Annotated in this window: 95 protein-coding genes (2 of these 95 only partly in view); 41 read left to right on the forward strand and 54 right to left on the reverse strand. The window is 71.3% G+C overall.

Annotated features, from left to right (window positions below; genetic code table 11):
- Nucleotides 1–675, forward strand: the 3' portion of a protein-coding gene (locus tag ACFYO9_RS07065) for an ABC transporter permease (protein WP_358774388.1). Its footprint begins 342 nt before the window's first position; only the last 675 of its 1,017 coding nucleotides appear in the window; its start codon lies off the left edge, out of view; its stop codon occupies nt 673–675.
- On the opposite strand, the gene ACFYO9_RS07070 is transcribed toward ACFYO9_RS07065, so the two are convergent.
- From ACFYO9_RS07070 to ACFYO9_RS07085, 4 genes are all read right to left on the reverse strand, one after another.
- Nucleotides 676–2,190 carry an acyl-CoA synthetase gene (locus ACFYO9_RS07070; RefSeq protein WP_358774386.1) on the reverse strand — a complete coding sequence of 505 codons (1,515 nt, stop codon included), beginning with the start codon at nt 2,188–2,190 and terminating at the stop codon, nt 676–678. It abuts the gene before it with no gap.
- Between the two features lie 79 nt (nt 2,191–2,269).
- Nucleotides 2,270–3,016: a succinate dehydrogenase/fumarate reductase iron-sulfur subunit gene (locus ACFYO9_RS07075; RefSeq protein WP_358774384.1), complete on the reverse strand. Its 747-nt coding sequence runs from the start codon at nt 3,014–3,016 to the stop codon at nt 2,270–2,272.
- Nucleotides 3,013–4,971, reverse strand: a complete 1,959-nt coding sequence (locus ACFYO9_RS07080) for a fumarate reductase/succinate dehydrogenase flavoprotein subunit (RefSeq protein ID WP_358774382.1) — start codon at nt 4,969–4,971, stop codon at nt 3,013–3,015. Before ACFYO9_RS07080 ends, ACFYO9_RS07075 begins: the two co-directional genes overlap by 4 nt.
- A 3-nt stretch (nt 4,972–4,974) precedes the next feature.
- The gene (locus tag ACFYO9_RS07085; protein WP_355806668.1) at nt 4,975–5,682 is read right to left on the reverse strand and encodes a succinate dehydrogenase; all 708 of its coding nucleotides are present in this window, start codon (nt 5,680–5,682) and stop codon (nt 4,975–4,977) included.
- 95 nt (nt 5,683–5,777) lie between these two features.
- On the opposite strand from ACFYO9_RS07085, the gene ACFYO9_RS07090 reads away from it, so the two are divergent.
- On the forward strand, nt 5,778–6,653 hold the full coding sequence (locus ACFYO9_RS07090) for a LysR substrate-binding domain-containing protein (RefSeq protein WP_358774380.1): 876 nt from the start codon (nt 5,778–5,780) through the stop codon (nt 6,651–6,653).
- Nucleotides 6,654–6,675: 22 nt separating this feature from the next.
- Here the strand turns inward: ACFYO9_RS07090 and ACFYO9_RS07095 are convergent, their stop codons facing one another.
- The 4 genes from ACFYO9_RS07095 to ACFYO9_RS07110 form a co-directional block, all read right to left on the reverse strand.
- The gene (locus ACFYO9_RS07095; protein WP_355806665.1) at nt 6,676–6,969 is read right to left on the reverse strand and encodes a DUF3303 family protein; all 294 of its coding nucleotides are present in this window, start codon (nt 6,967–6,969) and stop codon (nt 6,676–6,678) included.
- Between the two features lie 72 nt (nt 6,970–7,041).
- Nucleotides 7,042–9,177: an EAL domain-containing protein gene (locus tag ACFYO9_RS07100; protein WP_355806663.1), complete on the reverse strand. Its 2,136-nt coding sequence runs from the start codon at nt 9,175–9,177 to the stop codon at nt 7,042–7,044.
- Nucleotides 9,174–9,986: an SAM-dependent methyltransferase gene (locus tag ACFYO9_RS07105; RefSeq protein WP_358774378.1), complete on the reverse strand. Its 813-nt coding sequence runs from the start codon at nt 9,984–9,986 to the stop codon at nt 9,174–9,176. Before ACFYO9_RS07105 ends, ACFYO9_RS07100 begins: the two co-directional genes overlap by 4 nt.
- 213 nt (nt 9,987–10,199) lie before the next feature.
- A complete protein-coding gene (locus ACFYO9_RS07110; RefSeq protein WP_358774377.1) occupies nt 10,200–11,192 on the reverse strand; it encodes an SCO0930 family lipoprotein in 993 nt (330 codons plus the stop codon).
- A 755-nt stretch (nt 11,193–11,947) separates the two neighbouring features.
- On the opposite strand from ACFYO9_RS07110, the gene ACFYO9_RS07115 reads away from it, so the two are divergent.
- The 4 genes from ACFYO9_RS07115 to ACFYO9_RS07130 all read left to right on the forward strand — a co-directional run bounded on the left by ACFYO9_RS07115 (nt 11,948) and on the right by ACFYO9_RS07130 (nt 15,128).
- The gene (locus ACFYO9_RS07115; RefSeq protein ID WP_355806658.1) at nt 11,948–12,076 is read left to right on the forward strand and encodes a hypothetical protein; all 129 of its coding nucleotides are present in this window, start codon (nt 11,948–11,950) and stop codon (nt 12,074–12,076) included.
- Nucleotides 12,077–12,091: 15 nt separating this feature from the next.
- A complete protein-coding gene (locus ACFYO9_RS07120) occupies nt 12,092–12,856 on the forward strand; it encodes a hypothetical protein (RefSeq protein WP_355806656.1) in 765 nt (254 codons plus the stop codon).
- 144 nt (nt 12,857–13,000) lie between these two features.
- On the forward strand, nt 13,001–14,347 hold the full coding sequence (locus ACFYO9_RS07125; protein WP_355806654.1) for an alpha/beta hydrolase-fold protein: 1,347 nt from the start codon (nt 13,001–13,003) through the stop codon (nt 14,345–14,347).
- A gap of 223 nt (nt 14,348–14,570) precedes the next feature.
- Nucleotides 14,571–15,128, forward strand: a complete 558-nt coding sequence (locus ACFYO9_RS07130) for a hypothetical protein (protein ID WP_355806652.1) — start codon at nt 14,571–14,573, stop codon at nt 15,126–15,128.
- Nucleotides 15,129–15,250: 122 nt separating this feature from the next.
- On the opposite strand, the gene ACFYO9_RS07135 is transcribed toward ACFYO9_RS07130, so the two are convergent.
- Complete coding sequence (locus ACFYO9_RS07135) at nt 15,251–15,742, reverse strand: hypothetical protein (protein WP_355807201.1); 492 nt, start codon at nt 15,740–15,742, stop codon at nt 15,251–15,253.
- Between the two features lie 348 nt (nt 15,743–16,090).
- Between ACFYO9_RS07135 and ACFYO9_RS07140 the strand changes: the two genes are divergently transcribed.
- A complete protein-coding gene (locus ACFYO9_RS07140) occupies nt 16,091–16,771 on the forward strand; it encodes a class F sortase (protein WP_355806650.1) in 681 nt (226 codons plus the stop codon).
- A 51-nt stretch (nt 16,772–16,822) separates the two neighbouring features.
- On the opposite strand, the gene ACFYO9_RS07145 is transcribed toward ACFYO9_RS07140, so the two are convergent.
- Nucleotides 16,823–17,671 (reverse strand): polysaccharide deacetylase family protein, encoded by an 849-nt coding sequence (locus tag ACFYO9_RS07145; RefSeq protein ID WP_355806649.1) that lies wholly within the window; start codon nt 17,669–17,671, stop codon nt 16,823–16,825.
- Nucleotides 17,672–17,741: 70 nt separating this feature from the next.
- The gene (gene lysX / locus ACFYO9_RS07150) at nt 17,742–21,041 is read right to left on the reverse strand and encodes a bifunctional lysylphosphatidylglycerol synthetase/lysine--tRNA ligase LysX (RefSeq protein ID WP_358774375.1); all 3,300 of its coding nucleotides are present in this window, start codon (nt 21,039–21,041) and stop codon (nt 17,742–17,744) included.
- Nucleotides 21,042–21,197: 156 nt separating this feature from the next.
- Here lysX and ACFYO9_RS07155 point away from each other — a divergent pair, with 156 nt between their 5' ends.
- Nucleotides 21,198–21,674, forward strand: a complete 477-nt coding sequence (locus ACFYO9_RS07155) for a universal stress protein (RefSeq protein ID WP_355806646.1) — start codon at nt 21,198–21,200, stop codon at nt 21,672–21,674.
- A gap of 147 nt (nt 21,675–21,821) precedes the next feature.
- Complete coding sequence (locus ACFYO9_RS07160) at nt 21,822–23,264, forward strand: amino acid permease (protein WP_358774373.1); 1,443 nt, start codon at nt 21,822–21,824, stop codon at nt 23,262–23,264.
- 6 nt (nt 23,265–23,270) lie between these two features.
- On the opposite strand, the gene ACFYO9_RS07165 is transcribed toward ACFYO9_RS07160, so the two are convergent.
- From ACFYO9_RS07165 to ACFYO9_RS07180, 4 genes are all read right to left on the reverse strand, one after another.
- Nucleotides 23,271–24,902, reverse strand: a complete 1,632-nt coding sequence (locus ACFYO9_RS07165) for an extracellular solute-binding protein (protein WP_358774371.1) — start codon at nt 24,900–24,902, stop codon at nt 23,271–23,273.
- Nucleotides 24,903–24,967: 65 nt separating this feature from the next.
- Nucleotides 24,968–25,897: a carbohydrate ABC transporter permease gene (locus ACFYO9_RS07170; RefSeq protein WP_355806640.1), complete on the reverse strand. Its 930-nt coding sequence runs from the start codon at nt 25,895–25,897 to the stop codon at nt 24,968–24,970.
- The gene (locus ACFYO9_RS07175) at nt 25,894–26,937 is read right to left on the reverse strand and encodes an ABC transporter permease (RefSeq protein ID WP_388666061.1); all 1,044 of its coding nucleotides are present in this window, start codon (nt 26,935–26,937) and stop codon (nt 25,894–25,896) included. The genes ACFYO9_RS07170 and ACFYO9_RS07175 overlap by 4 nt, the downstream gene beginning before the upstream one ends.
- Before the next feature lie 128 nt (nt 26,938–27,065).
- Entirely contained in the window at nt 27,066–28,226 is a 1,161-nt protein-coding gene (locus ACFYO9_RS07180; protein ID WP_358708499.1) for an ROK family transcriptional regulator, read from the reverse strand.
- Nucleotides 28,227–28,321: 95 nt separating this feature from the next.
- On the opposite strand from ACFYO9_RS07180, the gene ACFYO9_RS07185 reads away from it, so the two are divergent.
- The gene (locus tag ACFYO9_RS07185) at nt 28,322–31,330 is read left to right on the forward strand and encodes a glycoside hydrolase domain-containing protein (RefSeq protein WP_358774367.1); all 3,009 of its coding nucleotides are present in this window, start codon (nt 28,322–28,324) and stop codon (nt 31,328–31,330) included.
- On the opposite strand, the gene ACFYO9_RS07190 is transcribed toward ACFYO9_RS07185, so the two are convergent.
- Complete coding sequence (locus ACFYO9_RS07190; protein ID WP_358774365.1) at nt 31,317–32,549, reverse strand: CapA family protein; 1,233 nt, start codon at nt 32,547–32,549, stop codon at nt 31,317–31,319. The genes ACFYO9_RS07185 and ACFYO9_RS07190 overlap by 14 nt on opposite strands.
- A gap of 287 nt (nt 32,550–32,836) precedes the next feature.
- Here ACFYO9_RS07190 and ACFYO9_RS07195 point away from each other — a divergent pair, with 287 nt between their 5' ends.
- Together ACFYO9_RS07195 and ACFYO9_RS07200 are read left to right on the forward strand one after the other, a co-directional pair.
- Entirely contained in the window at nt 32,837–33,349 is a 513-nt protein-coding gene (locus tag ACFYO9_RS07195) for a hypothetical protein (RefSeq protein WP_355807199.1), read from the forward strand.
- Between the two features lie 90 nt (nt 33,350–33,439).
- On the forward strand, nt 33,440–34,084 hold the full coding sequence (locus tag ACFYO9_RS07200; protein WP_358774363.1) for a zf-HC2 domain-containing protein: 645 nt from the start codon (nt 33,440–33,442) through the stop codon (nt 34,082–34,084).
- Nucleotides 34,085–34,179: 95 nt separating this feature from the next.
- Here the strand turns inward: ACFYO9_RS07200 and ACFYO9_RS07205 are convergent, their stop codons facing one another.
- Genes ACFYO9_RS07205 through ACFYO9_RS07215 form a run of 3 tightly spaced genes read right to left on the reverse strand, consistent with a single transcriptional unit; the run spans nt 34,180 to nt 38,409 of the window.
- Complete coding sequence (locus ACFYO9_RS07205; protein WP_358708507.1) at nt 34,180–35,040, reverse strand: DNA-formamidopyrimidine glycosylase family protein; 861 nt, start codon at nt 35,038–35,040, stop codon at nt 34,180–34,182.
- A gap of 9 nt (nt 35,041–35,049) precedes the next feature.
- Nucleotides 35,050–37,167, reverse strand: a complete 2,118-nt coding sequence (locus ACFYO9_RS07210) for a SpoIIE family protein phosphatase (RefSeq protein ID WP_358774361.1) — start codon at nt 37,165–37,167, stop codon at nt 35,050–35,052.
- 45 nt (nt 37,168–37,212) lie between these two features.
- Nucleotides 37,213–38,409 (reverse strand): DUF6777 domain-containing protein, encoded by a 1,197-nt coding sequence (locus ACFYO9_RS07215; protein WP_358774359.1) that lies wholly within the window; start codon nt 38,407–38,409, stop codon nt 37,213–37,215.
- Nucleotides 38,410–38,600: 191 nt separating this feature from the next.
- On the opposite strand from ACFYO9_RS07215, the gene ACFYO9_RS07220 reads away from it, so the two are divergent.
- Nucleotides 38,601–40,028, forward strand: a complete 1,428-nt coding sequence (locus tag ACFYO9_RS07220) for a lipase maturation factor family protein (RefSeq protein WP_358774357.1) — start codon at nt 38,601–38,603, stop codon at nt 40,026–40,028.
- Nucleotides 40,029–40,042: 14 nt separating this feature from the next.
- On the opposite strand, the gene ACFYO9_RS07225 is transcribed toward ACFYO9_RS07220, so the two are convergent.
- Entirely contained in the window at nt 40,043–40,930 is an 888-nt protein-coding gene (locus tag ACFYO9_RS07225; RefSeq protein ID WP_358774355.1) for a sigma-70 family RNA polymerase sigma factor, read from the reverse strand.
- A gap of 89 nt (nt 40,931–41,019) precedes the next feature.
- Between ACFYO9_RS07225 and ACFYO9_RS07230 the strand changes: the two genes are divergently transcribed.
- Nucleotides 41,020–41,478: a carboxymuconolactone decarboxylase family protein gene (locus tag ACFYO9_RS07230; RefSeq protein ID WP_358774353.1), complete on the forward strand. Its 459-nt coding sequence runs from the start codon at nt 41,020–41,022 to the stop codon at nt 41,476–41,478.
- A 47-nt stretch (nt 41,479–41,525) separates the two neighbouring features.
- On the opposite strand, the gene ACFYO9_RS07235 is transcribed toward ACFYO9_RS07230, so the two are convergent.
- The 8 genes from ACFYO9_RS07235 to ACFYO9_RS07270 are packed head-to-tail and all read right to left on the reverse strand — an operon-like array spanning nt 41,526 to nt 49,662.
- On the reverse strand, nt 41,526–42,389 hold the full coding sequence (locus tag ACFYO9_RS07235; RefSeq protein WP_358774351.1) for an amidohydrolase family protein: 864 nt from the start codon (nt 42,387–42,389) through the stop codon (nt 41,526–41,528).
- The gene (locus ACFYO9_RS07240; RefSeq protein ID WP_358774349.1) at nt 42,374–42,688 is read right to left on the reverse strand and encodes an L-rhamnose mutarotase; all 315 of its coding nucleotides are present in this window, start codon (nt 42,686–42,688) and stop codon (nt 42,374–42,376) included. Before ACFYO9_RS07240 ends, ACFYO9_RS07235 begins: the two co-directional genes overlap by 16 nt.
- Complete coding sequence (locus tag ACFYO9_RS07245; protein ID WP_358774348.1) at nt 42,685–43,737, reverse strand: aldo/keto reductase; 1,053 nt, start codon at nt 43,735–43,737, stop codon at nt 42,685–42,687. Before ACFYO9_RS07245 ends, ACFYO9_RS07240 begins: the two co-directional genes overlap by 4 nt.
- Complete coding sequence (locus ACFYO9_RS07250) at nt 43,734–44,489, reverse strand: SDR family oxidoreductase (RefSeq protein WP_358774346.1); 756 nt, start codon at nt 44,487–44,489, stop codon at nt 43,734–43,736. Before ACFYO9_RS07250 ends, ACFYO9_RS07245 begins: the two co-directional genes overlap by 4 nt.
- The gene (locus ACFYO9_RS07255) at nt 44,486–45,859 is read right to left on the reverse strand and encodes an L-fuconate dehydratase (RefSeq protein WP_358774344.1); all 1,374 of its coding nucleotides are present in this window, start codon (nt 45,857–45,859) and stop codon (nt 44,486–44,488) included. Before ACFYO9_RS07255 ends, ACFYO9_RS07250 begins: the two co-directional genes overlap by 4 nt.
- Before the next feature lie 47 nt (nt 45,860–45,906).
- The gene (locus tag ACFYO9_RS07260; protein ID WP_388666064.1) at nt 45,907–46,953 is read right to left on the reverse strand and encodes an ABC transporter permease; all 1,047 of its coding nucleotides are present in this window, start codon (nt 46,951–46,953) and stop codon (nt 45,907–45,909) included.
- Nucleotides 46,946–48,559: a sugar ABC transporter ATP-binding protein gene (locus ACFYO9_RS07265; RefSeq protein WP_358774342.1), complete on the reverse strand. Its 1,614-nt coding sequence runs from the start codon at nt 48,557–48,559 to the stop codon at nt 46,946–46,948. Before ACFYO9_RS07265 ends, ACFYO9_RS07260 begins: the two co-directional genes overlap by 8 nt.
- 8 nt (nt 48,560–48,567) lie before the next feature.
- Nucleotides 48,568–49,662, reverse strand: coding sequence for a sugar ABC transporter substrate-binding protein (locus ACFYO9_RS07270; protein WP_355806608.1), 1,095 nt, complete (start codon nt 49,660–49,662; stop codon nt 48,568–48,570).
- A gap of 223 nt (nt 49,663–49,885) precedes the next feature.
- On the opposite strand from ACFYO9_RS07270, the gene ACFYO9_RS07275 reads away from it, so the two are divergent.
- The gene (locus ACFYO9_RS07275) at nt 49,886–50,596 is read left to right on the forward strand and encodes a FadR/GntR family transcriptional regulator (RefSeq protein WP_358708532.1); all 711 of its coding nucleotides are present in this window, start codon (nt 49,886–49,888) and stop codon (nt 50,594–50,596) included.
- Between the two features lie 68 nt (nt 50,597–50,664).
- Here ACFYO9_RS07275 and ACFYO9_RS07280 read toward each other — a convergent pair whose 3' ends face one another.
- Entirely contained in the window at nt 50,665–51,696 is a 1,032-nt protein-coding gene (locus tag ACFYO9_RS07280; RefSeq protein ID WP_358774340.1) for a hypothetical protein, read from the reverse strand.
- Between the two features lie 133 nt (nt 51,697–51,829).
- On the opposite strand from ACFYO9_RS07280, the gene ACFYO9_RS07285 reads away from it, so the two are divergent.
- The gene (locus tag ACFYO9_RS07285; RefSeq protein ID WP_358774338.1) at nt 51,830–52,609 is read left to right on the forward strand and encodes a hypothetical protein; all 780 of its coding nucleotides are present in this window, start codon (nt 51,830–51,832) and stop codon (nt 52,607–52,609) included.
- A gap of 337 nt (nt 52,610–52,946) precedes the next feature.
- On the opposite strand, the gene ACFYO9_RS07290 is transcribed toward ACFYO9_RS07285, so the two are convergent.
- From ACFYO9_RS07290 to ACFYO9_RS07310, 5 genes are all read right to left on the reverse strand, one after another.
- Nucleotides 52,947–55,964 carry a glycoside hydrolase family 38 C-terminal domain-containing protein gene (locus tag ACFYO9_RS07290; RefSeq protein WP_358774336.1) on the reverse strand — a complete coding sequence of 1,006 codons (3,018 nt, stop codon included), beginning with the start codon at nt 55,962–55,964 and terminating at the stop codon, nt 52,947–52,949.
- Between the two features lie 81 nt (nt 55,965–56,045).
- A complete protein-coding gene (locus ACFYO9_RS07295) occupies nt 56,046–57,311 on the reverse strand; it encodes a glycosyl hydrolase (RefSeq protein WP_358774335.1) in 1,266 nt (421 codons plus the stop codon).
- Nucleotides 57,312–57,353: 42 nt separating this feature from the next.
- Entirely contained in the window at nt 57,354–58,277 is a 924-nt protein-coding gene (locus tag ACFYO9_RS07300; protein WP_355806598.1) for a carbohydrate ABC transporter permease, read from the reverse strand.
- On the reverse strand, nt 58,274–59,170 hold the full coding sequence (locus ACFYO9_RS07305; RefSeq protein ID WP_358774333.1) for a sugar ABC transporter permease: 897 nt from the start codon (nt 59,168–59,170) through the stop codon (nt 58,274–58,276). The genes ACFYO9_RS07300 and ACFYO9_RS07305 overlap by 4 nt, the downstream gene beginning before the upstream one ends.
- A gap of 41 nt (nt 59,171–59,211) precedes the next feature.
- Complete coding sequence (locus ACFYO9_RS07310; RefSeq protein WP_358774331.1) at nt 59,212–60,507, reverse strand: extracellular solute-binding protein; 1,296 nt, start codon at nt 60,505–60,507, stop codon at nt 59,212–59,214.
- Nucleotides 60,508–60,776: 269 nt separating this feature from the next.
- On the opposite strand from ACFYO9_RS07310, the gene ACFYO9_RS07315 reads away from it, so the two are divergent.
- Entirely contained in the window at nt 60,777–61,826 is a 1,050-nt protein-coding gene (locus ACFYO9_RS07315) for a LacI family DNA-binding transcriptional regulator (protein ID WP_358774329.1), read from the forward strand.
- 23 nt (nt 61,827–61,849) lie between these two features.
- Here the strand turns inward: ACFYO9_RS07315 and ACFYO9_RS07320 are convergent, their stop codons facing one another.
- The 7 genes from ACFYO9_RS07320 to ACFYO9_RS07350 all read right to left on the reverse strand — a co-directional run bounded on the left by ACFYO9_RS07320 (nt 61,850) and on the right by ACFYO9_RS07350 (nt 74,493).
- Nucleotides 61,850–62,818, reverse strand: coding sequence for a nitroreductase/quinone reductase family protein (locus tag ACFYO9_RS07320; RefSeq protein WP_358774327.1), 969 nt, complete (start codon nt 62,816–62,818; stop codon nt 61,850–61,852).
- A 363-nt stretch (nt 62,819–63,181) separates the two neighbouring features.
- Nucleotides 63,182–64,756: an alpha-L-fucosidase gene (locus ACFYO9_RS07325; RefSeq protein ID WP_358774325.1), complete on the reverse strand. Its 1,575-nt coding sequence runs from the start codon at nt 64,754–64,756 to the stop codon at nt 63,182–63,184.
- Between the two features lie 30 nt (nt 64,757–64,786).
- A complete protein-coding gene (locus ACFYO9_RS07330) occupies nt 64,787–66,640 on the reverse strand; it encodes a family 20 glycosylhydrolase (protein ID WP_358774323.1) in 1,854 nt (617 codons plus the stop codon).
- 279 nt (nt 66,641–66,919) lie between these two features.
- On the reverse strand, nt 66,920–67,093 hold the full coding sequence (locus ACFYO9_RS07335; RefSeq protein ID WP_355806587.1) for a hypothetical protein: 174 nt from the start codon (nt 67,091–67,093) through the stop codon (nt 66,920–66,922).
- A gap of 548 nt (nt 67,094–67,641) precedes the next feature.
- Nucleotides 67,642–69,138, reverse strand: coding sequence for an SDR family NAD(P)-dependent oxidoreductase (locus tag ACFYO9_RS07340; RefSeq protein ID WP_355806586.1), 1,497 nt, complete (start codon nt 69,136–69,138; stop codon nt 67,642–67,644).
- 177 nt (nt 69,139–69,315) lie between these two features.
- Nucleotides 69,316–71,682: a GH92 family glycosyl hydrolase gene (locus ACFYO9_RS07345; protein WP_358774321.1), complete on the reverse strand. Its 2,367-nt coding sequence runs from the start codon at nt 71,680–71,682 to the stop codon at nt 69,316–69,318.
- Nucleotides 71,683–71,859: 177 nt separating this feature from the next.
- Nucleotides 71,860–74,493, reverse strand: coding sequence for a PA14 domain-containing protein (locus ACFYO9_RS07350; protein ID WP_358774319.1), 2,634 nt, complete (start codon nt 74,491–74,493; stop codon nt 71,860–71,862).
- A gap of 173 nt (nt 74,494–74,666) precedes the next feature.
- Between ACFYO9_RS07350 and ACFYO9_RS07355 the strand changes: the two genes are divergently transcribed.
- The 5 genes from ACFYO9_RS07355 to ACFYO9_RS07375 all read left to right on the forward strand — a co-directional run bounded on the left by ACFYO9_RS07355 (nt 74,667) and on the right by ACFYO9_RS07375 (nt 80,490).
- Complete coding sequence (locus ACFYO9_RS07355; RefSeq protein WP_358774317.1) at nt 74,667–75,680, forward strand: LacI family DNA-binding transcriptional regulator; 1,014 nt, start codon at nt 74,667–74,669, stop codon at nt 75,678–75,680.
- 168 nt (nt 75,681–75,848) lie between these two features.
- Complete coding sequence (locus ACFYO9_RS07360; RefSeq protein ID WP_358774315.1) at nt 75,849–76,952, forward strand: ABC transporter substrate-binding protein; 1,104 nt, start codon at nt 75,849–75,851, stop codon at nt 76,950–76,952.
- 1 nt (nt 76,953) lies between these two features.
- Nucleotides 76,954–78,477, forward strand: coding sequence for a sugar ABC transporter ATP-binding protein (locus ACFYO9_RS07365; protein WP_355806577.1), 1,524 nt, complete (start codon nt 76,954–76,956; stop codon nt 78,475–78,477).
- Nucleotides 78,478–78,547: 70 nt separating this feature from the next.
- Nucleotides 78,548–79,465: an ABC transporter permease gene (locus ACFYO9_RS07370; RefSeq protein WP_358774547.1), complete on the forward strand. Its 918-nt coding sequence runs from the start codon at nt 78,548–78,550 to the stop codon at nt 79,463–79,465.
- A gap of 59 nt (nt 79,466–79,524) precedes the next feature.
- Nucleotides 79,525–80,490 carry an ABC transporter permease gene (locus tag ACFYO9_RS07375; protein WP_388666177.1) on the forward strand — a complete coding sequence of 322 codons (966 nt, stop codon included), beginning with the start codon at nt 79,525–79,527 and terminating at the stop codon, nt 80,488–80,490.
- Between the two features lie 32 nt (nt 80,491–80,522).
- Here the strand turns inward: ACFYO9_RS07375 and glgC are convergent, their stop codons facing one another.
- Genes glgC through ACFYO9_RS07390 form a run of 3 tightly spaced genes read right to left on the reverse strand, consistent with a single transcriptional unit; the run spans nt 80,523 to nt 83,710 of the window.
- Nucleotides 80,523–81,743: a glucose-1-phosphate adenylyltransferase gene (glgC, locus tag ACFYO9_RS07380; RefSeq protein ID WP_355806573.1), complete on the reverse strand. Its 1,221-nt coding sequence runs from the start codon at nt 81,741–81,743 to the stop codon at nt 80,523–80,525.
- A gap of 20 nt (nt 81,744–81,763) precedes the next feature.
- Nucleotides 81,764–82,930: a glycogen synthase gene (gene glgA, locus ACFYO9_RS07385; protein ID WP_358774311.1), complete on the reverse strand. Its 1,167-nt coding sequence runs from the start codon at nt 82,928–82,930 to the stop codon at nt 81,764–81,766.
- 45 nt (nt 82,931–82,975) lie between these two features.
- The gene (locus ACFYO9_RS07390) at nt 82,976–83,710 is read right to left on the reverse strand and encodes a (2Fe-2S)-binding protein (protein WP_358774309.1); all 735 of its coding nucleotides are present in this window, start codon (nt 83,708–83,710) and stop codon (nt 82,976–82,978) included.
- A 247-nt stretch (nt 83,711–83,957) separates the two neighbouring features.
- Here ACFYO9_RS07390 and ACFYO9_RS07395 point away from each other — a divergent pair, with 247 nt between their 5' ends.
- Nucleotides 83,958–85,013, forward strand: a complete 1,056-nt coding sequence (locus ACFYO9_RS07395) for a DMT family transporter (protein ID WP_358774307.1) — start codon at nt 83,958–83,960, stop codon at nt 85,011–85,013.
- Nucleotides 85,014–85,037: 24 nt separating this feature from the next.
- On the opposite strand, the gene ACFYO9_RS07400 is transcribed toward ACFYO9_RS07395, so the two are convergent.
- The 6 genes from ACFYO9_RS07400 to ACFYO9_RS07425 form a co-directional block, all read right to left on the reverse strand.
- The gene (locus ACFYO9_RS07400) at nt 85,038–86,312 is read right to left on the reverse strand and encodes a transglycosylase family protein (RefSeq protein ID WP_358774305.1); all 1,275 of its coding nucleotides are present in this window, start codon (nt 86,310–86,312) and stop codon (nt 85,038–85,040) included.
- 156 nt (nt 86,313–86,468) lie between these two features.
- Nucleotides 86,469–87,449, reverse strand: coding sequence for an acetylxylan esterase (locus ACFYO9_RS07405; protein WP_358774303.1), 981 nt, complete (start codon nt 87,447–87,449; stop codon nt 86,469–86,471).
- A gap of 699 nt (nt 87,450–88,148) precedes the next feature.
- Nucleotides 88,149–88,811 (reverse strand): aspartate/glutamate racemase family protein, encoded by a 663-nt coding sequence (locus ACFYO9_RS07410; protein ID WP_358774545.1) that lies wholly within the window; start codon nt 88,809–88,811, stop codon nt 88,149–88,151.
- A gap of 95 nt (nt 88,812–88,906) precedes the next feature.
- The gene (locus ACFYO9_RS07415; RefSeq protein ID WP_355806562.1) at nt 88,907–89,095 is read right to left on the reverse strand and encodes a hypothetical protein; all 189 of its coding nucleotides are present in this window, start codon (nt 89,093–89,095) and stop codon (nt 88,907–88,909) included.
- Nucleotides 89,096–89,150: 55 nt separating this feature from the next.
- Nucleotides 89,151–89,579 (reverse strand): aspartate 1-decarboxylase, encoded by a 429-nt coding sequence (gene panD / locus ACFYO9_RS07420; protein ID WP_355806560.1) that lies wholly within the window; start codon nt 89,577–89,579, stop codon nt 89,151–89,153.
- 212 nt (nt 89,580–89,791) lie between these two features.
- Nucleotides 89,792–90,253, reverse strand: coding sequence for an STAS domain-containing protein (locus ACFYO9_RS07425; RefSeq protein ID WP_355806558.1), 462 nt, complete (start codon nt 90,251–90,253; stop codon nt 89,792–89,794).
- 261 nt (nt 90,254–90,514) lie between these two features.
- Between ACFYO9_RS07425 and ACFYO9_RS07430 the strand changes: the two genes are divergently transcribed.
- The 3 genes from ACFYO9_RS07430 (at nt 90,515) to ACFYO9_RS07440 (ending at nt 92,871) form a co-directional block, all read left to right on the forward strand.
- Complete coding sequence (locus tag ACFYO9_RS07430; protein ID WP_358774300.1) at nt 90,515–90,922, forward strand: ATP-binding protein; 408 nt, start codon at nt 90,515–90,517, stop codon at nt 90,920–90,922.
- A gap of 140 nt (nt 90,923–91,062) precedes the next feature.
- Nucleotides 91,063–91,932, forward strand: a complete 870-nt coding sequence (locus tag ACFYO9_RS07435) for a SigB/SigF/SigG family RNA polymerase sigma factor (RefSeq protein ID WP_355806554.1) — start codon at nt 91,063–91,065, stop codon at nt 91,930–91,932.
- 189 nt (nt 91,933–92,121) lie between these two features.
- Entirely contained in the window at nt 92,122–92,871 is a 750-nt protein-coding gene (locus ACFYO9_RS07440; RefSeq protein WP_358774298.1) for a class I SAM-dependent methyltransferase, read from the forward strand.
- 43 nt (nt 92,872–92,914) lie between these two features.
- On the opposite strand, the gene ACFYO9_RS07445 is transcribed toward ACFYO9_RS07440, so the two are convergent.
- Nucleotides 92,915–93,562: a helix-turn-helix domain-containing protein gene (locus ACFYO9_RS07445; RefSeq protein ID WP_358774543.1), complete on the reverse strand. Its 648-nt coding sequence runs from the start codon at nt 93,560–93,562 to the stop codon at nt 92,915–92,917.
- Nucleotides 93,563–93,775: 213 nt separating this feature from the next.
- Here ACFYO9_RS07445 and ACFYO9_RS07450 point away from each other — a divergent pair, with 213 nt between their 5' ends.
- The 6 genes from ACFYO9_RS07450 to ACFYO9_RS07475 all read left to right on the forward strand — a co-directional run bounded on the left by ACFYO9_RS07450 (nt 93,776) and on the right by ACFYO9_RS07475 (nt 102,767).
- Entirely contained in the window at nt 93,776–95,254 is a 1,479-nt protein-coding gene (locus ACFYO9_RS07450) for an MFS transporter (RefSeq protein WP_358774296.1), read from the forward strand.
- A gap of 282 nt (nt 95,255–95,536) precedes the next feature.
- Nucleotides 95,537–96,736 carry a serine hydrolase domain-containing protein gene (locus tag ACFYO9_RS07455; protein ID WP_358774292.1) on the forward strand — a complete coding sequence of 400 codons (1,200 nt, stop codon included), beginning with the start codon at nt 95,537–95,539 and terminating at the stop codon, nt 96,734–96,736.
- A 493-nt stretch (nt 96,737–97,229) separates the two neighbouring features.
- Nucleotides 97,230–97,379 carry a hypothetical protein gene (locus ACFYO9_RS07460; protein ID WP_355806547.1) on the forward strand — a complete coding sequence of 50 codons (150 nt, stop codon included), beginning with the start codon at nt 97,230–97,232 and terminating at the stop codon, nt 97,377–97,379.
- A gap of 109 nt (nt 97,380–97,488) precedes the next feature.
- Complete coding sequence (locus ACFYO9_RS07465; RefSeq protein ID WP_358774290.1) at nt 97,489–99,459, forward strand: radical SAM protein; 1,971 nt, start codon at nt 97,489–97,491, stop codon at nt 99,457–99,459.
- Between the two features lie 12 nt (nt 99,460–99,471).
- Nucleotides 99,472–102,057, forward strand: a complete 2,586-nt coding sequence (locus ACFYO9_RS07470; RefSeq protein WP_355806543.1) for a RiPP maturation radical SAM C-methyltransferase — start codon at nt 99,472–99,474, stop codon at nt 102,055–102,057.
- Nucleotides 102,058–102,125: 68 nt separating this feature from the next.
- A complete protein-coding gene (locus ACFYO9_RS07475) occupies nt 102,126–102,767 on the forward strand; it encodes a class I SAM-dependent methyltransferase (protein WP_355806541.1) in 642 nt (213 codons plus the stop codon).
- A 14-nt stretch (nt 102,768–102,781) separates the two neighbouring features.
- On the opposite strand, the gene ACFYO9_RS07480 is transcribed toward ACFYO9_RS07475, so the two are convergent.
- Both ACFYO9_RS07480 and ACFYO9_RS07485 read right to left on the reverse strand, forming a co-directional pair.
- The gene (locus tag ACFYO9_RS07480; protein WP_355806539.1) at nt 102,782–103,960 is read right to left on the reverse strand and encodes a serine hydrolase domain-containing protein; all 1,179 of its coding nucleotides are present in this window, start codon (nt 103,958–103,960) and stop codon (nt 102,782–102,784) included.
- Between the two features lie 194 nt (nt 103,961–104,154).
- Nucleotides 104,155–104,916, reverse strand: coding sequence for a DeoR/GlpR family DNA-binding transcription regulator (locus tag ACFYO9_RS07485; protein ID WP_355806537.1), 762 nt, complete (start codon nt 104,914–104,916; stop codon nt 104,155–104,157).
- A gap of 271 nt (nt 104,917–105,187) precedes the next feature.
- On the opposite strand from ACFYO9_RS07485, the gene ACFYO9_RS07490 reads away from it, so the two are divergent.
- The 9 genes from ACFYO9_RS07490 (at nt 105,188) to ACFYO9_RS07530 (ending at nt 114,202) form a co-directional block, all read left to right on the forward strand.
- Nucleotides 105,188–106,006, forward strand: coding sequence for an endo alpha-1,4 polygalactosaminidase (locus ACFYO9_RS07490; RefSeq protein ID WP_355806535.1), 819 nt, complete (start codon nt 105,188–105,190; stop codon nt 106,004–106,006).
- A 136-nt stretch (nt 106,007–106,142) separates the two neighbouring features.
- Complete coding sequence (locus ACFYO9_RS07495; protein WP_355806533.1) at nt 106,143–107,471, forward strand: ABC transporter substrate-binding protein; 1,329 nt, start codon at nt 106,143–106,145, stop codon at nt 107,469–107,471.
- Between the two features lie 9 nt (nt 107,472–107,480).
- A complete protein-coding gene (locus ACFYO9_RS07500) occupies nt 107,481–108,503 on the forward strand; it encodes a sugar ABC transporter permease (RefSeq protein ID WP_358774287.1) in 1,023 nt (340 codons plus the stop codon).
- Nucleotides 108,500–109,387 (forward strand): carbohydrate ABC transporter permease, encoded by an 888-nt coding sequence (locus ACFYO9_RS07505; protein WP_358774285.1) that lies wholly within the window; start codon nt 108,500–108,502, stop codon nt 109,385–109,387. Before ACFYO9_RS07500 ends, ACFYO9_RS07505 begins: the two co-directional genes overlap by 4 nt.
- Before the next feature lie 81 nt (nt 109,388–109,468).
- Nucleotides 109,469–110,425 carry a carbohydrate kinase family protein gene (locus ACFYO9_RS07510; protein WP_358774283.1) on the forward strand — a complete coding sequence of 319 codons (957 nt, stop codon included), beginning with the start codon at nt 109,469–109,471 and terminating at the stop codon, nt 110,423–110,425.
- A complete protein-coding gene (locus ACFYO9_RS07515) occupies nt 110,422–111,735 on the forward strand; it encodes an alpha-glucosidase/alpha-galactosidase (RefSeq protein WP_355806526.1) in 1,314 nt (437 codons plus the stop codon). The genes ACFYO9_RS07510 and ACFYO9_RS07515 overlap by 4 nt, the downstream gene beginning before the upstream one ends.
- A gap of 191 nt (nt 111,736–111,926) precedes the next feature.
- A complete protein-coding gene (locus ACFYO9_RS07520; RefSeq protein ID WP_355806524.1) occupies nt 111,927–112,841 on the forward strand; it encodes an SIS domain-containing protein in 915 nt (304 codons plus the stop codon).
- Nucleotides 112,842–112,932: 91 nt separating this feature from the next.
- The gene (locus ACFYO9_RS07525; protein ID WP_355806522.1) at nt 112,933–113,799 is read left to right on the forward strand and encodes a class II fructose-bisphosphate aldolase; all 867 of its coding nucleotides are present in this window, start codon (nt 112,933–112,935) and stop codon (nt 113,797–113,799) included.
- A gap of 4 nt (nt 113,800–113,803) precedes the next feature.
- Entirely contained in the window at nt 113,804–114,202 is a 399-nt protein-coding gene (locus ACFYO9_RS07530) for a hypothetical protein (RefSeq protein WP_355806521.1), read from the forward strand.
- Here the strand turns inward: ACFYO9_RS07530 and ACFYO9_RS07535 are convergent.
- Nucleotides 114,163–114,495: the 3' portion of a hypothetical protein gene (locus ACFYO9_RS07535; RefSeq protein ID WP_355806519.1), read on the reverse strand. Its footprint extends 36 nt past the window's final position; the window shows 333 of its 369 coding nt (coding positions 37–369); its start codon lies off the right edge, out of view; the stop codon is at nt 114,163–114,165. The two genes, ACFYO9_RS07530 and ACFYO9_RS07535, sit on opposite strands and share 40 nt — an antisense overlap.

Below are 114,495 nucleotides of genomic sequence, written 5' to 3' on the forward strand. Positions count from 1 at the left end.
GTCCTGGCCTCCGTCGCCGTCGGCATGGCGTGCGGTCTGGTCAACGGCTTCGTCTCCGAGCGCTGGCGCGTCCCGTCGTTCATCGTCACGCTGGGGATGCTCAACATCGCCCGCGGCGCCGCGCTCGACTACACCGACGCGAAGACGCAGTACGACTTCCCGCAGGGCTTCAGCCGCTTCGGCACCTCGACGCTCCTGGGGATCCCCGCGCTCTTCTGGATCGCGCTCCTGATGGTCGCGGCCGGCCATCTGGTGCTCAGCCGGACGGTGTTCGGGCGGCTGGTCTTCGCGATCGGCTCCAACGAGGAGGCCGTACGGCTCTCCGGGCACCGCACCTCGGTGGTGAAAGTGGCGGTCTTCGTCATCGCGGGGTGCTGTGTCGGGATCGCCGCGATCACCTACATGGCACGGCTGAACATCGCCTCGCCGATCCTGGGCGGCGGCTACGAACTGAGCGCGATCGCGGCCGTCGTCATCGGCGGGGCCTCGCTCTCCGGCGGCAAGGGCTCCATGATCGGCACTCTGCTCGGCGCCTGTCTGCTCGGCGTGCTCACCAACGGGCTGCTGCTGATGGGGGTGTCGGACTTCCAGCGCCAGATGATCACCGGCGGCGTGATCATGGTCGCGGTGGTGGTGGACCACTACCGCGACCGGCTCGCCTCGCGGCTCGGCTGATCACCCCCGCCGGTAGGACTCCCGCAGCCGCGCCTTCGCCAGCTTTCCGGTCGGGGTGCGCGGCAGCCGCTCGGCGAAGTCGACGGTGCGCGGCGCCTTGTAGTGCGCGAGCCGCTCCCGGGCGAAGTCGACGAGTTCCCTGGCCAGTTCGGGCCCGGGGACGACCCCCGGCTCGACCTGGACGACGGCCTTGACCGACTCGCCCATCTCGGCGTCCGGCACGCCCACGACCGCCACGTCGGCGACGGCCGGGTGCAGCACGAGCACGTCCTCCGCCTCCTGCGGATAGACGTTCACGCCACCCGAGATGATCATGAAGGCCTTGCGGTCGGTGAGGAAGAGGTAGCCGTCCTCGTCGACGTGGCCGATGTCGCCGGTGGTCGTCCAGTTCGGGTGGTCGGGGTGCTGGGCCTCCCGGGTGCGGTCGTCGTCCCCGTGGTACCGGAAGGGCCGCTCGTCGCGCTCGAAGTAGACCGTCCCGGTCTCGCCCGGCGGCAGGACGCGGCCGTCCTCGGCGCAGATCCGCAGGGTCCCGAGGAAGCCGTCGCGGCCGACCGAACCGGGCTTGCGCAGCCACTCCTCGGGCGAGATGAAGGTGATGCCGTTGCCCTCCGTCGAGGAGTAGTACTCGTACAGGACCGGCCCCCACCACTGCATCATCCGCCGCTTGACCTCGACGGGGCAGGGCGCGGCGGCGTGGATGGCGATCCGCAGGGACGACAGGTCGTAACGCTCCCGCACCCGGGCGGGCAGCTTCAGCAGGCGGACGAACATGGTCGGCACCCACTGACTGTGCGTCACCCGGTGCCGCTCGACGGCCGCGAGGGCCGCCTCGGCGTCGAAGGTGTCCATCAGGACGACCGTGCCGCCGAGCGCGGTCACGACGCCGCAGAACCGCAGGGGCGCCGCGTGGTAGATCGGCGCGGGACTGAGGTAGACGGTGTCCTCGCCGAAGCCGTACATGGTCTGGAAGACGACGGTGTACGTCGTCGGCTGGTCGCGCACGTCACCGTCGGGCAGCACCGTCCTGACCCCCTTGGGGCGGCCGGTGGTGCCCGAGGAGTAGAGCATGTCGGCGCCGAGCGGCTGCCGGTCCGGCGGTACGGCGGAGGCGTCCGCGAGGGCCTTCTCGTACGTGCCGTCGTCGAGGTCCAGCACGAGGGCCGGTCCGCCCGCCAACTCCCGTACCTCCGTGGCGAGTTCGACGAGCGTGCCGGAGTGGATCAGGACGACGGCCCCGCAGTCCCGCGCGATGTGGGCGGCGTCGTCGGCCCGCAAGTGGTGGTTGACGGCGGTGAGGTAGAGCCCCGAGCGCATGGTGGCCCAGTAGACCTCGATGGCGCGCGGGTCGTTGTCGCAGAGCAGGGCGATGTGGTCGCCCCGGCGCAGCCCCGCGGCCCGCAGATGGTCCGCGAGCCGCAGGGAGCGCTCTTCGAGCTGTCCGTAGCTGAGGGTCCGTGTGCCGTCGGCGGTGACGACGGCCGTCCTGGCGGGGTCGTACGCTCCCGGATACATGCGGGCGAAGGTACGCGCCCGAGAGGGGCACGGGGAACCGCGCGACCGGCCACAAACAACCCGCGCCCGGCATCGGGGACTACCGGCTGACCTTCCGGGTGGCCCGCAGCCACTCCTTGTTCATCGCCGAGATGGACGGCAGCGGAATGCCCTTCGGGCAGGCGGTCGCACACTCACCGGTCAGCGTGCACCCGCCGAACCCCTCCTCGTCCATCTGCGCGACCATGTCCAGGACGCGGGTCTCCCGCTCGGGGGCGCCCTGCGGCAGCACGTTGAGGTGGTTGACCTTGGCGGAGGTGAACAGCATCGCCGACCCGTTGGGGCAGGCCGCCACGCACGCCCCGCAGCCGATGCACTCGGCGTGCTCGAAGGCGAAGTCGGCGTCCGGCTTGGGCACGGGGGCGGCGTGCGCTTCGGGCGCGGAGCCGGTGGGCGCGCTGATGTAGCCGCCGGACTGGATGATCCGGTCGAAGGCGGAGCGGTCGACGACCAGATCCTTGACGACCGGGAAGGCCGCGGCGCGCCACGGCTCGATGTCGATGGTGTCGCCGTCCTGGAAGGACCGCATGTGGAGCTGGCAGGTGGTGGTGCGCTCGGGGCCGTGCGCGTCGCCGTTGATGACGAGCGAGCAGGCGCCGCAGATGCCCTCGCGGCAGTCGTGGTCGAAGGCGACGGGGTCCTCGCCCTTGACGATGAGCTCTTCGTTGAGGGTGTCGAGCATTTCCAGGAACGACATGTCGGTGGAGATGCCGTCCACTTCGTACGTGGACATCGCGCCGTCGGCGTCTGCGTTCTTCTGGCGCCAGACGCGCAGGGTGAGCTTCATGCGTAGCTCCGCTGAGTGGGGTGGACGTACTCGAAGACGAGGTCTTCCTTGTGCAGGACGGGGGCGGCGCCGGTGTCGGTGAACTCCCAGGCGGCGGCGTAGGAGAACGCCTCGTCGTCGCGGGCCGCCTCGCCGTCGGGCGTCTGGGACTCCTCGCGGAAGTGGCCGCCGCAGGACTCGGCGCGGTGCAGGGCGTCGAGGCACATCAGCTCGGCGAGTTCGAGGTAGTCGACGATGCGGTTCGCCTTCTCCAGGGACTGGTTGAACTCCTCGCCGGTGCCGGGGACCTTGATGCGGCGCCAGAACTCCTCGCGGATCTGCGGGATGCGCTCCAGCGCCTTGCGCAGACCGGATTCGGTGCGGGCCATGCCGCAGAACTCCCACATGACCTCGCCGAGTTCGCGGTGGAAGGAGTCGGGGGTGCGGTCGCCGTCGACGGACAGGAGGAGGTTGAGGCGGTCCTCGGTCTCGGCCAGCACCTCCTGGACGACGGGGTGCTCGGCGCCGACCTCTTCCTGGTGCGGGTGGCGGGCGAGGTAGTCGTTGATGGTGGACGGCAGCACGAAGTAGCCGTCGGCGAGGCCCTGCATGAGCGCGCTCGCGCCGAGCCGGTTGGCGCCGTGGTCGGAGAAGTTGGCCTCGCCGACCGCGAAGAGGCCGGGCACGGTGGTCTGCAGGTCGTAGTCGACCCAGAGCCCGCCCATCGTGTAGTGCACGGCGGGGTAGATCCGCATCGGCACCTCGTACGGGTTCTCCGCGGTGATCCGCTCGTACATGTCGAAGAGGTTGCCGTACTTCTCCTCGACCTTCTTCCTGCCCATCCGCTGGATGGCGTCGGCGAAGTCGAGGTAGACGCCCTGGCCGCCGGGGCCCACTCCCCTGCCCTCGTCGCACACGTTCTTGGCGGCGCGCGATGCGATGTCGCGGGGCACGAGGTTGCCGAAGGAGGGGTAGATGCGCTCCAGGTAGTAGTCGCGTTCGTCCTCGGGGATCCGGTTCGCCGGGCGGTCGTCGCCCTTGGCCTTGGGCACCCAGATGCGGCCGTCGTTGCGCAGCGACTCGCTCATCAGCGTCAGCTTGGACTGGTGGTCGCCGGTGCGCGGGATGCAGGTGGGGTGGATCTGGGTGAAGCAGGGGTTGGCGAAGTAGGCGCCGCGCCGGTGGGCCCGCCAGACCGCGGTGGCGTTGGAGTTCATGGCGTTGGTCGACAGGTAGAAGACGTTGCCGTAGCCACCGGAGGCGAGGACCACGGCGTCCGCGAAGTACGTGTCGATCCTGCCGGTGATGAGGTCGCGGGCGACGATGCCGCGCGCCCGCCCGTCGACGACGATCACGTCGAGCATCTCGGTGCGGGGGTGCATCTCCACGTTCCCCGCGGCGATCTGCCGGCTGAGCGCCTGGTAGGCGCCGAGCAGCAGCTGCTGTCCGGTCTGGCCGCGCGCGTAGAAGGTGCGGGACACCTGGACGCCGCCGAAGGAGCGGGTGTCGAGGAGACCGCCGTACTCGCGGGCGAACGGCACGCCCTGCGCCACGCACTGGTCGATGATCTCGACGGAGATCTGCGCGAGCCGGTGCACGTTGGACTCGCGGGCGCGGAAGTCGCCGCCCTTGACGGTGTCGTAGAAGAGCCGGTGGACCGAGTCGCCGTCGTTGCGGTAGTTCTTCGCGGCGTTGATGCCGCCCTGCGCGGCGATGGAGTGGGCGCGGCGCGGCGAGTCCTGGTAGCAGAACTGCACGACGTGGTAGCCCTGTTCGGCGAGCGTGGCGCCGGCGGAACCGCCTGCCAGACCGGTGCCGACGACGATCACGGTGTGCTTGCGGCGGTTGGCGGGGTTGACCAGCTTCGCCTGGAAGCGCCGGGTGTCCCAGCGCTCGGCGATCGGCCCGGAGGGCGCCTTGGCGTCGGCGAGCGGCTCGCCCGTCGCGTACGCGGAGTACTCACTGGAGTGGTTCATGGGTCAGCTCACCAGTCCGGTCATGACGGCCACGGGTACGGAGACGAAGCCGAGGGTCAGCACCACGGCGAAGCCGTTGGCGAAGGGCTTGAGGACGCGGTCGCGAGTGGCGGTGCCGACGCCCAGGGTCTGCGCGGCGCTCCACAGCCCGTGCCGCACGTGGAAGCCGACGGCGACCACGGCGACGATGTAGATGACGTTGCCGTACCAGGTCGAGAAGGTGTCGATGATGTTCTGGTACGGGTGCAGGTGCTGGTAGGAGCCGGGATGCACGGTGCCGGTCGTCAGGTCGAGGATGTGCCAGACGATGAACAGCGCGATGATGACGCCGCCCCAGCGCATGGTGCGGGTGGCGAAGCTCGCCTCGCGCCTCTTGTGGACGTACTTGGTGGGGCGCGCCCTGATGTCGCGGCGGCTCAGCTGGTACGCGGAGACGGCGTGCGCGACGACCGCGGCGACGAGCACCACGCGGATCAGCCAGAGCGTCCACTCGTAGTGCATGAAGGGCTCGCCGACCGTGCGGAGCCAGTGTGCGTAGTGGTTGATCTCCGCCGGGCCGAAGAAGATCTTCAGGTTCCCGATCATGTGCACGAAGAGGTAGAGCAGCATGATCAAGCCGCTCACCGCCATCACCGTCTTCTTGCCGATGGTGGAGTCCCACAGCGTGCGGGTCATGGACGGCCGTTTGTCCGTCCGCGTTGCCAGAGCCATGTCACAGACGCTACGGCCGAAGGTCCCGATCGGTCCAAGAGATGGTTCGGCTCATCTCGATAGCCCGAGCCTATGGACCGACGTATCGTTGCCGTATGCAATTCCAGCAGCTGCACTACTTCGTGGCGGTCGCCGAGGCGCGGCACTTCACCCGCGCCGCGGAGCAGGTGCATGTCTCCCAGCCCTCGCTCTCCCAGCAGATCAGGGCCCTGGAGAAGGAGCTGGGTGCGGAGCTCTTCAGCCGGGCGCGCGGCAACATCGCGCTGACCGACGCGGGCGAGGCGCTGCTTCCGCTGGCCCGCCGGATCCTCGCCGACGCCGACACGGCGCGGATCGAGGTGCAGGAGCTGGCGCAGCTGCGCCGCGGCCGGATCCGGCTCGGCGCGACCCCGAGCGTGTGCACGGGCCTGCTGCCCGAGGTCCTGCGCGCGTTCCACGACCGGCACCCGGGCATCCAGCTCCTCATCGAGGAGGGCGGCTCGCACGATCTCGTACGGGAACTCGCGCGCGGCGCCCTCGATCTGGCCCTGGTGGTCCTCCCGCTGCCCACCCCCTCGCCGGCGCTCACCACGGTCGAGCTGCTGCGCGAGGACCTGGTCGTGGTGTCGTCGCCGGAGTCACGGAGCCACGGCCGCTCGGTACGGATCGCGGACCTGCAGGGCGAGCGGCTCGTGATGTTCCGGCACGGCTACGACCTGCGGGAGCTCACCGTCACCGCGTGCCGCGCCGAGGGGTTCGAGCCGGAGTTCGCGGTGGAGGGCGGCGAGATGGACGCGGTGCTCGGCTTCGTGCGGGCCGGCCTCGGCGTCGCGGTCGTGCCGCGCATGGTCGCGGAGCGCGCGGGGCCCGACCTGCGGATGACGCCGCTGGCCAGGCCGAGCCTGCACCGCACGATCGCGCTCGCCCACCGCAGCGACGTGGCGCCGCCGCGGGCGGCACGGGAACTCCAGCGGATGCTGCTGGCGCGCTGACGCGCCCGGGACGGCTTCGGCCTCAGCGCTCCAGCGCCGCCAGGCCTTTGCGCAGGTCCTCCGCGTTCATCACCGGGTAGATCTCTATCTCCGCGCCGACCTCGCCGAAGAGCGGCTCGGTGATGGACGGCAGCTCCGACGTGTCCTGCATGTCGAAGACGAAGGTGCAGCAGCGCCCGCCGTCGCCCGGCCCGAAGTAGGCCGCCTCCGGGTGCAACCGCTCCGTCAGCGCGCCCACCATCTTCGGCAGGGCTCCGCTCTTGATCGCCTCGTTCGCGGCCTGGGTGTCCAGACGTGCTCTCAACATGACCCTCATGGGACTCACTTCCTCCCTTCCAGAGTCCCGCCGTCCGCCCCGCACCGCACCTCAGACGAGGCGGCGTCCGGGTCAGCTGATCGCGTCCGCGAGAGCCAGTTCGTGCAGCTGGTCCGGCGGGCCGGGCCGCGCGTAGTACCAGCCCTGCGCCGTGTCGCAGCCCAGCTCCCGCAGCTGGTCCGCCTGGGCGCCCGTCTCGACGCCCTCGACGGTGACCGCGAGGTCGAGGCTGTGGGCGAGCGCCACGATCCCCTCGACGATCTTCAGGTCGACCGGGTCGGCGGGGAAGTGCTGCATGCCCTGGGTGAACGAGCGGTCCAGCTTGAGCACGCTCACCGGCAGCCGCCGCAGGTTGGCGAGGTTGGAGTAGCCGGTGCCGAAGTCGTCGAGCGCGATGTCCACGCCCATCTCGGCGAGCCTGCGCAACGGCTTGAGCAGGTCGTCGTCGGCCCCTATCAGCGCGGACTCGGTGACCTCCAGGCAGAGCGCGCCCGGCTCCAGGCCCTCGCGCTCCAGGATGTCGACCGTGTCGGAGACCAGGCCCGGGTGGGTGAGCTGCATGGGCGAGAGGTTGACGTTGACCCGCAGCGGCCCGGCGTCGCTGTGCCGGGCCTCCCAGCGCCGCGCCTGGCGCACCGACTCCTCCAGGACCCAGCGGCCGAGCGGCACGATGAGGCCGGTGTGCTCGGCGAGCGGGATGAAGCGGTCCGGGCCGATGATGCCGTGCTGCGGGTGCAGCCAGCGCACCAGCGCCTCCGCGCCGCGCACGCTGCCGTCGCCCAGGTGCACGAGCGGCTGGTACTCGATGAAGAACTCGCCGCGCTCCAGGGCCGCGGGCAGCGCGGTGGTCAGACCGTGCCGGGTGATGGCGCGGGCGTCGGCCTCGGGATCGGCGAGTTCGTAGCGGTTGCCGCCCGCGGACTTGGCGCGGTACATCGTGATGTCGGCGCTGCGCAGGACCTCCGCCGCGCCGCGCTCGCCGGACGGACCCTCCACGATGCCGATGCTGCCGCGCACGGTCAGCTCGCGGCCGTCGACGCGGATCGGGGTGGCGAGCACGTTCATGATGCGGCCGGCGAGCTCGTCCACCTCGGTCTCGGTGTCGGGGCCCGTGGTGAGCGCCACGAACTCGTCGCCGCCGAGCCGGGCCACCATCTCGCCGGGGGCCGTCGCGCAGGACTGCAGCCGGTCGGCGACCTCGACGAGCAGCCGGTCGCCCGCCGCGTGGCCGAGGCTGTCGTTGACGGTCTTGAAGCCGTCGAGGTCGAGGTAGCACAGCCCGAACCGGCCGCTGCCGCTCGCCGAGAGGGCCTTCTCCAGGCGCTCGAAGAACAGGGTGCGGTTGGGCAGGCCGGTGAGCGCGTCGTGCGTGGCCTCGTACCGCAGGCGGAGGTTGAGCAGCCGGCGCTCGGTGGTGTCCTCCATCAGCGCCAGCTGGTACTGCGGCATGCCGTCCGCGTCGCGCAGCAGGGAGACGGTGAGGTTGGTCCACAGGACGGTGCCGTCGGGGCGGTAGAAGGCCTTCTCCACCCGGTAGTGCTCGCGCTCGCCGCGGACCAGCTCCTCGTAGAGCTTCCAGACGTGCGGCGAGTCGTCGGGGTGCGTCCACTCCCCCACGTTGCGTCCGCGCAGCTGGTGCTCAAGTCCGCCGAACATGCGGATCAGCGCGTCGTTGACCTCCAGGACCGTGCCGTCGAGGTCGGCGATGCCGATGCCGATCGCGGCGCCGTGGAAGACGGCGCGGAACCGGGCCTCGCTGGCGTGCAGGGCCTCGGCGACGGCGCTGCGCGCGCTCAGGGCGGCCCGCGAGATCGCCTCCTGCTCGACGAGGGTGCGCTCGCGCAGCGCCTGGGCGAACCCGGCGGCCATGGCGTGCTGGATGCGCGCGGAGCGGGCCCGCAGCTCCTCGCGCGGGCCGTCGCCGCCGCAGTACAGGACGAGGTAGGCGTCGACGCAGTCGAGCGTGCGGCTGAGCGCCTCGGGGTCGGTGCAGTGCGTACCGATGAGCGCGGCGCCGACGGCCTGGCTCTCCGCCGCGTCGAAGACCCGCGCGCGCAGCGCGTCGCACAACCGCCGTGCGAGCGGCACGAGTTGCTGTTCGAACTCGGGACGGGTGAGCGAGGTGGCCGTCACGGGGAAGATCGCACGGCTCCAGATGGTGGCGAACCTGCGGATTCTCCCCTCCGGTCCGTCCTGCTCGCCGCTCAACGCTTCCGTCCCACGCCCGCGAATCCCGAGAAGGAGTAGGGATCCTCCTCCTCCGGGGCCGTGTCGGGCCGCCAGTGCGGCATCGGCACCAGGCCGGGTTCCACCATGTCGTATCCCTCGAAGAACCGCGCGATCTCGTCGCGCGAGCGCATGATCAGTGGATTGCGGATGTCCTTGTATACACCGACCGTCCGGCCGGCCTGCTCGGGGGGAACGGGGATCCCTTCGTACGAGGCGTGGCTGACGACCAGGAGGCTGCCGGGCGCCGTCGCATCCCGGAGCTCGGCGACCGCCGCACGAGGATCGTACGCGTCCTCAAGGAAGTGCAGGACGGCGACGAGGAGCACCGCGACCGGGCGGTCCAGGTCGAGGACCTCGGCCACCTCCGAACTGCCCAGAATGTCCCGGGGCTTGCGCAGGTCGCCGGCGATGGCCGCGGTCCGCTCGGTGCCCTCCAGGACCGCCTGGCCGTGCGCCACGGCGACCGGGTCGTGGTCCACGTATACGACGCGGGCCTCGGGGCTCGCCTGCTGCGCCACCTCGTGCACGTTGCCGAAGGTCGGGATGCCGGAACCGATGTCGAGGAACTGGGTGACGCCCCGACCGACGGCGTGCCGCACCGCCCGCCGCATGAAGGCCCGGTTGGCCTGCATGACCTTCGGCAGCCCCGGCATGAACTCCATGGCCTTGCGGGCGGCCTCCCGGTCCACCTCGAAGTTGTGCGAACCGCCCAGGTAATAGTCGTAGATGCGGGACACGCTGGGCATCGAGATGTCGATGCCGAGCGGTGCCCAGGCGGGACGCTCCATCAAGACTCCAAGGCGTAGGGGGGTGGCGCAGGCGTTCCGATGTTCGAGGGTGAGGCTACTGATCGTCCGCCAAGGGGGCGAGTCAAAACGGAAATTGGCCGTCCGTTCTCGGTCACTGCCGTTGGCAAGTGCCGTGCGCCACACATCGGACCGGCCCGCCCCCTCCCTGTGATATGGGAGGAGACGGGCCGGTCTGTCCGCGCGCCGTGCGGGCTACTTGGCGGCCCCCACCGGTTTCCCCTGCGGACTCGCGGCGTACCAAGTGCCGCCCACCCCTTGGCCGTTGACGTCTCCGGGCTTCTTGTCGCCCGCGAAGGTGTACAGCGGCCAGCAGTTGATCGTCTGCTGCTTCTCGCCGTCGGGCCGGTTGAAGACGATAAAGCCTTTCTCGAGGATTCCTCGAGTGTCGTTCTTGGCGACAGGCGCCACGACGGGCCACTTCTTCAGGCACGCGCCGGTGCACGCCGACTTCATCGGCCAGGCGGAGTCCTTGGTGAAGCGGTAGACGGTCATGCCGTTCTTGTCGACGACGATCTCGCCGAGCCCGGGGCCCTTGCGGGTGGACAGGCCGGCCGGGTCGACGGGCGCCGCACCGGCCGCCGAGGGCGCCGCCTTCTTGCCGTCGGGGGCCGCTGCATGCCAAGTGCCGCCCACACCCTGGCCCTTGGCGTCGCCGGGCTTGGTGTCCTGCGCGTACCGGTACATCGGCCAGCCGTCGATGGTGAGCTGCTTGGTGCCGTCGGCGGTGGTGACCTCGCCGAGCAGCGACGCGTCGACGCCGGGCGCGACCTCGGCGCCGTCGGCGGGGACGGCGGGCCACGTCTTGAGACAGGCGCCGGCGCAGGCGGACTTGGGCGGCTGGGCGGTGTCCTTGTCGAAGCGGTAGAGGGTGAAGCCCGCGCTGTCGGTGACGACCTTGCCCAGCTTCTTGCTGTCCCACACCGCGAGTTGCCCCGCGGACTTCGCCTTGGCGCCCTTGCCGGCGGCTTCGGAGTCCGACCCGTATCCGTCGTCCGACCCGTATCCGTCGTCCGCGCCGTAGCCGTTGTCCTTCGCGGGCGCCTGGTTGCCCACGTTCTGCCCGTTCGGGGACTGCTCGCCCTTGTCCTGGCCGCACGCCGTCGTCAGCGCCAGCAGGGCCGCGGCTGTCGCCACGAGCGAGGCGCTCCGCCAGGCCCGGGGGGAACCCCCACTTGGATGCAGCATCGTTGACTCCCACTGTCCACAGAGGTGTTGTGGCGCCCGATTGCGTCACACATGGCCCTAGGTACGGGCGGGAGCGGGCTTCGCGTTCAGCCGCGCCGCAAGATTCTTGACGCGGTCGATCCGCGTTCTTGACGCGGTTGCCCCTCGTTCTCGGCGGCGGTCGATCCGCCGCCGAAACAGGTCACGCGGCGTCAAACCCCTTGCCTGCGCGCATACTTCCTTCGGGTCAATAGAGGGGTTATCCGGCGTGGCGGACCCCTCCGCGGCCCATGCTCCCCGTCGTGCACCGAACTCAGCGGGCCCTGTCGCCCCTCGTCACACGCGTGTTGGCGCTCCTCGTACTGGCGTTGCTGCTCGGTGCCTCGTCGGCCGTCGGCACCGCCTCCGCCGACAACTGCGCCTACGCGTCGATCAACCAGGGCGGCGGCTCCTCCGGCGGCACGGTGGCCGTCTCGGGCGACGGCGCCCACTGCCACGCCGGGCCCACCCATCACCCGAAACCACCACACCCGAAACCGCCACCCCCGAAACCCACACCGCCACCGCCACCACCCCCGCCTCCACCGCCTCCGCCCTCTCCGCCGCCGCCGAAGCCGCGCCCTCCGCAGCCACCCCCTCCTCCGCCCGCCCCGGCACCGCCGCGACCGACCGTCCGGCCTGTGGTGCCGCCCCCGCCACCGCCCCCTGCGCCCGTCAAGCCGAAGCCGCGGCCCAAGCCCTCCGTCACCCCGCGGCCCACGCCGTCTCACCCGTCCGTGTCATATCCGGCGTACCACGCCCCGCCGCGCAGGCACCCCCCGCGCAGCGGCCCGTCCATCGTCACTCTCACCCTGCTCATCACGGCGCCCGCGGTGCTCGCCGTCGCCGCGCTGCGCCCGCGCTGACCGCCGGAGGTCTCCATGTCGGAATGGCTTGTTCTCACCCTCGCGATGGCCGCCGCCTGTGTGGTCGTGCTCGTCGTGACGCTGCTGCGGCACCGCAGGACCGGCGCGGACTACGACGCGTCGGAGACCCCGGACGTCATCGAGTACATGACGATGATGATCGGCGTGGTGTACGCCATCGTCCTTGGCCTGGCCATCGCGGGCGTCTGGGAGGCGCGGGGTTCCGCGCAGGAACACGTGCGCCTGGAAGCCCAGGCGCTGCACGAGGTCTCCGAACGCGCTCGGGTCTACCCGGAGGACGTCAGGGAGCGGATCCGCGCCGACGTACGCACGTATGTCAGCCATGTGCTCACCACCGAGTGGGACACCATGAAGGACAAGGGCGAACTCACCGACAGCGGCCAGGAACTGCTGACCCGCGTACGCCACGACGTGACCGACTACAAGCCGAAGTCGGACTACGAGGCGCAGGCGTATCAGCCACTCGTCGACGCGGTGGCGGCCGCGGACGACGCGCGCAGCGCCCGCGCGGACAGTACGGGGGCGACCATGCCCGGGGTGGTCTGGTTCGGCCTCATCATCGGCGGGCTCGTCACCATCGGCATGATCTTCGCCCTGCAGATCCGCCGCACGCCCCGCGAACTGATCCTGGCGGGCATCTTCTCCGCGCTGTTCGCCTTCCTGCTCTTCCTCATCTGGGACTTCGACGCGCCCTACAGCCGCGGGATCGCGGCGACGGCCGAGCCCTTCCACGCCCTGTTCCCCGGGCTCGGGGGCTGAGGACCGCCGATCCGGCCGGCGCTGCTGTCGGAGCGCGCTGTCGCCGGAGTGCGCTGTTGCCGGATTCCTCCCGATTGTTATGGTTTTTCTGTACGCGCTCCCCCGGGGGCCGGCCCTGCTGGCCGGCCCCCGGGGCCGTGTCACATGGAGCCGAACGGAACGGGGACGGGCGTGGAGCGGGTGCCGATGGCCGCCGGGCCGCTGGACTGGTCGCTGGTCGACGGGGCGGTGCCGCTCGTCGTGCAGATCCTCGGCGCGTCGGCACTCGCCGCCCTCCTCCTCTCCCGTGACCGCCGCTGGTGGACCCGGTTTCTGCCGCTCGCCGTCGTCACGGCGGCGCTCCTGACCGTCCTGGTCAAACTCACCGTCGACGACTGGTGGCAGCCGTTCCCCGACGAGCTCCCCGGCGACGTGATGGTGTGGCTCGGCGTCGCGATCCTCGGCGTGTGCCTGGCCCTCTTCCGGCTGCCGACGCTGCGTCCGCGCGGGCGCGCGGGCGCCCTGGTGGCGGGCGCGCTGGTCGTGGTGCTCGGGCTCTCCGAGGTGAACATCCACTACGACAACTACCCGACGCCGCGGACCATGCTCGGCCCGCAGGACACCGTCAGCCTCAAGGACGCCACGGGCGGCAGGGAGCCGATGGTCGACGTACCGCCGGGCAAGGCGCTGTCCGAGGTGTGGCGGGCGCCGGCCCGGATGCCCGCCAAGGGCACCGTGTCCACCGCCTCCGTGCCGGGCACGAAGTCGGGCTTCAAGGCGCGCGACGCGTACGTCTATCTGCCCCCGGCGTACCACACCTCACCCCGCCCGCCGCTGCCCGTCCTGGTGCTCATGGCCGGCCAGCCGGGATCCCCCCAGGACTGGATCACCTCGGGTCAACTGCCGGACATGATGGACGACTTCGCCGCCCGGCACGCCGGTCTGGCGCCCGTCGTCCTGGTGGTCGACCCGCTGGGCTCCCCCTTCGACAACCCGCTGTGCATGGACTCGCGGCTCGGCAAGGTGCAGACGTATCTCGCCGAGGACGTGCCCGACTGGGCGGCCGCCCATCTGCAGACGGCCACGGACCGCTCCCAGTGGGCGATCGCCGGGCTCTCCAACGGCGGCACCTGCGCCCTGCAGCTGGCCGTCAACGCGCCTCACCGCTACGGCACCTTCCTCGACATCTCCGGCCAGGACGAGCCGACGCTCGGGAGCCGCAAGAAGACCGTCGACGCGGCGTTCGGCGGGGACGAGGCGGCGTTCGAGAAGGTCAACCCGGTGGACGTGATGGCGCGGCGGACGTTCCCGGACACCTTCGGGGCGATCGTCGCCGGGACCGACGACTCGACGTACCGGCCGCAGGCGCTGAAGGTCTACGCCGCGGCGAAGAAAGCCGGCATGAAGGTCGAGCTGGTCCAGCTGCCGGGCGGGCACAGCTGGCAGGTGTGGCGACCGGGGCTGGAGAAACAGCTCCCGTGGCTGGCGTCGCGGACCGGCCTGACGCCCTGACCCCCCGGCGGCCGCACGCCCTGGCGCCTTCGCACGGCCCGGGGTGCCGCCCATGGAGCCACGCCGCCGAGTTCGCCCGACCGGCCCACCCATATGCCCCGTTTGCCCGACAGGGATCGCGGCCACCGGGGACCGAATTTAGCGTTTCGGGCATCGAGGTGCATTCAAGACATCAGCGGAAGAAGAGTCCGCAGCTGCTCCTCGGGGACCCGGAGGATCCACCATGCGCGCGATACGCGTCGCTTCGGCCGCTCTGCTCACCGCTTCCGCACTCGCCGTGACGGCCCCGACCGCGTCCGCGGCCGCCCTCGGCGAGGAGAACGTGACCGCGTTCGGCTTCAGCGTCTCCCCCAGCACGGTCGCCGCGGGCGGCCAGGTCACCCTCAACGTCGACGGCTGCGACGGCGAGACCAAGGTGACCTCCGGCGTCTTCGAGGACACCACGATCCACAAGGGCCAGAAGTCCGCCACCGCCCAGGTGTTCTGGGACGCCAAGCCGGGCGCGATGTACGAGGTGACGTTCACCTGCAACGGCAGCAACCCCGGCAGCGACAAGACCGACCTCACCATCGCCACCGGGCGCCCCGACCACAACAGCCACCACCCCGACCGGCCCGACCGCCCCGACCACCACGCCCACAAGGGCGTCAAGGCCGGCACCGGCGGCAGCTTCGGCGGCTTCGACCTGCACGAGATCGCCCTCGGCGGCGCCCTGATCGCGGGCACCTTCGGCGCCGCGTACTACAAGATGCGCCGGCGCACCGGCGGGGACCACTCCTGACCGTGGCCGGGCAGCGCTTCGCCCCCGGGACGTCTCCAGATCCCGGGGGCGCCGCACTCTCGCCCGCGGTGCGGGCACGCCGGGCTCGGGGCGGAAGGGGGACGCACCGGCCCGGCCGGACCTCAGATCCTGTTCTCGGCGCGGCGACGCATCCAGAAGACGCCGCCGCCGACCACCGCGGCGGTGACCAGCGCGCCGCCGATGACCATGTCGGTGCCGGTCGCGCCGGTGTGCGTGCTGCCGCCGATGCCGCCGCGCACCCCGCCGTGGATGACGGTGAAGGCGGCGGGACGGACCAGGCTCTTGCCACCGCAGTAGGCCGTGATGTCGTACGCGCCGGGGCGGGCGTGCGAGTGGATGGTCGCGGTGGCGCTGGCCGACGTGCCGCCCGGGATGGAGTGCAGTTCGGCGTCCGAGAAGGCGGGTGACGTGACCCTGCCGCCGGACTGGCAGGAGGACCCGTCGACGGTGACGGTCAGGTGACCCCCTCTCGGGATCACGCTGGGCATCGCCACGATGTTGGTCGGGTCGGCCCAGGCGGACGCGGTCGGGGCGGCGAGCCCGACGACCCCGACGGCCGCGGCGGCGACCGCGAGGGCACGAGTGGTCCGCATACGGGATGTACGCATGGCAATCCTCCGCGGAAGACGCCCCGGGGATACCGTCCCCGGTCGATCGGCGAGAGCGCCTCCCAGACTGACCCTCAGACGCGGTGCGCGGGGCCGCATGTCGGCGATCGGCCGTCCTGGTGAGACGACACGCCGGGGCGCGTCCGCGCAACCCGACATCACCGCAGGTCACGGACCGTCAGAAATTTCCTGCCGGGCGCGACTCGGATGGCGCACCCCGGTCCCCGCGCCACCCGTTCGCTCCCGCCCTTTCGCACGCCGCGCGCCCCGCGCTTAGCGTGCTGGTACGCGCAACGGACGCGGCACGCCTGCCGCGTTGAGAGGGGATAGAGAATGCCTTCGTCCCATCCGGCCGACGATTTCGAGTTCCAGGATGCCCGGGAGGACGAGAAGCCGAGGAAGCGCGCCCCGTGGGGCGCCATGGCGCTCGTCCTGCTGACCGGCCTCGCGCTGATCCGCAACGGCTCCGGGGAGTTCGACGTGGGCCCGCCGCAGCCCGCCTCCGCGGCCGCCGCCGACCGCACGCCCGACGCGGTCCCCGGCGCTCCGGCGCCCCTGGCGTACTCGCCGGCCGAGCGCGTGCGCATCAAGGGCATCCAGGTGGACGCGCCGGTCACCCAGGTGGGGCTCGACTCCGAGGGCTGGGTGGACGCGCCTCCGCCGGACGACTCCAACCTCGCGGGCTGGTTCACCGGCGCCGTCTCCCCCGGCGAGAAGGGCACGGCCGTGGTCGTCGGCCACGTCGACAACCAGCGCGGCCCCGCCGTCTTCTACGGCCTGGGTTCGCTGAAGAAGGGCAACCACGTCGAGGTCAGGCGCCAGGACAAGAAGACGGCGATCTTCAAGGTCTACGGCGTCGAGGTGTTCGACAAGGCCGACTTCCCCGGCGAGCGCGTCTACGGCAACAGCGGCACCCCCGAACTGCGCGTCATCACCTGCGGCGGCGGCTTCTCCAAGCAGGCCGGGTACGACGGGAACGTCGTGGTCTTCGCCCGTCTGGTCGCCGTGCGCTGACACGGGCACCAGGCGGGCGGGCGGTCCCACCACCGGGGTCCTGGCGGCGTCTCAGGTGAAGTGGGGATGCGGGAGCGTGATGCGGTAGCCGGAGTCGAGGAGCTGCGGCAGATAGCTGCGCAGGGCCTCGACGCTGCCCGAGCGGTCGCCGCCCGCGTCGTGCGAGAGGACGACGACGCCCGGTCCCGCGCCCGCGTGCACGCGCCGCACGATGGTCTTCGCACCGGGCTCGGTCCAGTCGAGGGTGTCCACGGTCCAGGCCAGCGGCTCCATGCCGAGGGCGGCCCCGATCTGGAAGGCGTTGCGGTTCCACGCCCCGTAGGGCGCCCGGAACCAGGTGGGGACGTCGCCGGTCACGTCCTCGATGACGTCGCTGGTGCGCTCGATCTCGTCGCGCATCGCCGCCCGGCTCATCCGCGTCAGCAGCGGGTGGGTCCAGGTGTGGTTGCCGATCAGGTGCCCGTCGTCGGCCATCTCGCGCAGCAGGTCCTTGTTGTCGACGGCCATCTCGCCGCAGACGAAGAACACCGCGCGGACGTCGTGTTTGCGCAGCGTCCGCAGGATGCGCGGGGTGTAGCGCGGGTCGGGCCCGTCGTCGAAGGTCAGCACCATCGACCGGTCCCGTCCCGGCATCCGCAGGATGGGGGCCTTGCGCACGTGGGGCAGGGCCCGCCGGGAGCGCGCCGGGCCGTACCCCGCCATGGGCTGCAGACGGTACGCGGAGGGCTTGCGCGCTCGCGCCGCCTGCGGGCCCCCGGCAGGGCCGCCTTCGGAGGCGGAGGGGCCCGGGGCGGGCGGCCGGTCCGTGCTGCCGCATCCCGCGGCGGCCGCGCCGAGCCCGAGGACGGCGGCGGTACGGAGCAGAATCCGGCGCCCTGGTGTCAGCTGATCGTCTTTCATGACTAATCCGTGGCACGGCCGGAGGCCCGCGCCCCACATCAACACCGGGGCGGCCCCCGAAAGCACCCGTTCAGACGCGGCGGACCAGGGGGAAGGGCAGGGTCTCCCGGATGGTCAGGCCGGTGAGGAACATGACGAGCCGGTCGACGCCGATGCCGAGTCCCCCGGTGGGCGGCATCGCGTACTCCAGGGCGTCCAGGAAGTCCTCGTCGAGCTCCATGGCCTCGGGGTCGCCCCCCGCGGCCAGGAGCGACTGTGCGGTGAGGCGCCGGCGCTGCTCCACGGGGTCGGTCAACTCGGAGTAGGCGGTGCCCAGTTCCGTGCCGAAGGCGACCAGGTCCCAGCGTTCGGCGAGGCGGGGGTCGGTGCGGTGCTGGCGGGTGAGCGGCGAGACGTCGGTCGGGAAGTCCTTGTAGAAGGTGGGCAGCGTCGTCTTCTCCTCGACGAGCCGCTCGTACATCTCCAGGACGACGTCGCCGCGGCCGTCGTCCGCCGTGTACGGGACGGCGGCGCGGTCGCAGTGCCGTTGCAGGCCCTCCAGCGGGGTGTCCGCGTCGACCTCCTCGCCGAGCGCCTCGGAGATCGCGCCGTACACGGTCTTGACCGGCCAGGGCCCGGAGATGTCGTGCTCGACGAGCCGTCCCGCGGCGTCGGCCTTGCGGGCGACGGGTGAGCCGAACGCGGCGGTCGCCGCGCCCTGGATGAGCTCGCGGGTGAGGTCGAGCATCACGTCGTAGTCGGCGAAGGCCTGGTAGGCCTCCAGCATGGTGAACTCGGGGTTGTGCTTGTAGGAGACGCCCTCGTTGCGGAAGGTGCGGCCCATCTCGAAGACCTTCTCCATGCCGCCGACGCAGAGCCGCTTCAGATAGAGCTCGGGGGCGATGCGCAGGTACAGGTCGAGGTCGTAGGCGTTGATGTGGGTGGTGAAGGGGCGGGCGTTGGCGCCGCCGTGGATCTGCTGGAGCATCGGCGTCTCGACCTCCAGGTAGCCGCGCTCCAGCAGGCCCTGGCGCAGTGCCTGGACGGCGGTGGAGCGGGCCCGCACCACGTCCCGCGCGCCGGGGCTCGCGACCAGGTCGAGATAGCGGCGGCGGACCTTGGCCTCGGGGTCGGTCAGGCCGCGGCGCTTGTCGGGGAGCGGGCGCAGGCACTTGCCGGTGAGCCGCCAGTCGGTGACGAAGACGGTCAGCTCGCCCCGGTCGCTGGTGCCGACCGTGCCGGTCGCGGTGATGTGGTCGCCGATGTCGGTGGCGGCGGTGAAGCGGTCCAGGACGTCGGCGCCCGAGGCGTCGCGGGCCAGCGCCAGCTGGAGGTCGCCCGACCAGTCGCGCAGCACCGCGAAGACGATGCCGCCGAAGTCCCGTACGAGCATGACGCGCCCCGCCACGGTCACCTGGCGCCCCGTCAGCTGCCGTGTAATGTGCGCCAGTTCGTGGCTGCGCGGTGGCAGTCCCACTGGGTAGGGGTCGACTCCTTCGGCCCGCAGCCGGTCGAGTTTGCGGTGGCGGATGCGGATCTGCTCGGGGAGCCTCGACGCGGCGTCGGCGTCGGTGGCCCCGCCCTGGCCGGCCAGGCCGAGCGCGGCGATGGAGGGGAGGCCCTCGGTGGTCGTGGGCCGGTTGACGCCCCGGGGCTTGTGGCCCTTGCCCCAGAGCTTGCGCAGGGACGGCACGGAGACGAAGCCCTCGGCGATGCCCGAGGCCAGGCTGATGCGGGCGAGGGCGCCGCTGTCGCCGTAGCAGATGAACCGCGGGTACCACTCGGGGTGGTACTTGGCGTTGGAGCGGTAGAGCGCCTCCAGCTGCCACCACTTGGAGAAGAACAGGAGCAGCTTGCGCCACAGCCGCAGGACGGGCCCCGCGCCGATGCGGCCGCCCTCCTCGAAGACCGAGCGGAAGACCGCGAAGTTCAGGGAGATGCGGCGCACGCCGAACTTGGGCGCGGCGGCGCACAGTTCGGCGACCATGAACTCCATGACACCGTTCGGCGCGGTGCGGTCGCGCCGCATCAGGTCCAGGGAAACGCCGTCCCTGCCCCACGGGACGAGGGAGAGCAGCGCGAGGAGCTTGCCGTCGGCACCGAGGGCCTCGACGAGGAGGCAGCCGCCGTCCTCGGGGTCGCCGAGCCGGTCCAGGGCCATGGAGAAGCCGCGCTCGGTCTCGGTGTCCCGCCAGGCGTCGGCCTTGTCGATGATCTCCTCCATCTCCGCGTCGGAGAGGGTGGAGTGGCGGCGGACCCGGGCGCTCGCCCCGGAGCGGCGCACCCGGTTCACGGCCTGCCGGGTGACGCGCATGTCGCGGCCGTCCAGGTCGAAGCCGGCGACGTGCAGGATCGCCTCGTCGCCGAGTTGCAGCGCGCCGAGCCCGGCGCGGGCGTATGCGGTGGCGCCGTCCTCGGACGCGCCCATCACGGCGGGCTGCCAGGCGTAGCGCCGGGCCACGTCGAGCCAGGCGCCGATGGCGTGCGGCCAGGCCTCGCGGTCGCCCACGGGGTCGCCGCTGGCCAGGCAGACGCCGGCCTCGACGCGGTAGGTGACGGCGGCCTTGCCGCTGGGCGAGAAGACGACGGCCTTGTCGCGCCGGGTGGCGAAGTAGCCGAGCGAGTCCTGCGCCCCGTACGTCCCGAGGAGCGCCCGGATCCGGGGCTCCTCGTCGCCGTGCAGGGCCGCTTCCATGCGCTGGGAGCGGAAGAGCGTGGCGGCGGCGTTCAGCAGGGCGAGGGCGCCGAACAGGCCGAGCCAGAAGTACAGGCCGCGCGGCGGGGCGCCGTCGAAGTAGTCGCCGCCGTGGATCAGCCCGCCGCAGACGCGGTTCGCCGCCCAGAGCAGCCGCTCCCCGCGCACCAGCGTGCCGGGGAACAGCTCGACGAGACCCCAGCCCAGCAGGATCGCGACGACCAGTCCGGCGGCGAGCACCGCGACGGCCCGCCGCACCGCGCCGCGCCGGGAGTCCGCGGAGAATTCCTTGCGGGCCAGGATGAGCAGCACGAAGGCGAGGGAGCAGACGACGAAGGAGGGCAGCGACTCGGCCCAGAAGCCGAGCGCGGCGCCGAGCACGTCGAAGGCGAGGAGCAGGCCCAGGTAGATCACGACGAGCCACCAGGCCACCTTCTTGCGGGCGGCGGTCGCGGCGGCGAGCAGGAAGAGGAAGACGGCGTACGCGAGGTTGGCGCTGACCGGGACCGTGACGAGGTCGAGGACGCGGATGACCGGCAGGAGCAGCCGGCGCAGCGGGGAGATCACCGCGAGGACCGCGCAGAAGACGCCGAGGACGCCGAAGAAGGTCGCGAACCCCTCCGGGACCCGGCCGAGGAGGCCGTTCCGTGCCCGGATCCGCCCGGTGGCCTCGGGTTCCTCCGTGCTGACCGTCATGGCACGACTCTAGGAAGAGGTGGGCCGCCGCGCGCGTCGAGCGGGGCGGTACGGGGCACGGGGCGCCCCGGGCGGAACGGGTGGGGGGCAAGGAGGACGGGCCGGGTGGGCGGCCCGGCGAGCAGGCGGTATGACCGCCTCCGCTAACCTCTCGGCGTGAGCGCAGATGAGTCCCAGCAGTTCGAGTCCCAGCAGTTCGAACGCGGCACCGACGGCCCCAAGGTGATCGTCGTCGGGGTCGACGGCTCCGATTCGTCGCTGCGGGCGGCGGCGTACGCCGGCGGCCTGGCGCGGCGGCAGCGGGCCCTGCTCGCCGTCGTGTACATCCAGCCGGTGCTCGCCGCGGGCGCCGCGTTCGGCGCCCCGGTCGCCGAGACCACCGATCAGATCGCCGAGGGACTGATCGCGGAGATCCGGACCGCCACCGAGCGTGTCAAGGGCATATTCGACGTCCGGTGGGAGTTCCACACCCTGCGCGGCGATCCCTACACGGGTCTGGTCACGGCGGCCGACGACCTGAAGGCGGACGCCGTCGTCGTCGGCGCCTCCGAGCAGGCGGGCCACCGCATCGTCGGCTCCGTCGCCATCCGACTGGTGAAGGCGGGACGGTGGCCGGTCACCGTGGTGCCGTAGGGGCACGGCACCCGGCGGCCGTGCGCTGAATGGCCCCGTCCGCGAGAACCTCTCGGACGCCCGAGGTGTGGCGTCTTCCGTCCCGGCCCGGGCTGGGCCATCATGATCCGCCATCAGCCGACTGCCGTCAGCGAAGAGGTGGAGCTCATGCCGGGACTCCGGATGGGACAGGGCGTACTGCGCCGCAAGCCCATCGGACACATCGACGAGACCGAGGCGGGGGCGGGCGGCGGACTCACCCGCTCCCTCGGTCTCTGGCAGCTCACCGCGATCGGCGTCGGCGGCATCATCGGCGCCGGCATCTTCACGCTCGCGGGCACCGTCGCCAACGAGAAGGCGGGGCCCGCGGTCCTGATCTCGTTCCTCATCGCGGGGGTGGCGAGCGCGGCGGCGGCGTTCTCCTACGCCGAGTTCGCGGGGCTCATCCCGAAGGCCGGCTCGGCGTACACGTACGGCTATGTGGTGCTCGGCGAGCTCACCGGGTGGTTCATCGGCTGGGACCTGCTCCTGGAGTACACGGCGATCGTGGCGGTGGTCGCGATCGGCATCTCCGGCTACTTCAACTTCCTGCTCAACGAGATGGGCGCCGAGCTGCCGAAGTGGATGCTGGGCGCGCCCGGCACGGGGGACGGCCACAAGGTCGACCTGTTCGCCGCGGTGCTCTGTCTGCTCATCGCCTACCTGCTCACGCTCGGCATCAAGAACGCGGCGCGCTTCGAGATGGTCGTCGTGGTCCTGAAGGTGCTCGTCGTCCTCGTGGTGATCGGCGTCGGGTTCTTCCACGTCAACACCGGCAACTACGAGCCGTTCTTCCCCTTCGGCGTCAGCGGCGCGTTCACGGGTGCGGCGACCGTCTTCTTCGCCGTCTTCGGGTACGACGCGATGAGCACCGCCGCCGAGGAGTCCAAGGACGCCCAGCGCCACATGCCGAAGGCGATCCTCTACTCCCTCGCCATCTCGATGGTGCTCTACGTCCTGGCCTGCCTGGTCCTCACCGGCATGCAGGGCTACAAGGACATCGACCCGGAGAGCGGCTTCTCCACCGCCTTCAAGTCCGTCGGGCTCGGCGGGCTCGCCGACGTCATCGCCGTCGGCGCGATCATCGGCATCCTCACCGTGATGTTCACCTTCATGCTGGGCGTCACGCGCGTGTGGTTCTCCATGAGCCGCGACGGGCTGCTGCCCAAGTGGTTCGCGAAGACGCACCCGACGCGCCACGTGCCGACGCGCGTGACGTGGATCGTCGGCTTCGCGTCGGCCGCCATCGCCGGGTTCCTGCCGATCGGCGAGGCGGCCGAGCTGACCAACATCGGCATCCTGCTGGCGTTCGTCGTGGTGTGCGTCGCGGTGATCGTGCTGCGCTACAAGCAGCCCGAGCTGCCGCGCACCTTCCGCTGCCCCGGGATGCCCGTGGTGCCGGCGCTCGGGGTCATCTTTTCCATCTGGCTGATCACGTTCCTGGAGTGGCAGACCTGGGTGCGGTTCGCCGTGTGGTTCGTGATCGGCCTCGTCGTGTACTTCGGCTACTCGTACCGCAACTCCGAGCTGGCGAAGGCGGACCGGGCCACGGACGGTAAGACGGGCGGGTGACGCCCGTCAGGCGCTCTGCTCGATCGACTTCTGGAACTCCCGGGCCATCTGCTCCAGGCCCTTGTTCTTCCACTCGGCCCAGAACGGCTTCCACTCACCGATCTTCTTGCGTCCGCTGACGATGTCGTTGACCAGGTCCGTCGCCTCGGTCGACATGCGCCCGTAGTGCTGGGTGTACGCGTCCGAGTAGTGGCCGACCGTCGGATTGCGCACGGCGGTCTTCATCAGCTTCTGCTCGGCCGCGTACACGTCCTTGACGTCCCTGGCCCGCTCGGTGCCCGGGAAGCTGGAGGCGATGAGGGCGAACGGCGAGGTCGTCGCCGTCGCCAGACCGCTGTAGAGCCCCTCGACCTGCTGCTTGCCCTGCTTGGTGCGGTCGGGGAAGCCGTGCTTGTCGTAGGTGAAGTCGTCGCCCTCGACGCCGTACTCCAGGAACTCGCGCTCCTTGGAGCCGAACGGCGCCGCCAGGTAGTCGAGGACGCGGAGCAGCATCCGCACCCGCTTCTCGTCGCCCTTCTTGATGGCGGTGTAGCCGATGGTGCCCAGGTGGTAGTGGTGGTTGGGCTTGTTGCCGCCGGCGGCGAACGGGATCATGATCTCGGTGGCGAGACCCGGGTCCTGGACGCGGATCTCCTGCCGCGCGTTGTACGGGTTGGCGTGCACCGTGGCGCCGATGGTGCCCTGCGCCATCTTGATGTACGCGTCGGCCATCTTGGGGTTGCCCGGGTAGAAGACGCCCGCCTTCTTCAGCTTCAGGACGAAGTTGAGCGTCTCCTCGTACTCCTCGGTGTCCTGGAACCAGGTCAGGGAGCCGTCCTTGTTCTGCCGCCACTTGTTCGGTGCGCCGAAACACTGGCTCAGCACGCTCGCGGCGTTGACGTAGATCGGTTCGAGGGCCCAGGTCTTGCCGCCGGTGACCTCCTTGCACTTGGCGAGGAACTCATCGGGGCCGCTCGCCTGGAGGCCGTCGGCCTTCGCCCAGACCTTCGGGTTGCCGGCGTAGACCTGGCCGAACGCCGGGTAGGGCACGGGGGCGCCCCAGATCTTGCCGTTGACGACGGCCGTCTTCCAGTGCGCCGGGGTCATCGCGGCGAGGTTCGGGTACCTCTTCACCGCGTCGCCCGAGACGTACTCGGTGATGTCCGCGCACTTGGCCTCAAGGAGCTCGGCGACGTGCTGGATGCCCTGGTTGGGAGGTATCCAGAGCAGGTCGGGCAGGTCGCCGCCCGCGATGGTCGCGGAGAACTTCTCCTCGTAGCCGGGGTCGGTGCCGAGGACGGCGGTCAGGTCGACGCCGAGTTCCTTGTCGAGCCTCTTCCAGTACCCGTTCGAGCCCTTGGGGGTGGGCGGCTGGGTCCAGATCTCCGTGAGCATGGTGATCTTCGAGCCGTCGCCGGGGGTCTTGGCGACGCTGCGGACCAGCTCCTTGGGGTAGGAGAGGAAACCCGCGGAGAGGCCGCGCGCGTTCGGGGCGAGGTCCGGCTCGATCTTGTCGAAGGGGACGTGCGTCGGCAGCTTCACCTTGGACGACGCCGCCTCGCCCGTCTTCTTCGCGGACGAGCCGCACCCGGTCAGGGAGGTGGCGGCCGCGCCCGCGGCGACGGCGGTGGACAGACTCAGAAAGGTGCGTCGGGACATGCCTGGCATGGGAATCTCCGCGGATGAGGTCTCGGGTGGGGAAGGGGGGCGGCGCGGGCGGGTGGTCAGCCCTTGATGGCGCCGGTGAGCACGCCCTTGGTGAAGTACTTCTGCAGGAACGGGAAGAGCGCGAGGATCGGCAGCAGCGCGAGCATGACGACGGCCATGGACAGCGACTGCTGCGGCGGCATGTGGGCGATGCCGAGCTGGTCGCTCGTCATCGACTTGTTCTGCACGACGTAGGTGCGCAGGACCAGCTGGATCGGCCACTTGCCGGAGTCGTTGAGGTACAGCATCGCGTTGAAGAACGCGTTCCAGTACGTCACCGCGTAGAAGAGGCCGACGACGGCGACGACACCCTTGGAGAGCGGCAGCACGATGCGGGTGAGGATCCGCCAGTCCCCCGCGCCGTCGATGCGGGCCGCCTGGTAGAGCTCCTCGGGGATGTTCATGAAGAACGCCCGCAGGACGACGAGGTTGAACGCGTTGATCAGCACGGGGAGGATCAACGACCAGTAGGAGTCGAGGAGTCCGAGCTCCTTGACGACCACGTACATCGGGACCATGCCGGGCGCGAAGAGCAGCGTGAAGAGGACCATCAGCAGGATCGGCTTGCTGCCCGGGACGCCGCGCTTGCTCAGGGCGTACGCGAGGCCGATCGTCGTCAGGAGCGAGAGTGCCGTGCCGACCACGGTGATCAGGACGCTGACGATCACCGCGCGGCTCACGATGCCGCCGGACAGGATCGTGCGGTACGCCTCCAGGGTGGGCTCGGTGGGGAAGAGGACGAAGCCGCCGGACTCGGTGATCTCCTTGCGGGAGGCGAGGCTGGTGGAGAGCACCGTGAGGAAGGGCAGGACCATCACGGCGCAGATGACCGTGATGACCACGGCCTTGGCGGCCGAGCCGATCTTCGTCGGTGGCTCCTCCCAGGCCGGGCGCTCCTCGCGTATCCGCCGGCCCTGGGTGCGCAGGGGGAATCCGAAGCTGCTCATTTGCTGTACACCCCGTGCTCTCCGAAGGCGTGGGCGACCTTGTTGGCGCCCCAGATCATCACGGCCCCGATGACGCCCTTGACCAGGCCCGCAGCGGCGCCGACGCCCCAGTCGCCGTAGACGACGCCGTGGTAGTAGACGTACGTGTCGAGGACCTCCGCGGCGCGGGCGCCGACGGCGTCGCGCTGGAGCAGGAACTGCTCGAAGCCGACGGAGAGCACGTCGCCGAGGCGGAGCACGAGCAGCATGATCGTCACGCCGCGGACGGCGGGCAGCGTGACGTGCCACATCCGGCGCCAGCGTCCGGCGCCGTCGACGGCGGCCGACTCGTACAGGCTCTGGTCGACACTGGCGAGCGCCGCCAGGTAAATGATCATTCCCCAGCCGATGTCCTTCCAGATCACCTGGCCGGTGATGAGGAGCGGGAAGGTGCTGGGGTCGCTCATCACGTCCAGCGGCGACATGCCGTGATCGCGCAGGTAGTTGCTGAACAGCCCCGCGCCGCCGAGGACTTGCTGGAAGAGCGCGACGACCAGGACCCACGAGATGAAGTGCGGCAGATACACGATGGACTGGACGAACTTCTTGACGCGCGGGCTGACCAGGCTGTTGATCAGCAGCGCGAGGGCGAGCGGCGCCGGGAAGAAGAAGATCAGCTGGAGCGCGGCGAAGGCCAGGGTGTTGCGGACCGACTCCCAGAACGCCGGGTCGGCGAACAGCTCCTGGAAGTTGGCGAGGCCGACCAGCGGGCTTTCCTTGAAGCCGATGAAGGGCTGGTAGTCCTGGAAGGCGATGACGTTGCCCAGCATCGGCACGTAGAAGAACCCGATGAAGAACAGCACGCCCGGGGCCATCAGGGCGAGCATCACCCAGTTGTTGCGCAGCCGGACCCGGAGCGGGGCGCGCAGCCGCAGCTTCGGATCCGGTTTCCCGGCGGGCGACTTGGACGTCGGACTCGACGCGGACGCGGGTGGTGACGCGGCCTGTGGCCTGCGTCGCGTTGCAGGGGATGTCACACGTTCTCCCTGGCCTGACGGCATGACGGCATGGGGTGGCACCGGCAACGGCTTCTCGTCCGCCCTCGGACGGATCCAATTAAGAAGCCAACTTGCCGAAAGTGAGCCACATCATGGAAGGGCTTCTCGCGCCCGTCAACCACCTGCGGGATTTAAGGGGTTGGACTTTTCTGCGCGGCGCGTTCGGTCTGCTCCATCTGTTCCAGCTGGTCCAGTGCGAGGCGGGCTGCCCCGATTGCGGTCGATTCCTCACCGAGCTCGGAGGTGAGCACCTCGGGTGCGTACGGGCAGTTCTCGGCGAGCCGGCGCGCGAACGGCTCGCTCAGCAGGGTGCCCGCGCGGGAGATGCCGCCGCCGAGCACGACGGCCCGCGGATCGAGCACGGCGACGTGCCGGGTGAGGCTGTCGGCCAGGCACTCGGCGAAGGCGCGCAGGGTGTAGCGGGCGCCGCCGTCGCCGGCCGCGGCGGCCGTGACGACGGCGCGTGCGGCGTTCTCCCTGGTGGGCCGCTCCGCGCCCTGGTGCCCGGCGAACCAGTCGAGAAGCCGCTGGTAGGAGCGTTCCCACCCGTCGCCCGCGACCATTTCGCCCGCCGCGCCGTGCCGGCCGCGGTGCAGTTCTCCGCGCAGCCACAGACCGATGCCGAGGCGGTTGCCGACGTACAGGTAGACGCAGTCGCGCACCGCGACGCTGACGCCGCCCGCGCACTCGGCGAGGGTGGCCAGCTGGATGTCGTTGCCGACGACCACCGGCCCGCCGACGGTGCCGGCGAGCTCCTCGGCCAGGTTCATCCCGGTCCACCCGGGCAGCGAGTCGCTCACCGCGACCCGGCCCTCGGTGTCGACCATGCCGCTGGTGCCGACGCCGGTGGCGAGCGGGCGCACCTCGGCCGCCTCGGGCCTGGCCAGGCAGCCGGCGATGGCGGTGCGCACGGCGTCGAGCCGGTCGCGTGCGCCGAGTTCGGGCGTGACGGCGACGCGCTGGGCGGCGACCGTGCGACCGAGCAGGTCGGCGGCGATCACCAGGATCTTGTGCGCGCCGATGTCCACACCGAGGACGTGGCCCGCCTCGGCGCGGAACCGGAACCTGCGGGCCGGGCGGCCGACGCCGCCGCTGCCGGGGCTCAGCTCGACCAGCCGCCCCTGGCGCAGGAGTTGGGCCGTGAGGTCCTGGGCCGTCGGCCGTGACACGCCGATCAGGGCGGCCAGTTCCGGCACGGTGATCTCGTCGCGCTCGCGCAGCACGCGCAGCGCGGCCGCTGCGTTCAGCCGCCGCAGCAACGACGGATCACCACTCAACGGGTCGCCGCTCATGGGTCCCTCCCCCTTGACAGCAAGATCGGTTGCTCTCAGGGTGACCCGGAGCGATTGAGAAACTTACCTAACAAACCGCGCCCTGGGGAGCACAGATGGGTGAGACAGAGCCGCAGCCCGGCCATCTTGAGCCGCGACCCGGCCAAGCCGAGCAGGAGCGCGGCCATCCCGAGCTGGAGTGCGGCATCGGCCTCTGGGATCAGGACGTCCACGGAAATCATCGCCTGCTGGTGGACGTGGTGGCCGCGGCCCCCGCCGTCGCCGCCGAACTCCCCTGGCGCCGCCAGGAGATGAGCGTACGCTCCGTGACGGGCGACGTGGACGTGATCGTGCTCGCCCCGTCCGGACTGCGGGTGCACAACACGGTGGCCGTGGAGGTGACCGAGGAGCGCGGCCGGATCGCCTTCGAACCGGTCGAGGGCCCCGGGGCGTACGCGGTGCACTATCTGCCGTACGCGCACACCGGCAAGCCGTACTACCCGCAGGCCGTCTACCGCCCGCCCACCCGCACCGCGGACCCCGGCTGGGCGCACCGCTGCGGCCTGGACGGCACCGGGTCCGGCGGACCGGCCGTCGGCTGGGCGCTGCTCCCCCGCGCCGAGGCCTTCCGCTACGAGGCGGCGAGCGCCGTCGACTCCTTCGCACCGATGGGTTTTGCGGCGACCCCCGCCGAACGCCTGGCGGTCCAACGGGCCCATGAGGGCGAGGCGTTCGTCCTCTACGGCGAGGACCGCGCCCACCCCCTCGGCCGGTACGGCAGCCTGCCGGCGCGTTGGGCGCGGGCCACGCCGGGCGCTCCGCTCGCCGGCACGGCGGACCGCGGTGAGTTCTACGCGCTGCAGGTCGGCGTGTTCGCGCTCACCGACCTCGCGGACCTGCGCGCCGAGGTGCGGGGCCTGCCCTTTCCCGTACGGTGCCTCAGCACGGGCGGCACCGACGCGCGCGGCACCGCCTTCCGGCGGGAGGTCGCGGTGCCCGCGGGCGGGGTGAGCGCGCTGTGGCTCGGCGTCGACGTACCCGAGCAGGCGAGGCCCGGCCGGTACGAGGGGGAGATCGCCGTCCGCGCGCAGGGCGCCCCCGAACGCACCCTGCCCCTGCTGCTCACCGTCGGCGAGGACGCGGTCGCCGACCACGGCGCGGGCGAACCCGCCCGGCTTGCCCGCCTCCGCTGGCTCGACTCGACGCTGGCGCAGGACGACGAGGTGGTCCCGCCGTTCACCCCCGTACGGGTCGACGGGGACCGGCTGGCGATCCTCGGCCGCACGGTCGAGCTGGGCCCCGACGGCCTGCCCCGGCGCCTCACCTCCACGTTCACCCCCTCCGTGACCGGCACCGACGGCCCGGCCCGCGCGCTGCTCGCCGCCCCGGTCACCTTCGACGTCGGCCGGCCGCTCACGTACGGGCCGCTCACCCTGGACCAGCCTGGCCCGGCGCGCGTGCGCTGGACGACGACGGCCACCGGACCCGACGTACTCCTGTGCACCGAGGGCGAGATGGAGGCGGACGGCTTCCTCGTGGTGCGCGCCACCGTCGAGGCGGGCGCCGACACCGAACTCGACGTCCGCCTGGACGTGCCGCTGCGGGAGGACGTCGCCCGGTACGCGATGGGGCTCGGCCTCACGGGCCGCGCCTGCCCGGCGACGTACGACTGGAGCTGGCAGACGCCCACCCGCAACCAGGACGCCCTCTGGGTCGGCGACCCGGCCGCGGGCCTGCAGCTCTCGCTCCGCGACGAGCACTACGCCCGCCCCCTGAACACCAACTACTACCGGGAGAAGCCCCTGGTCACGCCCCGCTCCTGGGCGGGCGACGGGGACGGCGGGGTGCGGCTGCGGACGGACGACGGGGTGCGCCGCCTCACCGCGTACAGCGGGCCGCTGCGGCTGCGCGCGGGCGAGAGCCGCCGCTTCGAGTTCCGGCTGCTGCTCACCCCGTTCAAGCCGCTCGACCCGGCGCGGCAGCTCGGCGAGCGGTACTACCACGCGTACGCCGCACCCGAGGAGGTCGCGGCGTACGGCGCCAACGTCGTCAATCTGCACCACGCCACGCCCCCCAACCCGTACATCAACGACCCGCTGCTCGCCGCGGAGACCCTGCGCGCCTACACCGACGAGGCGCACCGGCTCGGCGTGCGTGTGAAGGTGTACGACACGGTGCGCGAACTCACCCGGTACACACCGGAGTTGCCGGTGCTCGCCGCGCTCGGCGACGAGATCTTCGCGCCCGGCCCCGGCGGCGGTCACGCCTGGCTGCAGGAGCACCTGGGCCGGCGTCATGTGCCGGGGTGGGTGGCCACCGACGTCGGCGACGTCGCGGTCGTCACCTCCGGCGACTCGCGCTGGCACAACTCCTATGTGTGCGGCATCGAGCGGCTGCGCCGGGTGGTCGGCGTGGACGGTCTGTATCTGGACGACGTGGCCTACGACCGGACCACGATGAAGCGGGTCCGCAAGGCGCTCGCCCGGTCCGGGGGTTCGGCTCCGCTGCTCGACCTGCACTCGTGCAACCAGTTCCGGGAGCCGGACGGCTTCTCCTCCAGCGCCAATCTCTACGCGGAGCTGCTGCCGTACGTCGACCGGCTCTGGCTCGGCGAGCTCTTCGACTACGACGACGGGGACGGCGCCGACCCCGCGTACTGGCTGGTCGAGATCTCGGGCGTCCCCTTCGGGCTGCTGGGCGAGATGCTGGAGGGCGGCGGCAATCCATGGCGCGGGCTCGTCTTCGGCATGACGGCGCGGGCCCCGATGACCGATGTGCGGCCGCTGTGGCGGGCCTTCGACCGGCTGCGGCTGCCGGAGGCGGAGATGACCGGCTGGTGGGCGGGCGAGCCGCCGGTGCGGACCGGCAGGGACGACGTCCTCGCGACGACGTGGCGGGGCCCCGGCGGGACGGTCACGGCGCTCGCGTCCTGGGCGCCGGAGCTCACCGTGGCCATGTTGAGCACGGACTCCGGTCCGGTGGCGGCGTACGCGCCGGCCGTCGAGGGGCTCCAGCCGGAGCGGTCGTTCGCCGCGGGCGAGCCGGTCCCGGTGGCCCCGGGACGCGGCTGGCTGCTGCGGATCGCGCCACCCGCGAACGGGGCCGCCCCGGCTACTTCCCCATGACCAGGCCGTCCTTGCCCGCCCCCCGGCTCAGGACGACGCGGCGGATCCGGTCGCGTACGTCGCTCACCTCGGCGCCACGGTCCAGCGCCCGGTTGAGGTTGACGACGCGATTGGAGTCCGTGTCGAAGAGCATCGGCAGGAACTCGGCCTTCTTCACCTGCCAGCGCTCCCCGTCCTTCGCCGGCGGCTCGAAGGTGAAGCGGCCGATGGTGCCCTGGTTGCCGCGCGGGTCGGGCTCGTCCTCGTGGTTGATCATCGCGCCGGCGATCTGGTCGCCCATGCCGTAGATGACCCAGGTGCCGTTCACCTTCTCGTAGGCCTGCGGCACATGGGCGTGCGTGCCGAGCAGCAGATCGATGTCGGGGCGCCCGTCCGTGCGGGACGCCGTGAGCTGTTTGCCGAGGCTCAGCTGCTGCCGGTCGGGCTCGTCCTGCCACTCCGTGCCCCAGTGCAGGCTGACCACCACGACGTCGGCGCCCGCCTTCCGTGCCGCCCGGGCGTCCGCGACGATCTTGGCGCGGTCGATCAGGTCGACCGACCAGGGCTTGCCCTTGGGCAGCGGATAGCCGTTCGTGCCGTAGGTGTACGCGAGTTGGGCGACCTTGGCGTCGCCGGCCCGCAGCCAGGCCGGGCTCTTGTCCTCCGCGGCGGTGCGGGCCGAACCCGCGTGTTTGACGCCCGCCTTGTCCAGCGCGTCCAGGGTGCGGCGGATGCCGTCGGCGCCGTCGTCCAGGGTGTGGTTGGAGGCGGTGGAGCACGAGTCGTACCCGGTGGCCTTGAGGGCGCGGGCCACCTGGGGCGGGGACTTGAAGGCCGGGTACCCGGAGTAGTCGCCGTCGGCGCCGTAGACCGTCTCCATGTGGCAGATCGCCAGGTCGGCCTTGGCCACCACCGGCTTGGCGCCGGCCAGCATCGGCGCGAAGTCGTAGCCGTCGCCGTCCGCGTCGGCGTTGGCCTGGCGGATGATCGAGGCGTGCGGGAGCACGTCTCCGGAGGCGACCAAGGTGAAGCCGTGCCGCTGGGCGGCGGACCCGCCGGCCGGGGACTCTGCCGAGGTGGTCGTCCACGGCTGGGCGGAGCAGGCGGCGGCCCCCGCAACGCCGGTGAGGAGCAGGGCCGCCGCGGCGGCGGTCGCGGGGCGCGGACGGCGGGCGAGGCGTGTGATGGCCGAGGTCGGAGGGGTTCTTGTGGGCCGTGAGATCCGTAGGCGGTGCGTCATGGGTGGGCTCCGTGGCTGGGGCGTTATCCGGCCAGATGAATCCACATACGGAAATCACATCAAATCAAGAACCATTGCCGTCATAGTCCCTGAAACGGAGTCAAAGGGACGACCCTGTGACGAGAACAACACGAGGGGGCCCACCTGCGGTGAAACGGAAGGCCGGGTCAAGGGTCGGTAAAGCGCCTTGCTCCGGACCCCTCGCGGGTAATCGGCTGTCCTCACCGTGTGCCGGACAGGGGGGCCAGAGGCCGGTGACGCGCACGGACCGGAGGAAGGCGGAGCGGATGCGGCACGAGAGCAGAGGAAACACGGGCGGGCCCCAGGGCGGCGAACTGGCCGTCCCCATGGCGTGGTTGTACGCCGAGTACATCGCCGACGAGTTGCTGCGCACCGGCGACCTGATGCCGCCCACATCCTTCGAGTACCGGGCGGGGCGCGACGCCCTCGCGCTGACGATCTTCCTCGCGGACAGCAAGGGGGAGCTGTCCGGCATCCGCGTGGTGTCGCAGCTGGAGACCTGGCTGACCCTGACCGCGTACGGCCAGCCGTGGCAGGACTGGGTCCGTGAGCGGCTGGCGCAGCGCACCGTGGACGCCCTCGCCGCCGGCGGCCCCCGGCCCGACCTGGAGCTCGCCGACCGGGCGTGGCGCTGGCTGCAGGAGACCGAGCTGCTCGCCCCGGACCTGGACGCGGTGCCCGGCCGCGCCGGGCAGGGCGAGGAGGACGGGCCGAAGGTGTGGACCCCTGCCTGGCGCCTCGGGCTGCCGCTCGGGCACCTGGCGATCCATCTGTTCTGAGCCCCGGCGCGGCCCTTGAGTGATTCCGCGGCCCCGTGCGTACCGGAGGGCGAGCAGCACCCCCACCGACACGGAACGGCAAGGAACACCATGAGGTCCCTGGAGCGGCATCGTGACGCGGGCGCCTACGCGCTCGGCCTCCTCGACGCAGCGGACGCCTTCCGCTTCGAGGACCACCTCGCGGACTGCCCCGCCTGCCTCCTCGCGCTCGACGAACTCTCCACGACCACGGGCCAGTTGGCGCTCTACTGCAGGGTGACGCCGTCCGCCGTGGAGCCCTGTGCGGCGCCCTCCGCGGGTCTGCTGGACGGTGTGCTGCGGGAGACCGCACGGCGGTACGGCGCGGGCCGCGGACGCCGCGTCGGCGCGGCCGCCGCCTGTGCCGTCCTGGTGGCCGCCGCCCCGGTACTGACCACGCTGACGACGACGGCGCCGGAACCCGTGCGGATGAGCGCGCGGGACCCGCGCAGCGGGGCCACCGCCACCCTGACCGCCCGGGACCGTGTGTGGGGGTCGGAGATCGGGCTCACGGTGCGGGACGCGGCGGCCCGCGGGCGGGTCTGCGAACTGGTGGCCGTCGCCGCCGACGGATCCGAGCAGACCGTCACGACGTGGCGGACGCCCGAGCGCGCCGTCCGGACCCGGGGCGCCTCGGCGCTGCGCACCGGCCGGACCCTGCGGTACGAGGTGCGCACGGCCGACGGGAAGGCACTGCTGACGCTGCGGCGTCCCTGAGGGCTCGTCTTCGAGCCCCGCCCGCGCCGCGACGCCCGGCCGGCGCGCCACTTCACCCGTGCGCCCCCTCACCCCTGCGCCACTTCACCCGCGCGCTACTTCAGCAGCCGCGACATCCGCCGGTCCGCGAGCAGCTTTCCGCCCGTCTGGCACGTCGGGCAGTACTGCAGCGAGGAGTCGGCGAAGGAGACCTCGCGGATCGTGTCGCCGCACACCGGGCACGGCTCCCCGGTGCGGCCGTGCACCCGCAGGCCGCTCTTCTTTTCGGCCTTGAGCCGGCCCGCCGCGACACCGTGCGAGCGCTCCACGGCCTGGTTCAGCGTATCCAGCAGCGCCACATGCAGCCCATGGATCTCCTCCTTCGTGAGGCTCGACGTGAGCCGGAACGGCGACATGCGGGCCGCGTGCAGGATCTCGTCGCTGTACGCGTTCCCGATGCCCGCGATCAGGCTCTGGTCGCGCAACGCCCCCTTGATCTGCCGCCGTTCACCCGCCAGGAGGTCCGCGAACCGCTTCTCGTCGAAGTCCGGGGCCAGCGGATCCGGCCCCAGTCGCGCGATGCCCGGGATCTCCTCGGGCGCCTCGGTGACGTACACCGCGAGCCGCTTCTGGGTGCCCGCCTCCGTGAGGTCGAAGCCCGCGCCCGAATCCACGGCGACGCGCAGCGCCAGCGGCCCCTTGCCGGGGCGCGGTACGCCGTCGGGCAGCCGGTCGTACCACCGCAGCCAGCCGGCCCTGGCGAGGTGGGTGACCAGGTGCGGTCCTCCGGTGTCGAGGTCGAGGAACTTGCCGTGCCGCTCCACCGCGGTGACGGTGCGGCCCTCCAGGGCGGTGAGCGGCGGGTCGTACGTCTTGAGGACGCTGATCGCGGCGGGCAGCACCCGCTCGATCTCCCGGCCGACCAAGTGGTCCCGCAGGAACTCCTTCAGGGCCTCGACTTCTGGCAGTTCAGGCATGGCTCTCCCTCAACCCCGCTGCTTCTCGGCCGGCATGACGAACTCGCACCACACGCACTTGCCGCCGCCCCGCGCCTCCACGCCCCACCCGTCCGCGAGCCGGTCCACCAGGAGCAGGCCTCGGCCGGAGACCCCGTCGTCGCCCGCGTCGCGACGGCGCGGCAGGGCGCTGGAGGAGTCCTCGACGTCGACGCGCAGCCGCCGCTCGCTGCCGCTCAGGACCCGCAGGGTCACCACCGCGGCGCCGTCGGTGTGCATCAGCGCGTTGGTGATCACCTCGTCGGCGACCAGCTCGATCTCGTCGGCCCGCTCCCCCGCGCCCCAGGCCCGGACGGCCGCCCTGATCATGTGGCGGGCGTCGGCGAGCGCCTCGGGGTCGCTGGGCGCCACGTGCTGCTGGAGGCGGCCGCCGGAGCGCGGCGCGTCGACGGCGTGCCGGCGCATCAGGAGCAGCGCGGCGTCGTCGTCACCGCCGCGTCCGTCGATGATGCCGCAGAGCCGGTCGGCGAGGCGCTGCAGATCGCGGGGGCCGACGGCGGCGAGCTCCGCGAGGGCCTGCATGCCGTCGTCCAGGTCGGCGCCCGGCTCCTCCACGAGCCCGTCGGTGCAGAGCAACAGCGTCTGGCCCGCGTCGAGTTCGAGGGTGGTGACGGGATAGTCGAGCCGGCCGAACTCGGCGGACAGGCCGAGCGGCAGTCCGCCCGCGACCTGCACCCGGCGGCAGGAGCCGTCGGCCAGCTGCACCAGCGGGTCGAGGTGGCCCGCCCGGACGAACTGCACCACGCCGGTGGACAGGTCCGCCTCGGCGTAGAGACAGGTGGCGAAGCGGTCGGTGTCCAGTTCGTGCAGGAAGGTGGAGGCGCGGGCCATGACGGTGGCGGGCGTGTGGCCCTCGGCGGCGTAGGCGCGCAGCACGATGCGGAGCTGGCCCATGACGGCGGCCGCGTGCGTGTCGTGGCCCTGGACGTCGCCGATGACGGCGCCGACCCGGCCTCCCCCGGAGGGGGCGCCGCCGGGCAGCGGGATCACGTCGTACCAGTCGCCGCCGATGTCCCGGCCGAGCGCCGCCGAGCGGTAGCGCACGGCGATCTCCGCGCCGGGGACGCCCGGGATGCTGCGCGGCAGCATGGCCTGCTGGAGGCCCTGCGCGAGGTCCTTCTCCTGCTCGTAGAACATGGCGCGCTGCAGGCTCTGCGCGATGCTGCTGCTCAGCGCGACCAGGACGTTGCGCTCCTCCGTGGTGAAGCCGGTCTTGTCCTGGTAGAGCAGGCCGAGGACGCCGACGGCCCGGCCCTGCGCGATCAGCGGCAGATACGCGGCCGCGGTGATGCCGAGTTCGTCGATGTGCGGCCACAGCAGCGGGTAGGACTCGGCGAAGTCGTCGGCGGTGTCGATGTAGCGCGGGGCGAGGGTGCGGACGACCTCGCTCATGGGGTAGTCCTCGTCGACGCCGGTGAGGCGGGTGCCCTGGACGTAGCTGCCGGCGGGCCCCTCGGCCACGAGCCGGACGCGGCCGGCCTCGACGAGGCCCATGACGAGGTTGGACGCCCCGAGGTGGGCGAGGCCGTGGGTGTCCCGGAGCACGTCGATGACGTCCCGTACCGTGCGGGCGTGCGCCAGCGCCGCCGTGGTGCTCTGCACGAGGGTCGTGGTGCGGCGCCGCTCGGCCTCCTCGTCGGCGCGCTCGGACAGGGCGGCCGGGCTGTCGCCGAGTTCGCGGGTGGCGTCCCGGACGATGCCCACGATGCGGTGGGGCCGGCCCGTCGCGTCGCGCTGGATGCAGCCCTGGGTGTGGGTCCAGCGCAGTGATCCTGAGCGGCAGCGGATCCGGAAGTACGCGCCGTAGGTGTCGCTGCCGTCCTTCAGGGCGTGCGAGACGGTCTGGTCCAGGCGGTGCGCCTCGACGGTGGGGACGCGGAAGGCGAGGCTCTCGGGCCGGCCGTCGTACTCGTCGGGGTGGACGTCGAAGACCTCGTGGGCGGTGGCGTCCATCGTCATGTGGCCCGTGACCAGGTCCCAGTCGAAGCGGCCCATGCGCAGCGCTTTCCCGTACAGCGAGAGGAAGCAGCCGTCCGACTCCCCGGCCGGCTGCCCGCAGCGGCAGTGCCCCGCCGGGTCGTGCTCCATGCGCCCACGCTAGGCGGAGGCCCGGGCGCCCGCACGCGGGGAGCCTCAGGTGTCGAAGGTGCCGGGGTCGCTGTCGGAGAAGGGGTTCGGGGACAGGAACGGGTCGTCGGGTACGAGCCCGTCCCCCTCCGGGGTGGGCGGCTCGGTGAGGTCCTCCGGGGCCGGGGGCGGGTCGAACGGCGTCTCGGGGGTGGGGCAGCCGGGCGGCAGTGACGGGGAGGGGGCGGTAGGCGTGTCGGACGGCGTTCCGGTCTGCGTCGGGCAGTCGGTCGAGGAGTCGTCGGGGTCCGGGTCCTGGTCCTGGAACGGCTCGGTGGGCCCGTCCGGGCTGCCGCTGCGGTCCTGCTCGCCGGGTCCGGTGGCGTCCGGGTCCGTCGGGTCGGGGTCCGTGGGCGGGGTGGTGGGCGGCGGGGTGGTCGGGTCCGGGGAGGTCGGCGAGGGCGGCGTCGGGGTGGGCGTGGGGGGCGCCGGCGGCTTGGTCGCGCGGTCGTGGCGGGCGTGCTCGTCCCCGACCTTCCGTTCGAGCCAGGTCTGGTCGACGAGGTCGACGATGACGATGTGCGTGACCGGGCGGGGCGCGGGGGTCACGACGACGACGCGCGAGGCCTCGTAACCGTTCCACGCGCGGCCGTTGGGGCGGGGCGTGTGGTGGAGGGCGGCGGGCGGCTTCAGGGGGTTCCCGCACGCGCAGCGCACGCGCGGCAGGCCCCGGTCGTCGACCAGGACGGCAGTGCCGGACTGCAGGACGGACTGGAAGCCCGTCGCGGAGCCGTCGCGGTAGCCGTGGTTGGTGACGCGCGTGTCGGCCCGCAGGACGACGGGGGTCAGGCCCCGCAGATACTCCGGCACACCGGCCCGTTCGATGCCCGACGCCTCGGCGAAGGCGCGGGCCTTGGCGCGGTCGGCGTCGAGGAAGCGCACCTGCCGGTCGACGTCGCAGCTGCCGGCGGCGTGCGTGCCGCCGTAGAGCCCCGGCGTCTCGCCCGACACGGTACGGGTGCCCTGCGGGGTGGCCGATCCCGTCGGCGAGGGCTGCGGCGAACGGGTGACGGGCGGTGGGGACGCGGCGTTCTTCGCGGTGGAGTCGGTGAACGGGTCGGGGCCCTGTGCGGCGACCGGCTGCAGGAACAGTTCGCCGCCGTCGCCCGCCGGCTTCCGGTCGCCGTCGCCGGAACAGCCCGCGACCGCGAGGGCCGCGGATATCGCGAGGACGAACGCGTGGGTCCTGGTGGGTGTACGCACCGGTTCTCCCGCCGTTGCCGTGCCGTCCGCCCCTGGTCCGGGGAGACCTTGCGTCATTGTCTGCAGGGGTCCCGACGGGCCCGCAAGCCGAACGGGATCACCCGGCACGCGCGCCCGGGGCTCCCCCGGCGCCCCTGTGTCCTCCCCCGGCCCTCACTGCCGTAGGGCCTGGCCGGCGGCACAATGGGGCCGTGGAATGGTTCACGGCTGACACGTACTGGCTGAGCCGGCTGATCGTCCAGCGGGCCCTGGCCGCGGTCTATCTCGTGGCCTTCCTCGGCGCCGCCCTGCAGTTCCGTGCGCTCATCGGGGAGCGCGGGATGCTGCCGGTGCCGCGCTACGTGGAGCGGGTGCCGTTCCGGCGGGCGCCGAGCCTGTTCCAGCTGCACTATTCGGACCGGTTCTTCGCGTCGTGCGCCTGGCTGGGCTGCGCGGTGGCGGTGGCGCTGCTCGCCGGGCTCGACGGGCATCTCCCGCTGTGGGGCGCGATGGCGCTGTGGCTCGTCCCGTGGGCGCTGTACCTCTCCATCGTGAACGTGGGGCAGACCTGGTACGGCTTCGGCTGGGAGTCGCTGCTCCTCGAGGTCGGCTTCCTCGCCGTCTTCCTCGGCAACGACCGGGTCGCACCGCCCGTCCTGGTCCTGTTCCTGCTGCGGTGGGTGCTCTTCCGCGTGGAGTTCGGCGCCGGGCTGATCAAGATGCGCGGCGATGCGTGCTGGCGCGAGCTCACCTGCCTGGACTTCCACCACGAGACACAGCCGATGCCGGGCCCGCTGAGCTGGTTCTTCCACCATCTGCCGCGGCCCGTGCACCGGGTGGAGGTGGCGGCCAACCACGTCACCCAACTCGCCGTGCCCTTCCTGCTGTTCACACCCCAGCCGGTGGCGACGGGCGCGGCCTGCCTGATGATCGTGACCCAGCTGTGGCTGGTCCTCTCGGGCAACTTCGCCTGGCTGAACTGGCTCACGATCGTCCTCGCCGCGTCCGCCCTCGACCTGTCCCCCTGGCACCCGCCACCCGACCTCACGGGGCCGCCCCTCTGGTACGAGGTGGTGGTCATCGTCGTCACCGCGGCGCTCCTGGCGCTGAGTTACCGTCCGGTGCGCAATCTGCTGTCGCGGCGGCAGGTCATGAACACCTCGTTCGATCCGCTGCACCTGGTCAACTCCTACGGCGCGTTCGGCAGCGTCAGCCGGGTGCGCCAGGAAGTCGTCATCGAGGGCACGGCGGACCCGGTGGCGCGCGAGGACTCCGACTGGCGGCCCTACGAGTTCAAGGGGAAGCCCGGTGACGTACGGCGGTGGCCGCGCCAGTTCGCGCCCTACCATCTGCGCCTGGACTGGATGATGTGGTTCGCCGGGCTTTCCCCCGCCTACGCCAGGTCGTGGTTCGGCCCGCTGGTGGAGCGCCTCCTGGACGGCGACCGCGACACGCTGCGGCTGCTGCGCGACTCACCGTTCCCGCCCGACGCCCCGCCCACGTACATCCGCGCCCGGCTCTACCGCTACCGGTACACGACGTGGCGCGAGCGGCGCGAGACGGGGGCCTGCTGGGAGCGGACGTACGTACGTGAGTTCCTGCCCCCGACCCGGCTCGCCGCACCGGCCCGGGGGGAGTAGGGCGGGCGTTCCCCTTACGCCGGGGCCGGGAGGTCCATGAGGGCCAGTCTGTCCGGGTCGGTCACGGCGGTGACCTCGGTGATGAGGCCGTCGGCGACGGTGAAGGCGAGCAGGGCGCGCGGGGTGCCGTCCGCGTTCCAGGAGAGCACTCCGGGGCGCCCGTTGACCGTCGCCGTGACGCCCGGCGCCGCACTGCCGGCGACACGCGCGCGAGTGGCGACCTCGGTGGCCCCGAGCGTGACGTACGTGCCCCCTCCCGGGGTGTGGACCGTGAACTTCACTTCGGGGTGGAGGACCTTCAGGAGTTCCTCGAAGCGGCCGTCGCCCGCCGCGGCCAGGAAGGCCCGGACCACCGCGCGTTGCTGCCGCCCGTCGTCCGCCGCAGGCCGGGCGGTCCGCCCCTTCGCGACCTTCCTGCGGGCTCGGCTCGTCAGCATCTTGGTCGCGTCGGTGGACTTGCCGAGTATCGCGGCGATCTCGGCGTGCGGCACGGCGAACACGTCGTGCAGCACGAACGCCAGTCGTTCGTCCGGGCGCAGTGAGTCAAGGACGGTGAGGAGCGCGAGGCCGACGGAGTCCCCGAGCGCCACGAGTTCGTCCGGGGCCGGGGCGTCGTCGAGCGTCACGGTGAACTCGGGGAGCGGGTCGTCGAGGGTGAGTTGCGGCCGCTTCCTGCCCGACCGCAGCACGTCGAGGCTGAGCCTGCCGACCACGGTGGTCAGCCAGCCGCCGAGGTTGTCGATGGTGCCGGCGTCCTGCCGGGACAGCCGCAGCCACGCCTCCTGGACCACGTCCTCCGCGTCGGCGTGCGAGCCGAGCACGCGGTGGGCGACGGCCCTGAGCCGGTCGCGGTGGGTCTCGAAGGCCTCGGCGACCGAATCCGTGGGAGGGGTGTGGGGCATGTGGTTACCTTCCTCGAAGCTGCTCCGTCATAGGGGTGACGGGCACCGGCCCCGGAACGTAACCCCGATGATCAAGGAGAGCACTTCCCATGGAGAACCGCCTCAAGAACAAGAACGCCGACAGCGCCGACGTCTGGACCGCGATCCAGCACCTGCACAAGGCGATCGCGGCCGGGGGCGTCGACCCCAAGCTGCTCACGCTGGTCCATTTGCGCGCCAGCCAGATCAACGGGTGCTCGGCGTGTGTCCACGCGAGCGTCACCGCCGGCAAGAAGGCCGGTGAGACCGACGAGCGGCTGCACGGCGTGGCAGCGTGGCGCGAGACGCCCTTCTACACCGACGCGGAGCGTGCGGCGCTGGCCCTGGCCGAGGCCGCCACCCGGCTGCAGGACGGGGCGGAGGGCGTCACCGACGCGGTCTGGGACGAGGTCAACGCCCACTTCACGGAGGAGGAGATCGGTGCGATCAACCTGGAGATCGCCGTGACCAACTTCTTCAACCGCATCAACCGCACCATCAAGGAACCGGCGGGCAAGACCTGGGGGTGACTTGGGGCTGCCCTCTCCGCGGCATCCCGGGGACGCTTCAGCGGGCCTCAGATGCCGTACACGCGGCGGGCCGTTCCGCCGAACACCGCCGCCCTCTCGTCGGCGTCGAGGTCCTGGGTCAACAGCCGTGCCGCGTCCAGGACTTCGACGTACCGCGCCGCCAGCGTGCTGACCGGCCAGTCGGAGCCGAACATCAGGCGTTCGGGCCCGAAGGCGGCGAGGACGGTGTCCGCGTAGGGGCGCAGGTCGTCCACCGTCCACGTCCGGTGGTCGGCCTCGGTCACCATGCCGGAGAGCTTGCACACCGTGTTGGGGCGGGCGGCGAACGACCGGACCACCGACGCCCAGGGTTCGAGGGCGCCGGAGGCGATGGGCGGCTTGCCCAGATGGTCCAGGACGAAGGTGAGTTCGGGGTGGCGCGTCGCCGCCTTCGTGCACGCGGGCAGGTGGTGGGGCAGGACGACGAGGTCGTAGGCGAGGCCCGCGGCGGCGACCGCGGCGAGTCCGCGGTGCACGTCCGGGCGCAGCAGCCACTCGAGGTCCGGCTCACTCTGCACCTGATGGCGGATGCCCACCAGGCGCCGGCCGCCGGGGAGTTCGCGGAGGGCGGCCAGCGTGTCCGCCACGTCGGGGCGCGTCAGGTCGACCCAGCCGACGACCCCTGCGACCAGGTCGCTGCCGGCCGCCAACGCCAGCATCTCCGGTGTCTCCTCGGGCTCCGTGACCGTCTGCACGAGGACGGTGGCGGTGACGCCCGCCGATCGGGCCTCGGGCGCCAGGTCGGCCAGGGAGAAGTTCCGGCGGAGCGGCACGAGGGCCTCGCCGGTGATCCAGTCCTGGTCGCGCACGGACAGGTCCCATACGTGGTGGTGGGCGTCGACGAGGGACGGCCCGGTCACGGCAGCTCCCATACGACGGGCAGGCCGGCCGCCGCGCCCTCGGCGGAGTAGTCGTGCGCCACGTCGAGCAGCTCCGCCATGCGGGCCTGCCAGGCGACGTTGACCGGCAGCTTCTCCAGCTCGGCGAGCATCCTGCCGTAGTCCTCGCACTCCAGGACGTGGAACAGGTCGGTGCCGCCGCGCCAGATCGTCCAGGAGGAGACGCCCGCGGCGCGGATCGCGGCCGTGAGTTCGGCGGGGACCGCGCGGTGGGCGTCGTCGTACTCCTCGACGCGGACGGCGCGGACCTTGGTGTGCAGCGCGACCTTCATGAGCGGACCTCTCCTCGTACGTCAGCGGGTCGTACGTCACCGGGTCGTACGTCACCGGGCACGGGTACCCCGGAAGGCAGCAGCCCCGTCGTGCGTGCCTCCTGCCAGAACTCGTCCGGCACCCGGGCCCCGAACTGCCGTACCGCGTCCGTGATGTGCTCCGGGGCGTGGATGCCGACCAGCACGCTGGTGACGGCGGGGTGGCCGAAGGGGAAGGCCAGCGCGGCGGCCCGCAGCGTGGTGCCGTGCCGTTCGGCGAGGGCGCCCAACGCACGTGCACGCACGACGAGTTCGGGCGACGCCTCCGTGTAGTCGAAGCGCGCGCCCGGCCGGGGGTCGGCGAGCAGCCCCGAGTTGAAGACACCGCCGATGACGACCGACGCGACCCGCTCGCTCGCCGCCGGAAGCAGTTCGGCGAGGGCGGCGTGGTCGAGGAGCGTGTACCGGCCGGCGCAGAGCACGGCGTCGACATCCGTGTCGCGGACGAACCGGGTCAGCATCTCCGCCTGGTTCATGCCCGCCCCTATGGCGCCGACGACGCCCTCCGAGCGCAGCTTCTCCAGCGCCGGATAGCCCTCGCGGAAGGCCTCATCGGCGTGGTGGTCGGGGTCGTGCAGGAAGACGACGTCGATCCGGTCGACGCCGAGGCGGGCGAGGCTCGACTCGATCGAGCGGCGCACGCCGTCCGCGCTGAAGTCCCAGACCCTGCGGTGCGTCCGCGGCACCGCGAAGCCGCCGTCGGCGAGATCGTCGCCGCGCACCTCGTCGACCGGCTCCAGGATCCTGCCGACCTTCGTGGACAGGACGTACGAGGAGCGGTCCCGGCCGCGCAGCGCGGCGCCGAGCCTGCGCTCGGACAGGCCGAGGCCGTAGTGCGGCGCGGTGTCGAAGTAGCGGATGCCCACGCCCCAGGCGTGGTCGAGGGCGGTGGCGGCCTGCTCGTCGGAGATCGGCGCGTAGAGGTTGCCGATGCCCGCGCCGCCGAAGGACAGCTCGGTCACCTCGACGCCGCCGGTGCCGAGCGGGCGCCGGGCCAGGACGGCGCTCACGAGGCCGCGGGGCGCAGCCGCAGTCCCTGCATGCCGCCGTCCACGGCGAGCGCGGTGCCCGTCGTGGCGCCCGAGAGCGGGCCGGCCAAGTAGGCGATGGCGCCCGCGACTTCGTCCGCCGTGACGAGTCGTCCGGTGGGCTGGCGGGCGGCCAGCGCGGCCCGCTCGGCGGCCGGGTCGGGTGCGGCGTCCAGGAGGCGGCCGATCCACGGGGTGTCGACGGTGCCGGGGTTGACGCAGTTGACGCGTATCCCTTCCCGCACGTGGTCGGCGGCCATCGCGAGGGTGAGGGAGAGCACCGCGCCCTTGGACGCCGCGTACAGGGCGCGCTGCGGGAGGCCCGCGGTGGCGGCGATGGAGCAGGTGTTCACGATCGCCGCGTGCGAGGACGCCCTCAGATGGGGCAGGGCGGCGCGGGTGGTGCGGACGATCCCGAGGACGTTGACGTCCAGGACGGCGCGCCACTGGGCGTCGTCGTTGTCCTCGACGGTGCCCTGCGCGCCGATGCCCGCGTTGTTGACCAGAATGTCGATCCCGCCGAGGTCGGCGGCGGCCGCCGCGACGGCCTCCCGCACGGACGCGTCGTCGGTGACGTCGGCGGTGTACGGGTGGAGGGGCTTGGCCACACCGCTCGGGTCGAGGTCGACCACGGCGACCTGCGCGCCGTGTGCGGCGAGGAGTGCGGCGGTGGCCCGGCCGATGCCGGAGGCGCCGCCGGTGACGAGGGCGTTGAGCCCCTGGAAGTCGCTCATGCGGCTGCTCCCTTGTCCGGTGCGAGGTCGGGTCGAGCGAGGTCGGGTCGTGCGGCCAGGTCGGCGGCCCAGAACGTGCCGCCCGGGTAGGTGTACGCGGCGATGGAGTCGGCCCGCATCGTCGCCGAGAAGCCCGGTGCGGCCGGGGCCGTGTAGTGGCCCGCGCGCAGCACGACCGGGTCGGTGAAGTGTTCGTGGAGGTGGTCGACGTACTCGATGACGCGGTCCCGCGTGGTGCCGGCGAGCGCCACGTAGTCGAACATCGACAGGTGCTGGACGAGTTCGCAGAGGCCGACGCCGCCCGCGTGCGGGCAGACCGGAACGCCGAATTTGGCGGCCAGCAGCAGGATCGCGAGGTTCTCGTTGACCCCGCCGACGCGGGCCGCGTCGATCTGCAGGATGTCGATGGCGCCGGCCTGGAGGAGCTGCTTGAACACGATGCGGTTCTGCACGTGTTCGCCGGTGGCGACCTTGACCGGGGCGACGGCGGCGCGGATGGCGGCGTGCCCGAGGACGTCGTCGGGGCTGGTGGGTTCCTCGACCCAGTACGGGTCGAACGCGGCGAGCGCGCGCGTCCAGCGCACCGCCTCGTCGACGTCCCAGCGCTGGTTGGCGTCGACGGCCATGCGGATGTCGGGGCCGATGGCCTCCCGGGCGGTGCGGCAGCGGCGGATGTCGTCGTCGAGGTCCGCGCCGACCTTCAGCTTGATCTGGGTGAAGCCGTCGGCGACGGCCTGCCGGGCGAGCCGGGTGAGCTTCTCGTCGCTGTAGCCGAGCCAGCCGGGCGATGTGGTGTATCCGGGGAAGCCCCGCTCCCGGAGCAGCGCCGTGCGCTCCGCGGCGCCCACCCGCCCCGCGCGCAGCAGGCCGATGGCCTCCTCCGGGGTGAGCGCGTCGGCGATGTAGCGGAAGTCGACCTGGGAGACGAGCCATACGGGGCTGGCGTCGGCGAGCAGCTGCCACAGCGGCTTGCCCGCGCGTTTGGCCGCGAGGTCCCAGGCGGCGTTGACGACCGCGCCGATCGCCATGTGCATCACGCCCTTCTCGGGGCCGAGCCAGCGCAGTTGGCTGTCGCCGATCAGGGCGCGGTTGACGGTGCCGGGGTCGGCGCAGACCTCGTCGACGGGGCGGCCGATGACGTGGTGGCGCAAGGAGTGGATGGCCGCGACCTGGACGTCGTTGCCGCGTCCGATGGTGAAGGTGAAGCCGTGCCCCTCCAGGCCGTCGGCGGCGTCGGTGCGCAGCACCACATAGGCCGCGGAGTAGTCGGGGTCCGGGTTCATCGCGTCGGAGCCGTCCAGCTCCCGTGAGGTCGGGAACCGTATGTCGTAGGTGTCGACCGCGGTGATGCGGGCGGGGGTCGGGGACACAGGAGGCCTTTCCGGAAAGGGGCGGGGCGCGGGGAACCGGTGGTCGGTCAGTCCTGTGCGCGGCCCGTGGTGACGCGGGCGATCATCAGGGCGACCAGGATGATTCCGCCGTAGATGGCCTGGATCCAGAAGGACGGCACCTGGGCGAGGGTGAGCAGGTTCTGTACGACGCCGAGCAGCAGGACGCCGGTGAGGGCGCCGGACATGGTGCCCTTGCCGCCGTCGAGACTGATGCCTCCGATGACCGCGGCGGCGAACACGGTGAAGATCATGTTCTGGCCCTGGTTGGCGTTGATGGCGCCCACGTAGCCGGTCTGCATGAGGCCGCCGACCGAGGCGAGGGCGCCGGCGACGACGAACACGCCGAGCATGACGCGTTCGACGCGGATGCCGGCGGCGCGCGCCGCGTCCGGGTTCCCGCCGATGGCGTACAGGGCGCGGCCCACCCGGTGGTACTTGAGGACGAAGCCCGCGATGCCGAACGCGGCCGCGGCCAGCCACACCGACATGGGGATGCTCAGGAAGGTGGTGGTGGCGAGGGTGTAGAAGGCGTCGGACATGCCGAAGAGGGTCTTGCCCTCGGTGGCGCCGACGAGCAGGCCGCGCAGCACGATGAGCATGGCGAGCGTCACGATGAACGCGTTGAGCTTGAGCTTCACGACGAGGATGCCGTTGAAGGCGCCGATGACGGCGCCGACGAGCAGGATGGCAAGGATGCCGACGGCGGCCGGCAGGTCGGTGCCGAACCCGGCCTGGGCGGCGGGCAGGACGAGGAGTGCGCCGACGGCGGGTGCGATGCCGACGACCGACTCCAGGGAGAGGTCGAACTTGCCGGTGATGAGGACGAGCGACTCGGCGAGGACGACCATCGCGAGCGCGGCGGACGCGCCGAGGATGGAGATGAGGTTGCGCTCGGTCAGGAACGAGTCGTTGACGAGCGCGCCGAACAGCATGAGGAGCAACAGGGCGGGGACGAGGGCGAGTTCGCGGGCCCGGCGCAGGGCGATGCTCTTCGCTGCGCGAGATCTGGCGGGGTGCTCCGGTGCGGCGGCCTCGGCCGCCTGCTGCGCCGACGGTGCCTTGGTGTCAGCCACGCTGGTCTCCTTGTTCTTTCGCTGCGGGACGGTGGGGGCTTGTCGCGCAGTTCCCCGCGCCCCTGTCGGGGCGCGCCCGGCCGACCCCTTCTATCGAGGCGATCAGGTCGTGGTCGGCCCAGCCCGCCGTGTGCTCCGCGACGATCCGGCCGTGGAAGAGGACGAGGACGCGGTCGCAGCGGCGCAGGTCGTCGAGTTCGTCGGAGACGACGAGGACAGCGGTGCCGTCGTCGCGGGCGTGGTCCACGCGGGCGAGCAGCGACTCCTTGGACTTCACGTCGACGCCGGCGGTCGGGTTGATGAGGATCAGCAGGCGGGGGTCACAGGCGAGGGCGCGGGCCATGACGACCTTCTGGGCGTTGCCGCCGGAGAGGTCGCAGACGGGCTGGTCGGGGCCCTGCGTGTGGATGTCGAGCCGGTCGATGAGGTCGTGGGCGAAGCGGCGCCTGGCGTCGGTGCCGACGAATCCGTGGCGGCCGAGCCGGTCGAGGACGCTCATCGTGGCGTTGTCGCCGACGGTCATGCCGAAGACGAGTCCCTGGCCGTGGCGGTCGCGCGGCACGCAGCCCACCCCGGCGCGCAGGGCCGCCCGCACGTCGCCGAACGGCAGGGGGCGGCCGTCGAGCCGGGCGGTTCCCCGGGTCGGCGTGTGCAATCCGGCGAAGCTCTCCGCGAGGTTGATCTTGCCGCTGCCGCTCGATCCCGCGAGGCCGACGACCTCGCCCTTGCGGACGGTGAGGTCGATGTCGGCGTACGACTCGCTGGTCAGGCCCTCGACGTCGAGCAGGACCGGGGCGTCGGCGGGGGCCTCGGTGCGGGCCACGGCCCGCTCGGCCTCGGCCTGTTCGGCGATGACCTCGCCCGCCATCGCCTCGACCAGGGCGGCGCGCGGCAGTTCGGCGACGGGTGCGCTGGTGATCCAGCGGGCGTCGCGCAGCACGGTGACGGTCTGGCACACCTCGTACACCTCCTGGAGGTGGTGCGAGATGAAGAGGAAGGTGACGCCGGACTCCTGCAGGGCGCGCATGCGGGTGAAGAGGCGCTCGATCTCGCGGTTGTCGAGCTGCGCGGTCGGCTCGTCGAGCACGATGAAGCGCGCGCCGAAGCTCAACGCCCGCGCGATCTCCACCATTTGGCGGTCCTCGACCTTGAGGTCGGCGGTGCGCGCCTCGGGGTCGACGCGCACGTCCCAGGTGTCGAGGAGCCGTGCGGCCTCGGTCCGCAGTCTGCGCCAGCTGATGAGTCCGCCGCGGCCTTCGGGCTGCCGGTTGATGAAGAGGTTCTCGGCGACGGTCAACTCGGGGACGACGGTGGGCTTCTGGTAGACGCAGGCCACCTTGCGGCGCCAGGCGTCGCGGTCGGCGAGGGGCGGCGCGGGCTCGCCGTCGAAGCGGACGGTGCCCGCGTCGGGCGCCTGGAGACCGGTGAGGACGGTGACGAGGGTGGACTTGCCCGCGCCGTTGCGGCCGACGAGGGCGTGCGACTCGCCGGGCAGTACGGTCAGTCGGCCGTCCCGCAGCGCGACGGTGGGTCCGTACCGCTTGACGATGCCGGACGCCTCGACGAGCGGGGTCGTCTCGGCCCGGCCGGTGGGGGGCTTGGTCATCGGGATGCTCATGTGACCGTGTTGCCCCACAGCTTGGCGTCGTCGACGTTCTCCTTCGTGACCAGCGGCGCGGGCAGTTGGTCCTCCAGGACGCCGCCGGGCAGCTCGACGATCTCGGAGTCGTGGTCGGTCGGCCCGGGCTTGAACTTCTTCCCGTTCATCGCGGCCTTGATGTAGTACATGCCGTACTTGGCGTAGGCGTCCGCGGGCTGCGAGACGGTGGCGTCGATCTGGCCCTTGCGGATGGCGTCGAACTCCTGCGGGATGCCGTCGTTGGAGACGACGGCGATGTGGCCCTTCTCGCCCGCCTTCTTCAGCATCCCCTTCGACTTGAGCGTCTGCAGGGTGGGGGCGAGGTAGACGCCGCCGGCCTGGAGGTAGATCCCCTTGATGCCGGGGTGGGAGTTGAGGAGCGTGTCCAGTTTGGCGGCGGCGGTGTCGGACTCCCACTTGGCGGGGATCTCGAGCACTTTGAGCTTCGGGTACTTCTTCTTCACGCAGTCCCGGAAGGCCTTGGAGCGCTCACGACCGTTGACGGACGCGAGGTCACCCATGACCTGGACGACCTCGCCGCCCTCGACCTGCTTGCCGAGGTAGTCACAGGCCTTCTCGCCGTACGCGACGTTATTGGCCCGCACCACCATCGCGACCTTGCCCTTCTCGGGCGCGACGTCCACGGCGACCACGGGCACGCCCTTGCGCTCGGCCTGGTCGAGGCCCGCGGAGATCGCGGCGCTGTCGAGGGGCGCGACGACGAGTCCCTTGACGCCCTGGTTGAGCTGGTTGTTGATGTCGGTGATCTGCTGCGAGGGGTCGCTGTTGGAGTTGACGGTCTTCATCGCGTCGACGTCCTCGGACTTCGCCATCTTCGGCACGTAGTCGTTGTACGACTGCCAGAACGGCGAGGTCAGCAGGGGCAGGACCACACCGACCTTGCCCTCGCCGCCGCCCCCGTCGCCGGGCGCCGCGCTGTCCTTCGTACTGCCGCACGCGGCGAGCGCCAGGGACGCGCAGGCGGCCGCGGCGGCGGCGCGCACCACCCGCGACGTCCCCGCCCTGCCGGGCCTGCTCCTGTGCCTGTCGCGCACTTTCCTGCCGGCCATCTGACGGCTCCTCATCGAGGGGGGAACGAACGGGGATCGAGCGTGATCAAGTGTGTCCGGGGCCGCGTCGAGCGGTCACCGGGACCCGATGACGCGAATATTTATCAGACCACTTGGCGCCCACAACACCCCTCGTCGACAACTTTTCGCGCTTTACAGCCGTAGTGGTCCGACCACTTCTCTGGCTAGACTGCCGCGCACCCGTCCAGTGGAGGAGCGTTACGTGGACCAGCCGGACCAGTCCGCCCCGCAGAAGGGCACCGTGACGCAGCGGGCCATCGAACAGATCAAGGCGATGATCGGCGAGGGCCGCCTCGAACCAGGACAACGCCTGCCCACGGAACGGGACTTGGCGGTTCAACTCGGTATCTCGCGCTCCTCGATGCGGGAGGCGATCCGGGCGATGACGGTGCTCGGAGTCCTTGAGGCCCGGCACGGATCCGGCATCTATGTCACGCAGTTGGAGGCCGGCGACCTCCTTGAGACCTTCGGCGTGGTCGCGGACCTCTCCCGCGGACCGCGCCTGGTCGAGCTCCTTGAGGTGCGCCGGGTGCTGGAGTCCACCGCGACGGCGCTGGCCGCCGCGCGGATCTCGGCGGATCAACTGGCCGACGTGGAAAAGCACTTGGAGGCGATGAACGCCACCGACGATCCGGAGGAGATCCTCTCCCACGACCTGGCGTTCCACCGCACGATCGCCTTCGCGGCCGGCAACGACACGATGGCCGCGATCCTGGAGGGCCTCTCGTCCCGCACGTTCCGCGCCCGGGTGTGGCGCGGCTACCAGGAGGAGGGCGCGTTCGAACGCACCCGCCGCGAACACGCCCGGATCCACCGGGCCCTCGTGGCCCGCGACCCGGAGGCGGCACGGGCCGCGGCGGCGGCGCACGTGGGCGAGGTGGAGGAGTGGCTGCGGGCGCAGGTGGAGGGGTGAACCCGGCGCCTCGACCCGGTCAGCCGTCAGCCGTCAGCCGTCAGCCGTCAGCCGTCAGCCGTCAGCCGTCAGCCGTCAGCCAGGGTCCGCTCGATCCGGGCGACGAAGGCGCGGGCCAGCTCGTCGAGTTGCGCCTCGTAGTCCGGCAGGTCGTTGACCTCGCCGAGGCGCAGCCAGGCCACGGTGCTGCCCACCCGGACGACGGCCATGGCGTTCGTGCTGTCCTCCGGCTCCTTGTAGTACGTGAAGGTCGAGCTCTTGTCGCCGAGGCCCGGCAGCGAGAGCGGCGTCGTCCTGTCGTAGCCGGACTGCTCACGGACCAACTGCTCGTGCACGCGCTCCGCCTGGGCGGGTGACGTGCAGGCGTGGAGCTGGAACTCGGCTCTGACGGCTCCGGACCCCGACGACGTCTCGTACCGCGTGCCTCCCATGTGACAGCCGCCGGACCGTTCCGCCTCCGCGACACCCGCCGGGCCCTGCTGGGACCAGCCGGGCGGCATGTCCTTCCGCGTGGGCAGGGCGTCGCGTGTCTGCACCACGGTCAGCGCGCGCGTGCGATCGGCCGGGCCCCCGCCGGCGTCGGTGTTGGTGTCGGCGGCCTTCTCCTCTTGGGCCGGCGCCGAGGTGCCCCGAGGCCCGTCGTCGGCGATGAGCCGCGTCCCCCCATACACGCCGAGCGCCACCAGGGCCAGCAGAAGGACGCCGGTCAGCACCAGGACGGTGAGCGCGCCCGGGGTCTTGTTGACCGTGATCGGCCCGAGCGCGATGTGGCTGCGCGTGATCGTGCTGCGGTCAATGACCACCGAGTCCCGGTTGTACGTCGTGGGGGCGTCGAGGTGCAGGGCCAGTTGCCGCCCCAGCGCCGGATCCGCCTCGATCTCCCCGCACAGGACGTCCCGCGCCTGCGACTGAGCGGATTCGCTCGTCCCGTCCCCGTCGATCCCCTCCAGCGCCGCGCGCCCCCGCTCCGTGCGGGCCAGACGTGAGCGGACCAGCTCGGTGACAGCGGCTCCGGCTCCCTCCCCCACGCCGGTCGCCACGCCGGTCGCCACCGCGCTGACGACGCCCACCGCCAGCATCGCGAGTTCCGTCGACTCCATGCCACACCCCCGTTGCGCGACCGTCTCAGGAGCTCATCATGTTGCACCGGTCCACGGATGGCACCCCGGTCCCAACAGGGCGGCCGAAAGAATTCGGGCGACCCGTGCGGGCCGGTTCTGACACCATCCCCGCGTGATCACCGACTCGCGCGCCACCCCGTCCCCGCTGTCCGCGGCCGTACGCAACAACGCCCTCTGGTGCGACGCCGTCTGCCGCTCCCACAGAGTGGTTGGCACCGCCGAACGGGGCGTGTGGGCAAGCGCTGTGCGTACGCCCCCGCTGTACCCCGACGCCGTGACGCTCTCCCCCACCGCGACACCCGACGACGTCCTGCCCCGCATCGATCTTTCCTCCCCCGGCGCCTCCGTCAAGGACAGCTTCGGCTCGCTCGACCTGTCCTCGGCCGGGTTCGAGGTGCTGTTCGAGGCGCGGTGGATCCACCGCGCGGCGACGGAGCCCGCGCCGCCGCGATCGGAGGGGTGGGGGCCGGTCGAGGGCGCCGCACGACTGCTCGCGTGGGAGGCCGTGTGGAGCGGCGACGGGGAGAGCGAGGGTCTGTTCCGGCCCGCGCTGTTCGACGACGGAGCGGTGTTCCTGGCGCCCACGGGCACGGGCCCCACCGGTTCGGACGCGACGGGCACGGACGCGGCGGGCTCGGACCCCGCGGGCACAGTTCCCGTCACCGCGGGCGCCATCGCCTACCCCGGCGCCTCCGTCATCGGCATCTCCAACCTCTTCGCCGCCGACGACGACCTCGACTCCGCCTGGCGCGACTGCCTGCGGGCCACGGACCGGCTGTGGCCGGGGGTGCCGGTCGTCGGGTACGAGCACGGCGACGACCTCGCCGCCGCCGAGCGTCAGGGGTTCACCCCTGTCGGCCCGCTGCGCGTGTGGCTGCGGACCGAGGCATGAATGAACCTCTTCGTCGCGTCACCGTGACGGATATGCCGACCGCGCTCGGCGTGCGGGCACCGCCCGGCCGGGGTTCGGAGGCCGTGGCCTGTCCGGCTCGTCGCCCGTGTAGTTCCGTACGGTGAGGCCCCTCTCCCCCCGCGGAGCGCCGCTCCCGTGTCCGCCGCACGATCGCGTAGCTAAGCCGACCGTCCCGAAACCGAGCCGGAGGCCCCCTCCCGCACGGCCAGGAGGGGGAGTTCACCGCCGACGACCACACCGCAGAACCATGACGAGCTCTGTGGACCCGGCGTGACCCGGCGTGACCCGGCGAGATCCGGACGAGGGGACCTGCCCCTCACCGCCGCGTGAACCGCAGCGTCACAAGCTCGAACGGCCGCAGGGACACCGGCACCGCGTCGCCCGCGAGTTCCGGTGCGCTCACCCCGTCGAGCGGCCGCTCAAGGAGGTCCGTCACCGCGACCGAGCCCGCCGTGAACCCGACCGTCAGCGTGGCCTTCGCCCGCCCGCCGTGGGCCTCGTGGAAGCGGACGACCACGTCGCCGCTGCCGTCGTCGGCGAGCTTGACCGCGGTGACGACCACCGCGTCGTTGTCGACCGTCACCAGCGGGGCCACCGCGGAACCGCCGCTCACCCGCCGCTCCGGCAGGTTGATGCGGTAGCCCTCGCGCACCGCGTCGCCGATCCCCGCGCCCGGCACCAGGGCGTGCCGGAAGCGGTGTACTCCCTGGTCGGTCTCGGGGTCCGGGAAGCGCGGGGCGCGCAGCAGCGAGACGCGGACCGTGGTGGTCGTACCGGAGTCCTCCTCGCGCACCGTGCGGGTCACATCGTGCCCGTACGTCGAGTCGTTGACCAGCGCGACGCCCCAGCCCGGCTCCTCGATGTGCACGAAGCGGTGGTTGCACGCCTCGAACTTGGCGGCCTCCCAGCTCGTGTTGGTGTGCGTGGCCCGGTAGAAGTGGCCGAACTGCGTCTCCGAGGCGTACCGCTCGGCGTGGACGTCCAGCGGGAACGCGAGCTTGAGGAACTTCTCCGTCTCGTGCCAGTCCACCTCGGTGTCGATGTCCAGACGCCGGTCGCCGGGGGCGAGCGAGAGCACCTGGGTGAGCCGCGAGTCACCGAAGCCCCGTACGACACGGACCGACGCGCCCTCGCCCGGCTCGACCACGTCGGCGTCGGCCAGGTCCGTGACGGTGTTGCGGTAGAACTCGTCGACGTCCCACGCGTCCCACATGTTGGGGAAATCGGCGTGCAGTTGGGGCAGGTTGGCCGCGCGGCCGGGCGCGACGGTCTCCCGGTCGGCCCCGATGTCGTACGCGGACACCACGAGGCCCCGGCCGTCGATCTCCACCCGCAGCAGGCCGTTGTCGAGGACGTAGCCACCCTCCTCGCGCGGGGTGATCGTCGCGGCCTCCTCGGAGACGGCGGTCCGCGCACCGCCTGCGGGCACCCCGTCGCGGGTGTGCGGCGTGGAGTTGAAGACCAGCGCGCCGGTGCCCTCACCGGCGAGCGAGCGCTGCGCCTTGTCGATGATGCCGTTCAGTTCCTGGGCGAGCGCGGCGTAGGTGGCGCGGGCCTCGCGGTGCACCCAGGCGATGGACGAGCCGGGCAGGATGTCGTGGAACTGGTGGAGCAGCACCGTCTTCCAGACGCGGTCCAACTGCTCGTAGGGGTAGGTGAATTCGGGGTCGCGCACGGCGGCGGTCGCGGCCCACAGCTCCGCCTCGCGCAGCAGGTGTTCGCTGCGCCGGTTGCCCTGCTTGGTGCCGGCCTGGCTGGTGAGGGTCGCGCGGTGCAGTTCGAGGTAGAGCTCGCCGACCCAGACGGGCGGGTTCGGGTACTCGGCCTGCGCCTTCTCGAAGAACGTCTCCGGTGTCTCCCACGCGACGGTCGCGGAGCCCTCCAGGTCCCGCAGGCGCGCGGCCTTGGCGATCATCTCGCGGGTGGTGCCGCCGCCTCCGTCGCCCCAGCCGGTGGGTGCGAGGGAGTGCCGGGCGACGCCCTTGTCCTTGAAGTTCTTCGCCGCGTGGGCGATCTCGCTGCCCTTCATCGAGCAGTTGTAGGTGTCGACGGGCGGGAAGTGCGTGAAGATGCGGGTGCCGTCGATGCCTTCCCAGTTGAAGGTGTGGTGCGGGAAGCGGTTGGTCTGGGACCAGGAGATCTTCTGCGTGAGCAGCCACTTGGATCCTGCCGCCTTGATGATCTGCGGCAGGCCCGCGGCGAAGCCGAAGGTGTCGGGCAGCCACGCCTCGTCGTTCTCGACGCCGAACTCGTCGAGGAAGAACCGCTTGCCGTGCACGAACTGACGGGCCATCGCCTCCGAACCCGGCATGTTCGTGTCCGACTCGACCCACATGCCGCCCGCGGGCACGAACCGCCCGTCGGCGACGGCCTTCTTGACCTTCGCCCACACCTCGGGTCGGTGCTCCTTGATCCATGCCCACTGCTGGGCCTGGGACATGGCGAAGACGAAGTCCGGCTCGTCCTCGATGAGTGCCGTCATGTTGGACGTGGTGCGCGCGACCTTGCGGACCGTCTCGCGCAGCGGCCACAGCCAGGCGGAGTCGATGTGGGCGTGGCCGACGGCGCTGATCCGGTGCGCGGACGGCTCGGCGGGCGTGGCGAGCACCTCCGCCAGCTCGGCGCGGGCCGCGGCGGCGGAGCCGCCCACGTCCTGGAGGTCGACGGCGTCCAGCGCGCGGCCGACGGCGCGCACGACGGCGTAGCGCCGCCCGGAGTCCTCGGGCAGCTCCACCATCAGCTCGCCGAGCACTTCGAGGTCGATGACGAGCTGCCAGACGGTCTCGTCGAAGATGGCGAGGTCCATGCGCTCCAGCTTGTACTGGGGTTCGCTGCCCGCGGTCTCCTTGTCGCCCAACTGGGTCGGCAGGAAGGGGTGGTAGTCGAGGATGACGGGGTTGGAGGCGGCCTCGACGTGCAACCGCACCTCTTCGCCGCCCTCGGCGGGCGCGGCGACGCGCACCCACTGGTTGCGCGGGTTGAGGCCCTTCACCGGGGTGCCGTCGGGACGGTAGACGAGGCCCTCGCACTGGAAGCCGGGCATGTTCTCGTCGAAGCCGAGGTCGAGGATCGCCTCGACGGTCTTCCCCGCCCACTCCCGCGGCACGGTCCCGGTCACCCGGAACCAGCTCGTCCCCCAGGGCGCGCCCCACCGCTCCCCCACGGCGGTCGGCGCCGGCTCGGCAGCGAGCCCTTCGGCCACCGGCACCGGCTCGCCCGGCGCGTTCCACACCGCCACGTCGAGCGGCACGGACGCGGGATACACGGCGGGCCTGATGCGCTCGTCCAGAACGCGCTTGAGGCGGGCTTCGACCAGGGTGCGGTCGTCATGCATGAGGGGTCTCCCAGGGGATAGTCAGCCCGTCCGGCGTGTGAGGACGAGCGCGAAGCGCGATCTACGGTGCGATGTCGCGGGCTAGCTCACCACCTCCGGCGACACGACCTCCGTGATGCCCCGCGCAGCGAGATACGCCGCGTCGGCGACCCGGCTCGCAAGGACGACCGTCGGCCGCACCCCGTCGGCCACCAGACGGGCGAACGCCTCGAAGACCGCCCCGCCGGGGGCGCACGCGGACCGCCGCGCAGGGGCGTCGTCCACGACGAGCGCCGTCGTACGGGTCGCCGGCGCATAGGCGCGCCCGCGCCACTCCTCGGCGATACGGGCGATCGCGGCGCCCGCGGGTTTGACCTGCCCGTCGTTGGTCAGCAGCCCGAGGCTGTACTCCAGCTCGGGAAAGTCCGCGAGGTCCCGCGAGACGTCGTGGGAGCACCACCACGTCACGCCCCACACGTCCTGGCAGTCGAGCGCGGCGGCGATCGTCTCCTCGGTGAACGCGGCGGCGTGCTCCGCGGGGATCAGCGGCGCGGGCGCGCCGACCTCCTGCAGCCAGACGGGCCGCCCCGGATCGAGCGCCCATGCCTTGGACAGCTCGATCATGTACGCCGCGTGGTGGCGCGTGGCCGTACCGGTGCGCCCGTGGCGCTGGGCCGTGCCGTTGAAGACCCAGGAGTGCACGGCGGTCACCGCACCGAGCCGGGCGGCCTGCGCCGGGGTGAAGGGCTGGTCGTCCTGGTACCAGGCGGCGTCGTACTCGGCGTGCAGGTGCAGCTTGCCGGGGGCGCCCTCCTCGCAGGCTGCGAGGACGGTGCGCAGCCAGGCCTCCGCCTGCTCCGCGGTGATGCGGTCGGGGTCGGGGTGCGGGCCCGCCGAGAACTGGTTGATCTCGTTGCCTATGGTCATGCCGATGAAGTTCGGCCGGTCGGCGAGCGCGCCGGCGAGCGTGCGCAGGTACGCGACCTGCCCGGAGACCACGTCGGGGTCGGTGAAGATGTTCCGCCGGTGCCAGGTCTGGGTCCAGGCGGGCAGGAAGTCGAAGCTGGACAGATGCCCCTGGAGGCCGTCGACGTTGACGTCGAGGCCGCGTTCGGCGGCGGCGTCGGCGAGCCGGACCAGCTGCTCGACGGCGCGCGGGCGTATCAGGGTGCGGTTGGGCTGGAAGTACGGCCAGATCGGGAAGACCCGGATGTGGTCGAGGCCGAGCGAGGCGATCGCGTCGAGGTCGGCGCGTACGGCGTCGATGTCAAAGTCGAGCCAGTGGTGGAACCACCCTTGGCCGGGCGTGTAGTTGGCGCCGAAGCGCGGGGGGCCCGCAGGCGGCGCGGAAGGCGATGCGGAAGACAAGTGCGGATCCTGGTTCTGAAGGAGTTCGGGTGGCGCGGCGGCTCAGCCCTTGACCGCGCCCTCGCCCACACCGCGGAAGAAGTACCGCTGCAGGCAGGCGAAGAGGACGATCAGCGGGAGCACGGCGATGACCGTGCCCGCGGCGACGAGGCGCTCGTCGTTGGCGAAGGTGCCGTGCAGGTAGTTGAGGCCGATGGTGAGCGTGAACCGGTCCGGGTCGCTGAGCACGATCAGCGGCCAGAGGAAGTCGTCCCAGGCGCCCATGAAGGCGAAGATCGCGACGACCGCGAGGGTGCCCCTGACGGCGGGCAGCGCGATGCGCAGGAACCGCTGCCACACGTTGGCGCCGTCGACGAACGCGGCTTCCTCGATCTCGTAGGGCACGTTGAGGAAGGCGTTGCGCATCAGCAGGACGTTGAGCGCGGAGACGCAGCCCGGCAGCAGCACACCGATGAGGGTGTTGTTCAGGCCGAGCTCACGCATGGTCGTGAACTGGGCGATGATGATGCCCTCGACGGGCACCAGCATGGCCAGGATGAAGACGACCGTGGCCGCCTTGCGTCCGCGGTAGCGCAGCCGGGCCAGGGCGTAGCCGGCGAGGGTGGCGCCCACGCAGTTGGTGACCACGTTGGCGGCGGCCACCTTCAGGGAGTTGAGCGCGTAGTCCCAGACGGGGATGGTGTCGGCGACCCGCTCGTAGTTGTGCAGGGTCGGGTCGGTGGGCAGGAACTTCGGCGGGGAGCTGAAGATGTCCTCGTGCGGCCCCTTCAGGGACGTGGAGAGCTGCCAGAGGAACGGCCCGATCATCAACGCCAGTACGGCGAGCAGGAGTACGTAGCGCAGGACGATCTCCCACACGGGCATCCGGCGGCCGTTCTCGTCGGTGACGCGGCGCCGGCGCGTGCGGGGCGCGTCGGGTGCGGGGCGCCGGGCGGCGGTCGCCGGTGTCTTCTCGACGGTACTCACGCGTCCTCCTTCCGGTCCGCCCGCAGCACGAGCAGCATCAGTGCGACGGTGACGACGAAGACGACGACCGAGATCGCCGAGGCGTAGCCGACCCGTCCGGTCAGGCCGGTGCCGACGCGCTGCACCAGCATCACGAGGGTGGTGTCCTCGCCGGCCGGGCCGCCGGTGGGGCCCGCCATCAGATAGACCTCGGAGAACACCTTGAAGGCGGCGACCGAGGAGAGGGCGCCCACCAGGACCATGGTGGAGCGCACGGCGGGCACGGTGACGGTGAGGAAGCGGCGGACCGCTCCCGCGCCGTCGACCGCCGCCGCCTCGTGGAGCTCGCGCGGCACGTTGGCGAGCGCCGCGAGATAAATGATCATGTAGTAGCCGAGGCCCTTCCAGACCGTGACGGCCATGGCGCTGAACAGCAGCAGCCACTGGTCGCTGAGGAAGCCGACCTTCCCGACGCCCACCGCCTCGAGGACGGCGTTGACCAGGCCGCGCTCGTCCAGCATCCACACCCAGATCAGGCCCACGACGACGATCGAGGCGACCACCGGCGTGTAGAAGGCGGACCGGAAGAAGGTGATGCCGGGGATGTGCTTCTGGACGAGCATCGCGAGCAGCAGGGGCAGCAGCACGAGCGCGGGGACGACGACGAGGACGTAGATCGTGCTGTTGCGCAGCCCGATCCAGAACATGTCGTCGTGCAGCAGCTCCTGGAAGTTGGCGAACCCCACGTATTCGCCCGGCATCAACGTCCGTTTGTCGGTGAAGGAGTTGTTGAGCGTGCTGAGGAACGGATAGAGGATGAACACGGCGACGATCACGAGCCCGGGAGCGGCGAACAGCCAGGGGCTGGTGGGCAGTTGACGCCTGATCTTGGCGGGGGTGGTACGGGTCTTCATGGCTGACGTTCCCTGGTCATGGATCGGCACAGCGGCAGCGGTCAGCTCTGGCTCAGCAGCCGGTCACAGTTCTTGACAGCGTTGTCGAGTGCTTCCTTCGGGCTCTCCTTGCCCTGCAGCGCCTTGGCGACGGCGTTGCGCAGCTCGACCTTCATCTGCTCGCTGAACAGCACGGGCGTGTAGTTCACCGCGGTCTTGATGGACTTCGCGGCGGCGACCCTGACCCGGGTCTCCTCCTTGCCGTCCTGCTCGGTGAAGTACGGGTCGTCGAGGGAGCCCTGGGTGCTGGGGAAGATCGCGACCTTCTTGGCGAACTCCATCTGGTGCCGGGCGTCGGTGACGAAGTGCGCGAAGGCGACGGCGGCCGGAGTCTGCTTGGTGCGGGCGTTCACCATTACGCCCATCACGTACATGTTGTCCTTGCCGGTGCTACTGATCTGCGGGGTGATGCCGATGTTCTTGTAGAGCTTCGGCGCCTCCTTCTTGAACTTCTCCAGGTCGAGCGCGCTGCCGGGGTTCATGGCGACGGCCTCGGTGAGGAACTTCTTGCCGGTCGACTCCGGGGTGGCGGTCAGGGCCTGCCCCTCGAGCGCCTTGGCGTCGTACAACTTCTTGTACTCGGTGAGGAGTTCGATGCCCTTGGCGTCGTTGAAGGTGAAACCGGTGCCTTCCTTGTTCATCAGCGGGACGCCGTAGCGGCCGAAGTCCTCGATGGTGGGGACGTTGGCGAGCGTGGCGACCTTGCCGTCGCTCTTCTTCGCCAGCCGCAGGGCGTCGTCGAAGAGCTGGTCGTAGGTCTTCGGGGGCTTGTCCGCGTCGAGACCGGCGTCCTTGAAGAGGCGCTTGTTGTAGAAGAGCGGGCCGGTGTTCAGGTACCAGGGGAAGGCGTACGTGCCGTCCGTGCCCGGTATCTGGTGGCTCTTCCAGGCGCCGGGGAGGTACTCCTTCTCGTACTTGCCCGCCACCTTGCCGAGGTCGAGGGCGAGGCCCGCCTTCGCGAGCGGGGCGACCAGGTCGGGCGAGACGTTGACGACGTCGGGCAGGGTGTCCGCGGCGGCGTCGGCGCTGATCTTGTCGGCGTAGCCCTCGCCGGGCTGGTCGACCCAGCGGACGTCGGTGCCGGGGTACTTCTTCTCGAACTCGGCGACCAGGCCCTCGAAGTAGGACTTGAAGTTGGCCTTCAGGTTCCAGGTCTGGAAGGTGATCTTGCCTTCGATCTTCCCGGAGGCGTCCTGCGAACCGCCGTCGTCGTCGCCGCCACAGGCGCTCAGCGGCAGCAGGACGGCGAGGACGGCGCCTGCGGCGACCGCTCTGCGAGGGATGCGGGAGATGCGCACGGTGAAACGGCTCCTTTGCTCGGCCCAGCGTGAGAGAGGCGGTGACTGCAACCGTCCCGACCGTGCAATCCGCGCCGAGGCAGACCCTGCACGCAGCGGTGGAGCAAAGTCAATGGATTCGGGCCACGGAATTCGAAGACAGGACGAACCTCCGGTCAACACCGCAGGTCAGAAAGGCGCGTTGGAAGTCTTGCGGCAGATGACTAATGCGCTTTAGAGTCCAGCCACTCAAGCGCATTAGTGTCCGGGAGCCAGGAAAGGGGCAACGGGTGCAAGGCAAGCGGTCACCGGCGCGCCGGCCGACCATGAAGGACATCGCGCGCCGCGCCGGGGTGTCCGAGAGCGCCGTCTCCTTCGCGCTCAACGACCGGCCCGGTGTCTCCGCCATCACCCGCGACCGGGTGCGCAGGGTCGCGGAGCAGCTGGGCTGGCGGCCCAGCACGGCGGCGCGCGCCCTGTCCGGCGAGGGGTCGGCGACGGTGGGCCTGGTGGTGGCGCGGCCCGCGGCGACCCTGGGCGTCGACTCGTTCTTCCTGCAGCTGATCTCGGGGATCCAGGAGGTCCTCGCGGAGCGGCACCTGGGCCTGCTCTTCCAGGTGGTGGAGGACGTGGCCGCGGAGTGCGCGGTCTACCGCCGCTGGTGGGCCGAACACCGGGTGGACGGCGTGCTGGTGGTCGACCCGCGCACGGACGACCCGCGGCCCGCCCTGCTCGACGAGCTCGGGCTGCCCGCGGTGGTGACGGGCGGCGTGCCCGACCCGGACGCCGGGCACCCCGGCCTGTCCACGGTGTGGGCGGACGACGCGGGCGCGATGGCGTCGGTCGTGGGCCATCTGCACACCCTGGGGCACCGCCGCATCGTGCACATCGCGGGCATGGAGGGGCTCGCGCACACCGAGCGCCGCATCCGCACGCTGCGCGTCGAGGCGGCGGGCCGGGGCATGTCGGGGGTGCGTTCGGTGACGACGGACTACTCGGACGCGGAGGGTGCCGCGGCGACGCGCCGGGTCCTCGAAGCCGCCGAGCCGCCGACGGCGCTGGTGTACGACAACGACGTGATGGCCGTGGCCGGCGTGGCCGCCGCGACCTCCCTCGGCTTCGCGGTTCCGGACGACCTCTCGGTGGTCGCCTGGGAGGACTCGGCGCTCTGCCGCATGGTCCATCCGTGGCTGACGGCCCTGTCCCGGGACACGGTGGCCTTCGGACGCACCGCGGCCCGCGAACTCCTCGCCCTGCTCGACGACGGCCCGGCGGCCACGGTCCAGGTGCCGTTGCCCCGGCTCATCGAGCGGGAGAGCACGGGCCCTGTCAGGGGCTGAGCCGGGCCGTCACACGACGGTTCTCATGCGCCCGGGGGCACCGGAGGCCAGGGCAGCGCGGCCAGGATCGGCAGCAGCGACTCCTCCTCGTAGTCGAGGTGGGCGATCAACTCCGCCGACATGCGGGCGAGTTCGGCACGGAAACGGGCGGGGTCGGCTCCGTCGATGTCCGCGAGGAGCGCGGCGAGCTCACCCTGGAGCCGGGCGATCACCCGGTGTTCCTCGGCGAGCCGCTCGAAGGTCTCGCGCAGCTCCGGGTGGTGACGGCCCATCACGGGGAAGAGGTGCGCGTCCTCGCTGGTGTGATGGAACTCCAGAGCGTCGCAGAAGGCCAGGCAGTGCTGGCGGATCTGGAGGCCGATGCCCGGCTTCGGAGGCGCACCTTGCCTCTGATCGGCGGCGAGCGCACCGAAGTAGGCCTCCGTCTCCTTGCGCACGTGCCGGAGCTGTCCGCGCAACCAGAGGTGGACCTGGGTCATCTTGTCCGCGAAGGTGGCGGCACCTTCGGGGATGCCGGCCTCGTGCGCGGGCCGCTCCAGGACGACGACGGGCAGCACGCGGCTGGTCCGCTCCTGGTAGTCGCCGTAGCCGGGAGTGGCGGCCACCACCCGGTCGAAGAGGCGCTCGCGCCGCTCCCCCTCGGTGGGGACGGCGATCGCCTCGAACGTGTCGGTGCCGAGTTCGACGGTGACCGTGGGGTGGGCGAGGACGTTGCGGTACCAGTCGGGGTGGCGCGGTGCGCCGAGGTTCGACCCGACGACCAGGAGCAGGCCCTCGGCACGGACGAAGCCGAGCGGCGTGGTGTGCCGCTCACCGGTCTTCGCACCGGTGGTCGTGAGCAGCAGGAGGTCGCCGCCTTCGAAGGGGCCGCCGACCTTCCCGCCGCCCGCCCGGAACGCGTCGATGACGGACTGGTTGAACGGGGCGGGCGCGGAGCCCGCGGATGTCGGGCGGTCGGACGTGGAGTACGTGGGCGTGGAGTGCGTGGGCATGACGGTGTCAGGTCTCCGTACAGGGTGTTCGCGCCTCGGAGGGCACTCGGAGGCGCGGTGCGTGAGGGGGAACGCCACGCGCGAGAGGCGTGGCCGGGGCGCGCGAAGACGCACGGTCAGGCGGAAGCCCCGGGGTGTGAACTCACGACGTGTCCATCGGCGTCGTCCTTGAGTGAAGGTGCTCGCCCGATCGCCGACCTGCCCACTGCTCTTCGGTCGGCGCCACACGGCACGAGCACCATTACAGTCACCCACTCCCCCGCATGTCAACGGGACACCGGAGGCCTGCGCCCCTGGTCGGGGCCTCGGACCCCCGACCGGGCCGTCAGACCTCCGGCTGGTACGTCACCTCCGACCAGGCCCTCAGACCTCCGACCGGTACAGGCCGAACTCCGCGACCCGCACCTGCGCCCGCGACCGCGTCACCCGCAGCCGCCACCGCCGCGCCGCCACCGGGGCATCGAGTCTCAGCACGCGGCTGGCGCCCACCGTGTCCACCTCCGTCACGGCCCGCCAACCGCCGTCCGCGTACGCCTCGATGACCGCGTGCTCCAGTTGCTGGCCGTGCCGGATGTTTTCGGCGAGGCGGATGCGGTCCACCGCGCGGACGGCACCGAGGTCCGCGGTGACCGTCCCCCTCTTGTGATCGTGCCGGAGCGGCGTACCGCCCGCGAGGTCCTCGGGCAGCTCGCTCCGGATCCGCCGACGGAACTCGCGCAGGCGCGCCACATCGGCGTCGGGCAGCAGCCCGCGCCGGTCCGGCGGGATGTTGAGCAGCAGCACGGAGTTGCGCCCCACCGACCGGAACCAGATGTCCGTCAACTCGTCGACACTCTTGGGCTGTTGATCGTCGTGGTAGAACCAGCCGGGCCGGATGGAGACATCGCACTCGGCAGGCCACCACTGCAGGTACTGGGCGACGGAGCGCGCCTCGGCGAGCGCCGCGCGGCTGCCCTGGTCGGGCGCGTCGTACGGGAGGGCGTAGTCGATGCTGCCGTTGCCGGAGTCCTTGACGGGCACGACGCTCCACTCGTTCTCCCGCGCGAGCCCGCCTTCGTTGCCGACCCAGCGGACGTCGGGGCCGCGCACCGCCATGGTGACGTCCGGGGCGAGCGCACGGATCAGCGCGTACCAGCTGTCCCAGTCGTACGTCTCCACCTTGTCCGGCGGGATGCGCCCCTGCGCCCCGTCGAACCACACCTCGTCCACGGGGCCGTACTCGGTGAGCACCTCGTAGAGCTGGTTGAGCATGTGGGCGCCGTAGTCGGTGGCGTCGAGGGTGAAGGCACGCGGATTCTTGCCGGCCCGGTCGTCGCCCGGGACGAGGGTGGGGATGGTCCGCGCGGACCGCTTGCTGCCGTTGGCGTAGACGCCGTCGAGGTACTGGTTCTCGTCGGCGGGCGAGATGTAGACGCCGACCTTGATGCCGTACCGCCGCAGCGAGTCGGCGAACGAGCGCAGCACATCTCCCGCGCCACCGCGCCAACTGCTGCTCGCCACCGAGTGCTTGGTGTAGCGGGAAGGGTAGAGCACGAAGCCGTCGTGGTGCTTGACGGTGAGGATGGCGAGCCGGAAGCCGCCGTCGCGCAGGGCGCGGGCCCACTGGTCGGTGTCGAGTTCCGCGGGCTGGAAGACGTCCGGGTCCTCGTCGCCGGTGCCCCATTCGAGACCGGTGAAGGTGTTCACGCCGAAGTGCAGGAAGGCGGTCTGCTCCAGTTTCTGCCAGGCGATCTGGCGTGCGGTGGGGCGGACCCGGGAGGCCTTGGCGACCAGCGTGGCGGGCGTGTCACCGGGGCCGACCGGGATGCGGTGGGGTGGCTCGTCGCCCCCGGGCCCGCCGGTCGCGGTCGTGGTCGCGGCGGCGGCGAGCGGAGTGCCGGACGCGGCGACGGCCGTGGTGACGGCGGCGGCCATGAAGAGGCGTCTGCTGACGGTCATGGGGTGCCGATCTCCTTCGAAGGGGCAGGGTCAATGCGCGCGCAACGTCCAGGCCGCGGGCCGCTGTTGGTCCGGTGGGTACTGGAGGAGGCGGCCGTCCTGCGTGACGTGGACGGCCATGCGCGTGATGGCGTTGGTGATCCGATGGCCGCCCGGCGCCTTCGCGAGCTCCCACCGCTGCAGGGTGTTCTTCCTGTCGCACGTCTCCTCGGTGACGGCGGTCCCCGGCTCCAGCGGTACGTTGAGCGTCAGCTTCCCGGCGCGCGTCTCCAGGCACTTGCCGCTCGCCGTGGACCGCAGCGTCAGGTAACCGTCGGCGGTGTGCTCGACCTGGACGTCGCGGGGCTCGGCACGTCCCGCCGTGTCCCGCAGGGTGTATGTCCCGTCGGCCACAGGGGACTTGGCGAGGTCGCGCCACCCGGGTGCGTGGCCCACGGACTCGGCGCGGGCGGTGAACTCGCCGTACGTCGGGTCCGGGTGGGCGACGCCCCAGGTGACCTGCGCGACATGGGCGAGCGGCAGCGCCATCGCGGCCGCGACCTCGTTCTCGGTCTCGCCGCGGCCGTTGTCAGGCCACAGGCTGATCTTCGCTCCGGTGATGCCGTCGCCGGTGGCGAGTTTCTCGCCCTCGAAGCTGCGCGGGTCCCACTGCTGGTCGTACAGCTTGCGGGTGTCGGTGTGGAAGCCGCCGCGCACGAGGTAGAGCGAATAAGCCGCGTTCATCAACGGGTGGCCCTGCTTGATGAGTTGACTGGGTTTCGTCTTCACGTCGAGCCAGTGCTCGACGGTGGTGCCGGGCGCGACGGGCACGGTGTTCGCGCCGGTGAGGCCGTCGTTCCAGATGCGCAGGTGCCTGCCCTTGCTCGTCACGTACGCGTGCACGCGGTTCACGAAGTCGATGAAGGCGTCCTGCGGGGTGGCGTTCGCGCCGTACTTCTTCCTCGCGTACTCCAGGATCTGGGGGTACTTGGCGAAGTCGGAGCCGAGCATGTACTCGTCGGCGCCCATGTGCCAGGACGTCGCCGGGAAGACGTCGGCGTACTCGTCGACGAGGCTCGTGTAGTACGCGAAGGACGCCTCCTTGGTGATGTCCAGGCGGGCCGGCTGCCGGACGCCGTCGGAGTCGGTGAGCTGCAGGTCGGGGCGGTTCTCCAGCCACGGGTCCAGATGGCCCGGGGAGTTGATCTCCGGGACGATCGTGACGTGGTACTTCTCGCCGAGCGCCACCAACCGGCGCAGCTCGCTCTTGGTGTAATAGCCCCAGGAGTTGGCCTCGGGGTGTGCGTCGCTCTTGACCTTGAGCTCCAGGAGCAGCTGGTTCTGTTTGCGGTACGCCATCTCGCGGACGAGGTTCTCCAGCCAGGGCATGGAGATGTGGATGTAGCAGGCGCAGACGCCGACGCCGCGCTCCTTGTAGCGGGGCACGTCGACGGTGCGTCCGGCGGGGACGCGGTCGTGTTGGGCGAGGAGCTGGAGCAGGGTCCGGGTGCCGTAGAACGCGCCGGCCTCGGTGGCGCCGGTGATCTCCAGGCGTCCGCCCGCCCGGAGTTCGTACCCCTCGGCGCCCAGCGGCTTCCGCGCCCGGTCGACGTCGATCACGACGTCCCCGGGGCGGGGCTTTCCGCGCGCCAGGGCCGGGTGGCCCTCGCCCGCGGCGCGCAGATCGTCGGCGAGCGTGGCGGCCACGCGGCGCGAGGCGGGGTCACGTGCGACGAGGCGGGTGCCGGGCCCGTAGTGGTAACTCCCCTCGGCGGGCGTCCAGTCGGTGAGGGCGGGCACGGTGCGCGGCGGGTCCGGGGCGGCGGGGGCCGAGGCGCCGACGGCCGGGAGCGGGGCCGCCACGGCGAGCAGAGCGGCGGCGAGGAGCGAGCGCAGTGCGGTCATGAGGTCCGATGATTCAAGCGCCTCACGAAGGTGTCAATGCATCGTTCTCCGCGAGGAGTTGGACATTTGCGCGGGCGCCGACCAGTGAGTCCGGCGCGGCCCGCCACAATTCAGTACGCGCACACGGCGATCCATCGGATGAATTCATACTTGCTACGGGACTTCGGTGACCCCGGCACAGACCACCCGGACACACCGGTGCCCCCGGCCTTCGGGGGCCGGGGGCACGTGGCGAAGCGCAGCGGACCGACACCGGGGGCTTCCCGGAGCAGCTCCGGATCAGTCGATACCGGGGAGGATGTGCGGCTCGGCGAGGTCGTCCTCGTAGCCGGCCAGACGGATCGGGGCCGCCTTGGCCCACGCCTCCAGATTGCGGAGCTTGTGGGGCCGTCCGGCCCGTTCACCGCCGCGTTCCGCCGGTCGATTCTCGTGCTTCGTCAGATCTGGTGTCACCGCGCACTCCTTTGTGTCGCGTAACGGAAGGACAGAGGCAGTTCGGTCGCGGTGGCGCCGGATTCTGGCGGGACCGCGGCCGTGGTACCAGCCTGTCCCGGGGCGGCCGAGGGAGGCTTGTGGCTCCCTGGTGGCTGCCCGCTCGCCTTAGGTTAACCAAATGAGCGAGGCCGCGCTCGATGGGGCCCCAAAGGCGGGGGTGAATTCCGGACAAGAACGGACCAGGCGGCGCACGGAAGGGGCAGGTCAGAAGTGGCGCCGGTGACCGGCGGCGACCGGAGGGCCAGGTTCCGCCAGTGCGGCGAACTCACCGGAGCGGGCCGACGGGTTCATCGACACCGCGCGTCACACCGTGCGTCACACCGGCGGGATCAGGCCCGTCGCTGCTCACAGGGCGTACGACTGGCGCGAAAGGGCGGCACGCGGACCGTCCACAGTGACGGACGCCACACTCCCCGCCGCGCTCCCGCCGCACGCCGCGCGCCGCAGACCGACCGCGCAACCCGGCCCGGTCCCGGCCCCAGCCCCGGCTCCCCACCCGGGCCGGGCTACCACTTCCCGGGCGCGTAGTCCTTCAGGAAGACGCCGTACAGGTCCTCGCCCGCCTCACCGCGCACGACCGGGTCGTACACGCGGGCGGCGCCGTCGATCAGGTCGAGCGGGGCGTGGAAGCCCTCCTCGGCCAGGCGCAGCTTGTCGTAGTGCGGGCGCTCGTCGGTGATCCAGCCGGTGTCCACCGAGGTCATCAGGATGCCGTCGGTCTCGAACATCTCCTGGGCGCTGGTCCGCGTCACCATGTTCATCGCGGCCTTCGCCGCGTTGGTGTTCGGGTGGCCCGCTCCCTTGTAGCCACGGCCGAAGACGCCCTCCATCGCCGAGACGTTGACGATGTACGCGCGGCCGCTCTCCGCCTTCTTCGCCGCGTCGGCCATCGCCCGGCGCAACGCGCTGATCAGGATGAACGGCGAGGTGTAGTTGCAGAGTTGGGTCTCCAGCAGCTCCACGGGGGAGATCTGCTCGATGGTCTGCACCCAGGTGTTGCTGTCGACCACGTCCGGCACCAGACCGCCCGCGTCGATGGCGGTGCCGTCGAGGTGCCGGGCGACGCTGGCGTTGCCGGCGACGAGCGCCAGGTCGGCGACCTGCTGCGCGTCAAGACCGCTGGTGCCGACGGGCAGGGCGGCCAGGCCGTCCACCGCTCCGGAGTTGAAGGCGCCGATCACGGAGTGCGCGGGCAGCTCACCGGCGGGCAGCGGCGCGCTCTCGCCGTCGACCAGGGCGGCGTAGGCGGACGGCAGACGGCGCACGGTCTGCGTCGCGTTGTTGATCAGGATGTCCAGCGGGCCCGCGTCGGCGACCCGCTCGGCGAGGGCCACGGACTGCGCGGGGTCGCGCAGGTCGATGCCGACGACCTCCAGCCGGTGCAGCCACTCCGCGGAGTCGTCCATCGCCTTGAAACGCCGGATCGCGTCCTTGGGGAACCGCGTGGTGATGGTCGTGTGGGCGCCGTCCCGCAGCAGCCGCAGCGCGATGTACATGCCGATCTTGGCGCGGCCACCGGTGAGCAGGGCGCGCTTGCCGCCGAGGTCGGCGCGGGCCTCGCGCCGGCTCCGGTTCAACAGTGCGCAGTCCGGACAGAGCTGGTGGTAGAAGTAGTCGACCTCCACGTACCGGGCCTTGCAGGTGTAGCAGGAGCGCGGGCGCTGGAGTATCCCCGCGATCCGCCCCTCCTCGGTCCGCGACGAGGGCAGCAGGCCCTCGGTCTCGTCGTCGATGCGCTGGGCGGAGCCGGTGGCGGTGGCCTCGGTGACGGCCTTGTCGTGGGCGGTCTTCGCGGCCCGGCGCTCCTGGCGGCGGCGCTGCTTCACCGTCCGGTAGATCCCGGCGGTGGCGCGGCGCACGGCGATCGCGTCGGGGTGGTCGATGTCGAGCCGGTCCAGCTCGTCGAGCACGCCGAGACAGACGGCGAGACGGTCGGGGTCGATGCCGGGGCCGTACGCCTCGTGCTCGACGGTCCCCTCCTGGCTTTCGTCTGTCACCGTCATCGCCGCTGTCCTCGTGTCATTCCGTGCCACGGCGCATCTGGTCGCCCGCGGAAGCTCCAAAAGCGGAAGTTTACGTAGCGGTGGCCCCGCTCTCCAAACCCACGCCCTGTGCGCACACCGTCACCGGCGGCGCGCACGGATGCAGGGGGTGCCCGGCGGTTCGGAGGCGGGTGGGGATCACCTCACGACGGGCGGCGCGGCCCCCTCCGACGTCCCCCACTCCGAGGGCTTCTCCCCCACCGTGAAGGAGAGCTCCCTGGCGTCCCGGATGTCGTCCGTGGTCAGGTACGTCGCCTCGTGGGCGACCCCGTCGACCCGCGCCGCCCGGATGTACCGCCTGCTGTCCGAGGTGCCCGGCGCCTTCACCGTCAGTGCGCCCCGCGGGTAGTAGCGGCGGTCCAGGCGCAGGTCCACCCGGTCGAAGACGGGCGTCGACAGGCCCCAGGTGTCGGTGCCCGGCTGAACCGGGAAGACGCCGATCGAGGAGAGCACGTTCCACGCCGACATGGTGCCGAGGTCGTCGTTGCCGGTCATGCCGGTCGGGGCGTCCGTGAAGAGGGTGAGCGCGGCGTGCACCACGTCGGTCGTCTTCCACGGCTGGCCGGTCGAGAGGTACGTGTACGGGGCGATGAGGTCGGGCTCGTTCTGGGGGTTGTACTTGTCGGCGTTGTAGTAGTCGTAGGGGTTGTTGACCCACACCTCCCGCGCGGTCTTCGCCGGGTCCTTGAGCAGCTGCTCGTAGGCGAAGAAGGAGTCGAGGCGGTCGGTGGCGGTCCGCTTGCCGCCGATCAGGTCGACCATGCCGGGGATGTCCTGCGGGACGAGCCACTGGTACTGCCAGGACGTGCCCTCGTGGAACCCCTCGCTCTTGGCCGGGTCCGCGGGCCCGGCGAAGGCCCCCGAGGCGTCCCGCGCGCGGAAGAACCCGGTCGAGTTGTCGAAGATCTTCCGGTAGTTCTGGGCGCGCGCGGCATAGCGGCGGGCGTCCGCGTCGTGCCCGAGCTCGCGCGCCATCGTGCCCAGCATCGCGTCGGACAGGGCGTACTCCAGCGTGGCGGAGGCGCCGTGGTCGTAGTCGGAGTCGCCGGGCTTGGCGTGCGGACGGCCCTTGACGTACGGGGCGAAGCCCTCGGCCAGGTACTCCTTGTTGGCCTCGCGCCCGACCGGCGCGGAGTCGGCGGGCGGCACCCCGTCGGCGTTCTTCTTCAGCGCGCGGTACGCCTTCTCCTCGTACCCCTTCAACAGGCCCTGCTGGTAGGCGTTGGTGAGGAAGGGCGTGACCGGGTCGCCGGTCATGATGTTCGTCTCGACCGTGCCGTAGCCCCACTTGGGCAGCCAGCCGCTCTGCTCGTCGATCTTCAGGACGGAGAGCGCCATGTCACGGGACTCGCGCGGCGCGAGCAGCGCGAGGAGCTGGGCCTGGGTGCGGTAGGTGTCCCACAGGGACCAGTTCTGGTAGTACGTGAAGCCCTTGGCGCGGTGGGTCTTCTGGTCCCAGCCCGTGTAGCGTCCGTCGACGTCGCTGCCGATGTTCGGCGCGAGGAACGAGCGGTACAGCGACGAGTAGAAGGTGCGGCGCACGGTCTCGCTGCCGCCCCGCGCCCGTACGTCGCCAAGCCGCTCCTCCCACGCGGCGCGCGCCGCGCCCGCGACCCGGTCGTACGAACGGCCGCCCTCGGCACGGAGGTTGCGGGCCGCGCCTGAGGCGTCCACGTACGAGATCGCGGTCGTCGCCTCGACCGTGCGGTCCTTGGTGGTGTCGAAGCGGACGAAGGCGCCGGTGCGCTCCTCCCCCGCCGAGGTCTGCTTGGCGCCCTCGGTGACGGCGGCGCCCTTCCAGGTGCCCGACGTCGTGAAGGGGCGGTCGAAGCGGGTGAGGGTGTGCAGCGTGTACGGCCGGGTGTCCTGGCAGAAGCCGCTGCCGGTGATCGAGGTGCGCACGGTGCGGTGGTCGAGGATCTCGACCTTGGTGCGCACCGTCTTGTGCAGCGACTGCCCCGCGTTCAGCAGGACGTTGGCCTTGGCGGAGGCGGGGAAGGTGTAGCGCTGCACGCCGGTGCGGGCGGTCGCGGTCAGCTCCGCCTCGATGTCGCCCTTGAGGCCGACGCGGTAGCGGCCCGGGCTCGCGCTCTCGTCGTCGTGGCTGAACTCGGCGGCGTACTTGGCGTAGTCGGTCTCCGTCACGTCGCCCGTGGTGGGCAGCGTCGGCAGGTCGCCGCCGAGTCCGCAGCCGACACCCGAGAGGTGGACCGCGGAGAAGCCGCGGATGTGGGTGTCGGAGTGGTCGTAGCCGGTGTTGTGGCCGGTGTCGGGCGAGAGCTGCACCATCCCGAAGGGGACGGCGGCGCCCGGATAGGTGTTGCCCTCGTTCTCGGTGCCGATGAATGGGTTGACCAGCTCGGTCAGCCGGCCACCGGCCGGGGCGCGCGCCGCGTCCGCCTGGGCCGACGGCATCGCCAGGGCGCCGCCGCCGAGCAGGGCGGCCAGCGCCGCCACCGTCCCCGCGCCGCGCAGCCGCCGGGTCCATTTCGTGGTGGGACTCATGGGGGGAACGCCTCCTCGAAAGCTGCGCCGAGCGTCTTGGACAACGTTGTCAGCACCTGTTTCGCGATCATTCTTCGACCATCTGCGTGTACCCGTCAAGAGGTGTGCGTGACGCGGGAGCGGTCCCCGGCCCGCCCGAACGGCGGACCGGGGACCGGGTACCGGGGACCGACGGGCTCAGGAGCGCGTGCAGCCGCCCACCGTGGCCTGCGACGCGTCGCGGATCAGCGCCTCGTGCGCCGCCTTCACCCGCTTCACGTCGGGCTTGACGACCTTGCGGTCATAGGTGAGCAGACCGTTCAACTCGCCCTCCACATCGGTGATCTGGGTGTAGACGGCGCCGTTGCTCCCCTTGCAGGCGAGCGCCCGTACCTCGTCGAGCTTGGCGATGTAGTCGTCCGTGTAGGTGGCCGGATCCACGTCGACGTAGCTCTGCTGGACGGCCCAGGCGTGGCCGGGCACCGCGAGGCCGAGCCCGCCGTACTCGCCGCTCACCAGGGCCCGTTCGCCGTCGGGATGCGGCGGCAGCGCCGGGCTCGGGTAGCCGTGCTCGTCCATGATGTCGCCGGCGTTGCCGTCGGCGCCGAGGTTGAGCCCCGACATGTTGTTGACCAGGCGTGTCGGGTCCCAGGACTTGGCCTGCGCCGCGACGCGGCCGATGTCGTACTGGCCCCAGCCCTCGTTGAAGGTGACCCACATGACGACCGACGGGCTGCTCGCGTGCTCGTCGATCATCTGCTTCATCTCACGCTCGTACTCGGCGCGGGCAGCCGTGTCGGGGGTGCGGCCCGCCTCCATGGCCGGCATGTCCTGCCAGACGAGCAAGCCCAGCTTGTCCGCCCAGTAGAACCAGCGGTCCGGCTCGACCTTGATGTGCTTGCGGACCGAGTTGAAGCCCATCTCCTTGTGCATCTTCAGGTCGTACGCGAGCGCCTCGTCGCTCGGCGCGGTGTGCAGGCCGTCCGGCCAGAACCCCTGGTCGAGGGTGGCCATCAGGAAGACGGGCTTGCCGTTGAGGACGGTGCGCGGGGTGCCCTTCACCTTCTCGACGGCGATCGAGCGCATCCCGAAGTAGCTGCTGACGCGGTCGCCCTTGCCGACCCGCACCTTCAGGTCGTAGAGGAACGGGTCGTCCGGGGACCACAGCCGCGGGTCGGCGATCTTGAGCTTCAGGGGCTGCCCGGTGCGCCCACTGACCTCCGCGACCTTCTTGTGACCCTCGTACGCAGCGGCCGTGAACGGCACACCGTCGCGCACGCCCCGCGCCTCCACGGAGACCTGCTTGCCCGGCACGTCGGGCGTGATCTTCAGGGAGTCGGCGTGGTCGGCCGCGACCGGCTCCATCCACACGGTCTGCCAGATGCCGGAGGACGGGGTGTACCAGATGCCGCTGGGGTCGAGGCGCTGCTTGCCGACGGGCGGGTTGGCGCCGTCCGCGGCATCGGTCGGGTCGTACACGCCGACGATGAGCTCCTGGGTGGGGCCGGGCTTCAGCGCGTCGGTGACGTCGGCGCTGAACTTGTCGTAGCCGCCCTTGTGTTCGGTGACCTTCTTGCCGTTGACGTACACCTCGGACTGCCAGTCGACGGCGCCGAAGTTGAGGTTGAGCCGCTTGCCCGCACCGATCCGCCAGTCCTTCGGGACCGTGAAGGTGCGGCGGTACCACATGCGGTCCTCGTGCCGTTCGAGGCCGGAGAGCTGGGACTCCACGGGGTACGGGACGAGGATCTTCTCGGCGAGCTTCTTGCCGACCGGGGGCTGCTCGCCTGGCTTGGCGGCGGCGAACTGCCAGGAGCCGTTGAGGTTCTGCCAGTCGGCGCGCTTCAACTGCGGGCGGGGGTACTCGCGGTGGGCGTTGCCGGGGGTGACGTCGTCGGCCCACTTGGTGCGCAGCTCGTACTCGGAGTGGTTGGGGCCGCTGGTCCAGAACTGGCCGACGGTCTTGCCGTCCGTGCCGGTGAGGCCGCCCTTGCCGTCGTAGCGGATGTCGGCGAGGCCGGGTGCGTCGCCGCCCTTCTTGCCGACGACGGGTTCCTTGAGTTTCACGAGGAGGCTGCGCCGGTCGGCGGGGTCGGTCGTGACGGTGCCGAGCGGCCAGGTGGCGCCGCCGATGACGGCGTTCAGGTGGTCGGTGAGGCCGACGGGCGGCGCGGCGAGCGGCTGGGCGAAGTCCAGCTTGAGGCTGCGGCCGTCCCTCAGGACGGTGGCGTCGATGGCGCCGTCGTAGTCGAAGTCGGCGGGGATGCGCAGGGCGGAGCGCGGGACGGCCTTCTTCTCGCCGCCGGGCGGCGTCCACTTCAGGCGCAGGTTGGAGCCGCCGTAGTGCTCGAAGTACTCGACCTTGATGTCGTAGGCCTTGCCGGCCTGCAACTCGACGCCCTGGGAGGTCTGTTCCTTGTCCCAGTCGTCCTGCCAGTGGTCGATGGCGAGCTTGCCGTCGACCCAGAGGCGGAAGCCGTTGTCGCCGATCATCGAGAAGGTGGTGGCGCCGCTCTTCTCGGGCACGATCCGGCCGGTCCAGCGGACGCTGACGTCGTCGGCCTGTCCGGTGGTGGCCTTGAGGCGGGACTCCAGGTTGCCGAAGTCGATGTTCGGGTCGAGGCCGGTGGCCTTCAACTCGTCGAAATCGAAGGTGCCGGGGGCGGACTGGGTGAAGTACTCGCCCTTGAGCCCGTGGATCTCGACGGGGTCGTCGTCGGCGTTGGCGGCGGGAACGGAGGTGAGTCCCGCGACACCGAGGGCTCCTGCGAGCAGCAGGGCGAGGTGTCGGCCGAGACGGGCGGGGCGTCCGGGATGTCGTCTGATGCGCACGGATCCTCCTTGGTGAGGAAGGGTGGCGGCTCGTCGCTGCAGTCTGTACAACGAATCTGTACAACGTTGGAAGGAACGGCAGTTGGCATGACAGCACGCTCTCCGGCGCGCTGTCCAGGGTCACGACAAACGCCCCGGAGGACCGGGCGCACCCACCGACGCAGGGAGACGCAGTGCGGGTAAGCCTCAAGGACGTCGCGGAGCACGCGGGGGTCTCGATCAAGACCGTCTCGAACGTGGTGAACAAGTACCAGCACGTCACCCCGGCGATGCGGGCCCGCGTGCAGGAGGCCATCGACGAGCTCGGCTACCGCCCCAACTTGACGGCACGTCACCTCAGGAAGGGACGCACCGGCATCATCGCGCTCGCCGTCCCCGAGCTCGGCAACCCCTACTTCGCCGAGCTCGCGGGCGCCGTCATCGACGCGGCCGCCGAGCACGAGTTCACCGTGCTCCTCGACCACACCCGCGGCGAGCGTGAGCAGGAGGTCCTGGTCAGCCAGGGCTTCCGGGCCCGGGTGATCGACGGCCTGATCCTGAGCCCGCTGGAGCTGGAGTCGGAGGACCTGCGCGGCCGCGAGGACGAGGTGCCGCTCGTGCTGCTCGGCGAGCGCGAGTACGACCTGCCGCACGACCACATCGCGATCGACAACGTCGCCGCGAGCCGCGCCGCGGTCCGCCACCTCATCGGGCGCGGCCGCACCACCATCGCGTTCCTGGGCGCCCGCACGGACTCCGCGAACCGCCCCGCCCACCTGCGACTGGCGGGCTGGCGCGAGGAGTTGACGGCGGCCGGCATCACCGCGTCGGAGAGCCTGGTGGGCCCGGTCGGCGGCTGGGACCGCTGGGACGGGGCCAAGGCCATGGCGCGGATGCTGGACTCGGGGGTGCGGCCCGACGCGGTGTTCGCGTACAACGACCTGGTGGCGATCGGCGCGATGCGGGTGCTGCACGAGCGGGGACTGCGGGTGCCGTGGGACGTGGCGGTGGTGGGCTTCGACGACATCGCGGAGGGCCAGTTCGGGGCCGTCACCCTCACCACGGTGGCCCCGGACAAGCAGGCCATCGCCCGGCTCGCGATCGAGTCGCTGCTGCACAGCCTGGCGCATCCGCAGGAGCCCGCAGGACGCGAACTCACCGCGGACTTCCGGCTGGTGGAGCGGGAGAGCACACTGGGCCGACGCTGAGCATGCCCGCTCTCCCGCCCGGGTGCCGCAGGCCGCCGAAGCGTGCGCGGAGGGTTTACAGGCCCCTTTCAACGATGTAAAAAGCTCCCCGTACCGCCGAGTCGACCGCAAGTGCCGTCTTTCCCGTGAGCGCTCTCAGTGCCGGGGCCGTGCCGTTTGGGGACTTCAATGAAGCCGACCACACTCCTCAGCCGTACCTCTGCCAGGACCCTTGTCGCCGTCGGCCTCGCCGCGGGCCTGTTCTTCGCCGCCGGCTGCGCGAAGTCCGAGGACGACGGGTCCGACGACTCCGGCGGCTCGTCGCAGGACCGGGGCGACGCCGGGCAGGAGGTCTCGTCCTCGGGCAAGGGCAGCGGCAAGACCTGCGCGATCGACGCGTACGGCGGCAAGAAGCTGGACCTGAAGAACGCGACCGTCGGCTTCTCCCAGTCGGAGAAGGAGGCCAACCCCTTCCGCATCGCGGAGACGGCCTCCCTCCGCGCCGAGGCGAAGAAGCGCGGGGTCAAGCTCCTCACCGCCAACGCCCAGTCGCAGTTCTCCAAGCAGATCAGCGACGTGCAGGACCTCATCGCCAAGGGCGCCGACGTCCTCGTCGTCGCCCCGCTCAACTCCGACGGCTGGGAGCCCGTGTTGCGCGCGGCGGGCGCCAAGCACATCCCGATCGTCACCATCGACCGCAAGATCAACGCGTCCGCGTGCAAGGACTACGTGAGCTTCATCGGCTCCGACTTCGTCGAGCAGGGCAAGCGCGCCGCGGACCGCATGATCGAGACGACGGGCGGCAAGGGCAAGATCGCGATCCTGCTCGGCGCGGCCGGCAACAACGTCACCACCGAGCGCACCAAGGGCTTCGAGGACCGCATCAAGGAGAAGGCCCCTAACCTGAAGGTCGTCTTCAAACAGACCGGTGAATTCGCCCGCGAGAAGGGCCAGCAGGTCACCGAGCAGCTCATCCAGTCCAAGCCCGACATCACCGGGATCTACGCCGAGAACGACGAGATGGGACTCGGCGCCGTCAACGCCCTCAAGGGCGCGGGCAAGAAGGCCGGCGACGTGAAGATCGTGACCATCGACGGCACGAAGGGCGCCGTGCGGGGCATCGTGGAGGGCTGGATCGACGGCGTCATCGAGTCCAACCCGCGCTTCGGCCCGCTCGCCTTCCAGACCCTGGAGACGTTCACCAAGGGCGGCAAGGTCGCGCAGGACATCGTCATCAAGGACAACGCGTACACGAAGAAGAACGCCGCGGCGGACCTCGGCAAGGCCTACTGACATGTTGTCGGTGACCGGCCTGACCAAGACGTTCCCCGGCGTGCGCGCCCTGGACGCGGTCGACTTCACCGCCCGCGCCGGCGAGGTGCACGCGCTGATCGGCGAGAACGGCGCGGGCAAGTCCACGCTCATCAAGGTCCTGACGGGGGTGTACCGGCCGGACGCGGGCGAGCTCCGTCACGACGGCGCCCCGGTGCGGTTCGCCACCCCGCTCGAAGCACAGCACGCGGGCATCTCCACCATCTACCAGGAGGTCAACCTCGTCCCCCTGATGAGCGTGGCCCGCAACCTCTTCCTGGGCAGGGAGCCGCGCGGACGGCTCGGTCTGATCGACTTCCGGCGGATGCACCGGGAGGCCGACGAGGCGCTGCGCGGTCTCGGCGTCCGCGTCGACGTGCGCCGCCCGCTGCGCGAACTCGGCGTCGGCGCACAGCAGATGGTGGCGCTGGCCCGTGCGGTCTCGGTCGACGCGCGCGTCGTCGTGATGGACGAGCCGACGTCGTCGCTCGAACCGCGCGAGGTGCGCACCCTGTTCGGCGTGATCCGGATGCTCCGCGGACGCGGCATCGCGGTGATCTACGTCAGCCACCGCCTCGACGAGCTGTACGAGGTGTGCGACACGGTCACGGTGCTGCGCGACGGCAAGGTGGTGCACACCGGGCCGCTGGCCGACCTCGACCGGCTGCGTCTGGTCGCCCTCATGCTGGGCCGGGAGATCGAGACGGTGCAGGACGAGGGGCTCACCCGGTTCACCGGCGATCACGAGACGCTGGCCGAACCGGTGTTGCAGGCCGAGGAGTTGACCGTACGGCACCGCCTGAATGCGGTGTCGGTCACCATCAGGCCCGGCGAGGTGGTCGGGCTCGGCGGGCTGCTCGGCTCGGGCCGCAGCGAGACCGCGAAGGCCATCGCGGGCGCGTTGCCGCCCGACTCCGGACGCGTCGTGCTCGCGGGCAAGCGGATCCGCACCGGTTCCACGCCGGCCGCCATCCGGGCCGGCATCAGCCTCCTCCCGGAGGACCGCAAGGCGGAGGGCGTCGTCCCCGGCCTCTCCGTCCGCGAGAACATCGCCCTGGCCGCGCTCCCCCGCCTGTCCCGCTTCGGCCTCGTCCACGAGGACCGCATCGACACGATCGTGGACACCTTCATGAAGCGGCTGCGCATCAAGGCATCGAGCCCGCACCAGAAGGTCGGCGAGCTCTCCGGCGGCAACCAGCAGAAGGTGCTGCTCGCCCGCTGGCTCGCGATGCACCCCAAGGTGCTCCTCCTCGACGAGCCGACCCGCGGCATCGACGTCGGGGCCAAGGCCGAAGTGCAGGGCCTCATCGACGAGTTGGCGGCGGACGGGCTCGGCGTGCTGCTCATCTCCTCCGACATGGAGGAGCTGATCGAGGGCTCGGACCGGGTCGTCGTCCTCAAGGACGGCGCCGTGGTCGAGGAGCTCACCGGCACCGACGTGACCGAGGACCGCCTGCTCCGCGCCATCGCCACTCCCCGGACCAGCACCGGAGGCCGCGGTGAGTGATCCCTCCCCCACCGCGCTCGCCGCCCCGCCGGGGCCCGGCAGCGCCGCGCTCCCCCACGACCGGGATCGCGTGCTGCGCCTCCTCCAGGACTACGGCGTCTATCTGGGCGTCGCCGCCCTCCTCCTCGTCAACATCCTCTTCACCCCGCACTTCGTCTCCGGCGAGAACTTCCGCACCCAGGCCGTCCAGGTCGCCCCCGTCCTGGTGGTCGCGCTCGGCATGGCGCTGGCCATCGGCACCGAGGGCGTCGACCTGTCCGTCGGCTCGGTGATGGCGCTCTCCACCTCCCTGATCTCCCTCTACCTCGGGTACGGGATGTGGATCGCCCTCGTCGTGGCGGTGCTCGGCGGCATGGCGGTCGGCGCCGCGAACGGCTCGCTCGTCGCCTTCATCGGCGTCCAGCCCATCGTGGCGACGCTGGCCCTGATGGTCGCGGGCCGCGGCCTCGCCCTGGTGCTGCTCCCCCAGCTCAAGGAGGTACGCGACCCGACGATGGCCTCGCTCGGCTCGGGCGACCTGGTCGGCGTCCCGTACGTGGTGCTGATCGCGGCGGCGCTCGCGCTGATCGTCGCGTTCGTCGTGCGCCGCACCACCTTCGGCCGGCAGCTGCTCGCCATCGGCGACAGCCGCCCCGCCGCGCTCCTCGCGGGGCTGCCGGTGCGCCGCGTGCTCATCGTCGTGTACGTCGTCTCAGGCGCCCTGGCGGCGCTGGCCGGCGTCCTCGCCACCGCCCGGCTCAACGCGAGCGACCCGACCTCGCTGGGCAACCTGATGGAGCTCTCCGCGATCACCGCGGTGGTGGTCGGCGGCACCCCGCTGAGCGGCGGACGTGTGCGCATCGGCGGCACCGTGGCCGGAGCCGTCCTGATCCAGCTGCTCACGGCCACGCTCATCAAGCACGACCTGCCGCCGTCGTGGACGCAGATCGCCCAGGCCGTGGTGATCGTCCTCGCGGTCTACGCGGGGCGCGAGAGGGGCAAGCGATGACCATCGGCACGAAGAGTCCGGCGGACCCCAAGAGCCGGCCCGTCCGGGAAGAGCAGGCGATGGAGCCCTCCCGCTCCGAGCGGCTGAGCGCACTGGCCCAGCAGCACGGGGCACTGGTCACCCTGGTCGTCGCGGTGCTGGCCGCGTCGATCGGTTTCGACACGTTCCTGACCGGCGACAACCTGGAGAACATGGCGGTGTCCTCCGCGTTCCTCGCGGTGGTCGCGCTCGGCATGACCTTCGTCATCGTCACCGGCGGCATCGACCTGTCGGTCGGCTCGCTGTTCGCCCTCGGCGGGGTGCTCGCCGCCTGGGGCTCGCGCCACGGCACGGCGGTCGCGCTGCTCCTGCCGCTCGCCGTCTGCGGCCTGATCGGGCTGGTCAACGGCCTGCTGATCGCCCGCTCCCGGCTCGCGCCGTTCATCGTGACGCTCGCGGCGATGCTCGGGGCGCGCGGCATCCTCCTGTCGGTCACCGACGAGGGCTCCAAGACCTACCTCGTCGACAAGGACTCGTTCTTCGCGACGCTCGGACAGGGCAAGGTGCTGGGGGTCGGCGCCCCCGTCTGGATCACCGTCGGTCTCTTCGTGGCGGGCGCGGTCGTGCTGCGCCGCACCCGGTTCGGCCAGTACGTGTACGCGGTCGGCGGCAACGAGGACGCGGCGGCGCTGATGGGTGCGCCGGTCGCCCGTACGAAGATCACCGTCTATACGCTCTCGGGGCTCTGCGCCGGTCTCGCCGGGGCGCTCAACGCGGCGTGGCTGGTCTCCGGGGTGACGATCCTCGGCTCCGGCATGGAGCTGGAGGCGATCTCCGCCGTCGTCATTGGCGGCACCCTGCTCACCGGTGGATTCGGCTTCATCAGCGGGTCGTTGGTGGGCGTACTGCTCCTGAAGGTCATCCAGAACGTCATCAACCAGATCGGCTCGCTCGACTCGGCCTACCAACAGGTGGTCAGCGGCGCCTTCCTGGCGGTGGTGGTGATCGCGCAGACGTGGCTGGGGCGCCGCCGAAGGGTGCTGTGACCACCGGCACTCACATCTGTGACCATCGGGACTCACATGGGGACGATCTGGCCCTTCCCGAGCGCTATCACTCCGCCCTTCGACACGGTGTACAGCTCCTCGTCGCGCTCCGGGTTCACCCCGATCGTGGCGCCGGGCGGCACGTCGACGTTCTTGTCGAGGACGGCGCAGCGCACCACCGCGCCCCGCCCGATCCGCACGTTGTCGTGCAGGACGGCCCCCTGCACCACCGCGCCCTCCTCGACGGTCACCCCGGGCGAGAGGACGGACCGGGTGACCTGGCCGCGGATGACGCAGCCGGGGCTGACGATCGACTCGCCCGCGATGCCGCCCGCGCAGAACTTGGCGGGCGGCAGGCCGTCGGAGTGCGTGTAGATGGGCCAGCGCCGGTTGTCCAGGTTGAAGACGGGCTGGTCGGAGATCAGGTCCATGTGGGCTTCGTAGTACGAGTCCAGGGTGCCGACGTCGCGCCAGTAGCCGTGGTCGCGCGGGGTCTCGCCGGGGACGTGGTTGGAGTCGAAGTCGTACACCTGGGCCAGGCCGCGCTCGGTGAGCAGCGGCAGGATGGAGCCGCCCATGTCGTGTGCCGACTCCTCGTCCTCCGCGTCCTGCTGTAACGCGTCGACCAGGGTCTTGGTGGTGAAGAGGTAGTTGCCCATCGAGGCGTACACCTGGTCGGGGGCGCCGGGCAGGCCGGGCGGGTCGGCCGGCTTCTCCAGGAAGCGGTCCACCTTCACGCCGTCGCGCGCGGGCGTGATGACGCCGAACGAGGACGCCTCCGCGCGCGGCACCTTGATCCCGGCGACGGTGACCGCCGCCCCGTTCTCGACGTGCTGCTTGAGCATGTGGCGCGCGTCCATGCGGTAGACGTGGTCGGCACCGAACACCGCTATGTAGTCCGGCTGTTCGTCGTGGACGAGGTTCAGGGACTGCAGGATGGCGTCGGCGCTGCCCAGGTACCAGCGCGGGCCGAGTCGCTGCTGCGCGGGGACGGGGGTGACGTAGTTGCCGAGCAGCGACGACATGCGCCAGGTCGTCGACACGTGCCGGTCCAGGGAGTGCGACTTGTACTGCGTCAGGACGCAGATGCGCAGGATGTCGGCATTGACGAGATTGGAGAGGACGAAGTCGACGAGGCGGTAGGTCCCGCCGAACGTCACGGCCGGTTTGGCGCGGTCGGCGGTGAGCGGCATCAGCCGCTTCCCCTCGCCGCCGGCGAGCACGATTCCCAGCACCGAAGGTCCACCGCGCATCCCGGCCTCCTACTTGTCGGCTATCTGTCGGCGTGCAGGATCTCCTCGTACACCTCGACCGTGCGCCGGGCGACGGCGTCCCAGCCGAACTCGCCGAGCGCCCGGCGGCGTCCGGCGGCCCCCATCGCGGCGGCCAGGCCCGGGTCGGTGGCCAGTCTGTTCAGTTGCCGCCCGAGGTCGCGCTCGAAGTCTTCCGGTTCTTTCTCGTCGTACGGGACGAGTACCCCCGTCGTGCCGTCCTGCACGACTTCCGGGATACCTCCCACGCGCGAGGCGACGACGGCGGTGCCGCAGGCCATCGCCTCCAGGTTGACGATGCCCAGCGGCTCGTACACCGAGGGGCAGACGAACACCGCCGCGTGGGTGAGCAGTTGGACGATCTGGGGGCGCGGCAGCATTTCGGGGATCCACCGGACGCCGGGGCGGGCGCTGTTCAGCTGCTCGAAGAGCGTGCGGAACTCCGCGTCGATCTCGGGGGTGTCGGGCGCTCCGGCGCACAGCACGACCTGGACGTCGGGATCCAACTCCCGTACGGCACGCAGCAGATGCGGCACGCCCTTCTGCCGGGTGATGCGCCCGACGAAGAGGACGTACGGCCGGTCGCGGTCGATGCCGAAGCGCTCCACGACGTCGGTCGCGGGGTCGGGCCGGTAGAGGCCGGTGTCGATGCCGTTGTGCACAACGTGGACCTTCGCCGGGTCGACGGCCGGATAGCAGGCGAGGATGTCCTCGCGCATCGCGCCGGACACCGCGATGACCGCGTCGGCGGCCTCGGCGGCGGTGCGCTCGGCCCAGCTCGACAGGGCGTACCCGCCGCCCAGTTGCTCCGCCTTCCAGGGGCGCAGCGGCTCCAGGGAGTGCGAGGTCATCACGTGCGGGATGCCGTGCAGCAGCTTGCCGATGTGCCCGGCGAGGCTCGCGTACCAGGTGTGCGAGTGGATCAGCTCGCGGTCCCCGAGGGCCGCCGCCATGGAGAGGTCGACGGAGAAGGTGCGCAGCGCGTCGTTGACGCCGTCGAGCGCGGGCCACGCGCCGTGCCGCCGCAGGCCGTCGGACGCGCCCTCTCCCCAGCAGTGCACGGCGAGGTCGGTGAGGGTGCGCAACTCCCGTGCCAGGAACTCGACATGGACGCCCGCTCCGCCGTAGACGTCCGGGGGGTACTCCCGGGTGAGCAGTCCCACCTTCACGCAGAATCCTCCGTCGTCGCCCGATGCCGGCCGCGCACCTCATGGTCACCCAGACGGGGCCTCGGGGGAAGACCGCCGCGGCGGACGGTCGAAGCAGCAGTCGCCGCACAACCCGCCGTCCGGGCACCGGTAGTAGAGGCAGCAGCTGCGGCGGCGGAAGGCGGTGCCGCGCAGGGTGCCGGTGGTGCGCAGGTCCGGGTGGGCGAAGAGTTCGTCGGCCAGCGCCAGGGCGCGCTCGCCGACCTCGGGGCGCCCCGACCGCACAGCCCAGCCGGACAGTTCGCGTGCGGCGCCCGCGAGCGCGGAGCCCGCGTTGCCCCACAGCAGCCCGGCGGAGATCCGGTACCGCGCCCGCAACGCCTCGGCCAGCGGCGCCAGATGTCCGTACTGCACGACGTCCCGCACGCTCGCGGCGTCTCCCGGCAACGGGTGTACGCCGGTCAGCCACAGGTCGTCGGGCGATGAGCCGTCGGCGTCCCAGGCCAGCCGCGCCGGATCGAGGTCAGGCACCCGGCCGAACAGCGCGGCGGAGCCGAGCGCCACGGACCAGAGCCGGGCGGCGAGGCCCAGCTGCGCCACGGACACCGCGATGCGGTCCTCAGGGGTGCCGAGCCGCTGTGCGACCTTGCGGACACGGAAGGTGAGCGGGTCGGTGCCGGTCGCGGGTGCCGCGTAGGCCTGCGCGAGCGGCCGCGCGCCGCTGCCGTGCGCCGGAGCGCCGCGCAGGGCGAAGAATCCGCCGACGGAGCCGAGTTCTGCCAGGTCGATGAGGGGGGTCACGACAGCAGTACAGCAAGCGCCGCCGCGCCGGACGCGCGCGGGGTGGCGATATGGGTCACTCTCCGCGCCCAGGAGGTAACCCCTCTTGGGGAGGACTTGATGAAGGTCGTACTCCATCGGCAGTAGGACCAATTGACTGCTCAGGTACGACGACTTACGGCGCTTTCGGAGTCATCGTTGTGAGTATGGAAGCAGACCGTTCGCCAGACCGGGATCACCGGACGCACCGCGCCGCGCGGAGCACCTCATGAGTGCTCTGGCGCTGTCCGTGCTGCTGTCCCTCGTGTCCGCCGTGGCGTACGCCGGCGGAGCGATCCTGCAGGAGCGCGTGGCGGCCACGACACCGGGGCAGGGCTACGCGCCGCTGCGCCGGGGCGCCTGGTGGACGGCCATCGCCCTCAACGGCCTGGGCGCGCTGCTGCACGTGGTGGCGCTCGCCTACGGCCCGCTCAGCCTGGTCCAGCCGCTCGGGGCGCTGACCATCGTGTTCGCCCTGCCGATGGCCGCCGTGTTCGTACGGCGCCGGGCCGGGGCCACCGCGTGGCGCGGCGCCGTCATGGCGACGGTGGGCCTTGCGGGCCTGCTCTCCCTCACGTCCTCGTCGGACTCGCAGAGCCTGGCCGACGCGGAGCGCGTGATGCTCGGCCTCGCCACGGGCGGCGGCGTGCTCGCGCTGATGGTGGCGGCGCACGCGGCGCACCGGCACCCGGTGGTGCGCAGCGTGCTGCTGGCCTGCGCGGCCGGCGCGGCCTTCGGCATCGCCTCGGTCTTCACAAAGACGGTCGCGGTGGACTGGGACCGGGACGTCGCTTTCCTGGAGCAGGCGCCGACGCTCGGGGCCATCGCGGTCCTCGCGGCGGCCGGTGTGCTGCTCTCGCAGGCCTCGTACCGGGGCGCGGGCCTGGCGGCGCCGCTGTCCACGGTGACGGTGGTGAACCCGGTCGTCGCGGCCGCGGTCGGGCTGACCCTGTTCGGAGAATCCTTCCGTCACGGCGTCGCGGGGACGGTCCTTGCGCTGGCCTGCGGTGTCGTCGCGGCCGGTGGTCTGGTCCTGCTGACGACCGAGCGGATCGCCCGGGAGACCTCGACGGTGACCGTGGCCCAGGGCGGCCCGGCGGCGCCGGCGGCTCCCGCGACGGAACGGGTTCAGTCCCACGACTCCGCCGCGGGGACGGGAGAGGGCTCCGCCACCCCGCCCGCGGCGACGCCCGTGCTGCCCGGGGTTCCGTCGCAGCCGCCGTCGTCGGCGCACCGCAGGAGCCGGTCACGGCATCCGCGGCGGCGCGAGCACATCGCGTCCTGAGGTCACCCCGCCGGGCGGGACCGCTCAGATCCGTACGCCACGCGCCCGCAGGTACGCCAGCGGGTCGACGTCGGAGCCGAAGCCGGGCCCCGTCCGCACCTCGAAGTGCAGATGCGGGCCCGTGCTGTTCCCGGTCGATCCCGACCTGGCGATGCGCTGTCCGGCGCCGACCTGCTGGCCGGCCTTCACGGAGAGCGCCGACAGGTGGCCGTACTGGCTGTACTTCCCGTCGGCGTGCCGGATGACCACCTGGTAGCCGTAGCTGCCGCCCCAGCCCGCGGAGACGACCCGGCCCGCGGCGACGGACTTCACGGACGTCCCGGTGGGCACGGGGAAGTCGACACCCGTGTGGTACCCCTTCGACCAGGAGCCGCCTGCCGCGCGGTAGGGCGTGCTGGGCGAGGCGGAGACGGGGGCGGTGGCGCCGGCGGCGGGCTTCTGCGCGCGGGACGCGGAGTGGGGCGAGGGCCGCGACTTCTCCCGCTTCTCGGCGGCGACCTTCTTCTCCGCGGCCTTCTTCTCGGCGGCCTTCTTCTCGGCGGCTTTGCGCTCGGCCGCCTTGCGCTCCGCGGTCTGCTGGCGGGCGCGCGCCTCGGACCGGTCGCCGCTCGGCTCGGCGGCACGCTCCTTGGTCCCCTGGCCGGTCCCCCGCCCGTGGACCGAGAGCCGCTGCCCCGGCGTGATGAAGTCGGGGTCGTCGCCGATGACCCGGCGGTTGGCGTCGTACAGCTGCTGCCAGCCGCCCCGGACCCGGCGCTCGCCCGCGATGCCGGAGAGCGTGTCGCCGTGGACCACCGTGTACATCTCGGCGGTGCCCGCGGTGGACTGCGGGGTCACCTCGGGCTTGACGTCCTTGACGTGGCGCCCGGAGCGCTCCGGTGTGCGCGGCGCGCGGGCCGGGGTGACATCGGGGGTGCCGCCGCCGCGGGTGAGCCCGGCCTTGGCGGAGCACACCGGCCAGGCGCCCGGGCCCTGGGCGCCCAGGACCTTCTCGGCGACGGAGATCTGCTGGCCCTTGGTGGCGCGGTCGGCGCGCGGGGCGTAGGCCGTGCCGCCGTACGCCTCCCAGGTGGACTGTTTGAACTGGAGCCCGCCGTAGAAGCCGTTGCCGGTGTTGACGCTCCAGTTGTTCCCGGACTCGCAGGCCGCGACCTTGGTCCAGGTGTCGACGTCGGCCGCGCCCGCCGTGCCCGCGACGGTGAGCGGGAGCGCCATGCCCGCGCCGCCCGCCGTGACGGTCAGTGACGCGCGGTTGATGCGGTTCGGCTGATACCGGCGGTGCCGGCCCCGTACGGCCATGGGAGGCCCCCTCAGACACACGTCATCACGGATTGCACACAGCGGACACACGACAAGCCCGAAAGCTAGCCGGTCCCACCGATCCGTGACAAGAGCCCGACACCGAGGGGGAGTTGAAAGAACGACGAGCGCCCGCGTACCGAAATGTTCCGCCCCTCAAGCCGCCAAGTACTGCCTGAGCCACCGGAGTTGGACGCCCTGCTGGTAGGGGCCGCCTCCCTCGTGCTCGTTGAAGGCGTACACCTCGATCGAACGCTCGCTGCCCGCATAGGAGTTGAAGGCGGCGAACACCGTCGAGGGAGGGCAGATCTGATCCTGCAGCGCCGTGGAGAAGAGGGCGGGCGGGCGGCCGCGAGCGGCGAAGTGCACGCCGTCGAAGTAGGACAGGGTCTGGAAGACGCGTTCCCGGCCATCCCGGCGTGCCTTCAGATAGAGCCCGATCTCGCTGTACGGGGGAAGGCCCGTCAGGGTCGCCGCCCGCGGGAAGTCGCAGAGGAACGGTACGTCGGGCGCGATGGCGGCCAGATCCGGCACGAGTCCGCCGACCGCGAGGGTGAGACCGCCGCCCTGACTCGTCCCGAGCACGGCGACCCGCGAGGCGTCCACGCACGGATGGGCGCGGACCGCCTCGACGGCACGTACGGCATCGACGTACAGCCGTCGGTAGTAGTAGTCGTGCGGGTCCTCGATGCCGCGGGTCATGAACCCCGGGTATGCGGGCCCGCTGCCCACCGGATCCGGGGTGTCGCCCTGCGCCCAGCCCACGCTGCCCTGCCCCCGGGTGTCCATCACGAGGTGCGCGTAGCCGGCCGCGGCCCACAGCAGATGCATGTGCGGCAGCCCGCGCCCGCCGCCGTAGCCGATGTACTCCACGACGGCGGGCAACGGCTCCCCGTCCTCGGCACCGGCGGGCAGCACGAGCCACCCCTTGACGGGATGCCCGCCGAACCCGGCGTAGGTGACGTCGAAGACGAGGACGCCGGTCAGCGGCAACTCCACCGGCTCGAACCGCGCACCCAGCTCGTGCTCCCGCGCCTCCTGCAACGTCTTCTCCCAGAAGGCGTCGAAGTCCTGGGGCTCGGGGAGATCGGGCCGGTACCGGCGCAGGTCCTCGAGGGGCAGGTCGAAGTGCGGCATGGGCGGCGGCTCCTCGGACGGGTGGACGGGCGGGGAGTGGCTCAGGGTAGGGCAGGGGGTTCGCGCCGGGCAGGCTGACGGGGGTGTTTTCGGGCGGGGTTTCGGGCGGTGTTTCCTGGGCGGTGGGCGGGCTCGGGTCCCGTGCCGGTGAGGGTGCGCCGGTCGACGGGTGAAGGTGCGCCGGTCCGCATGGGACAGCCGAAGGCGGGGGCATGGGCCCGCTCGGGCCACGCCCCCGCCTTCCGGGGGTAGATCTACACGTCCGGCTGCTTCTGCCGGCGGACTACCTCATCGGCCCGGGTTGCGGCTCGGGCTCCGGGTCGGGGCCCGGCTGGGGAATCGGTGCGGGCGGCGGGTCCGGGCTGGGCCGGGGCTCGGGGTTCGGCACGGGGTCCGGGGCGGGGAAGGGCCGCCCGGGCTCCGGCGGTACGGGGTCGGGGTCCGGGAACGGCCGGGCCGGGCCCGGAGTCGGCACGGGATCAGGGTACGGATGGGTCATTGCACTCCTCCAGCCATTGGTACGCCGGTCCAGCCAGTGGTACGCGAGCGGCTCCTCCCCCGCGTACCCGGCACCCCCGCGCCCAAGCCTTCCACGGTTCCGCACGCCTCGCCCGTGACGCTCACCCGGACCGACGAGAAGCCACCGGGACCTACGAGATCCTGACCTACGAACGGCTGTCGGGACCCACGAGGTCGGACCTACGAGACGCGGCCGTCAACCAGCGCGGCCGCCGCCGCGAGCCCCGGCCGGGGGCTGGAGAACACCGGAATCCGCACCTCCGGAACAAGCTCCTCCGCTCCGGCCATGGAGGCCTGCGCCAGCACGATCGCGTCGGCGTCCCGCACGGCACGTACGGCCCGGGCCACACCCCGCGCATACCCCTCGGAGTCACCAGCCTCGAACAGCTCCCACAACCCGTCGAGCAGCTCGGCATGCACCGAAACGGCGCGGCCGGCCCGCCGGGCCTCCTCCTCGACCAGAGCCGTGGTGGGCCCGAGCGTGGACGCGACGGCCCCGAGTACCACGATGCGGGAGCCGGCCGCGACGGCACGGGCAGCCATGGGCCGGTCGACCCTGATGACGGGGACCGCCATGTCCTGACCGACGGCCTCGGCGACGGCGCCGATGGTCGAACAGGTGCACAGCACGGCGCCGGCCCCGTCCCCGGCCGCCCGCACGAGGGCGTCCCGCACGTCGAGGGCGACCGCGTCCGGCCCCTCCTGACGCGCGCGGGTCAGCAGCTCTTCCGCCACGTGGTGCCGGAGCTCCAGCTCGGGGTGGCCGGCGTCGCGCAGGCCGTCGAAGACGGGGACGTGGACGGGCGAGGTGTGCAGAAGGACGAGGGGGACCGCCGGCGGCACCTGCCGGCGGGACACATCCAGCTCGCGCCGCACATGCCCCTGCGCCACCCGCTCTCGCCTGGCCCGCCGCCGGGGCTCCGGCTCCGGGTTGCCGCTCACCACGCCGAGGGGTCCGTCCGGGCCTTGCCGCGCGCCGCGACGGACGCGACGGCGGTGTGCGCCGGCCCGAGGGCGGACTCCGGGGCGTCGCGGACGAAGTACAGGACGTGCCCGAGGACTTCGCCATCCTCGACGGCCTTGAGCACACCCCGTACCCGGTCGTCCCGCAGGTCGATACCGCTCATCCTTCTCCTCACACGCGAGCCGCCCCGGCGAGGAGTCATGCCGAACGGACGTCGGTCAGACGGAGACCGGGCGGCTCGCCGGATTACGCACCATGTCCGGGGCGCCCGGCACGGCCTCCGCCGGGTCGTTCCCGAGGGCCACCACGCGGTTGTCCTCGTCGACGTGCACGACCCGCGGCCGCAAGGCGCGCGCCTCGGCGTCCTCCACCTGGGCGTAGCTGATGATGATCACCTTATCGCCGGGGTGGACGAGGTGCGCGGCCGCGCCGTTGATCCCGATCACCCCGCTCCCGCGCTCGCCCTCGATCGTGTACGTCTCCAGACGGGCGCCGTTGGTGACGTCGACGATGTGGACGAGCTCGCCGGGCAGCAGATCGGCGGCGTCGAGCAGATCCGCGTCGACGGTGACGGACCCGACATAGTGCAGGTCGGCCTGGGTCACGGTGGCGCGGTGAATCTTGGACTTGAACATTGTGCGCATCATCGAGGCACCTCGGAAATGTAGGCTACCCGCCTGCGTTTTTGCAGGTCAGGTGCGGTCTCGACACCATACAACAAGTCGCCTGTTCGAATAGCTGTGTCTGTGATATCGGCGCGGGCCGGGGACGCGACCACGGGAAAGGGGTGGCCCCGCCCGGAACGGCGGGATCCACCCCTTCATCTACGGGTTCTGAGAGTTCTACGGGTGCGGGGCGCTCACATGGAGGCAGACGGCGGATGGCTCTGGTCGGAGGCCGGTGCGATGGCGGCATCGGCGTCGACGTCCGCGTCCGCGTCCGCGTCGAGGAGCTCGTCGCGGAGTTCACGGATCCGCCGGATGCCCTCTTCTCGGGTGTCGGCCATGTTCAGGACGTCGGTGACACCGGTGACCTCGAACAGCCGCGCGATGCCGGGCTGGTAGGGGCCGGCCAGAACGAAGGGCCGCTGGGCGTGCAGGTGATCGCCGTGGGCGCGCAGGATCACGTTGAGCTGGGTGCTGTCGGCGAAGGTGAGGCCGGACAGGTCGAGTAGCGTCCCGTCGGTAGGGCCCTCGGTGAGGGCGCGGGACAACGCGAGCGTCGCCTCGGTGGTGTCTTCGAGGTCCAGCTCGTTGCGGAAGCAGACGACGGTGACCCGGTCCTGTCGGGTGACGTCGATGCTCTGTCTGTCGAAAACCATGCCCAGACCCTCCCACACGTCTGGGAGCATGTGACCGGGGTATGTGCCAGAAATCGTAGGCCAAGGCCGAGGATGGAGCGGGGCGTTCGGGACGTACCCCCGGGCGGAAATCCTGTCCCGGCAAGGCGGGCAGGGCCGAGATGGGCGTGGAGCCCGCGCCACCGGGCAGGCGGGGGTATACCGGAGAAACGAAAGCGGTGACCGAACATGAACGGGGAAAGGGCCAATGCCGGGATGGGTGTAGCCGAGGCAGTGGAATCAGTGGCGACAGACGAGATCAGCTGTGCGGATGCCCGGTCCGCGGTTCGCTCGGCGCTGGTGGAGGTGTGCCGCGGGCTGCCGCGGCCCGAGGCGCAACGCCTGCACGACGACGCGCTGCTCGTGGCCAGCGAACTGGCGGCCAACGCCCTCCTGCACGCCGGCGGTGTGACCCGCTTCGGCGTCTCCATAGAGGGTGCCGAGCTGCGGCTGCGGGTGGGGGACGCCAGCCGCGAGGTGCCGCAACGGCAGCCGACGGTCCGGGGCATGCCGGGCGGGCACGGCTGGATGGTGATCCAGCGCCTGTGTTCGCGCCTGGACGTCGAGGTCGAGCCGGACGGCAAGACGATCACCGCCGTGCTGGCGCTGCCCGGGCCACTCACCTCGTCGCCCGCTCCGGCCGGAGTGTGATCTGGCATACCCACATACGATGCATGGCTCCTCGAGCTGCGGGTAACCGCAAGCACGCGAGCAGAGCACGCGCCGACCGAGCAGGACCGGCACGAGCAGAGCAAGCAGGAACATCAGGTCTACGAAAGGGGCGGGACACCATGAGCAGCGTGGCAGTCGACGAACAGAGGCACACCGCGACCCGGGCGGTCCAGGAGTCCCTGATCGAGCGCGCCTACGCCGACCCCTCCTCGGTCCGTCCCACGGATGCCCGTGAGATCGGCCGGCACTTCTTCGACCGGCTCACCCGTCTCGAAGAGGGCACGCGCGAGTACAGCTACGTGCGCAACTGCCTGATCGAGATGAACCTCTCCCTCGTGCAGTACGCGGCCTCCCGCTTCAAGCACCGCGGGCAGCAGGAGATGGAGGACATCGTCCAGGTCGGCACCATCGGCCTGATCAAGGCGATCGACCGGTTCGAGCTCACCCGCGAAGTCGAGTTCACCTCCTTCGCGGTGCCTTACATCACCGGCGAGATCAAGCGCTTCTTCCGCGACACCTCCTGGGCGGTGCACGTGCCGCGCCGGCTGCAGGAAGCCCGTATCGAACTGTCCAAGGCCACCGAGGAGCTGCGCACCCGCCTCGGCCGCTCCCCCTCGACGGCCGAGCTGGCGGAACTGATGCAGCTCGACCCGTCCGAGGTCACCGAGGCGCAGAAGGCCTCCAACGGGTACAGCAGCGTCTCGCTGGACGCCGCCGTCGCCGGCAAGGACGACGAGTCCGACACGATGCTCGCCGACTTCATCGGCGTCGACGAGGACCGCTTCGAGCTCGTGGAGAACTTCCACTCCCTCGCCCCGCTCATCGCGGACCTGGACGAGCGCGAGCGCCGCCTGATCCACCTCCGCTTCGTCGAGGAGCACACCCAGAGCGACATCGCCGCCGAGCTGGGCTGCTCGCAGATGCATGTCTCCCGCCTGATCAGCAAGCTCATCGCCAAGCTCCGCACGGGCCTGGCGGCAGCCGAGTAACCCCTCCCCCTCCCTTCCTCCTGACTCGACCTGGAGCTCCGTGCCGCCCGCCGGCGGCCACGGGGCTCCTTTCGGTCCGAGGGCGAGTCGCGCCCACCGAAGGGCGAGTCGCGCCCACGCCGCGCCGCAACTCGGCCGTGGAAAAAGTGCGTTGACGTTCCTCGGGGCCGTGGTCGACCATCGCTGCTCATGGTGCGAAGTGAGATGTGGGACGAGCAGACCGCGCGGAGCTACGACACCCCGGGGACCGGCATGTTCGCACCGGAGACCCTGGGGCCGACAGTGGACCGCCTGACGGAGCTCGCCGAGGGCGGCCGGGCGCTGGAGTTCGCCGTCGGGACCGGCCGGGTGGCAGTGCCGCTCGCGGAGCGGGGGGTCGCGGTCAGTGGGATCGAGTTGTCGGAGCCGATGCTCCACCAGCTGCGCACCAAAGCAGACGAGGCGGCCATCCCGGTGGCCGTCGGCGACATGGCCACCGCGCACGTCCCGGGCGAATTCCAGCTCGTCTATCTCGTCTACAACACCATCTCCAACCTGCTCACCCAGGCCGAGCAGGTGGCCTGTTTCCGGAACGCCGCACGCCATCTCGTGCCGGGCGGGCGCTTCGTCGTCGAACTGGGGGTCCCCGAGGTACGCAAGCTGCCGCCGGGGCAGCAGGCCGTGGTCTGGGAGTCGACGGCGGACTACATCGGGCTCGACACGTATGACGTCCTGCATCAGCAGGTGGTCTCACACCACTTCAGGTTCGACGCCGGGACCGGCCGCGAGGCGCTCCTGTTCCGCAGCCCGCACCGATACATCTGGCCGGCCGAACTCGACCTGATGGCCGAGCTGGCCGGCATGACGCTGGAGTGCAGGCACGCGGACTGGACGGGGCAGGAATTCACCGCGGAGTCGCGCTCTCACGTATCGGTCTACCGGAAGGCCACCGCACGCTGACCGAACGCCGGCGGACCCCGGTCGGCCGTGCCGGCTGCGCGCGTTACATCCCGGCTTGCAGGCGGAGGCCCGCCAGAGTCAGGTCCAAGGCCGCGAGGAACTGGTCGCGGTCGTCGTGGCCGGCGAACTCGTCGACGATCTGGTGCACGAAGGGGAAGTCCGTCACGTCGAGTGAGCGCCACTTCTCGGCGAAGCGATTGAGGAACACGTCCCGGTCCACTTGGCCGTCGAGCAGCTCCTGTGGGATTTCCATGCCCAGGTCGGCCGCCGTGCCGACGACGACTCCCGTGATCGCCGAAACGGCGTGGAACCGCTGCCTGGGCGTGAGGTTCAAGCGGAGTGTCTGCTCGCCCAACTTCTCGTACAGCCGCAACGAGTGGCCCTGGACGTCGGTGTTGCGCATGAAGTACGCGGACAGCCAGGGCCGGTCGATCATCGCGTCGAACAGGGTGACGGCCATCGCGCGCAGATCGGCGATCGGGTCGTCGCCGAGGGGCTGGTCCTCCACCGCGGCCAGGATCTCCCCGATCGCGTGGTCGGTGGCGCGGTCGAGCAGTTCGTCCTTGTTCGAGACGTACCAGTAGATCGTGCCGACGCCGGTGCCGAGCCGGGCGGCCAGGGCCCGGAAGGTCAGTGCCGATCCGCCGGCCTCGTCCAGGAGGGCGACGGCTGCGGTGAGGACGGCCTCCATGGAGTGCGAAGCGCGCCTGCGTCCTCGGGCGGGGGCTTCGGCGGGGCGGGTTCGCGGGGCTGTCATGACACCCATCCAATCACGTATTGCACGACATCGAACTGCGTTCTATAGTCGAACGACGTTCCATCATCGAACAATGTTCGTTCATCGAATCGTGTTCCACGTAGAGCGTCGTTCGGTGAACGACGACGTCCAGAGAGGAGGCCGGCCATGACCACGACAACCGAGCCCGCCGAGCCCCAGCCCGCCATAGCCCGCACGGCCCGCACCTACCCATCGCTGCGCGCGGCGTGGATTCCGCTGGCCGCGCTCTGCCTGGCCTTCTTCGTCGAGATGGTCGACAACACCCTGCTGTCGATCGCGCTGCCCACGATCGGCCGTGATCTCGGCAGCGGTACGACCGCCCTGCAGTGGGTCACCGGCGCGTACTCGCTGACGTTCGGGGGGCTCCTGCTGACGGCGGGATCCATGGCCGATCGCTTCGGACGCCGACGCGTGCTGCTGGTCGGCCTCGCCGTGTTCGGCCTGATGAGCCTCTGCGTCATCGCCGTCGACTCCGGCGGGCAGCTCATCGCCCTGCGGGCCGGGCTCGGCGTCGCCGCCGCGGCCATGGCGCCCATCACCAACTCGCTCGTCTTCAGACTGTTCGACGACCAGGCGCTGCGCATGCGCGCGATGACCCTGATGATCGTCGTCGGGATGTCCGGGTTCGTCCTCGGCCCGCTTCTCGGCGGCACCGCACTCGCCCACGTGAGCTGGCAGTGGCTCCTGCTGATCAACGCGCCGATCGCCCTGATCGCGGCCATCGGCGTGCGGCTCGGTGTCGCGGCCGACCGGCCCGAGGACCTCACCAAGGACCGGCTCGACCTGCCGGGCACCGTCTTGAGCGTCCTGACCATCGGTCTGGCCTGCTACGCGCTGACCAGCGGCGTCGAGCACGGCTGGCTCTCCGCCACCACGATCGCGTCGGTTCTCGGCGCCGTGATCGCGGGCATCGCGTTCGTGTGGCACGAGCGCCGCAGCAAGGCCCCCATGCTGGACCTCAAGATCTTCTCCGGCGGTACCGTCCGCGGCGCGGCCATCGCCCAGGTCGGAACGTCCATCGCGATGGCCGGCGTGATGTTCGGGCTCATCCTCCACTTCCAGTACGCCTACGGGTGGAGTCCCGTACGGGCAGGCCTGGCGAACCTGCCGATCATCGTGACCATGATCATCGCGACTCCCCTGTCGGAAGGGCTCGCGAAGAGGTTCGGCCATCGTGTCGCCTGTCTGGTCGGTGCGGCCTGCCTGGCCGGCGCTCTGGGCGGGCTCGCCTGGGGTGTGGAGCACGGGTACATCGCCATCGCGGTCTGCATGGTCGTGATGACCGTCGGGCTGCGCACCGTCATGACGATCTGCGCCATCGCCCTGGTCGAGGCGATGCCGGAGAACCGCACCTCGATCGGCACGGCGCTCAACGACACCGCCCAGGAGGTCGGAACCAGCGTCGGCACCGCGGTCGTCGGCACCCTGATCGCCGCCCTGGTCACCACGGAGCTGCCCGCCGGTGCCTGGAGCAGCGGCCTCGTGCAGTCGTTCTTCCACGGCGAGCGCATTACGTACGCCGTGCTGGCGGTGATCGTCGGCGTGATCGCGGCCGTCGGCGCCTCCACCCTGACCAATTCGCACTCCGTGGAAGAGGCTGCCTGAAGTCCAGTCCACGGGCTCGGCCATGCCCGCCCTGCGTACGCGGGCGCGCTCCCCGGGTCACTCGGGCGTCGGCCCGCTCCCAGCAGCGCGCTCCCGGGGGTTGCCCCCACCCCGGATCCGGATGGTCGCCCCATCCCGCGGCGCGGCACGCCCGGTCACGCTGGGATGAAGCGGGCGGACGAGTGCGTACGGCCGCGCCGGCGGCTCCGGCGGCTCCGGCGGGAACGTGCCGCCCGTCCGGCCGCCGCATCTCCCACGCACCTCCCACGCCCGAGGACGCACATGACCAGGACGCACCTGCCCAGGACGCAACTGACCACGTACAAGCGAGCGTTCGGCGCCCTGCTCGCGCTGGCCGCGGTGGCCGGTGTCACCGCCGGCGCGCGACCCGACGACGCCCGGGCACGGTCGGAGACCGTCCCACGCGCCACCACCGACCACCCCCGGCTCCGCGCGCTCCTGCACCGGCTGAGCACGACCGACGGCAGCCCCGGCGTGCTGGTCGCGGTGCGGGACCGGTCCGGCCGCGCGGTGCTGACCAGCGGCGTCGCGGACGTACGGCGGCACACGCCCCTGCGCGCGGACAGCAGGTTCCGGATCGGCAGCATGACCAAGCCCTTCGTGGCGACCGTCGTGCTGCAACTCGTGGGCGAGGGCCGCGTGGTCCTCGACGCGCCGATCGAGCGCTATCTGCCCGGCGTCGTCCGCGGCCACGGCAACGACGGGCGGAAGGTCACGGTCCGCCAGCTTCTCCAGCACACCAGCGGCCTGCCCGACTACCTCGACGACCTCAAGCCGCAGGACATCATCGAGCACCCGCTCACCCACTACGACACCCGCGACCTCGTACGGCTCGCGCTCACCCACCGCCCGGACTTCGAGCCGGGCGCCCAGGTGCGGTACTCCAACACGGGCTACCTGCTGGCCGGCCTGCTCATCGAGCGGGTGACCGGGCACACGTACGCCGATGAGATCCGCCGACGCGTCATCGCACCGCTCCATCTGCGCCGGACGTCCCTGCCGGGCGACGCCACGGGGATCCGCGGCCCGCACCCGCGCGGCTATGTGCGGACGGGCAAGGGCGAGCCGCTCAAGGACCTCACCGCGCTGAACCCCTCCTTCGCGGGCCCGAGCGGCGACATGATCTCGAACGGCGCCGACATGAACCGTTTCCTGGACGCGCTCGTACGCGGCCGGCTGCTCCGCCCCGCCCAGCTCCGCCAGATGATGAAGACCCGGCCGACCGGCTCCCCGGACGGCGGGGCGTACGGGCTCGGCCTGGAGAGTCACCCGCTGCCGTGCGGTGGCCTTGCGTGGGGTTACGACGGTGGCGTACCCGGCTATCAGACGATCGGCGCGGTCACGGTCGACGGCAGACAGGCCACCGCCATGGCGAACCTCTATCCCGGCGAGGCGCAGGCCCAGGACGACGACATGCGAGCCGTCATCCCGACGGCGCTCTGCGCGGCGGACGACGGCTGACGGTGACTTCCGGCCACCCGAGGGGCGGTCCGGTGCCGGATTTGCCCTCCCGCACCGAGAGACCCAGGAGCCGCCTTGGTGTGAACGACTGTTCATTTCGGGCCTGTTGGAGCTCTTCAGGAGGCCGAGACGCATCGCCCTCCTGACCTTGAGCGGCCGGGTGACTCACATCGACGCACAGGCCTACCGCTGACCAGCGGTGAGATGGTGGACGGCTGACGTCTCCTTGCGCCGGGCCCAGCGCTGATTCCATCGTCACCGCGACCGCTCCGTCACCCGAGGTCACCACCGGAAGCGACACCTCGGCTCCCCCGCTGGCCGAAAACCTCAGCCGAATTAGGAGTCACGGCCACCACCCACCGTACTCAGCGGCCGAATTCCCTTGGCTCGATAGGGGCCTTGACCATGATGAAACGTGACAGAGAGCCTGTTCGGGGACGGAAGACCCAGAAGCCTACTCCCGTTTCATCTTCCACTCACGCATGGAGGTTCCATGGACATCGAGATGAACACAGACATCGAGAGCGACCTCGGTGAACTCGAGGTGCTCGAGATGGATGAGCTGCAAGTCAGCGGTTCGTCCACGGCCTACAACTACATCGCCAAGAACGCGGACCGTTCCTCGGACATACCGGCCGCCTGACCGGTCCGACTGAAGCGCTCCGTGAGGGGCTCACAAGCCGAGGTCCGAGCTCCACCCGCTTGTGAGCTCCTTCGGTGCCGGTCGACTCAGTGGGATCAGGACGGATGGCATGGATCTCTTGCTGCTCTTTCCGCCGTTGACGGAGGCGACCCTCTTTCCGTATCTGAGCCTGCCCTATCTCGCCGGTCACGTCCGCCGGTCCGGTTACAGCGCGCATCAGGTCGACCTGAGCATCGAACTCGTCCATCGGCTTCTCGACGGGCCGGCGCTCGAACGGGAGGCCGCCGCTCTGGACGCGGCGCAGGAGTTGCCCGTCTGGTACCGCGCGGCGGTGGCCGACGCCGCCCTGCAGCATCTCGGGGAGATACGTGACTTCGTCCTGGCGAAGGACCCGGCACCCCGTCTCGGCCCCGTACGTGCGGTGCGCCTCGCCCGGCAGTCCGCCCAACTGATCCTGCGTGACTCGCCGTTGTCTCAGGTGTGGGACGACTTCGCTGCACTCGACCAGGCGGTGCTCCAGCTGTCCGAAGTGCGAGTGGATTCCCTCGACTTCGCGAGCCGGACGTTGCACGCCCTCCTGACCGAGGCTCTCGGCACTTCCGCGCCTCGGGCAGTCGGCATATCCGTCGCCTTTTTTAGCCAGTTGGCGCCGGCGCTGCTGATCGCCCGATGGATACGGCAGCTTCTCCCGGGCACGCCCATCTGCCTCGGCGGACAGCAAGTCATGTTGCGGCACGACGAATTGGCGGCGATGACCTCCGTACGTACCTCAGTCGACGCGCTCTGCTTCACGGCGGGCGAAGAATCCCTGGAGCGTTGGCTGGGCCATCTCACCGGCAAGGCACCCCGCCCCACCGACAAAGCGCCCTGCTCCGACGTGCCGGGAATGAGGTGGCTGAACCCCGACGGCGCGACGCCCCCCAGCCGACCGCCCGCGCTCCACTTCAAAGATGTCGGCGCACCCGATTACGACGGGTTGAAGGTGCACTCCTATCTCAACGACACCGTCGTCCTCTCCATGGTGTCCTGTGTGGGCTGTTACTGGGGACGCTGCATCTTCTGTTCCTACGGCAACAGATCCCTCGAACGCGGGGCCTACCAACAGGGTTCTCCGCAACAGCTCGCGGACACGGTCCGCCGGATCGTGGAGAGCACCGGAATCGACTTCGTCACCGTCGTCGACGAGAACACCAATCTGCGACTGCTCGCCCGCACCATGCGGCTCGTACGCGAGAGCGGTCTTCGTGTCCGGTTCAACACGCGCAACCGTCTCGAACCGATCCTGCTCGACCCGGGCTTCTGCAAGGAACTGGCCGAACTCGGCTGTGAGGGAATGGCCGTCGGCTATGAGGGCGTCACACAGCGACTGCTCGACAGACTGGACAAGGGTGTTCGCGCGGCGGACTTCCAGACCATCCTCGACAATCTCGCGGCAGCAGACATTCAGGTCAACTTCTCCGTCATGGGCGGACTTCTGGACGAGACCGAGGAGGAAGCCGAGGAGTCGCTCCGCTTCCTCGAACGCAACCGTGAGAAATTCGCCGTCGACGCCTTCGAACTCATGGTGGCCGAGCCGGGAACCCTGCTTGTCACGGACCCACAACGCTTCGACGTGATCCTGGACGGCTCCGACACCTTCGCCGACAACCGCGAACTCAACTACTTGGGCGGCAGGTTCGGCAGACGGCACACCACCGTCGGCGGGCCCGCCCGCCCCGACATGCTGCGGCGGCTGAAGTACGGCATGCGCCGGATCGCCGCGGCCGAAGACAGTCCCATCGAAGCCGCCGCTCAGCGCTCGGCGCAGCACAGTGCGCTGCGCCCGCACCCATGGGTCCGCTGCGCTCCACCGAGGTTCGACACCCAAGGCCCGGGCGGTGGTTCGGCCTTGCTGGCCGATCCGGTACGGGAGCAGGTGTACTCCCTCCCGAAGAGCCACGTGGCCCTTGGCTCCGCGCCCGGCGAACCCCTGATCGCGACCAGTGCGCACGGCCGGACCCTGCTCGGCAAACTCGCCGCCGCGGACGTCGGAGTCATGTGCGACGCACCGCGACCGGCCGCCACCCGTCCGTCACGCTGAAGGAGTCACACGGTGCACATCACCTTGGTCAACATGCCCTGGGCCTCCATCGACTTCCCTTCCCTGGCCCTGGGACTTCTCAAGCGTCGCGTCGCGGACGAGTTCCCGGACAGCCGCGTCGATGTCGTGAACGCCAATCTGGACTATCTCGACTGGATCACCGCACGCGCAGGCCTGACGCGCGAGGAGTACAACTTCTGCTGGGACTCCTATTTCACCGGCTACAGCGAGTGGATCTTCTCCTCCGCCCTGTACGACGATCCGCAGTGGCGCAATGCGGAATTCGCGGACCTCGTGGCGGGGTCGGTGCCGGGAGACATGCTCAACAAGGGGCGGCAACTGCACGCGCTGGCCCCCGAGTACATCGCGTCCCTGGTCGACCGCATTCTCGCCGAGCGGCCCGATGTCGTCGGCTTCTCGACGACCTTCGCGCAGAACAGCGCCGTCCTCGCCGCCGCCAGGCTCATCAAGAAGACCGCGCCCGAGGTGTGCGTCGTGCTCGGCGGCGGCAATTGCGACGGCCCGCAGGGGGCGGCGCTGCACCGCGGCTTTCCTTTCGTGGACTACATCAATCGCGGTGAAGGCGAGGTGTCGTTCACGCGGCTCCTCGCCTGCCTTCGCGACGGGTCGGACCCCGGGGACATTCCCGGGCTCTGCTGGCGCGACGCGGAGGGGACCTCGCACGCGAATGCGATGAGCGCGGCCCCTCTGCCCGCGTCGGCGCTGGTGACGCCGGACTACACGGACTACTTCGAACAACACGCGGCCTCGCGCGCCAGGGCCATGGCCGAGCCCCATCTGGTGCTGGAGAGTTCACGCGGCTGCTGGTGGGGCCAGAAACACCATTGCACCTTCTGCGGGCTCAACGGTTCGTTCATGGAATTCCGCAGCAAGAGCCCGGACCACTTCGTCGACGAGCTGCTCGCGATGACGGAACGCCACCAGGTGCTCAATGTCGCCGTGGCCGACAACATCCTCGACATGACCTATCTGCGGTCGGTGGTCCCGAGGCTCGCGGAGGCCGAATGCGACCTGCGCATCAGTTACGAGATCAAGTCCAACATGCGCCGCGAACAGCTCGGCTCCCTCGTCGCCGCCGGCATTCACTACGTACAGCCCGGCATCGAAAGCCTCAGCGGCCGCGTCCTGAAGATCATGGACAAGGGGGTGACCGGCTGCCAGAACGTACGGATGCTGCGCGACGCGGAATCGGTGAGCCTCGGTGTCGTATGGAACTACCTCTTCGGCTTTCCGGCCGAGACCGAAGAGGACTACGACTCGGTGATCGACCAGTTCCCCGCGATCCATCACCTCGCTCCCCCCAACGGAGTCACCCGCATAGCCATCGAGCGCTTCAGCCCCTATTTCAACCGACCGGAACTCGGCTTCGGCGACCTGCGGCCCGCCGCCCACTACGCGGTGATCTACGACCTTCCGGAGTCCGAACTCCGCGACATGGCCTACGTGTTCGACGCGGCACACCAAGGAATCTCCACCGCGCACGCGGAGCGACTGGAGAAGGCCGTCGAGACCTGGTGTCACGAGTTTCCCCGCGGGAGGCTGACACAAGTCGACCTGACGCATTCCATCGTCCTCACCAACACCCGGCCCGGTTACGCCTGGAGGACGTTGCACATCGAGGAACCCTGGGAGATGACCGCCTTCCGTCTGCTGGAACAGCCTTGCACCGGCGATGTGTTGGCGAAGAAGCTCCGGGAAGGCGGGCACGACATCGCCGCGGAGGACGTGTCGGCCCTGCTGGCCCACTGGCGCACACTGGGCCTGCTCTTCGACGACGGCGGCCAGACCGTGCACGTCGTTCCGTACGCGGCCAATCAGGATCTGATGCGCTGGGTGACCCGCGAGGGCAGCCCGGCGCTGGTGCCCGCGCTGCTCGACGACGCGAACTGCCGCACAGCGGGAGCGAGCGCGGCTACGGCTACGGCTACGGCTACGGCTACGGCTACGGCGACAGGAACGGCGCTTCAGTGTTGGCGGGAACGCGACCAGGTGGCGCGCGCCCGGGACGGCATGTACCTGGGCGAGGTCCCGTACGAGGACTCGGCGGTGGAGACCGTGTCGGACCTGTTCGCACGGGGCGCCCGGCATGTCGCCCTGCCCGAGCCCGTGGTCCTCGGCCCCGGTGATCTCGACAGCGACCGGAGGGCGGTCCGGGGGCTCACCCATGTGCGCGAGTCGACCGGGCACGGCATCTCCGTCGACTGGGACCTGGACCTAGGCGCCGAGATCGGGCAATGGCGGCTGTTCAGCCACCTGTTTCCACCGCGTTCCTTGGCAGGCCCCGACGGTGACGCCGTCCTCGACCAGTGGCGTGCCACGTTCCACATGAACAAGTGCGGCTACCGGCGTGGCAGGAGCTTCGTCGAGGTCACCGACCTGCGGCACGGGGCGCAGCGGCGTGTCGTCATGCGCAAGGTGCACAAGGGCAAGCTGGCGTCACTCCTCGACGGCGCCGCGGTCTCGGATTTCCGGCAGCGAGAAATCGAAGCGTTCGTGAAGGCGGGACTCGTGCACCGGGTCGGCTCCGTTCTGTGGTGGCTGCCCTCCCGCATCTCCCGCTGGCCGGTCGTGCGCTGAAGAGGCAATCGTCAGCAGAGGATCATCGTCGGCAAACGACCGTCGTCAGCAGAGGGGAATCAACCACCATGCCTCACGGCGAAGCCGCTGTGCCGCTGCGCTCCCTCAACGCGGCCGAGTGGGACCGCACTTACGGTTCCGCCGTCGCCGGCTGGGACGAGGAGCCGCCGCCCGTGCTCGGTGAACTCCTCGCCGAGCACGCCCCGCCCCCGGCCCACGTACTGGACGTCGGCTGCGGGCTCGGCACCACTGCGCGGTGGCTCGCCGACCGCTCGTACACGGTGACGGCCTGCGACTTCTCGGCCCGGGCCATCGCTGCGGCCCGGCGCCGCACCCCGGCCGGTTCGGCGGTGCGGTACGAGGTTCTTGACGTCACCGACCACACTCCCCCGGGCCCGTTCCCGGTGGTCCTCGACCGCGGTGTGCTGCACACCCGCCCCACGCGGCACGAGCGCCGTACGTTCGCCGTGGCGATGGCCCGGATGTGCCGGCCCGGCGGGCTGTGGATCCACGTCGGGGCCGCCGCGCTCAGCGAGGAGGACGCCCTCGACCAGTCCAGCGGACCGTCCTGGACCACCGAGGAGAGCTTCCGCTCCGCCGTGACCTCCTGGTTCACGGTGCTCGACCTGCGCATCGCGGATTTCGGCCGCCGGAAGGGCGTCACGGACTGGCCCGCCCGGTACGCAGTGCTCCGGCGGAACCAAGACTGACCAGGTGGCCGCCCCTATTTCCCGCGCAGCAACGCGCACACGAAGTTCTCCTCCACCGTCCGCAGCCGCGCCAACAGCTTCGGCTTGTTCGTCTTGTTGATCTGGGTGGTGAGGGAGACGGTCAGCGACCGCTTGCCGTCCGGGGTGGCGGCGATCAGCTGCGTGTAGCCGGGGAAGTTGCCCGTATGGCCGTACACCACGCCGCAGCGCGTGCTGTACCGGAAGAGGGCGAGACCGGCCTTGTTCTGCCCGGGGCCCGCGGGTTCGGATGCGCCGTTCACCCAGTGCAGCTGCTGGTCCCGGGTGCGGTCGGAGATCAGCTTTCCGCCCGCGTAGCCGCGGATGAAGGCCGTCATGTCCTTCGGTGTCGAGACGATCCCGCCCGACGCCCACACGCCCGACGCGCTCAGCACCTCGCTGACGTCCTCGGGCGGGTTCGACGGGGTGACGTCGTAGCCGTGCATGTACGGCTGGGGCATCCGGTAGCCCTGCGGCAGGCTGGTGCCGCGCAGGTTCAGCGGGCGGTACACGAGCCTCTCCAGCAGGGCCTCGTAACGCTGTCCCGTCGCCGCCTCGGCCATCAGGGCCACGGCGATGTTGTCGGAGTTGGAGTACGCGTACCGGGATCCCGGGCGGAACGCCAGCGGCTCGTCGGCGGCGAAGTCCAGCAGCCGGCGGGAGTCGAAGTGGCGGCGCGGATCCTCGGTCACCAGCTTCAGGAACTCCGGGCTCGCGCTGAAGTCCGGCAGGCCGCTGGTGTGGTTCAGGAGCTGCCGCAGCGTGACCCGGTGCCAGGCGCGCGGCAGCCGGGGAAGCACCTTGCCGATGGTGTCGTTAAGGCGCAGCTTGCCGCGGTCGACGAGCCGGAGGGCGACCGCGCCGCTGTACGCCTTGGCCGTGCTGGCGATGCGCATGTGGTCGGTGACCCGGATCGGCCGGCCGGAGCCGGTCTCGGCGACGCCGGCCCGGTACACCTCGGTGCGGGATCCGCGCTTGAGGACGGCGATCGCTCCGGGCGGGCCGTCGGGCGCGGTGGTCAGTTCCCGCAACTGCTGTCGCAGTGCGCGGCTGTCGTCGGCGGGGTCGGGGGCTTTGGCGGCCTGGGCCGGGGCCTGCACGAGGCCGGTGACACATGCGGCGGCCAGCAGGGCGACGAGGGGGAGGCGGAGCTGCGGGGATCGGGAAAGCGGCACGGGATGGCTCCTGGAGCGGCAGCGCGAGGGGACGGGCGTCCAGCTTCACCCGGCGGTCGGGAATCCGCGCGCGGCTCTGCTCCATCCGGCCGCGGGTCCCGTTGTACGGGGGTACGGGGGTACGGGGGTACGGGGACGGTACGCGGGTCCGCGCCGAGCCCGACCCCGCCACTCCACGCCACGCCCCACCCCGCTCAGCCCACCACCGTGACCCGCACCCCCAGGTCGCCCAGGGCCGACAGCTCCCCCGTGGGTGCGTGGGAGTCGGTGATGAGGGTGTGCACGCCGGCCGCGGGGCAGATCTTGGCGAAGGTGGTCCTGCCGATCTTGGAGTGGTCGGCGACCACGACGGTACGGCTGCCGTGGGCGGCGAAGGCGCGGTCGGTCGCGGCCTCCAACTGGTCGTACGTGGTGCAGCCGTGGGCCGCGCTGATGCCGTCCACGCCGAGGAAGGCGATGTCCGTGTGGTGGTCGGCGAGGGTCTTCTCGGCGATGGGGCCGACGAGTTCGTAGCTCTGGCTGCGGGCGGTCCCGCCGATCACGATCAGCGTGACGTGCGGGCGGAGCACCAGGTTCGCCGCGATGTTGACGGCGTTGGTGACGATGGTGACCGGGCCCCGGTCGGCGAGGATACGGGCCACTTCGGTGGTGGTGGTGCCGCCGGTGAGGCCGACCACCGCGCCGTCGGGCACGAGGGCGGCGGCGGCTCGTGCGATGGCCTGTTTCTGCGGGGAGCGCTGGTCGGCGCGGTGCTGGAGGGGGAGCTCGATGCTCGATCCGCTGGGGAGCGCGCCGCCGTGCGTACGGTCGAGCAGCCGCTGCTCGCTCAGGTGCCGCAGATCGCGGCGGACCGTGGCCTGCGAGACGCCGAGCAGCCGCGCGAGCTGCGTCACGTCGGCGCTGCCCTGCGCGGCGACGTGATCGAGTATCCGCGCGTGGCGGTCGCTTCTGAGCACGCGGTGAGCATAGGTCTGACGAGCACGTTCGCTCAGGGATCGCGCACAATTCACGCGTGCTGATGCGCGGTTGAGCGGTGATTCGGTCAAAACCGATCTCTTGACATGGCTGAAGGGGATCGCTTTACTCCCTGGCAACGCCGGTGTCGAGCACGCGGCGCAGAGGTACGCCCAGCCGGTAGTTGGCCTTCGCCATGAGCCCGGACTGAGTCGCCAGGGCCCTTCGGGGGTTCCGAGGCGGGGCCGTGCCCTCCACAGCTGGAGCTCACCGATGAGCCTCAACCATGTTGTGCGCAGGTGTATGACGGCGGCCGCGGCCCTCACGGCCACCGCGGCGGCCTGCCTGCTCGCCCCCTCCTCCGCTGCGGCCGGTCCGTCGGACGTCGAACTGCCCTCCCCGCGGGCCGGTTTCGACTACCAGATCGGCGGCGCCTACAGCCCGCCCGCCGGCGTGCGCACCGTCAGCCGCGACCGCGGCGCCTCCCCCGCCGCCGGCCTGTACAACCTCTGTTACGTCAACGCCTTCCAGGCCCAGCCGGGCGCCGAGCAGGAGTGGGACCCCGACCTGCTGCTGCGGGACGCGAACGGTGACGTCGTCTACGACGGCGACTGGGGCGAGGCCGTCCTCGACATCCGTACCGCCGGCAAGCGCCAGCGGATCGCCGCCAAGGTCAACGGGTGGATCGACTCCTGCGCCGACAAGGGTTTCCAGGCCGTCGAGCCCGACAACTACGACACGTACACCCGCTTCCCCGACCACCTGAAGGCGGGCCAGGCCAAGGCCTTCATCGCGCTGCTGTCCGCGCACGCCCACGACAAGGGGCTGGCCGTCGCGCAGAAGAACACGCCGGATCTGGCGGCCGACCGCGAGGAGACCGGCCTCGACTTCGCCGTCGCCGAGGAGTGCGGGGAGTGGGACGAGTGCGGGAAGTACACGGACGCGTTCGGTGACCACGTCCTCGTCGTCGAGTACTCGGCCGACGGTCTGCGCAAGGCCTGCGCGGGCTGGGGCGACCGGCTGAGCATCGTCCGCCGCGACGTCGGCGTCTCGCCCGCGGGCGGCAGCGGGTATCTCCGGCAGACCTGCTGAGCGGTATCGGCGCATCACCGCCCGCGGAGTGCCTTCCGCCGGATCGCCGACCGCCGGGTTCCGGACGTCCGGGACCCGGCGCCCCCGCCACCCGCGCCCCCTTCTCCGCCTCGCGCCCGACCCCCTGGAGGTAGTGATGTCAGCAGTCCCCCGCGCGCCCGGCGCCGTGACGCGGCGCGGTGTGCTGCGCGTCGGCGGAGCCGGCGCGCTCGCGGCGGCCGGCGGCGGCCTGGCCGGCTGCGCGGCGGGCGCCGCCGACGGAGTGGGTGACGACGGCCGCGTCACGATCCAGATGTGGCACGGCCAGAACGACACCGCGGCCAAGGTCATCAAGAGCCTCGCCGCCGAGTTCGAACGCGCCCACCCCGACATCCGCGTCGACATGGGCGGCGGCGTGCTGGCCGACGCCATGCTGCAGAAGGTGACGGCCGCGCTCGCCTCCGGCGCCTACCCCGACATCGCCTACGTCTTCGGCTCCGACCTCGCCAGCGTGGCCCGGAGCCCGCAGGTGGTCGACCTGACCGAGGCAATGGAGCGGGGGCCGACGCCGTGGCGCAACTATCACGCGCCGGCCCGCGAGGCGGTCACGATCAACGGCCGGATCCGCGCGGTGCCCGCCCTCCTCGACGCCCTCGCCGTGGTCTGCAACAAGAAGGTGTTCGCCGAGGCCGGGGTCGAACTGCCCGAACCGGGCTGGACCTGGCGCGAGTTCACCGACACCGCGCGCCGCCTCACCGACGCGGGCAAGGGGCGGTTCGGCACCGGCTGGCCCGGCACCGGCGACGAGGACACCGTGTGGCGGCTGTGGCCGCTGGTGTGGGACCTCGGCGGCGAGGTGATCGCGGAGGACGGGCGGAGCATCGGCTTCGAGAAGGAGGGCGTCCGCGCCCTGGAGGTCGTCAAGGAGCTGGCGGACGACAAGAGCGTCTACATCGACCCCAAGCCCGGCAGCGAGCAGATGTACCAGGTCTTCCTCTCCGGGCGGATGGGCATGGTGCCGACCGCGCCCTGGCAACTGCCGGACATCGAACAGGCCGAGCTCGACTACCACGTCGTCCCGCTGCCGACCTTCAGCCGCCGCCCCCTGACCATCTCCGGGCCCGACACCTGGACGCTGTTCGACAACGGCGCCGCCCGGGCGAAGGCCGCCCGCACCTTCGTCACCTGGCTGACCCAGCCCGCCCAGGACAGCCGCTGGGACGTGGAGGCGGGCAGCCTGCCGCTGAGTCGCCGCAGCGAGGACCGCCCGGCCTGGCGCACGCACTCCGCCCGTACCCCCGGCCTGTCCGTGTTCACCGAGGCGGTCGCCTCGGCACGCGTACGCCCCGTGCACCCGGCCTACCCCCGCGTCTCGCGGGCCCTGGGGCAGGCCGTCGTCGCCGTACTGCTCGGCCGCAAGAGCCCTGCGGACGCGGTGCGTTCCTGCGCCGAGGAGTCCAACGCCGCTCTGCTGATACCGCGTTGAGGACCTGACATGCCCCGACTTCCCGCACCGCTGACCCTGCCGCAGCACCCGAGAGAGCCCAAGAACCCCAAGGAACCCGTGCGGTTGCCGGGCTCCCGGGATCAGGAGGAGCCGCACAACCGGCCGGAGCCGTATGCGTTGCGCCGACGACGCCGCAAGGAGGCGGCCACGGCCTGGGCGTTCGTCTCGCCCGCCGTGCTCGTCATCCTCGGCCTGAGCGTGCTGCCGGTCATCTGGTCGCTGCTGCTGTCCTTTCAGGCCAACGACCTTGTCACGCCCAGCCGTTGGGTGGGACTCGACAACTACCACGCCCTGCGTCAGGACCCGAACTTCCATCAGGCCGTGCGGAACACCGTCCTCTACACGGTGTTGTACGTGCCCCTCAGCATCGCCATCGGGCTCGCCCTGGCCCTCGCGCTCAACCGGCGCATCCGCTTCGTCGGGCTCTACCGGACGCTGTTCTTCGTCCCGTTCGTCATCTCCGCCACCGCGCAGGGCGTGCTCTTCTCCTTCATCCTCGACCCGGAGTTCGGGGCCGCCAACTCCCTCCTGCACCACGTGGGCATCTCGCCGCAGGGCTTCCTCAGCGACCCCTCACAGGCACTGCCCCTGCTGGTCGTCATCACCCTGTGGAGCGGCACGGGCCTGTGCACCGTCATCTATCTGGCGGCGCTCCAGGACGTCCAGCAGTCCCTGGTCGAGGCCGCGCGCCTCGACGGCGCCGGGCGGGCGCAGATCCTGCGGCACGTGACGCTGCCCGCGCTCACACCGGTGAGCGTGTTCCTGCTGCTGTGGCAGACCATCCAGTCCCTGCAGGTCTTCGACCTCGTCTACGTGACCACCAAGGGCGGGCCCCTCGGCTCGACCACCGTCATCGTCTACTTCATCTGGGAGCAGGCCTTCAAGGAGTTCACCGCCGGGTACGGGGCGGCCGCCGCCTACGTCCTCGCCCTGGCGCTGCTGCTCGCGGCCCTCGTGGTGCGCGTGGTCCGCCGCGAGCGCACCCCTCGTACGAAAGCAGCCGCCTCATGACCGCGACCACCACCGAACCGTCACCGCTCGCCTCCCGTCCGACGGCCGTGCCGACCGCGCGGCGCCGGCCCCGACTCCCGTTCAGCGGCCGGCACTTGCTGCTCGCGCCGCTGGCCGCGCTGTTCGCGCTGCCGCTGGTGTGGCTCGTGCTGAGCTCGCTGATGAGCGACGCCGAGATCAACCGCTTCCCGCCGGCGCTCTGGCCCTCGAAGATCGACCTGGGCGGGTACGGCTACGTCCTCGGCAACGCCATGTTCCCGCGCTGGCTGCTGAACTCGGTGATCGTCTCCGCGGTCGCCGTCGCGTCCAACCTGGTGTTCGGGGTGCTCGGCGGCTACGCGTTCGCCCGGATGCGGTTCGCCGGTTCGCGGGTGCTGCTCGTCCTGATGCTCGCGACGATGGCGATCCCCTTCCAGCTGACGATGATCCCCACCTTCCTGGTCATGAAGAAGCTCGGGCTCATCGACACGCTCGGCGCGCTGATCGTGCCCGCGCTCGTCACGCCCTTCGCGGTGTTCCTGCTGCGGCAGTTCTTCCTCTCGCTCCCCCGCGAGCTGGAGGAGGCCGCGTGGATCGACGGCTGCTCCCGGCTGCGGGTCATCTGCTCGATCGTGCTGCCGCTCGCGAGGCCCGCGCTCTCCACGGTCGCCGTGCTGACGTTCCTGACCACGTGGAACGACCTGACCTGGCCGCTGATCGCCATCAACCACGACACGCAGTACACGCTGCAACTGGGCCTGACCACCTTCCAGGGACAGCACCACACGCGGTGGTCGGCGGTGATGGCGGGCAACGTCCTGACGGTCCTTCCGGTACTGGTCGCGTTCCTCTTCGCGCAGAAGGCCTTCATCCGTTCGGTGACGTCCAGCGGTATGAAGGGGTGAGAGCGCCCTTCAAATCGGGTCGGCCCGCGCGACCTCCCTTTGCCGCCTTCTTTCCGTCTTACGTCCATTCGAAGGACAGCGATGCCCACCGCGTACGACCTGCTCGTCATCGGAGACGCCAACCCCGACGTCGTCCTCGGCCCGCTCACCGAACCGCTCGGCTTCGGCCAGCGCGAACAGCTCACCGACTCCGGCTCCCTCGTCGTCGGCGGCTCCGCCGCGATCATGGCCTGCGGGGCCGCCCGCCTCGGCCTGCGCGTGGCCTTCGCGGGCCGCGTCGGGGACGACGACGCGGGACGGTATCTGCGCGACGCCCTCACCGCGCACGGTGTCGACACCCGGGCCCTGACCCTGGACCCCGACCGGCCCACACCGCTGACCGTCGTCCTCACCCGCGGCGACGACCGCGCCATCCTCACGGCGCCGGGCACCCTCACCACCACCAGCGGCCGCGACGTCCCCCACGAGCTGCTGGCCGGCGCCCGGCACGTCCACGCGGCCTCGTACTTCCTGCAGCCGAGGCTCGCCGAGGACCTGCCGGCGCTGTTGCGCACCGCCCGCGGCCACGGTGCCACGACGTCCCTCGACACCCAGGACGACCCGTCCGGACGCTGGGACGGGGCCGCCCTCGACGCGGTCCTGGCCCAGACCGACATCCTGCTGCCCAACGCCCGGGAGGCCATGCACCTCGCGGGCCCCGCCGCCGACACCCCGCAGCGGGCCGCCGCGCTCCTCGCCGGCCGTGTCCCGCTCGTCGCCGTCAAGAACGGCGCGGACGGCGCCCTGTGCCACGACGGCCGCTCGCTGCTGAGCGCACCGGGCATCGCCGTGACGCCGACGGACACGGTCGGCGCCGGGGACAGCTTCGACGCCGGATTCGTCGCCGCCACTCTGCGCCATCAACCTCCGCACCGGGCACTGCAGTTCGCGGCCGTGTGCGGTGCCCTGTCCACGAGGGCCCCGGGTGGCACGGCCGCCCAGCCCACCTGGGACGAAGCCCTCGCCCATCTCTCTCCCACCGGAGCGCACGCGTCATGACCCGACCCAAGATCGTCTTCATCGGCGCAGGAAGCGTCGTCTTCACACAGGGGCTGCTCGCCGACCTCTTCGCCTTCCCCGAGCTGAAGAACGCGCACATCGCCCTGCACGACATCGACGCCGAGCGGCTGGCCACCGCCGAGGCCGCGGCCCGCCGCATCGCGCGCGAGCTGCGCGCCGATCCTCACATCAGCGCCCACGCCGACCGCAGGGAATCCCTGACCGGCGCCGACTTCGTCATCAACATCGTGCAGATCGGCATGGGCGAGTCCACGCGTACGGACTTCGACGTCCCCGCCCGGTACGGGGTGCGGCAGACCATCGGCGACACCCTCGGCGTCGGCGGCATCTTCCGCGCCCTGCGGACCTTCCCGTTCCTGAAGCGGCTCGGCGCGGACATCGCCGAACTCTGCCCCGACGCCTGGCTGCTCAACTACACCAACCCCATGGCCATGAACGTCCAGTACCTCACCGAGGCCACCGGCCTGACCAAGGTGGTCGGCCTGTGCCACTCGGTGTACTGGACCATGCAGGACCTGGCGAAGCTCGTGGGCGTCCCCTACGAGGAGATCACCTACCGGGCCGCCGGCGTCAACCACCAGGCGTGGGTGCTGCGTTTCGAGCACGGGGGCACCGACCTCTACCCCCGCCTCGACGAACTCATCGCGCGGGACGAGCAGTTGCGGCGCCGGGTACGGGTCGACATGTACCGGCGGCTCGGCCACTACCCGACCGAGACCAGCGAGCACTCCTCGGAGTACGTGCCCTGGTATCTGCACCACGACAGCGAGATCGAGCGGCTGCGGCTGCCGGTCGGCGCCTACCTCGGCATCGTCGACGAGAACGTCGCCGAGTACCGGCGCACCCGTGACGCGCTCGCCGCCGACGCCCCGCTCGCCGTCGAGGGCACCATGGAGTACGCCCCGCAGATCATCCACAGCATGGTCACCGGCACGCCGCGCACGGTGTACGGCAACGTCCCGAACCGTGGCCTGATCGACAACCTGCCGGCCCACGGCGTGGTCGAAGTGCCCTGCCTGGTCGACGCGGCGGGCATCCAGCCGACCCGCGCCGGTGCTCTGCCGCCGCAGCTGGCGGCGCTCAACCGTACGTATCTGAGCATGAACGACCTCGTCGTCCGAGCGGCCCTCGACGAGGAGCCGCGCCACATCCGGCACGCGGCCATGACGGATCCGGCCACGGCGGCGGCCTTGACGGCGGATCAGATCTGGCGGCTGTGCGACGACATGGTGCGGGCGCACTCGGATCTTCTGCAGCCGGCGTTGCGGGTGACGCTGGTGGACGACTGAGCCTCCGGGGGGCGGTTGGGCCGAGGGGCCGAGAGGATGGCTGGGCAGCGCGGATCACCGTGGCGTTGGCTGCCCCTCGTACATCCGAGTATCCGACTCGTAGCGCCGCCGTCCCCTCCCTCACTCCCGGACCTGCGCCTCTCACCCACGTACCTGTCCGTCCCGCTCACCCCGTACAGAAAGCGACCCTCATGTCCCACACGCCCCCCACATCCCCCGCACCCTCCGCGTCTCTCACGAGCCAGGAGATCGCCACTCAGCCGCAGTGCTGGAAGAACGCGCTCGAACTCCTCCCCGACATCGCCCCCGCGCTGCCCGCGAAGGGCGAGCACGTCGCCGTGATCGGGTGCGGGACCTCGCTGTTCATGGCCCAGGCCTACGCCCATCTGCGCGAGGACGCCGGACACGGGCCCACCGACGCCTTCCCCGCGTCGGCCGCGCGACTGAGCCGGCGCTACGACAGGATCGTCGCGCTGACCCGCTCCGGCACCACCACCGAGATCCTCACCGCGCTGGCCGGCGCCGACCCGGCCGCCCGCGTCACCACGATCACGGCGGTGCCCGACTCGCCGGCCGCGCGCGTGGCCCACGACGTCATCGCGCTGGAGGAGGCCGACGAACGCTCCGTCGTCCAGACCCGCTACCCCACCACCCAACTGATGCTGCTCATGGCCCACTTGGGCAACGCCGTCGAACAGGCGCAGGCGGATGCCGTGACCGCACTCGGCGCCCCGCTCGACCCGGAACTGCTGGGCGCCGAGCAGATCACGTTCCTCGGTGACGGCTGGCATGCCGGGCTCGCCCATGAGGCCGCCCTCAAGGTGCGCGAGGCCGCGGCCCACTGGACGGAGTCCTACCCGGTCCCGGAGTACCGGCACGGCCCCATCGCCGTCGCGGCCCCCGGCCGGGCCGTGTGGAGCCTGTCCCCGCTGCCCGCGGAGCTCGCGCGGCGCATCGAGGCCACCGGCGCCCACCTGCGGCAGCCGGAGTTCGACCCGCTCGCGGAACTCGTCCTCGCGCAGCGTCTGGCCGTGCGGCTGGCCGAGGACGCGGGCCGCGACCCCGACCGCCCGGCCCACCTGACGCGCTCCGTGGTCCTGTCCTGACCGACGCGCCCCGCTCGCTCGCCCGTGGTCCCCCTCCCCCTCCTCCTGCTTCCCCTCCTGTCCACTGTCCGCCGAACCCGGGACGCACACCATGCCTCTGGTCAGCCCGTACGACATGCTCCACAGCACCTGCGCCGCGGTGGGCGCCTTCAACGTGGCCCTCATCGAGCAGTTGGAGGCCATCCTCATCGGCGCCGAGCGGGAACGGCTGCCGGTGATCGTGCAGATCAGCGAGAACGCCGTCGCCCACCACGGCTCCCTGGGCCCGCTCGCGGCGGCGGCCCGTACCGCTCTCGGCGACTCGTGCGTGCCGGCAGCCCTGCATCTGGACCACGCCACCCGCCCCGAGCTCATCGAGGAGGCGGTCTCCCTGGGCTTCACGTCCGTGATGTACGACGGTGCCGCGCTGTCCTGGCAGGAGAACGTCGCCCACACCCGCCGCATCGCGCGCCACTGCCGGGAGCACGGCGTGTTCCTGGAGGCGGAGCTCGGCGAGATCGGCGGCAAGGACGGCGCGCACGCGGCCGGGGTGCGCACCGATCCCGGCGAGGCGGCGCGGTTCGTGGCGGACACCGGTGTGGACGCCCTCGCGGTGGCCGTCGGCACGTCCCACCACATGACGGAACGCACTGCCCGCCTCGACCTGGCGCTCGTAAGGGAGTTGCGGGTGGCGGTGCCGGTGCCGCTCGTCCTGCACGGTTCGTCGGGGGCCGACGACGCGATGCTGGCCGCGGCGGCGACGGCGGGCATCCGGAAGATCAATGTCTCGACCCACCTCAACGCGGTCTTCACCGCGGCGGTGCGCGATGTGCTGACGTCCGGGCCCGAGGTCGTCGATCCCCGGCGCTATGTGAGCCGGGGGCGCGAGGCGATGGCCAAGGAGGTGGCCAGGCTGCTGCGGCTCTTCGCATCGTCGGTGCCTTCGTCGGTGCCTTCGTCGGTGGCTGCCGTAGATTGACGTCATGTCTTCGGTACTTGTGGTGGGTTACGACCCGCAGGCGATTCCCGGCGTCGACGCGGAGGGCCTTCGTCAGGCCCTTGACCAGGAGCTGGCCCGGTTCGGGGAGCACGGCATCGACGCGGCCATGACGCTGGTCGTGTTCGGGGAGACGGCCGAGCCCACGCTCGTCGCGTCACTGACCGAGCGGGCGTGGGACGTGGTGGTCGTCGGCGCGGGGATACGCAAGACGGAACAGTTGCTGCCGCTCTTCGAGCAGACGGTGAACCTGATCCGGCGTCATGCGCCGCAGGCGGCAGTCGCGTTCAACACGAACGGCGGGGACACCCTGGAGGCGGCTCAACGCTGGCTCAACGCCCCAGGTCACCCGATGCGCTCCAACGCCTTGCGGGCGGCGAGGTAGCCGGCGATTTTGAACGCCAGCTCGTGGGAGCCGAACGCATCGGCGCGGGCGCGTCGCAGCACCACCCGCGTGGCGGTCACGATTCCGTGTTCGGGCAGGCTCAGTTGTTCCTGGATGCCGGCGGCGACGGCCGCGAAGAAGAGGGGCAGGTCCTCGGCAGGCTCGTACTCCACCGTAAGACCGGGAGCCGTCTGAAAGACGAAGCCCTCGGCCGCGGGCTCGAAATCGACCTCGACTTCAGCGAATTGCGGCGCGCAGTTCTGCTTTTGGTGCAGCACGCGCACGCCACGGAT

This window comes from Streptomyces sp. NPDC005863 (genome assembly GCF_042871345.1).
GTDB lineage: Bacteria > Actinomycetota > Actinomycetes > Streptomycetales > Streptomycetaceae > Streptomyces.

Excerpts from the sequence above, each read along its gene's own strand:
- ACFYO9_RS07070 (WP_358774386.1), bottom strand. The coding sequence starts at position 2,190 with ATGTATCCGGGAGCGTACGACCCCGCCAGGACGGCCGTCGTCACCGCC.
- ACFYO9_RS07075 (WP_358774384.1), bottom strand. The coding sequence starts at position 3,016 with ATGAAGCTCACCCTGCGCGTCTGGCGCCAGAAGAACGCAGACGCCGAC.
- ACFYO9_RS07080 (WP_358774382.1), bottom strand. The coding sequence starts at position 4,971 with ATGAACCACTCCAGTGAGTACTCCGCGTACGCGACGGGCGAGCCGCTC.
- ACFYO9_RS07085 (WP_355806668.1), bottom strand. The coding sequence starts at position 5,682 with ATGGCTCTGGCAACGCGGACGGACAAACGGCCGTCCATGACCCGCACG.
- ACFYO9_RS07090 (WP_358774380.1), top strand. The coding sequence starts at position 5,778 with ATGCAATTCCAGCAGCTGCACTACTTCGTGGCGGTCGCCGAGGCGCGG.
- ACFYO9_RS07095 (WP_355806665.1), bottom strand. The coding sequence starts at position 6,969 with ATGAGGGTCATGTTGAGAGCACGTCTGGACACCCAGGCCGCGAACGAG.
- ACFYO9_RS07105 (WP_358774378.1), bottom strand. The coding sequence starts at position 9,986 with ATGGAGCGTCCCGCCTGGGCACCGCTCGGCATCGACATCTCGATGCCC.
- ACFYO9_RS07110 (WP_358774377.1), bottom strand. The coding sequence starts at position 11,192 with ATGCTGCATCCAAGTGGGGGTTCCCCCCGGGCCTGGCGGAGCGCCTCG.
- ACFYO9_RS07120 (WP_355806656.1), top strand. The coding sequence starts at position 12,092 with ATGTCGGAATGGCTTGTTCTCACCCTCGCGATGGCCGCCGCCTGTGTG.
- ACFYO9_RS07125 (WP_355806654.1), top strand. The coding sequence starts at position 13,001 with ATGGAGCCGAACGGAACGGGGACGGGCGTGGAGCGGGTGCCGATGGCC.
- ACFYO9_RS07130 (WP_355806652.1), top strand. The coding sequence starts at position 14,571 with ATGCGCGCGATACGCGTCGCTTCGGCCGCTCTGCTCACCGCTTCCGCA.
- ACFYO9_RS07135 (WP_355807201.1), bottom strand. The coding sequence starts at position 15,742 with ATGCGGACCACTCGTGCCCTCGCGGTCGCCGCCGCGGCCGTCGGGGTC.
- ACFYO9_RS07140 (WP_355806650.1), top strand. The coding sequence starts at position 16,091 with ATGCCTTCGTCCCATCCGGCCGACGATTTCGAGTTCCAGGATGCCCGG.
- ACFYO9_RS07145 (WP_355806649.1), bottom strand. The coding sequence starts at position 17,671 with ATGAAAGACGATCAGCTGACACCAGGGCGCCGGATTCTGCTCCGTACC.
- lysX (WP_358774375.1), bottom strand. The coding sequence starts at position 21,041 with ATGACGGTCAGCACGGAGGAACCCGAGGCCACCGGGCGGATCCGGGCA.
- ACFYO9_RS07160 (WP_358774373.1), top strand. The coding sequence starts at position 21,822 with ATGCCGGGACTCCGGATGGGACAGGGCGTACTGCGCCGCAAGCCCATC.
- ACFYO9_RS07165 (WP_358774371.1), bottom strand. The coding sequence starts at position 24,902 with ATGTCCCGACGCACCTTTCTGAGTCTGTCCACCGCCGTCGCCGCGGGC.
- ACFYO9_RS07170 (WP_355806640.1), bottom strand. The coding sequence starts at position 25,897 with ATGAGCAGCTTCGGATTCCCCCTGCGCACCCAGGGCCGGCGGATACGC.
- ACFYO9_RS07175 (WP_388666061.1), bottom strand. The coding sequence starts at position 26,937 with ATGCCGTCAGGCCAGGGAGAACGTGTGACATCCCCTGCAACGCGACGC.
- ACFYO9_RS07180 (WP_358708499.1), bottom strand. The coding sequence starts at position 28,226 with ATGAGCGGCGACCCGTTGAGTGGTGATCCGTCGTTGCTGCGGCGGCTG.
- ACFYO9_RS07185 (WP_358774367.1), top strand. The coding sequence starts at position 28,322 with ATGGGTGAGACAGAGCCGCAGCCCGGCCATCTTGAGCCGCGACCCGGC.
- ACFYO9_RS07190 (WP_358774365.1), bottom strand. The coding sequence starts at position 32,549 with ATGACGCACCGCCTACGGATCTCACGGCCCACAAGAACCCCTCCGACC.
- ACFYO9_RS07195 (WP_355807199.1), top strand. The coding sequence starts at position 32,837 with ATGCGGCACGAGAGCAGAGGAAACACGGGCGGGCCCCAGGGCGGCGAA.
- ACFYO9_RS07200 (WP_358774363.1), top strand. The coding sequence starts at position 33,440 with ATGAGGTCCCTGGAGCGGCATCGTGACGCGGGCGCCTACGCGCTCGGC.
- ACFYO9_RS07205 (WP_358708507.1), bottom strand. The coding sequence starts at position 35,040 with ATGCCTGAACTGCCAGAAGTCGAGGCCCTGAAGGAGTTCCTGCGGGAC.
- ACFYO9_RS07210 (WP_358774361.1), bottom strand. The coding sequence starts at position 37,167 with ATGGAGCACGACCCGGCGGGGCACTGCCGCTGCGGGCAGCCGGCCGGG.
- ACFYO9_RS07225 (WP_358774355.1), bottom strand. The coding sequence starts at position 40,930 with ATGCCCCACACCCCTCCCACGGATTCGGTCGCCGAGGCCTTCGAGACC.
- ACFYO9_RS07230 (WP_358774353.1), top strand. The coding sequence starts at position 41,020 with ATGGAGAACCGCCTCAAGAACAAGAACGCCGACAGCGCCGACGTCTGG.
- ACFYO9_RS07235 (WP_358774351.1), bottom strand. The coding sequence starts at position 42,389 with ATGGGAGCTGCCGTGACCGGGCCGTCCCTCGTCGACGCCCACCACCAC.
- ACFYO9_RS07240 (WP_358774349.1), bottom strand. The coding sequence starts at position 42,688 with ATGAAGGTCGCGCTGCACACCAAGGTCCGCGCCGTCCGCGTCGAGGAG.
- ACFYO9_RS07250 (WP_358774346.1), bottom strand. The coding sequence starts at position 44,489 with ATGAGCGACTTCCAGGGGCTCAACGCCCTCGTCACCGGCGGCGCCTCC.
- ACFYO9_RS07265 (WP_358774342.1), bottom strand. The coding sequence starts at position 48,559 with ATGACCAAGCCCCCCACCGGCCGGGCCGAGACGACCCCGCTCGTCGAG.
- ACFYO9_RS07270 (WP_355806608.1), bottom strand. The coding sequence starts at position 49,662 with ATGGCCGGCAGGAAAGTGCGCGACAGGCACAGGAGCAGGCCCGGCAGG.
- ACFYO9_RS07280 (WP_358774340.1), bottom strand. The coding sequence starts at position 51,696 with ATGGAGTCGACGGAACTCGCGATGCTGGCGGTGGGCGTCGTCAGCGCG.
- ACFYO9_RS07290 (WP_358774336.1), bottom strand. The coding sequence starts at position 55,964 with ATGCATGACGACCGCACCCTGGTCGAAGCCCGCCTCAAGCGCGTTCTG.
- ACFYO9_RS07305 (WP_358774333.1), bottom strand. The coding sequence starts at position 59,170 with ATGAAGACCCGTACCACCCCCGCCAAGATCAGGCGTCAACTGCCCACC.
- ACFYO9_RS07320 (WP_358774327.1), bottom strand. The coding sequence starts at position 62,818 with ATGCCCACGCACTCCACGCCCACGTACTCCACGTCCGACCGCCCGACA.
- ACFYO9_RS07325 (WP_358774325.1), bottom strand. The coding sequence starts at position 64,756 with ATGACCGTCAGCAGACGCCTCTTCATGGCCGCCGCCGTCACCACGGCC.
- ACFYO9_RS07330 (WP_358774323.1), bottom strand. The coding sequence starts at position 66,640 with ATGACCGCACTGCGCTCGCTCCTCGCCGCCGCTCTGCTCGCCGTGGCG.
- ACFYO9_RS07340 (WP_355806586.1), bottom strand. The coding sequence starts at position 69,138 with ATGACGGTGACAGACGAAAGCCAGGAGGGGACCGTCGAGCACGAGGCG.
- ACFYO9_RS07345 (WP_358774321.1), bottom strand. The coding sequence starts at position 71,682 with ATGAGTCCCACCACGAAATGGACCCGGCGGCTGCGCGGCGCGGGGACG.
- ACFYO9_RS07360 (WP_358774315.1), top strand. The coding sequence starts at position 75,849 with ATGAAGCCGACCACACTCCTCAGCCGTACCTCTGCCAGGACCCTTGTC.
- ACFYO9_RS07365 (WP_355806577.1), top strand. The coding sequence starts at position 76,954 with ATGTTGTCGGTGACCGGCCTGACCAAGACGTTCCCCGGCGTGCGCGCC.
- ACFYO9_RS07375 (WP_388666177.1), top strand. The coding sequence starts at position 79,525 with ATGGAGCCCTCCCGCTCCGAGCGGCTGAGCGCACTGGCCCAGCAGCAC.
- glgC (WP_355806573.1), bottom strand. The coding sequence starts at position 81,743 with ATGCGCGGTGGACCTTCGGTGCTGGGAATCGTGCTCGCCGGCGGCGAG.
- ACFYO9_RS07395 (WP_358774307.1), top strand. The coding sequence starts at position 83,958 with ATGAGTGCTCTGGCGCTGTCCGTGCTGCTGTCCCTCGTGTCCGCCGTG.
- ACFYO9_RS07400 (WP_358774305.1), bottom strand. The coding sequence starts at position 86,312 with ATGGCCGTACGGGGCCGGCACCGCCGGTATCAGCCGAACCGCATCAAC.
- ACFYO9_RS07405 (WP_358774303.1), bottom strand. The coding sequence starts at position 87,449 with ATGCCGCACTTCGACCTGCCCCTCGAGGACCTGCGCCGGTACCGGCCC.
- ACFYO9_RS07415 (WP_355806562.1), bottom strand. The coding sequence starts at position 89,095 with ATGAGCGGTATCGACCTGCGGGACGACCGGGTACGGGGTGTGCTCAAG.
- panD (WP_355806560.1), bottom strand. The coding sequence starts at position 89,579 with ATGATGCGCACAATGTTCAAGTCCAAGATTCACCGCGCCACCGTGACC.
- ACFYO9_RS07425 (WP_355806558.1), bottom strand. The coding sequence starts at position 90,253 with ATGGTTTTCGACAGACAGAGCATCGACGTCACCCGACAGGACCGGGTC.
- ACFYO9_RS07435 (WP_355806554.1), top strand. The coding sequence starts at position 91,063 with ATGAGCAGCGTGGCAGTCGACGAACAGAGGCACACCGCGACCCGGGCG.
- ACFYO9_RS07440 (WP_358774298.1), top strand. The coding sequence starts at position 92,122 with ATGGTGCGAAGTGAGATGTGGGACGAGCAGACCGCGCGGAGCTACGAC.
- ACFYO9_RS07445 (WP_358774543.1), bottom strand. The coding sequence starts at position 93,562 with ATGGAGGCCGTCCTCACCGCAGCCGTCGCCCTCCTGGACGAGGCCGGC.
- ACFYO9_RS07450 (WP_358774296.1), top strand. The coding sequence starts at position 93,776 with ATGACCACGACAACCGAGCCCGCCGAGCCCCAGCCCGCCATAGCCCGC.
- ACFYO9_RS07455 (WP_358774292.1), top strand. The coding sequence starts at position 95,537 with ATGACCAGGACGCACCTGCCCAGGACGCAACTGACCACGTACAAGCGA.
- ACFYO9_RS07460 (WP_355806547.1), top strand. The coding sequence starts at position 97,230 with ATGGACATCGAGATGAACACAGACATCGAGAGCGACCTCGGTGAACTC.
- ACFYO9_RS07465 (WP_358774290.1), top strand. The coding sequence starts at position 97,489 with ATGGATCTCTTGCTGCTCTTTCCGCCGTTGACGGAGGCGACCCTCTTT.
- ACFYO9_RS07475 (WP_355806541.1), top strand. The coding sequence starts at position 102,126 with ATGCCTCACGGCGAAGCCGCTGTGCCGCTGCGCTCCCTCAACGCGGCC.
- ACFYO9_RS07490 (WP_355806535.1), top strand. The coding sequence starts at position 105,188 with ATGAGCCTCAACCATGTTGTGCGCAGGTGTATGACGGCGGCCGCGGCC.
- ACFYO9_RS07495 (WP_355806533.1), top strand. The coding sequence starts at position 106,143 with ATGTCAGCAGTCCCCCGCGCGCCCGGCGCCGTGACGCGGCGCGGTGTG.
- ACFYO9_RS07500 (WP_358774287.1), top strand. The coding sequence starts at position 107,481 with ATGCCCCGACTTCCCGCACCGCTGACCCTGCCGCAGCACCCGAGAGAG.
- ACFYO9_RS07505 (WP_358774285.1), top strand. The coding sequence starts at position 108,500 with ATGACCGCGACCACCACCGAACCGTCACCGCTCGCCTCCCGTCCGACG.
- ACFYO9_RS07510 (WP_358774283.1), top strand. The coding sequence starts at position 109,469 with ATGCCCACCGCGTACGACCTGCTCGTCATCGGAGACGCCAACCCCGAC.
- ACFYO9_RS07515 (WP_355806526.1), top strand. The coding sequence starts at position 110,422 with ATGACCCGACCCAAGATCGTCTTCATCGGCGCAGGAAGCGTCGTCTTC.
- ACFYO9_RS07520 (WP_355806524.1), top strand. The coding sequence starts at position 111,927 with ATGTCCCACACGCCCCCCACATCCCCCGCACCCTCCGCGTCTCTCACG.
- ACFYO9_RS07525 (WP_355806522.1), top strand. The coding sequence starts at position 112,933 with ATGCCTCTGGTCAGCCCGTACGACATGCTCCACAGCACCTGCGCCGCG.
- ACFYO9_RS07530 (WP_355806521.1), top strand. The coding sequence starts at position 113,804 with ATGTCTTCGGTACTTGTGGTGGGTTACGACCCGCAGGCGATTCCCGGC.